General features: G+C 64.8%; 100 protein-coding genes and 12 pseudogenes (1 of these 112 only partly in view). 48 read left to right on the forward strand and 64 right to left on the reverse strand.

The features are described from left to right. Positions 1–1,480 precede the first annotated feature (1,480 nt). Together QTI68_RS40250 and QTI68_RS34620 are read left to right on the forward strand one after the other, a co-directional pair. A pseudogene (locus QTI68_RS40250) lies at positions 1,481–1,924 on the forward strand (chorismate-binding protein); the annotation flags it as partial. A gap of 33 nt (positions 1,925–1,957) precedes the next feature. Then, positions 1,958–2,137 (forward strand): annotated as a pseudogene (locus QTI68_RS34620) (IS110 family transposase); the annotation flags it as partial. A gap of 1,374 nt (positions 2,138–3,511) precedes the next feature. Here the strand turns inward: QTI68_RS34620 and QTI68_RS34625 are convergent. Continuing rightward, the gene (locus tag QTI68_RS34625) at positions 3,512–3,805 is read right to left on the reverse strand and encodes a GYD domain-containing protein (protein WP_286528445.1); all 294 of its coding nucleotides are present in this window, start codon (positions 3,803–3,805) and stop codon (positions 3,512–3,514) included. Between the two features lie 260 nt (positions 3,806–4,065). Here QTI68_RS34625 and QTI68_RS34630 point away from each other — a divergent pair, with 260 nt between their 5' ends. Beyond that, complete coding sequence (locus QTI68_RS34630; protein ID WP_286528447.1) at positions 4,066–4,275, forward strand: hypothetical protein; 210 nt, start codon at positions 4,066–4,068, stop codon at positions 4,273–4,275. A 280-nt stretch (positions 4,276–4,555) separates the two neighbouring features. On the opposite strand, the gene QTI68_RS34635 is transcribed toward QTI68_RS34630, so the two are convergent. After that, positions 4,556–4,867, reverse strand: a complete 312-nt coding sequence (locus tag QTI68_RS34635; protein WP_286528449.1) for a DUF2092 domain-containing protein — start codon at positions 4,865–4,867, stop codon at positions 4,556–4,558. A 457-nt stretch (positions 4,868–5,324) separates the two neighbouring features. Here QTI68_RS34635 and QTI68_RS34640 point away from each other — a divergent pair, with 457 nt between their 5' ends. The 3 genes and pseudogenes from QTI68_RS34640 (at position 5,325) to QTI68_RS40260 (ending at position 7,069) form a co-directional block, all read left to right on the forward strand. After that, on the forward strand, positions 5,325–5,957 hold the full coding sequence (locus tag QTI68_RS34640; RefSeq protein WP_286528450.1) for a response regulator: 633 nt from the start codon (positions 5,325–5,327) through the stop codon (positions 5,955–5,957). Between the two features lie 426 nt (positions 5,958–6,383). Beyond that, positions 6,384–6,770 (forward strand): annotated as a pseudogene (locus tag QTI68_RS40255) (DUF1206 domain-containing protein); the annotation flags it as partial. Between the two features lie 113 nt (positions 6,771–6,883). Continuing rightward, positions 6,884–7,069, forward strand: a complete 186-nt coding sequence (locus QTI68_RS40260) for a DUF1206 domain-containing protein (RefSeq protein WP_353506467.1) — start codon at positions 6,884–6,886, stop codon at positions 7,067–7,069. A 119-nt stretch (positions 7,070–7,188) separates the two neighbouring features. Here QTI68_RS40260 and QTI68_RS34645 read toward each other — a convergent pair whose 3' ends face one another. Both QTI68_RS34645 and QTI68_RS34650 read right to left on the reverse strand, forming a co-directional pair. Then, complete coding sequence (locus QTI68_RS34645; RefSeq protein ID WP_286528452.1) at positions 7,189–7,347, reverse strand: DUF3309 family protein; 159 nt, start codon at positions 7,345–7,347, stop codon at positions 7,189–7,191. After that, positions 7,344–8,543 carry a DesA family fatty acid desaturase gene (locus QTI68_RS34650; protein ID WP_286528454.1) on the reverse strand — a complete coding sequence of 400 codons (1,200 nt, stop codon included), beginning with the start codon at positions 8,541–8,543 and terminating at the stop codon, positions 7,344–7,346. Before QTI68_RS34650 ends, QTI68_RS34645 begins: the two co-directional genes overlap by 4 nt. Positions 8,544–8,752: 209 nt before the next feature. On the opposite strand from QTI68_RS34650, the pseudogene QTI68_RS34655 reads away from it, so the two are divergent. From QTI68_RS34655 to QTI68_RS34665, 3 genes and pseudogenes are all read left to right on the forward strand, one after another. Beyond that, positions 8,753–9,509: pseudogene (locus tag QTI68_RS34655) on the forward strand (Crp/Fnr family transcriptional regulator). A gap of 146 nt (positions 9,510–9,655) precedes the next feature. Beyond that, on the forward strand, positions 9,656–10,348 hold the full coding sequence (locus QTI68_RS34660) for a Crp/Fnr family transcriptional regulator (RefSeq protein ID WP_286528456.1): 693 nt from the start codon (positions 9,656–9,658) through the stop codon (positions 10,346–10,348). A 9-nt stretch (positions 10,349–10,357) separates the two neighbouring features. Next, positions 10,358–11,515: an AI-2E family transporter gene (locus QTI68_RS34665; protein ID WP_286528458.1), complete on the forward strand. Its 1,158-nt coding sequence runs from the start codon at positions 10,358–10,360 to the stop codon at positions 11,513–11,515. Between the two features lie 150 nt (positions 11,516–11,665). Here QTI68_RS34665 and QTI68_RS34670 read toward each other — a convergent pair whose 3' ends face one another. Beyond that, positions 11,666–11,842, reverse strand: coding sequence for a hypothetical protein (locus QTI68_RS34670; protein ID WP_286528460.1), 177 nt, complete (start codon positions 11,840–11,842; stop codon positions 11,666–11,668). 346 nt (positions 11,843–12,188) lie between these two features. Between QTI68_RS34670 and QTI68_RS34675 the strand changes: the two genes are divergently transcribed. From QTI68_RS34675 to QTI68_RS34685, 3 genes are all read left to right on the forward strand, one after another. Further along, on the forward strand, positions 12,189–12,377 hold the full coding sequence (locus QTI68_RS34675) for a CsbD family protein (protein WP_286528462.1): 189 nt from the start codon (positions 12,189–12,191) through the stop codon (positions 12,375–12,377). A 113-nt stretch (positions 12,378–12,490) separates the two neighbouring features. Next, positions 12,491–12,919 (forward strand): hypothetical protein, encoded by a 429-nt coding sequence (locus QTI68_RS34680; protein ID WP_286528463.1) that lies wholly within the window; start codon positions 12,491–12,493, stop codon positions 12,917–12,919. Positions 12,920–13,356: 437 nt separating this feature from the next. Continuing rightward, complete coding sequence (locus tag QTI68_RS34685) at positions 13,357–13,917, forward strand: YSC84-related protein (protein WP_286528464.1); 561 nt, start codon at positions 13,357–13,359, stop codon at positions 13,915–13,917. Positions 13,918–14,742: 825 nt separating this feature from the next. On the opposite strand, the gene QTI68_RS34690 is transcribed toward QTI68_RS34685, so the two are convergent. The 8 genes from QTI68_RS34690 to phaP all read right to left on the reverse strand — a co-directional run bounded on the left by QTI68_RS34690 (position 14,743) and on the right by phaP (position 24,853). Further along, entirely contained in the window at positions 14,743–15,978 is a 1,236-nt protein-coding gene (locus QTI68_RS34690; protein ID WP_286528466.1) for a hybrid sensor histidine kinase/response regulator, read from the reverse strand. Positions 15,979–16,122: 144 nt separating this feature from the next. Next, positions 16,123–17,583 (reverse strand): ATPase domain-containing protein, encoded by a 1,461-nt coding sequence (locus tag QTI68_RS34695; RefSeq protein WP_286528468.1) that lies wholly within the window; start codon positions 17,581–17,583, stop codon positions 16,123–16,125. Continuing rightward, positions 17,584–17,994, reverse strand: coding sequence for a hypothetical protein (locus QTI68_RS34700; protein WP_286528470.1), 411 nt, complete (start codon positions 17,992–17,994; stop codon positions 17,584–17,586). A gap of 59 nt (positions 17,995–18,053) precedes the next feature. Further along, positions 18,054–19,268, reverse strand: a complete 1,215-nt coding sequence (locus tag QTI68_RS34705) for a DesA family fatty acid desaturase (protein ID WP_286528471.1) — start codon at positions 19,266–19,268, stop codon at positions 18,054–18,056. Between the two features lie 205 nt (positions 19,269–19,473). Beyond that, the gene (locus QTI68_RS34710) at positions 19,474–21,432 is read right to left on the reverse strand and encodes an acyl CoA:acetate/3-ketoacid CoA transferase (protein ID WP_286528473.1); all 1,959 of its coding nucleotides are present in this window, start codon (positions 21,430–21,432) and stop codon (positions 19,474–19,476) included. A gap of 8 nt (positions 21,433–21,440) precedes the next feature. Beyond that, positions 21,441–22,568 carry a zinc-dependent alcohol dehydrogenase family protein gene (locus tag QTI68_RS34715; RefSeq protein ID WP_286528475.1) on the reverse strand — a complete coding sequence of 376 codons (1,128 nt, stop codon included), beginning with the start codon at positions 22,566–22,568 and terminating at the stop codon, positions 21,441–21,443. Beyond that, positions 22,565–24,250: an acetolactate synthase large subunit gene (locus tag QTI68_RS34720; protein ID WP_286528477.1), complete on the reverse strand. Its 1,686-nt coding sequence runs from the start codon at positions 24,248–24,250 to the stop codon at positions 22,565–22,567. The genes QTI68_RS34715 and QTI68_RS34720 overlap by 4 nt, the downstream gene beginning before the upstream one ends. Positions 24,251–24,316: 66 nt before the next feature. Continuing rightward, entirely contained in the window at positions 24,317–24,853 is a 537-nt protein-coding gene (gene phaP, locus QTI68_RS34725; RefSeq protein ID WP_286528479.1) for a TIGR01841 family phasin, read from the reverse strand. 582 nt (positions 24,854–25,435) lie between these two features. Between phaP and QTI68_RS34730 the strand changes: the two genes are divergently transcribed. Further along, on the forward strand, positions 25,436–26,020 hold the full coding sequence (locus QTI68_RS34730) for a hypothetical protein (protein WP_286528481.1): 585 nt from the start codon (positions 25,436–25,438) through the stop codon (positions 26,018–26,020). Between the two features lie 26 nt (positions 26,021–26,046). Continuing rightward, on the forward strand, positions 26,047–26,310 hold the full coding sequence (locus QTI68_RS34735; protein ID WP_286528482.1) for a hypothetical protein: 264 nt from the start codon (positions 26,047–26,049) through the stop codon (positions 26,308–26,310). A gap of 20 nt (positions 26,311–26,330) precedes the next feature. Here QTI68_RS34735 and QTI68_RS34740 read toward each other — a convergent pair whose 3' ends face one another. Then, complete coding sequence (locus tag QTI68_RS34740) at positions 26,331–26,612, reverse strand: HU family DNA-binding protein (RefSeq protein ID WP_286528670.1); 282 nt, start codon at positions 26,610–26,612, stop codon at positions 26,331–26,333. 406 nt (positions 26,613–27,018) lie between these two features. Between QTI68_RS34740 and QTI68_RS34745 the strand changes: the two genes are divergently transcribed. After that, positions 27,019–27,174: a hypothetical protein gene (locus tag QTI68_RS34745; RefSeq protein ID WP_286528484.1), complete on the forward strand. Its 156-nt coding sequence runs from the start codon at positions 27,019–27,021 to the stop codon at positions 27,172–27,174. 479 nt (positions 27,175–27,653) lie between these two features. Continuing rightward, complete coding sequence (locus QTI68_RS34750) at positions 27,654–27,860, forward strand: hypothetical protein (protein WP_286528485.1); 207 nt, start codon at positions 27,654–27,656, stop codon at positions 27,858–27,860. A 658-nt stretch (positions 27,861–28,518) separates the two neighbouring features. Here the strand turns inward: QTI68_RS34750 and QTI68_RS34755 are convergent. Beyond that, positions 28,519–28,809, reverse strand: coding sequence for a hypothetical protein (locus tag QTI68_RS34755; RefSeq protein WP_286528487.1), 291 nt, complete (start codon positions 28,807–28,809; stop codon positions 28,519–28,521). On the opposite strand from QTI68_RS34755, the gene QTI68_RS34760 reads away from it, so the two are divergent. Both QTI68_RS34760 and QTI68_RS34765 read left to right on the forward strand, forming a co-directional pair. Further along, positions 28,808–29,365: a DUF1003 domain-containing protein gene (locus QTI68_RS34760; protein WP_286528489.1), complete on the forward strand. Its 558-nt coding sequence runs from the start codon at positions 28,808–28,810 to the stop codon at positions 29,363–29,365. The genes QTI68_RS34755 and QTI68_RS34760 overlap by 2 nt on opposite strands. Positions 29,366–29,480: 115 nt before the next feature. Continuing rightward, positions 29,481–30,200: a Crp/Fnr family transcriptional regulator gene (locus tag QTI68_RS34765; RefSeq protein WP_286528491.1), complete on the forward strand. Its 720-nt coding sequence runs from the start codon at positions 29,481–29,483 to the stop codon at positions 30,198–30,200. Positions 30,201–30,279: 79 nt separating this feature from the next. Here QTI68_RS34765 and QTI68_RS34770 read toward each other — a convergent pair whose 3' ends face one another. Beyond that, on the reverse strand, positions 30,280–31,008 hold the full coding sequence (locus tag QTI68_RS34770; RefSeq protein WP_286528494.1) for a LysR substrate-binding domain-containing protein: 729 nt from the start codon (positions 31,006–31,008) through the stop codon (positions 30,280–30,282). 46 nt (positions 31,009–31,054) lie between these two features. Next, a pseudogene (locus QTI68_RS40265) lies at positions 31,055–31,237 on the reverse strand (LysR family transcriptional regulator); the annotation flags it as partial. Between the two features lie 103 nt (positions 31,238–31,340). Here QTI68_RS40265 and QTI68_RS34775 point away from each other — a divergent pair. Continuing rightward, the gene (locus QTI68_RS34775; RefSeq protein ID WP_286528496.1) at positions 31,341–32,240 is read left to right on the forward strand and encodes an SDR family NAD(P)-dependent oxidoreductase; all 900 of its coding nucleotides are present in this window, start codon (positions 31,341–31,343) and stop codon (positions 32,238–32,240) included. Positions 32,241–32,821: 581 nt separating this feature from the next. Here QTI68_RS34775 and QTI68_RS34780 read toward each other — a convergent pair. After that, positions 32,822–33,196, reverse strand: coding sequence for a hypothetical protein (locus QTI68_RS34780; protein WP_286528498.1), 375 nt, complete (start codon positions 33,194–33,196; stop codon positions 32,822–32,824). A gap of 709 nt (positions 33,197–33,905) precedes the next feature. Between QTI68_RS34780 and QTI68_RS34785 the strand changes: the two are divergent. The 3 genes and pseudogenes from QTI68_RS34785 to QTI68_RS34795 all read left to right on the forward strand — a co-directional run bounded on the left by QTI68_RS34785 (position 33,906) and on the right by QTI68_RS34795 (position 37,912). Then, positions 33,906–35,128 (forward strand): annotated as a pseudogene (locus QTI68_RS34785) (IS256 family transposase). A gap of 463 nt (positions 35,129–35,591) precedes the next feature. Continuing rightward, a complete protein-coding gene (locus QTI68_RS34790; protein WP_286528499.1) occupies positions 35,592–36,800 on the forward strand; it encodes an AI-2E family transporter in 1,209 nt (402 codons plus the stop codon). Between the two features lie 35 nt (positions 36,801–36,835). Then, the gene (locus QTI68_RS34795) at positions 36,836–37,912 is read left to right on the forward strand and encodes a YihY/virulence factor BrkB family protein (protein WP_286528500.1); all 1,077 of its coding nucleotides are present in this window, start codon (positions 36,836–36,838) and stop codon (positions 37,910–37,912) included. Between the two features lie 347 nt (positions 37,913–38,259). Here the strand turns inward: QTI68_RS34795 and QTI68_RS34800 are convergent, their stop codons facing one another. Continuing rightward, positions 38,260–38,457: a CsbD family protein gene (locus tag QTI68_RS34800; RefSeq protein WP_286528503.1), complete on the reverse strand. Its 198-nt coding sequence runs from the start codon at positions 38,455–38,457 to the stop codon at positions 38,260–38,262. A 40-nt stretch (positions 38,458–38,497) separates the two neighbouring features. Here QTI68_RS34800 and QTI68_RS34805 point away from each other — a divergent pair, with 40 nt between their 5' ends. Further along, positions 38,498–38,941 carry a hypothetical protein gene (locus QTI68_RS34805; RefSeq protein ID WP_286528672.1) on the forward strand — a complete coding sequence of 148 codons (444 nt, stop codon included), beginning with the start codon at positions 38,498–38,500 and terminating at the stop codon, positions 38,939–38,941. A gap of 316 nt (positions 38,942–39,257) precedes the next feature. Here QTI68_RS34805 and QTI68_RS34810 read toward each other — a convergent pair whose 3' ends face one another. Next, positions 39,258–39,488, reverse strand: a complete 231-nt coding sequence (locus QTI68_RS34810; protein WP_286528504.1) for a response regulator — start codon at positions 39,486–39,488, stop codon at positions 39,258–39,260. 219 nt (positions 39,489–39,707) lie between these two features. Here QTI68_RS34810 and QTI68_RS34815 point away from each other — a divergent pair. Continuing rightward, positions 39,708–40,007, forward strand: a pseudogene (locus QTI68_RS34815) (cyclic nucleotide-binding domain-containing protein); the annotation flags it as partial. A 200-nt stretch (positions 40,008–40,207) separates the two neighbouring features. Here QTI68_RS34815 and QTI68_RS34820 read toward each other — a convergent pair. Next, positions 40,208–40,528, reverse strand: a complete 321-nt coding sequence (locus QTI68_RS34820) for a hypothetical protein (RefSeq protein WP_286528506.1) — start codon at positions 40,526–40,528, stop codon at positions 40,208–40,210. Between the two features lie 134 nt (positions 40,529–40,662). Here QTI68_RS34820 and QTI68_RS34825 point away from each other — a divergent pair, with 134 nt between their 5' ends. The 3 genes from QTI68_RS34825 to QTI68_RS34835 all read left to right on the forward strand — a co-directional run bounded on the left by QTI68_RS34825 (position 40,663) and on the right by QTI68_RS34835 (position 41,983). Beyond that, positions 40,663–41,352 carry a Crp/Fnr family transcriptional regulator gene (locus QTI68_RS34825; protein ID WP_286528507.1) on the forward strand — a complete coding sequence of 230 codons (690 nt, stop codon included), beginning with the start codon at positions 40,663–40,665 and terminating at the stop codon, positions 41,350–41,352. Positions 41,353–41,469: 117 nt separating this feature from the next. After that, entirely contained in the window at positions 41,470–41,736 is a 267-nt protein-coding gene (locus QTI68_RS34830) for a hypothetical protein (protein ID WP_286528509.1), read from the forward strand. After that, positions 41,711–41,983, forward strand: a complete 273-nt coding sequence (locus tag QTI68_RS34835) for a hypothetical protein (protein ID WP_286528511.1) — start codon at positions 41,711–41,713, stop codon at positions 41,981–41,983. Before QTI68_RS34830 ends, QTI68_RS34835 begins: the two co-directional genes overlap by 26 nt. A gap of 39 nt (positions 41,984–42,022) precedes the next feature. On the opposite strand, the gene QTI68_RS34840 is transcribed toward QTI68_RS34835, so the two are convergent. The 3 genes from QTI68_RS34840 to acs are packed head-to-tail and all read right to left on the reverse strand — an operon-like array spanning position 42,023 to position 46,001. After that, positions 42,023–43,744: a cation acetate symporter gene (locus QTI68_RS34840; RefSeq protein ID WP_286528513.1), complete on the reverse strand. Its 1,722-nt coding sequence runs from the start codon at positions 43,742–43,744 to the stop codon at positions 42,023–42,025. Further along, positions 43,741–44,049, reverse strand: coding sequence for a DUF485 domain-containing protein (locus tag QTI68_RS34845; RefSeq protein WP_286528515.1), 309 nt, complete (start codon positions 44,047–44,049; stop codon positions 43,741–43,743). Before QTI68_RS34845 ends, QTI68_RS34840 begins: the two co-directional genes overlap by 4 nt. A gap of 2 nt (positions 44,050–44,051) precedes the next feature. Beyond that, positions 44,052–46,001 carry an acetate--CoA ligase gene (gene acs / locus QTI68_RS34850; protein WP_286528674.1) on the reverse strand — a complete coding sequence of 650 codons (1,950 nt, stop codon included), beginning with the start codon at positions 45,999–46,001 and terminating at the stop codon, positions 44,052–44,054. A 361-nt stretch (positions 46,002–46,362) separates the two neighbouring features. Here acs and QTI68_RS34855 point away from each other — a divergent pair, with 361 nt between their 5' ends. From QTI68_RS34855 to QTI68_RS34865, 3 genes and pseudogenes are all read left to right on the forward strand, one after another. Further along, positions 46,363–46,608 carry a hypothetical protein gene (locus QTI68_RS34855; protein ID WP_286528516.1) on the forward strand — a complete coding sequence of 82 codons (246 nt, stop codon included), beginning with the start codon at positions 46,363–46,365 and terminating at the stop codon, positions 46,606–46,608. Positions 46,609–46,788: 180 nt separating this feature from the next. After that, positions 46,789–47,861, forward strand: a pseudogene (locus QTI68_RS34860) (IS110 family RNA-guided transposase). Positions 47,862–48,693: 832 nt separating this feature from the next. Then, entirely contained in the window at positions 48,694–48,891 is a 198-nt protein-coding gene (locus QTI68_RS34865) for a hypothetical protein (RefSeq protein WP_286528520.1), read from the forward strand. A gap of 121 nt (positions 48,892–49,012) precedes the next feature. Here the strand turns inward: QTI68_RS34865 and QTI68_RS34870 are convergent, their stop codons facing one another. After that, entirely contained in the window at positions 49,013–49,507 is a 495-nt protein-coding gene (locus tag QTI68_RS34870) for a hemerythrin domain-containing protein (protein ID WP_286528521.1), read from the reverse strand. Positions 49,508–49,738: 231 nt separating this feature from the next. Here QTI68_RS34870 and QTI68_RS34875 point away from each other — a divergent pair, with 231 nt between their 5' ends. The 3 genes and pseudogenes from QTI68_RS34875 to QTI68_RS34885 all read left to right on the forward strand — a co-directional run. Beyond that, on the forward strand, positions 49,739–52,162 hold the full coding sequence (locus QTI68_RS34875; protein WP_286528523.1) for a catalase: 2,424 nt from the start codon (positions 49,739–49,741) through the stop codon (positions 52,160–52,162). Between the two features lie 184 nt (positions 52,163–52,346). Further along, positions 52,347–53,486 (forward strand): sensor histidine kinase, encoded by a 1,140-nt coding sequence (locus QTI68_RS34880; protein WP_286528525.1) that lies wholly within the window; start codon positions 52,347–52,349, stop codon positions 53,484–53,486. 95 nt (positions 53,487–53,581) lie between these two features. Further along, positions 53,582–53,731: pseudogene (locus QTI68_RS34885) on the forward strand (integrase); the annotation flags it as partial. 210 nt (positions 53,732–53,941) lie between these two features. Here the strand turns inward: QTI68_RS34885 and QTI68_RS40375 are convergent. The 6 genes and pseudogenes from QTI68_RS40375 to QTI68_RS34905 form a co-directional block, all read right to left on the reverse strand. Continuing rightward, entirely contained in the window at positions 53,942–54,043 is a 102-nt protein-coding gene (locus tag QTI68_RS40375) for an integrase (RefSeq protein ID WP_503011793.1), read from the reverse strand. After that, positions 54,044–54,241, reverse strand: a pseudogene (locus QTI68_RS40380) (hypothetical protein); the annotation flags it as partial. It lies immediately after the preceding gene. Further along, a pseudogene (locus QTI68_RS40385) lies at positions 54,225–54,329 on the reverse strand (integrase); the annotation flags it as partial. The pseudogenes QTI68_RS40385 and QTI68_RS40380, both read right to left, overlap by 17 nt. Positions 54,330–54,787: 458 nt before the next feature. Then, positions 54,788–55,141 carry an alpha/beta hydrolase gene (locus QTI68_RS34895; protein WP_286528527.1) on the reverse strand — a complete coding sequence of 118 codons (354 nt, stop codon included), beginning with the start codon at positions 55,139–55,141 and terminating at the stop codon, positions 54,788–54,790. Between the two features lie 76 nt (positions 55,142–55,217). Next, positions 55,218–55,874: a hypothetical protein gene (locus QTI68_RS34900; RefSeq protein WP_286528529.1), complete on the reverse strand. Its 657-nt coding sequence runs from the start codon at positions 55,872–55,874 to the stop codon at positions 55,218–55,220. A gap of 50 nt (positions 55,875–55,924) precedes the next feature. Then, positions 55,925–57,004 (reverse strand): AraC family transcriptional regulator, encoded by a 1,080-nt coding sequence (locus QTI68_RS34905; RefSeq protein WP_286528530.1) that lies wholly within the window; start codon positions 57,002–57,004, stop codon positions 55,925–55,927. Between the two features lie 597 nt (positions 57,005–57,601). On the opposite strand from QTI68_RS34905, the gene QTI68_RS34910 reads away from it, so the two are divergent. After that, complete coding sequence (locus QTI68_RS34910; RefSeq protein WP_286528532.1) at positions 57,602–60,535, forward strand: ATP-binding protein; 2,934 nt, start codon at positions 57,602–57,604, stop codon at positions 60,533–60,535. Here the strand turns inward: QTI68_RS34910 and QTI68_RS34915 are convergent. Next, complete coding sequence (locus QTI68_RS34915) at positions 60,522–61,106, reverse strand: hypothetical protein (protein ID WP_286528534.1); 585 nt, start codon at positions 61,104–61,106, stop codon at positions 60,522–60,524. The genes QTI68_RS34910 and QTI68_RS34915 overlap by 14 nt on opposite strands. Positions 61,107–61,346: 240 nt before the next feature. On the opposite strand from QTI68_RS34915, the gene cyoE reads away from it, so the two are divergent. The 7 genes from cyoE (at position 61,347) to QTI68_RS34950 (ending at position 67,550) form a co-directional block, all read left to right on the forward strand. After that, a complete protein-coding gene (gene cyoE, locus QTI68_RS34920) occupies positions 61,347–62,243 on the forward strand; it encodes a heme o synthase (protein WP_286528536.1) in 897 nt (298 codons plus the stop codon). Between the two features lie 7 nt (positions 62,244–62,250). Beyond that, positions 62,251–63,099, forward strand: coding sequence for a ubiquinol oxidase subunit II (gene cyoA / locus QTI68_RS34925; RefSeq protein ID WP_286528538.1), 849 nt, complete (start codon positions 62,251–62,253; stop codon positions 63,097–63,099). Beyond that, entirely contained in the window at positions 63,096–65,066 is a 1,971-nt protein-coding gene (gene cyoB, locus QTI68_RS34930) for a cytochrome o ubiquinol oxidase subunit I (protein ID WP_286528540.1), read from the forward strand. Before cyoA ends, cyoB begins: the two co-directional genes overlap by 4 nt. After that, entirely contained in the window at positions 65,063–65,695 is a 633-nt protein-coding gene (locus tag QTI68_RS34935) for a cytochrome (ubi)quinol oxidase subunit III (protein WP_286528543.1), read from the forward strand. The genes cyoB and QTI68_RS34935 overlap by 4 nt, the downstream gene beginning before the upstream one ends. Then, positions 65,692–66,072 carry a cytochrome o ubiquinol oxidase subunit IV gene (locus QTI68_RS34940; protein ID WP_286528545.1) on the forward strand — a complete coding sequence of 127 codons (381 nt, stop codon included), beginning with the start codon at positions 65,692–65,694 and terminating at the stop codon, positions 66,070–66,072. The genes QTI68_RS34935 and QTI68_RS34940 overlap by 4 nt, the downstream gene beginning before the upstream one ends. A 411-nt stretch (positions 66,073–66,483) precedes the next feature. Continuing rightward, positions 66,484–67,314 carry an alpha/beta fold hydrolase gene (locus QTI68_RS34945; RefSeq protein ID WP_286528676.1) on the forward strand — a complete coding sequence of 277 codons (831 nt, stop codon included), beginning with the start codon at positions 66,484–66,486 and terminating at the stop codon, positions 67,312–67,314. Positions 67,315–67,334: 20 nt separating this feature from the next. Further along, on the forward strand, positions 67,335–67,550 hold the full coding sequence (locus QTI68_RS34950; RefSeq protein ID WP_286528547.1) for a hypothetical protein: 216 nt from the start codon (positions 67,335–67,337) through the stop codon (positions 67,548–67,550). Positions 67,551–68,307: 757 nt separating this feature from the next. Here QTI68_RS34950 and QTI68_RS34955 read toward each other — a convergent pair. From QTI68_RS34955 to QTI68_RS40390, 3 genes are all read right to left on the reverse strand, one after another. Then, positions 68,308–69,039 carry an MgtC/SapB family protein gene (locus tag QTI68_RS34955; protein ID WP_286528549.1) on the reverse strand — a complete coding sequence of 244 codons (732 nt, stop codon included), beginning with the start codon at positions 69,037–69,039 and terminating at the stop codon, positions 68,308–68,310. A gap of 9 nt (positions 69,040–69,048) precedes the next feature. Then, positions 69,049–69,591 carry a hypothetical protein gene (locus QTI68_RS34960; protein WP_286528551.1) on the reverse strand — a complete coding sequence of 181 codons (543 nt, stop codon included), beginning with the start codon at positions 69,589–69,591 and terminating at the stop codon, positions 69,049–69,051. A 240-nt stretch (positions 69,592–69,831) separates the two neighbouring features. Then, the gene (locus QTI68_RS40390) at positions 69,832–69,960 is read right to left on the reverse strand and encodes a 3-hydroxyacyl-CoA dehydrogenase NAD-binding domain-containing protein (RefSeq protein WP_503011792.1); all 129 of its coding nucleotides are present in this window, start codon (positions 69,958–69,960) and stop codon (positions 69,832–69,834) included. On the opposite strand from QTI68_RS40390, the gene QTI68_RS40395 reads away from it, so the two are divergent. Beyond that, a complete protein-coding gene (locus QTI68_RS40395) occupies positions 69,923–70,045 on the forward strand; it encodes a hypothetical protein (RefSeq protein WP_503011794.1) in 123 nt (40 codons plus the stop codon). The genes QTI68_RS40390 and QTI68_RS40395 overlap by 38 nt on opposite strands. Here QTI68_RS40395 and QTI68_RS34970 read toward each other — a convergent pair. From QTI68_RS34970 to QTI68_RS35030, 13 genes and pseudogenes are all read right to left on the reverse strand, one after another. Next, positions 70,042–70,989, reverse strand: coding sequence for an IS481 family transposase (locus QTI68_RS34970; protein WP_286528553.1), 948 nt, complete (start codon positions 70,987–70,989; stop codon positions 70,042–70,044). The genes QTI68_RS40395 and QTI68_RS34970 overlap by 4 nt on opposite strands. 316 nt (positions 70,990–71,305) lie before the next feature. After that, positions 71,306–71,551 (reverse strand): hypothetical protein, encoded by a 246-nt coding sequence (locus tag QTI68_RS34975; protein WP_286528555.1) that lies wholly within the window; start codon positions 71,549–71,551, stop codon positions 71,306–71,308. Continuing rightward, positions 71,512–72,654 carry an NAD(P)/FAD-dependent oxidoreductase gene (locus QTI68_RS34980; protein ID WP_286528556.1) on the reverse strand — a complete coding sequence of 381 codons (1,143 nt, stop codon included), beginning with the start codon at positions 72,652–72,654 and terminating at the stop codon, positions 71,512–71,514. Before QTI68_RS34980 ends, QTI68_RS34975 begins: the two co-directional genes overlap by 40 nt. Next, the gene (locus QTI68_RS34985; protein WP_503011790.1) at positions 72,647–72,811 is read right to left on the reverse strand and encodes a 3-hydroxyacyl-CoA dehydrogenase NAD-binding domain-containing protein; all 165 of its coding nucleotides are present in this window, start codon (positions 72,809–72,811) and stop codon (positions 72,647–72,649) included. The genes QTI68_RS34980 and QTI68_RS34985 overlap by 8 nt, the downstream gene beginning before the upstream one ends. A gap of 271 nt (positions 72,812–73,082) precedes the next feature. Then, positions 73,083–74,087 carry a catalase family peroxidase gene (locus tag QTI68_RS34990; protein ID WP_286528557.1) on the reverse strand — a complete coding sequence of 335 codons (1,005 nt, stop codon included), beginning with the start codon at positions 74,085–74,087 and terminating at the stop codon, positions 73,083–73,085. 33 nt (positions 74,088–74,120) lie between these two features. Continuing rightward, positions 74,121–74,750, reverse strand: coding sequence for a hypothetical protein (locus QTI68_RS34995; RefSeq protein ID WP_286528558.1), 630 nt, complete (start codon positions 74,748–74,750; stop codon positions 74,121–74,123). Between the two features lie 111 nt (positions 74,751–74,861). Beyond that, on the reverse strand, positions 74,862–76,211 hold the full coding sequence (locus tag QTI68_RS35000) for a Dyp-type peroxidase (protein ID WP_286528560.1): 1,350 nt from the start codon (positions 76,209–76,211) through the stop codon (positions 74,862–74,864). 11 nt (positions 76,212–76,222) lie between these two features. Beyond that, entirely contained in the window at positions 76,223–76,666 is a 444-nt protein-coding gene (locus tag QTI68_RS35005) for a DUF6841 family protein (protein WP_286528561.1), read from the reverse strand. Continuing rightward, on the reverse strand, positions 76,663–77,715 hold the full coding sequence (locus tag QTI68_RS35010) for an NAD(P)-dependent alcohol dehydrogenase (RefSeq protein ID WP_286528563.1): 1,053 nt from the start codon (positions 77,713–77,715) through the stop codon (positions 76,663–76,665). The genes QTI68_RS35005 and QTI68_RS35010 overlap by 4 nt, the downstream gene beginning before the upstream one ends. A 48-nt stretch (positions 77,716–77,763) precedes the next feature. Further along, positions 77,764–78,000 carry a hypothetical protein gene (locus QTI68_RS40400; RefSeq protein ID WP_503011791.1) on the reverse strand — a complete coding sequence of 79 codons (237 nt, stop codon included), beginning with the start codon at positions 77,998–78,000 and terminating at the stop codon, positions 77,764–77,766. Positions 78,001–79,362: 1,362 nt separating this feature from the next. After that, positions 79,363–80,913, reverse strand: coding sequence for an arylsulfatase (locus QTI68_RS35020; RefSeq protein ID WP_286528678.1), 1,551 nt, complete (start codon positions 80,911–80,913; stop codon positions 79,363–79,365). A gap of 235 nt (positions 80,914–81,148) precedes the next feature. Beyond that, positions 81,149–81,235: pseudogene (locus QTI68_RS35025) on the reverse strand (DNA-binding protein); the annotation flags it as partial. Positions 81,236–81,743: 508 nt separating this feature from the next. Next, complete coding sequence (locus QTI68_RS35030) at positions 81,744–82,760, reverse strand: IS110 family RNA-guided transposase (RefSeq protein WP_286528568.1); 1,017 nt, start codon at positions 82,758–82,760, stop codon at positions 81,744–81,746. Between the two features lie 795 nt (positions 82,761–83,555). Between QTI68_RS35030 and QTI68_RS35035 the strand changes: the two genes are divergently transcribed. Beyond that, positions 83,556–83,789, forward strand: a complete 234-nt coding sequence (locus QTI68_RS35035; RefSeq protein WP_286528570.1) for a hypothetical protein — start codon at positions 83,556–83,558, stop codon at positions 83,787–83,789. An 11-nt stretch (positions 83,790–83,800) separates the two neighbouring features. Here QTI68_RS35035 and QTI68_RS35040 read toward each other — a convergent pair whose 3' ends face one another. The 10 genes from QTI68_RS35040 to QTI68_RS35085 all read right to left on the reverse strand — a co-directional run bounded on the left by QTI68_RS35040 (position 83,801) and on the right by QTI68_RS35085 (position 97,017). Continuing rightward, entirely contained in the window at positions 83,801–84,466 is a 666-nt protein-coding gene (locus QTI68_RS35040; RefSeq protein WP_286528681.1) for a nitroreductase, read from the reverse strand. 20 nt (positions 84,467–84,486) lie between these two features. Next, complete coding sequence (locus QTI68_RS35045; protein ID WP_286528572.1) at positions 84,487–86,040, reverse strand: class I adenylate-forming enzyme family protein; 1,554 nt, start codon at positions 86,038–86,040, stop codon at positions 84,487–84,489. Between the two features lie 39 nt (positions 86,041–86,079). Beyond that, complete coding sequence (locus tag QTI68_RS35050; protein WP_286528573.1) at positions 86,080–86,856, reverse strand: SDR family NAD(P)-dependent oxidoreductase; 777 nt, start codon at positions 86,854–86,856, stop codon at positions 86,080–86,082. A gap of 22 nt (positions 86,857–86,878) precedes the next feature. Continuing rightward, positions 86,879–88,036: an acyl-CoA dehydrogenase family protein gene (locus tag QTI68_RS35055; protein ID WP_286528575.1), complete on the reverse strand. Its 1,158-nt coding sequence runs from the start codon at positions 88,034–88,036 to the stop codon at positions 86,879–86,881. Positions 88,037–88,056: 20 nt separating this feature from the next. After that, positions 88,057–89,298, reverse strand: a complete 1,242-nt coding sequence (locus QTI68_RS35060) for a thiolase family protein (RefSeq protein WP_286528577.1) — start codon at positions 89,296–89,298, stop codon at positions 88,057–88,059. A 29-nt stretch (positions 89,299–89,327) separates the two neighbouring features. Next, positions 89,328–90,113, reverse strand: a complete 786-nt coding sequence (locus tag QTI68_RS35065) for an enoyl-CoA hydratase/isomerase family protein (protein WP_286528579.1) — start codon at positions 90,111–90,113, stop codon at positions 89,328–89,330. Positions 90,114–90,195: 82 nt separating this feature from the next. After that, entirely contained in the window at positions 90,196–91,503 is a 1,308-nt protein-coding gene (locus QTI68_RS35070) for an MFS transporter (protein ID WP_286528581.1), read from the reverse strand. After that, complete coding sequence (locus QTI68_RS35075) at positions 91,500–92,978, reverse strand: coniferyl aldehyde dehydrogenase (RefSeq protein ID WP_286528583.1); 1,479 nt, start codon at positions 92,976–92,978, stop codon at positions 91,500–91,502. Before QTI68_RS35075 ends, QTI68_RS35070 begins: the two co-directional genes overlap by 4 nt. Further along, positions 92,975–94,693: a GMC family oxidoreductase gene (locus QTI68_RS35080; RefSeq protein WP_286528587.1), complete on the reverse strand. Its 1,719-nt coding sequence runs from the start codon at positions 94,691–94,693 to the stop codon at positions 92,975–92,977. The genes QTI68_RS35075 and QTI68_RS35080 overlap by 4 nt, the downstream gene beginning before the upstream one ends. A 17-nt stretch (positions 94,694–94,710) precedes the next feature. After that, a complete protein-coding gene (locus tag QTI68_RS35085) occupies positions 94,711–97,017 on the reverse strand; it encodes an arylsulfatase (protein ID WP_286528588.1) in 2,307 nt (768 codons plus the stop codon). A 149-nt stretch (positions 97,018–97,166) separates the two neighbouring features. Between QTI68_RS35085 and QTI68_RS35090 the strand changes: the two genes are divergently transcribed. Beyond that, a complete protein-coding gene (locus QTI68_RS35090) occupies positions 97,167–98,210 on the forward strand; it encodes an AraC family transcriptional regulator (protein WP_286528590.1) in 1,044 nt (347 codons plus the stop codon). Here QTI68_RS35090 and QTI68_RS35095 read toward each other — a convergent pair. The 5 genes from QTI68_RS35095 to QTI68_RS35115 all read right to left on the reverse strand — a co-directional run bounded on the left by QTI68_RS35095 (position 98,146) and on the right by QTI68_RS35115 (position 106,328). Next, positions 98,146–100,629, reverse strand: a complete 2,484-nt coding sequence (locus QTI68_RS35095) for an efflux RND transporter permease subunit (RefSeq protein ID WP_286528592.1) — start codon at positions 100,627–100,629, stop codon at positions 98,146–98,148. The genes QTI68_RS35090 and QTI68_RS35095 overlap by 65 nt on opposite strands. Then, entirely contained in the window at positions 100,629–101,696 is a 1,068-nt protein-coding gene (locus QTI68_RS35100; protein WP_286528594.1) for a WD40/YVTN/BNR-like repeat-containing protein, read from the reverse strand. The genes QTI68_RS35095 and QTI68_RS35100 overlap by 1 nt, the downstream gene beginning before the upstream one ends. A gap of 13 nt (positions 101,697–101,709) precedes the next feature. Continuing rightward, the gene (locus QTI68_RS35105; RefSeq protein ID WP_286528596.1) at positions 101,710–103,071 is read right to left on the reverse strand and encodes a DUF1329 domain-containing protein; all 1,362 of its coding nucleotides are present in this window, start codon (positions 103,069–103,071) and stop codon (positions 101,710–101,712) included. A gap of 34 nt (positions 103,072–103,105) precedes the next feature. After that, the gene (locus QTI68_RS35110) at positions 103,106–104,941 is read right to left on the reverse strand and encodes a DUF1302 domain-containing protein (RefSeq protein WP_286528597.1); all 1,836 of its coding nucleotides are present in this window, start codon (positions 104,939–104,941) and stop codon (positions 103,106–103,108) included. Between the two features lie 274 nt (positions 104,942–105,215). After that, positions 105,216–106,328 carry an AraC family transcriptional regulator gene (locus QTI68_RS35115; protein WP_286528599.1) on the reverse strand — a complete coding sequence of 371 codons (1,113 nt, stop codon included), beginning with the start codon at positions 106,326–106,328 and terminating at the stop codon, positions 105,216–105,218. Between the two features lie 131 nt (positions 106,329–106,459). On the opposite strand from QTI68_RS35115, the gene QTI68_RS35120 reads away from it, so the two are divergent. After that, positions 106,460–108,349 (forward strand): sensor histidine kinase, encoded by a 1,890-nt coding sequence (locus tag QTI68_RS35120; RefSeq protein ID WP_286528601.1) that lies wholly within the window; start codon positions 106,460–106,462, stop codon positions 108,347–108,349. Then, on the forward strand, positions 108,340–108,960 hold the full coding sequence (locus QTI68_RS35125; RefSeq protein WP_286528603.1) for a response regulator transcription factor: 621 nt from the start codon (positions 108,340–108,342) through the stop codon (positions 108,958–108,960). The genes QTI68_RS35120 and QTI68_RS35125 overlap by 10 nt, the downstream gene beginning before the upstream one ends. On the opposite strand, the gene QTI68_RS35130 is transcribed toward QTI68_RS35125, so the two are convergent. Continuing rightward, positions 108,957–110,408, reverse strand: coding sequence for a patatin-like phospholipase family protein (locus QTI68_RS35130; protein WP_286528605.1), 1,452 nt, complete (start codon positions 110,406–110,408; stop codon positions 108,957–108,959). The two genes, QTI68_RS35125 and QTI68_RS35130, sit on opposite strands and share 4 nt — an antisense overlap. A 204-nt stretch (positions 110,409–110,612) precedes the next feature. Here QTI68_RS35130 and QTI68_RS35135 point away from each other — a divergent pair, with 204 nt between their 5' ends. Both QTI68_RS35135 and QTI68_RS35140 read left to right on the forward strand, forming a co-directional pair. Further along, positions 110,613–111,455, forward strand: coding sequence for a DUF2092 domain-containing protein (locus tag QTI68_RS35135; protein ID WP_286528609.1), 843 nt, complete (start codon positions 110,613–110,615; stop codon positions 111,453–111,455). A gap of 12 nt (positions 111,456–111,467) precedes the next feature. After that, on the forward strand, positions 111,468–111,975 hold the 5' portion of the coding sequence (locus tag QTI68_RS35140; protein ID WP_286528610.1) for a hypothetical protein. 89 nt of this gene lie beyond the right edge of the window; 508 of the gene's 597 nt are visible here — the first part of the coding sequence; it begins with the start codon at positions 111,468–111,470; its stop codon lies beyond the right edge, outside the window.

Below are 111,975 nucleotides of genomic sequence, written 5' to 3' on the forward strand. Positions count from 1 at the left end.
AATTCGGCCCAGCAGCAGCAGGCGGCGGTCACGCAGCAAAAGCAGGCTTCGTTTGCCAAGGCTCGCGCCGCATGCCTAGAGGGTCGTGGCTACACTGTCAAGTAAGGCGGGGCCCAGTTGAGGCATTCGACCGGCCATGGTGGCTTTGACGCGGAGCGCAAACGTTGGGGGTCGTCCGCACGCCTCGCGGCGCCGACTAGCTCAAGCGGCACCGCGGCGCTCATCTCTCCAACACCTGAAAGGCTGAAGCTCGCAGGCCCAGCATATCTGCAACGAGGCATTCGCATTCCGAACACGCGCCTCCATTGCTCGAGACGGATCGCTCGAAAGCAGTCCTTGACGTATGTCGGCTCGTGGCCGACTGTAGCCTGTCGGCTTGTCTGTGATCTGCGCATAGACTGTCTGGAATCCAGTCGCCAGTTGAGGCGCCGGCATGCGGGTGCGACGAACGGTGACCCAACCATTCTTTTCGTAGCCTTCGGCCCTCGCGGCCTCGGCTGTTCCGCAAGTTCGGTCAGCCTTTGCGAACGAGCAATCCGTCGAAGCAACCGCATAGCAAACTCCTCAAGTCTTACTGATGGAGAGTTGCGTGGGGAAGATCATTGAAGTTTGCCGAAATAGGACATGGCTGACGCAGGCTCGTTGCGAGCAGCGCAGTGGGTGAGTGAGAGCGAAGCCCTGCTGGTGTGAGTGTCGCCAATCGCACTGCGAGCGTCGACGCTACCAGAGCCTCCACCATGGCCGACGCTGCCTCATGTGCAGTGGGCGGAGGTCGAGGCGATCGATGATGCTGGCTGCTGCGCCGAAGCGGTTGGCAGGCTCGGCATGCTCAGCCGATGACAGGCGACCGGGTCTGGTCGCGTCATGCATCGAACGCGTGCTTTGCCGATTCAGCGAATCGGAGACTGTGTCCGGAGGGGGCATGGCGGCAATTCTGGCAGGAGCTTTCCGGATGGGGTGTGACGAACTGCGCGCGATCCCAGTCTATCGTGGGCCTGTCGCGCCCCTCCCACTCAACCGACTGGTTGGGATGGCTGATTGACGACCATGGCCCACTTTTGCGTCACGCCTGCGTGCATTTTGCGACTCAGCCGCGTCGGCGTCGCTGCTACGATCGCGCCCATTGTGCTGCGTCCGCCCAGCCTTGCAGCTGACGACGAAGACGGACGCCGCTCTCGATTTCAATCTTACCGGTTGGGCGTTCATCGTTCACGGCAATGCGTTGCTCCCTGCCGAGCCCTGAGACCCGTGACCATCTCCGCCCGCATCGATTTTTCTTCCCACGGCGACACCAGGGCGGCGCGCCTGCGACGTGTGTTCGGCCAACCCGTCGAAGCGCTGGTGGCGCACACACACGACCAGGTGCGCCCCCTGCTCCAAGCGGTACGCGAGCGGGCAACGCAAGGCCAGTGGTGTGTGGGCTACCTGCGATACGAGGCGGCACCAGCGTTCGACCCGGCGCTCCAGGTGCATGAAGCCGATGGTCCGCTCGCCTGGATCGGAATCCACGATTCCGCTCACCCTTGGCCTGAAGCGAGCGTGGAGGACGTCGATCCGGATCCGGCCTCAGCTGCATCGCGCTATCGCGGCAGGCGAGGTCTACCAAGTGAATTACACGGCGAGGCTGCAAGGCACTCTGGGCGAAGCGGCCGGTGAAGTCTGCGCCCAGGCCTTGTTTGCGGCCCTCCAGCGGGCCCAGCCCGGCGGCTACGCGGCGTACATCGACGCCGGTGGCGAGCACGTGTTGTCGGTGTCGCCGGAATTGTTCTTCGACTGGCGAGATGGACGCCTGCTGACCCGCCCCAAGGAGGGCACGGCCGCACGCGGGCTCGATGCGACCGACGATGCCGCCGCAGCAGAGAGGCTTCGCAACTCTGCCAAGGAGCGGGCCGAAAACGTCATGGTCGTCGACCTGCTGCGCAACGACATGTCCCGCATCGCCGAGCCGTTCTCGGTGCGGGTGCCGCTGCGCTACGCGGTCGGCAAGACCGATGTGCAGAGTCGATGGCTGCAGGACCTGATCGCGCGACGCGGCTACAACCGCGCGGCCGTGGCGCTGGCCAACAAGAATACGCGGGTGATTCAGGCACTGCTCAGCAGCGACACGCCGTACCGCCCGAGCGCGACAGCGCGCTGAGGTCGATCGTCGGCAACACCACATCTTGTTCTCGGAGGGAATCACACCCAGCACTGGTTTGCGGCTTTCGGAGGTGATGACAGAACTGGTCGGACCAACGCCCACAAGCCTGCTTTTCGTGTCGGCTGCGCCTTCAAGCTCAAGCCGTCAATTTACTGAGGACAGGGCGTGCGGATCTCATCGAGCCTGCGGGCATGTTTCGACGCGCCCACCGGCAAGCCGTATACATGCATGCAGACCGTTTGACCTCACGGAAAAGAGCTTGCAAAAGGCGCAGGGTCCATACATGCACGAAAAGTACGACAACCCCGTGCTGCTCACCTTTGCTCGCCGGCCAGCACCTCCTACCTCGGCGACACCGGCATTCGGCCGAAGACGGTGGCGCCTCTCGCGGAGAGTCTCAGGCAATGGGGCGCCTGCACCGCGATGTTCGGCAAGAGCCACGAGACGCCGCCGGAGACCAGCGTCGCGGGCCCCTTCGATCGTTGGCCCGCGCGCCAAGATTCGAGAAGTTCTACGGCTTCATTGGCGGCGAGAAGTCCCGCTTAGCGTGCAGGCGGGACTACGACTACCGTGCTGCCGCTGCCCGAACCGCTTGAGCCAGTATTGCCACGCGCGCCTGTGTTGCCCGTGTTGCCTTGACCGCCTGTCGCACCCATGGCGCCGGTGTTTCCCGTATTTCCTTGATTACCCGTCTCTCCCTGCGCGCCGGTGTACCCGGTGTTGCCCTGGTTCCCCGTTGCGCCCTGGGCACCCGTGTAGCCAGGACTTCCCTGATTACCCTGCGGGCCCATCGGGCCGGTGCACGCGCCCAGTCCGAGCATTGCAAGAAGGAGTAGGGAGGGCATCGCATATTTCGTCATGACGGTTCCTTTTTTTGGGGGCCAGTCCGCAGCCAGGTTGGCTGCAACACAAGTCACTCTGCCGCGATACCTGCGCCTCGTCTGTTCGGTGCCGCGCATAGAAGGGATGGGCTCGAAACGGACAGGACGTGACGCGGACGCTGGCTTGCGCGGCGCTTTCGCAACGCCGCCGTGCTTTGCCGGCAGCGCTCGTTGGGTCTCTGCCGTGGCGCCGATCAACTGGAACCACTTGCCGGTCTTGAAGCGCAGTGCCCACTGGGCCAACGACTGGCCCAGGCTCGGCCGCTCTCTCCCGTCCGCGCTTGAAGCAAGGTGCCAATCGACCAACTTGCTATCGTCGGCAGAAATCTCGTAGGTGGCGCCGCGATCAAGCAGGACGCCGGCAGGGTTGAAATAGACCCGACTGTTTACCGGCGGCCGGCGGATTCATCGACGATGAGGTGCTTGGCCATGTGAGGTGTTGCTGGCCGGCTCGATCGAAAACCGGCCGAGCGTCGACTCGGCTACGCGCCTATGGGATCTTGGCCAGGATCGCGTCCATCTCGCTGCTCGAATACGCGCGAAGCGACTGAAAACGCACGTTGCCTTGCATGGCCGTGGCGAGGCTGAACGCCGCCAACGCCTGCTCGTCCTCTGCCTCAATTATGGAAACAAGGTCGTACTCGCCCATGGTCCACACAAGTTCCCGCATGGTGACGCCGGCATTCTTCGCGGCCTCTTTGGCGGCGGCGGCGCGTTTGGTCGTGTCCTTGATCGATTGCAGGCCCTTATCGGTGAAGTTCATCAAGCCAACGTAGGTGATCATGTCATCTCCTTCAGGCGACACAGGCGTCCGATGCCATCAGCATTGAACGACGCGGCCGCCTGCCGTCGTTCGATGCCGGCGTGATGCTACGCCCTTCCGAGGCAATGGCAAGATGGTGGATCGCGCTCGTGACAGCGATGCCACGTGCTCGCTGGGGCTACGGCTTCGGGGAACTTCGATTACGAGGGGCTACGATTTCGGACGCATGTCGAGCCTCCATGCGGTTACGCTGTGGCGCTCACCATCACAGGAGACATGGCATGACGCTCGATGAATACACTGAAGCTGCAAAGGCTATCTATACAGAGCAGCAGAGTCTCGCCCAGTCGATCTCGCAGCTCGCGCTCTCGGCCAAAGCATCGCCGACCAACCCGGAGTTCTTAGCTCTGATGACGAGGCAGGCGGGGCTGGTGCAGCAAGTGGCCAAGCTCAACACGGAGCTGATGCTCGGCATCATGACGCCGAAATAATAGGATGCAGGCTGATTCCGACGGAGATGGGTGGAAGCGTAGCCTTCAATCGAGTCCCGATTCCTCGCAAGCGCGAGCCGATGCAAGGTGATCTCGGGCGGGCAATTCAACCTGAGATCGACAATCGACGAGCCATGTTGTCGGTGATCTAAACCCGCGTCTATTCGGCGGCGAGGGCGCGTTTCGGGGACGTCGGTGCGGGCGAAGCGACATCGCATCCTCTCGCGTGGGTTTGCTGTGGGCGCGCCCGGCCAACTCGCGCAGCGTTTTCCAGGTCTCGCTACAGGATGGCGTCGATGGTGGGCGCCGCGGGCGCCACAGCGACCAGGTTCTCGGCCGGCGCGAAGGCGGTGAGTGTCTTGCCGTCGTAGTACTCCGAGGCCGGGCCGTCGCCGAGGGTGATCACGCGCAACTTGGCGGGTGGAGACAGCTGGGCATCGGCGTCCGCAGTCGTCGACAGGCCCAGCGCGAGCAGCAGTGCGCCCGGCGAAGCGTTGAATTCGGAGCATCCCGGATCTCCTTGCGTACTTACTGCCTTCACCACCGGCTGTCGCGACCAGGTCTTGTTGAGGACCAACTTGGGGCGATTCACGCCGGGCCTTCAGCAGCCGGCCATCGACACTGATTGCAGCGCTGCGACGCCTCGACGGAACTCGCCGTCGTGGGGCTCGAGAGCATCGTCGGCATCTCGCTGATATGAGCGCCGAGTCAAGGTGCAGCCCGTGCACTGGCGGGGGGGCGCCGGCCCTGGCTTTCGACTGAAAGCGAATGCGATGGAGGAGTAGTTCAACCGGGCCGCGCCAGTGCTGCACCTGCTGCCGCCCTACACCCCGGCGCTGATCCACATTGACGTTCGTGCGCTTGCGCACAGACGTGAATGAAATAGTCGGCGATATTAGCCATAGCGGCGCATTTCTGCGTGGACTCTCAACAAGGTGCCTGCGCGATTTCAGAACCAACGGATCCCGTTCTCAACCGCTTGCTCGAAGCGCTACCGCCAAAGGACAGAGCGGGCCTGCTCGGCATATGCGACAGAAAAGGGGAAACAAATGATCAAGATTGGAGTGGTGGACGACCACGCCATCGTGCGCTCCGGCTTACGCCAGTTCTTTTCGGAGCAGGTTGACCTGCGCGTGACGGGCGAAGCAGCCAGTGGTCGCGAAGCAATCGAGCTTGTGCGCACCACCGAACTGGATGTGCTCGTGATGGATCTCGCCATGCCTGGGCAAAGCGGTATCGACGCGCTGGCGATGATCCACGCCAAGGCGCCGGACGTCGGCGTCCTGATCCTGAGCGGCTACCCTGAGGAGCACTACGCGATGAACCTGATCCGCCAGGGCGCGAGCGGCTACCTCAACAAGGAATGCGATCCGATGGAAATCGTGAATGCGGTCCGCGTCATCTCACTGGGCCGCCACTACATCACGCCGGGCGTGGGCGAATTGTTGGCGCGCCAGCTCGACCGCAAGGACGATGTGGCGCCGCACGAGCGACTGTCGGAGCGCGAATTCCAAGTGTTCCTCAAGCTCGCCAAGGGCGAGACGGCGGGGGACATCGCCAAGGCCCTGTCCCTGTCCGTCAAGACGGTGAGCACCTACCGCACGCGGCTGACGGAGAAGATGGATCTCTCCTCCAACAGCGATCTCACGTACTACGCCTTGAAGAATAAGCTGATCGATTGAGCCTCGGCTCAGGTTCGCGTCCGACAGAAACGCCGGCCAAGTACCACTCATTGCGCTGGGCGGGGGGTGAGTCATCCTTCATTTCGACGATGGCGATGCCGCCCTGGCCTTTTACGGGTGCTGACAAAAGGCTCCGTCCCGTTCCCCGTCCGGCAACGGCTGTCCATCGGATCGGCACCGCAGAGGAACGGGCGCGCCCGATTGAAGCCACAGCGGTGGGCTGCGTTGACAGCGGCCCTTTGGAGATTTGGGACACCCCCGAGGCCCGCGTCCTGATGCTCTCCCCTTGCACTGGCCTTTCGGTCTGTGTGCGCTACCGAACAGGGAAAAATCAACATCGGCGCTAGCCGCTCGGAGCCACGCCATGCGCCCGTCTGAACTTGTTGCCGATTTGCAATTTTCCTACCTGAACGCACACACTCTGCCATGCGCCCCCTCCCCAGTGAGGCGCAAGTGAACACCAAGTCATCTGTCAAAGCACGCGACGGCCCCGTTCTGCCCGCGCCCGGATGGACGACGCAGGTGAACATAGGAGCCGTTTTCGAGGGTAGTCGCAGCTATCACGCACAAGTCTTTCGTGACAGGGAGAGCCTCTGCCACATTGTTCTGGCCGGTGTAGCCATCGACGCGGAAAGAGCCGTGATCTACGGCGCGGTGGGGGTCAGCGCAGCGTCGATCGTCCTCGGCTGGGGATCGTGGGACTCGCGGTCCCAGCAGCAGACCACCCCTGGTGTGCTGGCGTGGCCCGCCGGGCAGGCGATCGTCGTGGTCACGGGGCTGATCATCATTGGCGTTGGCGTGTCCGGGGTGGTCAAGGGCGTGAAGAAATCCTTCGGCAAGGAGATTGACACTTCGTCGATGTCCCCAGCAGCCCGGAAGAGCGTGGCGCGATTGGGCCAAGTCGGATACATCGCCAAGGGAGTGCTCTGGGCGTGGTGGGGGGCCTGCTCAGCTACGCGGCGCAGACCTTACACCGGCAGAAGGCGCAGGGGCTGGACGGCGCGCTGCAGGCGATCTTGGCGCAGCCGTTCGGGAAGTTTCTGCATACGGCGGTGGCGCCTGGAGTCGTGGCCTTCGGGCTGTTCGCAGAGTCACGATACCGCCGGATGTGATCTTCAGCACCAAGCGAACGAACGCCCCTGGTTCAACAGAGAAGCTGTCGTCGATCGGATGCACGGATGACGGTGGCACGTTGCGTCCTCGTGCCGCGAGCAGGCTCTTCGGCAACGCGCTAGATCTTTCCCATCAACAACAGAACGACCAGGACTAGCAGCACCAGCCCGATACCACCGCTGGGACCGTAGCCCCATCCCCGACTGTGGGGCCAGCTTGGAATCGCGCCGATGAGCAGCAGAACCACGACGATCAGCAGAATTGTTCCCAATGTCATTTCATCTCTCCTGTCAGTGAGTCGTAGCAGCGCAGCGTTCGAGAAAACTCGCGCAGCGCGCCGATGCCGCTCGCTTCGGCGCGCCGGCACCAGGCTTCCAACTGTTTCACCAACTGCTCCTTCGAGGCGGCGGATCGGCTCCACAGGGCAGTGAGATCCTGCCGCATCGAGTAGATGGTGCGCAGCACGGCGCTGGAGTCCAGCGCCTGTTCCAGGACTGCGCGCTGCGCTTCGGGCAATTCCCTCGCATCTCTTTGAAGCAGGTACTTGACCGGGTCCAGCGCCTTGAAGTCCGTCGAACCTGGAATCGCGCTGGCCCGCAGGCTGTGGATCTCTTCCACGGCAATCGGACGCAGCGATCGCGCGAACCTGGCCAGCACTTCGTAGCGGTGCGTGATGACGGCCTGCAGCGTGCTCACGTCGCAGCAGGTCTTGGATGTGTCGTAGCGGATCCTGGGCGTCACGTTGCGCACCTTTGCCAGGTGCAGCAATTCCAGGATGCGGATGTACATCCAGCCGACGTCGAACTCCCACCACTTGTTGGACAGCCGCGCGGAGGTGACGTAGGCGTGGTGGTTGTTGTGGAGCTCTTCGCCGCCGATCAGAATGCCCCACGGCACGACGTTGCTGGAGTTGTCGTCAGGCGAGAAATTGCGGTAGCCCCAATAGTGGCCGACGCCATTGATGACGCCCGCGGCGAAGAACGGAATCCACAGCATCTGGACCGCCCACATGCTGAGCCCGATCGGGCCGAAAAGGGCGACGTCGATCCCCAGCATGAGGCCAATGCCGAGCCGGGTGTACCTCGCGTACAGCTTTCGCTCGATCCAGTCATCGGGAGTGCCGCGGCCGTATTTTTCGAGTGTCACGGCGTTCCTGGCTTCAACGCGATAGAGCTCGGCACCTTCCAACAGCACCTTTCTGATGCCATGGATTTGCGGGCTGTGGGGGTCCTCGGCGGTTTCGCAGTTGGCGTGGTGCTTGCGATGAATCGCCGCCCATTCCTTGGTCACCATCCCGGTGGTGAGCCACAGCCAGAAGCGGAAAAAGTGACTGACAAGGGGATGCAGGTCGAGCGCGCGATGCGCCTGATGTCGATGCAGGAAAATCGTGACCGCGGCAATGGTGACGTGGGTCGAGCCCAGCGTGACCAGCACAAGACCCCACCAGGGCAGATCGAGCAGACTGAGTTGCATCACAAGGTCCGTTACGGGACGACGCGATGCTCGCCGTTGAACTCGGCGGTTGGCGCGATGCCCCGCCTGCAATGCTAGTCAAGCGATGGCGATCGTCTGTGCGCTGGCGAACATACAAGGCGGTATCGGCAGCCTATGCTCCTGGCAAGCGCTGTAGAAGAGCACCACCACGGTAGTCCTCGAAGCCAGACCCACCCTGGAGCTCCGTGATGGCCGTTTCGCCCGACCCCCGAAAGAACCACCAGCTCCGCATGCTGCCGGACGCCGAATGGCAGCGCTGGCTGCCGGAACTCGAGTGGGTGGAGATGCCGCTCGGGCAGGTGCTCTACGAATCGGGCAACACGCTCAGTCACGTGTACTTTCCGACCGCAGCCATGCTCTCCTTGCTGTATGTGATGGAGAACGGCGCCTCGGCCGAGATCGCCGTCGTCGGCAACGAGGGCATTGTCGGCATCTCGCTCTTCATGGGAGGCGAGTCCACGCCAGCCGGGCGGTGGTGCAAAGCGCAGGCCAGGGCTTTCGGCTGAAGGCACAGGGGATGAAGGACGAGTTCAACCGGGCCGGGCCGGTACTGCACCTGCTGCTGCGCTACACCCAGGCGCTAATCACTCAGATGACGCAAACGCCGGTGTGCAACCGGCACCATTCGCTGGATCAGCAACTGTGCCGCTGGCTGCTGCTGAGCCTGGACCGCCTGCAGGGCAGCGAACTCGTGAGGACGCAGGAGCTGATCGCCAACATGCTCGCGTGCGCCGCGAAGGCGTGACCGAGGGGGCGATCAACCCGCAGAAGGCCGGGCTGATCCGGTATGCGCGCGGGCGCATCTCGGTGCTGGACCGCCAAGGACTGGAACAACGCACTTGCGAGTGCTACGCGGTGGTCAAGAAGGAGCATGACAGTCTGCTTCCCGGAAAACTGGCGACATATACGTTCGGTGGCTGCCGCGGATGCGGTTGGTCTGTTTGACGCTGAAATTCGTCTGCTGCTCTGTGCGCTAGCAGACAGTCGGTGCGTGTCTCCTGGTGCAGACTGGTTGCACAGGTCGGACCCGCGTTCAACCGCACGGCGATCTTCCATCAGCTAGGGGTCGCAGCAACACATCGGAGAGCCAATTGGCCACCGTCGAGAACCGCCTTGTCGAACGGCTTCCACGCAACGATCGTCGGAGCCTGCTGGCCCTGTGCGAGCCGGTCCAACTGATGCTGACCGAGGTCCTGAGCGAGCTCGGCAAGCCGACTCAGCATGCCTACTTCCCGATCGACGGCTTCATCTCGCTGGTGGCGCGGACCGACGGCCATCCGGGGCTCGAAGTCGGCATGGTGGGCCGTGAAGGGATGCTGGGCGCGCAGTTGGCCCTGGGCGTGGCCACTGTGCCCTTGCACGCGCTGGTGCAAGGCCCCGGAGCAGCATGGCGCATAACCACCGCTGACTTCCGGCGCGAACTTGCGCGCAGCTCGGCGCTGCAACGCGGTCTGGACCGCTACATCTATGTCCTGATGTCTCAATTGGCCGCTTCGGCCGCATGTCAGCGCTTTCATCTGATCGGCCCGCGCCTGGCTCGCTGGCTGTTGATGAGCCGGGACCGTGCTCATTGCGACAGCTTCCGTGTGACGCACGAGTTTCTGGCGCTCATGCTCGGTGTGCGCCGGGTCGGCATCACGACGGCCGCCAGTGCCTTGCAGCGCAGAGCCCTGATCGAATACCACCGCGGCGACCTGACGGTGCTCGACCGCCGCGGACTCGAGGCGATGGCGTGCGGATGTTATGCCGAAGATCGGCAGGCCTATGCGGACCTGCTATCTTGAAAGCTCAATATGGATCGCCTCGACTCCCAACTGGTGGCCGGCGCTTCAGAGGCGGAGCCCGTTCATCTGCACACGCCAGTCGACGTGAGAAGTGCATCGTTGGCGGTGATCGCCCTGGTAGCCAGCGTCTACGCGCTGCACTGGGCCAGCGCTGTGTTCATTCTGCTGCTGGGGATCATGTTCAGCTATGTCCTGTCGCCGGCGGTGGACCGACTGCAGCGCTGGCACATTCCGCGTGCGCTCAGAGCCGCCGTGCTGCTGTTCGCAGTCCTGGGCGGCCTCGGTTTCACCGTCTATTCGCTCAGCGACGGCGCGACGGCACTTGCCGAATCGCTGCCCGACGCAGCGCAGAAGCTTCGCCAGTCGCTGCGCGCTCTGCCCGGCGCGCCGGAAAGCGCCATGGAGAAGGTTCAGAAGGCGGGAGCGAAACTCGAGCAGGTGGCCGAGGAGACCGGTTCGGTGGCGTCGCCGGCCGGTAAAGGCGTGACCCGAGTTCAAATAGAACGGCTGCGCTTCAACATCAAGGACTATCTGTGGAGCGGCACGGTCGGCGTGATCGGGTTCATCGGTCAATCGATGATGGTGTGTTTCATCACCTATTTTCTGATTACGTCTGGCGACAGCTTTCGCCGCAAGATGGCGAAGATCGCGGGACCCACCTTCCGGCAGAAGAAGATCACGGTTCAGGCGCTCGACGAGATCACCGAGCAGATTCAACGCTATTTGCTGGTGCAGATCCTCACGAGCGCGCTGGTCGGCGTGACCACCTGGGTCGCCTTGCTATGGATCGGGCTGGAACAAGCGGCCGTCTGGGGCGTCGCGGCGGCCGTGCTCAACCTCGTGCCCTACATCGGTCCGATTGTGGTCACCGGTGGTTTGGCGCTGGTGGGCTTCCTGCAGTTCGGCACGCCCGGAATGGCGCTGCTGATCGTTGGCGTGTCGCTGGCCATTCAATTCGTCTCCGGCTACCTTCTCACGCCTTGGCTGACCAGCCGCGCAAGCCGCATGAACCCGGTGGCAATCTTCGTCGGCGTGCTCGCCTGGGATTGGCTGTGGGGCGTCGCCGGCCTGCTGCTGGGCGTGCCGATGCTGGTGGCCGTCAAGACCGTGTGCGACCGCGTTGAAGACCTGAAGCCGATTGGAGAATTGCTAGGCGCCGAGCCTTAGCACGCAGCAGCCCGCAGGCCGGGTCCTGGAGCTCGTCGCCGCGCGGTGTCACGTTGAGTGAGTGAACGCTGCCCGCCGTGGAGTAGAGCGACGAGCACGAGCACATGGATCGCGTGAGGAAGGCGGTCAGGAACTTCGCGTTGATGTCTGTCAGCTGCACGCTGACCGGGTCTTTCCCAACTGCCTCTCCGTGAAGCGCAACAGCAGCACGAAGGTGTCGCGGTACGAAGCCACGGTGCGTGGGCTGAGCGCATGCTGCTGAACCATGTCGTCGGTGAAGAATTCCTGGCCCAGGGCCGCGAAGATGGGCGACGGTGGCCTACTCATCGGGCATCCCCTGAAGCGCGAAGCGTTCGAACCTCGCGCCGACGCCGAGGTCGTCGTGGCAGTGCACCCGACATTGCGGATGACGCACGCGCCCGGCGCGAAGGACCTTGCGCTTCGCGGCCTCGTCAGCGTGTGCCGGCTCACCGGTGGGCGGCCGTGGGATTTGTAGGCCGCGTTGCTGACATTCCTTGTGGAGGCTGGCCTACCTAAAACGGGCAGGGCCTGCGTATCCTGATGCTTGGTCAGCGACTAACGACGAAACGCTGACACGTGACAGCAGTTTCAGCGCGACGGGGTCACGCCAGGTGATCTGGATCTTTCCAGTCGAATTCGCCAGGAGTTACAAATGAACAAGGATCAAGTCAAGGGCGCAACCAAAGACGCAGTGGGCGTGGTGCAGGAAGCTGCGGGCAAGCTGGTGGGCAACAAAGAGCAGCAGGTCAAGGGCCTCGTCAAGCAGGTCAAGGGTGAAGCCCAGAAGGCCTACGGCGACGCCAAGGAAGCTCTGAAAGACGCGACACCAAGGAGGCGCTGAAAGACGCGGTTAAGTTTACGGGCGGCCCGTCTGTGCAGTGGCGGCTTGGCCCGCGCGATCCATCGGAGCGGGGCTTTCGCCACAGAAGTGCAACGTGTTGAAGGGGGTGCAAAATGAAAAAGCACATTGTGAATCCGATACTGGCTCTAGTCGGGCTCATGACCGTGGTCCCCGCGCTGGCTCAGCGCAACGATGGTGGTTTCGAAAGCGAGCGGAGGTTTTGTGCGAGTGGCCGTTCGGGAATAGACTTCAACTCTTGCATGTGGCAAATGCAGAACAGGCGGAACGGACAGTGGAACACCGATAACAATGGTTGGAATAACGATAACAATCGCTGGGGCAACAACAATGGCTGGAACAACGACCCCAATCGGTGGGGCAACAACACCGGCTGGAACCAACGTCAGAATGGTTGGCGTCCTCCACCATCTTCGCTTCCGAGATTGAGCGACATGCAGCGGCGCGCTTTGGACAACTGCATTTTCCTGCAGCGCCCCGAGCAGGCCCGATGTCGTGCCACGGTGCTGTCTACAGTCCGATAGCTTGACTGGGCGCGCAAAAGTCGTGACGGCTGCGCTGGCACCGGTTTGGCACTTTCGTCGACCTCGCGGGGCCTGGGAGAATGTCAGCTCGACGCTAAATTCTGGGAATGTGCAATCGCTACATTTGCTCCGGCGGCCAGTCTCGGCCTTCAGGCCGCTGTGTCGCAACGAGGTCGTGATGGTCGTGCAGTCGCAGAAGGCACTCGACTCGCTCTATACAAACAAAATCAAGCTGGGCGGCGACGCGAGCTTCGCTGTCTGGAAGCAAGGCATGGGCACCGCCGCCTCGCTGGGCGTGGACTTCCCTTGGTCCAATAGCCGAGGTGACCGAATCTGTGGGAACATTCGGACGGGTCGCTCGCAGGGAGACCGTGCCTCCGAGCCGGACTCCCTCGTGCCTATGAGGCGGATTTGCATGACCGTGAAAGGAGAACGCAATGAAACGTCGCAAGCTACTCGTCGTCGGTGCATCGCTGGCATCGTTGCTGGCCCGCGGTGCCTACGCGCAGGACAACGCGGCCAAGCAGGCCGAGGTCAGCGCAAAGGCCAAGCAGGCGCTCGAGGACTTCTACAAGGCCGATGCCGAGATCAAAAACGCGGTAGGCAAGGCGCCCGGTTACGCCGTGTTCACGACCTACGGTTTGAGCTTCGGCCTTGGCGGAGCGGGCGGGAAGGGCATAGCGCACGACAGCAAGTCCAAAAAGGACACGTACCTGGACATCGCTCAGGCGAGCGCAGGCCTGCAGATCGGAGCCTCCGACACGCGCTATCTCTTCGTGTTCAAGGATGCCAAGTCGCTGGCCGACTTCATCGACAACGGCTGGGATGCCTCGGCCGGCGCTGCCGCGGGCGCAGGCACCGGCAAGGACGAGGCCAACATCAAGGCGGGTGCTGTCGCGTTCTCGGGCGGCACCGCTTATGTGCTGACCAAGGCCGGCCTACAGGCGGGGGTGTCCCTCGGAGGCTCAAAGGTCTGGAAGGACAAGGACCTGAACTAGGGTTCGGACGTGAATCGCGCCGTGCGCTCGACCGCGCCGAAGGCCCGGGTGTAGAAGGAGATCGCATCTCATGAAGCCTCGATTCAGAGCATGCGCGAAGCACTGCTGCCAGCGCTTCGAGCGCCTCGTGCGACGGCGGTGCGCATCTCGGATAGGCGCGCGCGATCGGCGCGAGGACGGGTCGCCTTCGGCGCTACGAGCTCGCACCCTCGGGCTGGAGGCGCCGGATTGATGCCCGCACAGCCAGCCCCCGTTGCAGGCGCACCCAGCGCTGCGGGACTCACGACCGCGGCGCCACCAACCCCTATGCGACGATCCCGGCGAACAAGAACTTCCACCCGAAACGTGGTGGCTCCCCAAGCCGTACACGACCCGGGAGTTGGGAATCGCGCTGGCGCACTGCAAGCGATAAGCTCACCGCATGCGTTCTGAATGTCAGCCAGGAAAGCGCGACGCTCTTGATCGCCAGGCAATACGAAACCAGTCCTACGATTCGACTGCGTGAGCGACTACGCGTGGTTGCTGAGCTGATGCCTACCTTAGTTTCCGGAGCGCCATTGCTCCGATGACTTCAAGAGGCATTCATATGGCTAACCAATCAGGACAGAACAACCCCAATCAGCCCAGCAATCCGGGCCAACAACAGCAGGACCCGGGGAAGCAACAACCGGGGCAAGGCAGTCCGAGTAACCCGGGGCAGCAACAGCAAGACCCGGGCAAGCAGCAGACCGGCCAACAACCAGGTCAAGGTACGCAACAGCAGCCTGGCCAAAAGCGCTGAAGCCAGTTCCGCCCGGTTCGACACCGGGCGGCCGACCGTCAGGTCTAGCCGCGCGAGATCGCGGCCTGTTCAATGAGTTTGAGCAAGACATCGAAATCGACCGGCTTGGCCACGTGATGATCGAATCCTGCTGTGAGCGCCCGTTGCCGGTCTTCTGGACCTTCGTAGCCTGTGAGCGCGATCAACATCAGCGGCGGATCGCCCGCCGTGCGACTTTGCCGCAGCCGCCGGGCGACCTCATAGCCATTCATTCCGGGCAGACCGATGTCGCACACCACGATCTGGGACCGCTGGTGCTCGAAGGCAACGAGAGCGCTTGCCCCGTCCAGAGCGACTTTGACCTCATAGCCAGACATCTCCAACAGCATAGACAACAGGACGCCCGCGTCGACGTTGTCGTCGACGATCAAGATTCGAGCTGGAACGAAGGTGGGCTTGGGCGTCTGCTCCTTGGCCCCTTCAGCCGCCTTTCTCACGCGCGGCAGGATGACGGTAAACTCGCTACCCGCACCAATGCCGGCACTTTTTGCTGTGACCGTCCCGCCATGCCGATCAACCATGGCGCGCACCACAGTGAGCCCAATGCCCAAGCCACCCTGGCTGCGACTCAGAGAACGCTCTTCCTGAGCAAACAAGTCAAAGATATGAGGCAGCGTTTCCGCCGAGATGCCGCTCCCGGTATCCGTCACGCGGATCACCACCTTGTCCCGATCGGGTCTGGCGATCAAGGCGATGTCACCGCCCTCTGGCGTGTACTTGGCCGCGTTGTGAAGCAGATTGCCGATGATTTGCGCCAAACGCGTCAAGTCTCCGTCCACATACATGGGGCTGACCGGCATGTCGAGGGTGAGATGCTGGCGCTGCGTATCGATGAGCGCGCGGTACATCTCAACGGCCTGGTCGACGAACTCGCTCACCTTGACGGTTTGTCGCTGCAAAGTGACTTTGCCGCTCGTCACTCGCGACGCGTCGAGCAAATCGTCCAGCAGGCGCGCCATGTGTTCAACCTGACGACGCACTACTTCTCGGATGGTCGTCAGACGCGGATCGACAGTGTCAATGCGCTCCAGCAAGGCCACGGCGCTTCGAATCGGCGCCAAGGGATTGCGCAGTTCATGCGCCAGCATCGCCAAGAACTCGTCCTGTCGGTGCTTCGCGTTCTGTGCCGCTTCCTCCAGTTTTTCGGCCGCAAGCGTGGCCATGACCAGATGTTCGTTTGCCTCCCTCAGATTCTCGCTGAGGGTCTCGGCGGTCGCCCTTGTCAGCTCCCACGCGCGCATGTCCTCCTCGCGGCGGGCTAGCGCTCGCTCGCGAATCGCGAGGGACTGTCGTCGCGGGCTCAAACTTCCATCATCGCTCTCAAGTCGACCTGGAGAGTCTGCGGAGTCTGCGAGTTCGGCAGTCATGGTGGATGGAAGATAACCTTATGACGGGAGCGGATGACCGGTCAACAACCCAACCATGCCGGGGGTGGGCTGGCCGATCACGATGCCCCCATCGGTGATCTCGTAAGGTCGAAGTTCATGGCTGTGGTCGCTGTTCCGAATCTTGACCACGGCCATGACGCGCTTGAGCTGACCTTCGAGCTCGACGTAGCGCTGCACGATGATCGCGTCCGTGAGGAATGCCGCGCCGTAGGGGCTGAAGCGCAGGTCGGTATAGCGGTCTTCCAACTCGGAAATCATCAGGACGGCGGCCCCCATGCCTGTCAGCACCGCAATCATCCGATGCAGCGACTCCCGGAAATCTTCCCGGAAGCTTGGCGCCAACGCGAGCTCGAACCCCGAGATGGAATCGATGACGACCCGCGTTGCGCCGGTGCGCCCGATCAGTTCGGTCAACGCATGAAGGGTCTCGTCTATGGAAAGGTCGAGCGCGCGCGTATCAATGACGCCCACTTCGCCACTGGCGACGAGTTCATCCAGTCGCACCTGATGCGATCGCGCCGGGCTCTTCTCGAAAGCCGCGATGACGCCCTTCTCACCCGCTCTCGCTCCCTCCGCCAGGAAGGCTGCGGCAAGCTGCGACTTGCCCGAGCCGGAGGGACCTGCGACGAGCAACGAATAACCCACGGGTAGCCCGCCCCCCATCAAATCGTCCAGCAATGGCACGCCCATGGAGAGACGAGCAGGAGCGGTGTCGAGGCCGCCGGCCCTGCTTTCAGGCACCGTTGCTCTCACGGCGATGGTGCGCGGAAAGATCTGGACGCCGTCGTCGCTGATGCGAAAGGTGTGCAGCCCCGGAATGGTCGCGTGGCCGCGCATCTTCATGATCTGGAGCTTGCGAACGACCGAATTCCGCTCGATGGACTGGGCCATCCACACGATGCCGTCCGCGACGGTGAAGATGGGGTTGGCTTCGCTCTCGAGAGCGACGTACTCCCCGATCAGGAAGGTCGTGGCCTCCCACGTCGTCAACAGCATGCCGAGACGCTGCACAAAGTGCTGGAGATCCATCTCATCCTTGCCGGCGCTCCTTGCCGACTGGATGACCGATCGAAACGAGTCCACCATGACCAGGGACGGCCCGAAACGCTCGACCTCTTCCACGATCCGGTTCAGGACGCGGTCGTAGTCACCGGCCACGATTTCATCAGCCAGGTTGATGAACCGAATCGAGTCGTTGACCTTGGCAGCGTCGAAGAAGTTGTATTGCTGCTGGTAGCGCAGCATCTTCAATGGTGGCTCACCGAGGACGGTAAAGAAGATGGCGCGCCGGTCCGGGTTGGCCAGCGCGAACATGATCTGGTGCGCGAGGGTCGTCTTGCCCGATCCTGGCGCTCCAGCGATCAAGTTGAACGAAAATTCCGCCAGCCCGCCGCAGAGCAGCGCGTCCAAGCCAGGCACGCCGGTGGGCAGTCGTCGGATGACAACCTTGTTGGTCATTTAGAGGTTCTCCTGGGAGGACTGGTCAGCACCGTGCGTGCTCCAAGCCGAATTCAACATGCGAAGAGTCAGCGGCTCGCCGATCAAGGAAATGAGGTGATCGACAAGAGCAAAAATGAGGGTCTCCCCTGCAAACAGGCAATCAGCGGTCGGGCGCGCCGCCAGGTCGTCTTGCAACGCCTTGAGCAAAGTTTCGGGCGCGGCGGCGGGTGGCGCGGTCCAATCCAGCTTCGAGCGCGTGCGATTTACGGCGTGCACGACCAGTGCCGCCGACGCCTGAGCGCCCACAACCAATGCAAGCTCGGCGTGAAGCAGACGCAAAACGGTGATCGTGGCCTCAGCAATGGGGCCCGGTCCAGAGCCGTCGCCGTAGCGTTCAGAAAGCGCCTGCTTGATGATGTCTTCGCGCATGGCCCTCCGGTGGCTGTTAACAAGGCATTCTCCCGCAATTCGGGCCGGGGGCCAGCTTTTCAGCCGCGCGCCGCGCGCAGCCGGGTGGAGAACTCGCGCAGGCCGGGGATGCCGCTGGCCTCGGCGCGGTGGCACCAGGCAGCCAGGTCGGCCGCCAACTGCTCGCGCGACTGCGAGGTGTTGAGCCACAACTGGCGCAGCTCTTCGCGCATGGTCACCATCTTGTCGAGCACCGGGTGGGCGGCGCGGGCCTGGACCAGGTTCGAGCGCGCAGCAGCCGGCACCTTGTCGTCGTCGCGGTGCAGCCAGGTCTTGGCCGCCTTCAGCACCGACAGGTCAGCGCCCTTGGCCTTGAGCTGCGCCAGCTCTTCGCGGGTGGCCCGGCGCATTTCGCGCGCATAGCCGGCCATGACTTCGTAGCGGTTGGCGATCACGGCCTCGAGGGTCTTCTCGTTGGCCACCGGCACCACGTCGCCCATCTGCATCTTGGGCGGCAGCTTCTTGACCTTGGCCCAGCCGATCTTCTGCATCAGGCTGATGTAGACCCAGCCGATGTCGAACTCGTACTTCTTGACCGAGAACTTGGCCGAGGTCGGGTAGGTGTGGTGGTTGTTGTGGAGCTCTTCGCCGCCGATGATGATCCCCCAGGGGATCAGGTTGGTGCTGGCGTCGGTGGCTTCGAAATTGCGGTAGCCCCAGAAGTGGCCGATGCCGTTGACGACGCCGGCGGCCCAGAACGGAATCCAGAGCATCTGCACCGCCCACACGGTCAGGCCGAGCATGCCGAACAGGGCAACGTTGATGATCAGCATCAGGCCCACGCCCTGCCAGCTGTAGCGGGTGTACAGGTTGCGCTCGATCCAGTCGTTGGGCGTGCCGTGGCCGAAACGCTCCATCGTTTCCTTGTTCTTCGATTCCTTGCGGTACAGCTCGGCGCCGCGCCACATGACTTCGTCGATGCCCTTGACCTGCGGGCTGTGCGGGTCGTCCACGGTTTCGCACTTGGCGTGGTGCTTGCGGTGGATGGCGACCCATTCCTTGGTCACCATGCCGGTGCCCAGCCAGAGCCAGAAGCGGAAGAAATGCGAGGGAATCGGGCCCAGGTCCATGGCCCGGTGCGTTTGCGTCCGGTGCAGGAAGATCGTGACCCCCGCGATCGTGATGTGCGTGGTGACGAGCGTGTACAGCACGACTTGCCACCATGCGAGGTCCCACAAGCCGTGTCCGAGCCAGTCGATGGCCGCGCTCAGTACGGCCGGGAACGAATCAGTCATTCGTCAGTACTCCGGGCACAGGGAGCCTCACGCTCACCTCGAACCTGACCGCGGCGTCCCAGAATCTGGGTCCTTAAGGGCAGCAGTCATCCTTGTTTGGATGCCTTCGCTGGCGCGATGAATGCCGGCCGACCCAGGAAATCGCTGTAGGTCGAAACCGAGATCGATCGGATGAGCAGGCCGTCCCGTCGGAGCTGGCCGCCGATCAAGCCATCCCGGCGGCGAGAACGTGAGGCCGGCGCAGCAGGAATTCGATCGCTTCGGTCTGCGTCTCGAACAGATGGGCGCCCCCTCGCCGCGAGGACAGCGACGCGCCAAGTTTCAGGCGCATGAAGGCGCTCGTCGTGTAGCGCGCCGCGGTGCTGTAGTACTGCGCGTGCAGCTCTTCGACCATCGCGAAGTAAGAATCACTCATGGATTCGTCGATCTGGAAGCCGTCGTAGTTGGCAACCAGTGCCATCCTGCAGCCCGCTTTCCGGTGCAGCGCGGCGAGCACCCGGCGCACGCAGTCGACATCGTCCATGTCCTGGATCGAATACCCCTGGAAGTTGACGAACAGGATGTTCCGCTCGCTGTCATAGCTGATCCGCTCGGTCAACTGGAGGTCGAGCAGTGCGGCCGACAAACCCATCGGCCCGACCCGGTAGAGGCGGGCATCCATGCGTTCGACCTGACCGATCAAAGGCTGGAATCCCATATGCGCCAGGATGTCCCGGTCGATGTCGATGCCGGGCGCCACCTCGGTCAACTGCAGTCCGCCCGGCTGCAGCCTGAACACGCAGCGTTCGGTCACGTAGTGCACCGACTGCTGCTTGCTCACCGCCTGGGGGCCGCTGAACGTGATCTGCTCGACCGCTGCGACGAACTTCGAAGCGGCGCCTTCGGTCACGATGCGCAGCCTTCCGTCTTCGATGGCGACTTCGAGGCCGCCCGCCGTGAAGGTGCCGGCGAAGACCACGCGGCGCGCATTCTGGCTGATGTTGATGAACCCGCCGGCGCCGGCCAGCCGGCTGCCGAAGCGGCTGACGTTGACGCTCCCGGCGCGATCGACCTGTGCCATGCCGAGGCAGGCCAGGTCGAGGCCGCCGCCGTCGTAGAAGTCGAACTGCTGGTTCTGGTGGAGCAGCGCCTGCGTGTTGACGGCGGCGCCGAAATCGAGTCCGCCGCTGGGCATCCCGCCGATGACGCCAGGTTCTGCCGTCAGCGTCAGGTGATCGAGCACGCGCTCCTCGGCGGCCACGGCGCCGAGCACCTCCGGCACGCCGATGCCGAGGTTGATGACGCCTCCCAGCGGAAGTTCGAAGGCACAGCGCCGTGCAATGAGCTTGCGCTCGTCCAGCACCGCCACGGCGATCCTGTCGGCCGGCACCCGCATCTCGCCGGAGAAGGCGGCGTTGTAGGCGGTGCCGTAGGTCTGCTGATGCAACTCCGGCGACGCCACCACCACGCAGTCGACCAGGACCCCCGGCACGACCACGCTGCGCGGGTCGAGCGTGCCGGCGGCGGCGATGCGCTCGACCTGGGCAATGACCAGGCCGTTGGCATTGCGCGCCGCCATGGCGGCCGCTTGCGCGTCGAGCAGCAGTGCTTCGTGCTCCATCGTAATGTTGCCCAGCGGGTCGGCGGTGGTGCCCCGGATCAACGCCACATTGACAGTGAAGGCCTTGTAGAAGAGCCATTCCTCGCCGTCGATCTCCATGACCCGCACCAGTTCCTCCCGGGTGCGCTGATTGATGCGTCCGCCGCCTTGCCGCGGGTCGACGAAGGTGCCGAGCCCGACTTTGCTCAGCGTCCCGGCGCGGTGCGCAGCGGCGTCGCGGTACAGGTGCGAGATGGTGCCCAGCGGCAGGTTGTAGGCCTCGATGAGGTTGTCGGTGGCCAGTTTGGCGAGCTTGGGCACCAGCGCCCAGTGGCCGCCGATGGCGCGCCCGACCAGGCCCTCGTGGGCCAGCCTGTTGACACCGCGTGTCTTGCCGTCGCCGGGTGCGGCCGCGAAGACCAGCGTCAGCCCACGCGGGCCCTGCGTCGTCAGGAAGCGTCTCTCCAGGGCGACGATCAGTTCCTCCGGCGTGCCGATCCCCACGAAGCCGGAGCAACTCACACTGTCGCCGTCTCGGATCAGCGCGATGGCCTCGTCGGCGCTGACGATCTTGTTCCGGTTCATGACGTCCTTCAGTCGAACACGATGACCTGCCGGGTGGCCTTGCCTTCGCGCAGAAGGTCGAAGCCGTGGTTGATGTCCTCGAGCGCGATACGGCCGGTCAGGAGCTTGTCGACCGGCAGCCGCCCCTGACGGTACAGCGCGATGTAGCGCGGGACATCGCGCGAAGGGACACAGGTTCCGATGTAGCTGCCTTTAAGCGTGCGCTCTTCCGCCACGAGATTGACGGCCGCCAGGGGCAAGGTCGCCGTCGAGGGCGGCAGACCCGCCGTGACGGTGGTGCCGCCGCGCCGGGTGATCCGGTAGGCCAGGTCGAGCGCCGGGATGGACCCGGCGAACTCGAAGGCGTATTCGACGCCACCCGCGCTGAGCTCTCGAACCTGCGCAAGCGCATCGCCCTGCCCCGCGTTGACCGTGTGCGTGGCGCCCAGTGCGCGTGCCTGCACCAGCTTGTCGTCCGAAAGGTCGATGGCGACGATCTGCCGCGCGCCGGCGCACTTCGCGCCGATCAGCGCGGCGAGGCCGACCCCGCCCAGGCCGACGACCGCCACCGATGCGCCCAGGGGAACCTTCGCGGTGTTGACGACGGCGCCGACGCCCGTCAGGACGGCGCAGCCGAAGAGCGCCGCTTCATCGAGCGGAACCGCGCCATCGATCTTGACGAGCGAGTGACGAGAGACGGTCGCATATTCGGCAAACACGGAGCAGCCGAGATGATGGTGGAGGACCTGTCCAACCTGGGAGATGCGCCGTGCGCCGGACAGCAGCGTGCCCGCGCCGTTGGCGGCGGCACCTGGCTCGCACAAGGCCGGCCGGCCCTCTGCGCAAGGCGCGCAATGGCCGCAGCTCGGCACGAACACCACGACCACATGGTCGCCGGCCTTCAGATCGGTGACGCCGTCGCCGAGGCTTTGCACCACGCCGGCAGCCTCGTGGCCCAATGCCATCGGCATCGGCCGCGGACGATCGCCATTGATGACCGAGAGGTCCGAATGGCACAGGCCCGCGGCACTCACCTTGATGAGCACCTCGCCCGGCCCCGGGGGCGCCAGGTCGACCGTTTCGATCGAGAGAGGCCTGGACGTTGCATAGGGCGGCGCGGCGCCCATTTCTCGAAGTACGGCGGCCTTGATTTTCACGTGAGTGTTCCCGGTTGGGCGGCGATTGCCGCGACGCGATGGCGCAATTCGTCGACCAATACCCGGGTGTTCTCCGAGTAGTCGATCGGCACGGCGACGATCTGCACGCCGCCTTCGGAGAAGGCCGCTTCGAGCGCCGGCGCCAGTCCCCCTGCGGTCTCGACGCGGCGCCCCTTGGCCCCGTAGGCGTCGGCGTACTTCACGAAATCGGGATTGCCGAAGGTCATGCCCCAGTCGGTGAACTGGTCGACCGACTGCTTCCAGCGGATCATTCCGTACGCGTTGTCCTCGATGATCAGCACGACGAGATCGAGTTTGAGCCGGATGGCGGTCTCGATCTCCTGCGAATTCATCATGAAGCCGCCGTCACCGCACACCGCCAGAACCCGCCGCCTCGGATGAAGCAGCGCGGCCATCATGGCCGATGGCAGGCCGGCGCCCATGGTCGCCAGCGCATTGTCGAGCAGCAGTGCATTCGCGGTGCGCGTGGGATAGCAGCGTGCGAACCAGATCTTGTACATGCCGTTGTCGAGCGCGACGATGCCGTCGTCGGGCATGACCTGGCGCACGTCGTGGACGATGCGCTGCGGCGTCAGCGGATAGCGCGATTCGGTGGCGCGGCTCATCGTGCGCGCGAGGATCCCCTCGCGCTGCGACAGCAAGGCGCCGGCGTTCGGCAAGCGGCCTTCGACGCGATCGGCCAGCTGCGCGAGGCTGGGGCCGACGTCGCCCACCACTTCGGCATGCGGGAAGTACACCTGCTCGACGGCGGCCGGCATGTAACCGACATGAATCACCAGCGGGCCGACGGGTCCCATGATGAACGGCGGCTTCTCGATCGTGTCGTGGCCGATGGCGAGAATCAGGTCCGCCCGGTCGATCGCTTCGTGCACGTAGTCGCGCTCCGTCAGCGCGGCCGTACCCATCCAGAACCCGGTGCTGCCCTCGGCGATGCCGCCGCCAGCCACCGTGCCCTTGCCCATCTGGGTATTGAAGAAGGGAATGCCGACGCGGCGCACGAAATCGGCCAGCTGGCCTTGCAGCCGCGGGCGATTGCTTGCCGCGCCGAACATGACGAGCGGGCGCTTCGCCCGCATCAGCATGGCGGCAGCCCGTTCGATGGCCGCTTCATGCGCCACCGGCAGATCGATCGGGTGAACGGAGATGACGTTCACCTCGGCCGCCACCTGCTCGGCGGCCACGTCTTCCGGCAGCTCGAGATGCACCGGCCCGGGCCGCTCCTCGGCAGCGACCCTGAACGCATCGCGCACCACGGTGGGGATGCTTGCCGCACTGACGATCTGCCGCGATGCCTTCGTCAGCGGCTTCATCGTGGCGACGATGTCGACGATCTGGAATCGCGCCTGGCGCGCCGTCATGATCGCCTTCTGGCCCGTGATCAAGACCATCGGCATCGCGCCCAGGTGCGCATAGGCCGCGCCCGTGACCAGATTGAGCGCGCCCGGACCGAGCGTGGCCATGCACACACCAGGCTGCCCGGTCAGGCGGCCATGGGTCGCCGCCATGAAGGCGGCAGACTGCTCATGCCGCGTGAGCACGAGCTCGATGCTGGAGCGTCGCAAGGATTCGACGAGGTCGAGGTTTTCTTCACCGGGCACGGCGAAGATCCGTTTGACGCCCTCGTTCTCCAGCGCCTTGACGAAGAGGTCGGATGCTTTCATGGCGATCTCCGGACGCAGCGGAACTTCTTCAGCGCGCAAATGGTCGGCATTGCCGGTTTCGCCAGATCAAGCCTCGATCTGCGCCAATGCGGTGGACGAGGCCTGTGCGGCGGTTTCACTGGCTTTCGTGACATTGGCAGCCAGCGTTTCGGACAGCTGTTTGGTCGCCGCGTTCATGCGCTCGTACGCCTTGTTCGAGGTGTCCAGAGCAGACTGCGTGAGCGCAACGATCTTCTCGGAATTGGGCGTGTTCCCGAAGAAGCTGCTCACGGCGGCGAGCAGTTTCGCCTGTGCGCTGGTGACGCTCTCCTCGTATGCGGCCCGTCGCGCCGCGTCGAACGTGGCAAAGACCTCCTGCACCTGGCGCCCATACGCCAGCGCCTTGACCGGCGCGGCTTGCAACATGGCTGCCTGCAGCTTCATCAGTTCCAGCGGGCTGCCCGTGGAACCGGCGAGTCGGCTGCTCTCCTCGCTTTCAGCCATCAGCGTCTTGAGCGTCTGCAGGTTGAGCGAAGAGAGCGTCTCCGCTCCTTTGAAAGCCTCGCCGGCGAGGCTGAAGATCGTGTGCATGGAAGCGGTGGTATCGGCAGCAAGTGAGGACATGCGAGCTTTCTGGAGGTAAAGGAACGAGGGCGACAGATTGCTGCACTGCAGCATGACCAAGTGTGAGGGGCATGGGGTGGCGACACAAGCGAAACACCGGGCGTTACACGGCATTAGAGGAACGCACTCAAACCGATTCCCGCCTCGACACCGATAAGCGGTCACTGCCGTACGCCACGTCGTCGAAGCGGGGAGCCGATCACCTTGCCATTGCGTCGGAAGCGCGTAGCATCACGACCCCTTCTCCCAGTGAAGGTTCTTGCCGCCTCCGCGTCAGCCCGGCTTCCATCACGGAACCCGTCTTGCCGATGATTCGAAACTCGCATTGCTGTCAGGGAGCTTGAACGACGTCAGGCGGCCGCGTCGTTTTGAAGCAGATCGCATCGGCCGCTCATGGGAACCCGAAGGAGATGACATGTTCACCTACGTTTGTTTAATGAGCTTCACCGGTGAGGGAGCGCAGACGGTCAAGGTAACGACCAAACGCGCAGCTGCGCCCAAGGAAGAAGGCTGGGTTCAATCTTCGCGAGTTGCTGAGTGCAGGAGAGTACGGCGTCATGCCGACCGAGCGGAGGTGACATCATGACCGCCGAACTCGTTGGCAATGAGAGCGTTTGCCGCAGCGCGCTCCTGGCTGGTGTCCTCGCTTTCGGCGGCGGCAGCATCGCGTTCGCCCAAGGGACGCTCAACACTTGTCTATCAGGCTACGAGGTCTCGCGCGGCACCGACGTCGCCGGCGGTCTGCTGACCAAGGGTGTGACTTTCGCCGGTGTCGACGACCTTTCCAGTGACGGTGCTGTCGCGAACCCTGCCACCTGTCCCTGGACCACAAACGGTAACGGCGGTAGCTGGACCGCAAAGATCGACCGCATCGGCGTTGCCGGCATCGGCGGCAGCGGCGTCACAGTCGTCGGCGGGCGATGGTACTGGCTCGATCGCGACAATAACGTGCGTTTCGGCCGGGTTGAGGGGGGCTTTGTACGTTGGCCGGCCACTGCCGATCAAGACATCGGGTGTGGCGCAGGCGTGGCGCAGTTCGCGCTGTCGGTGCGAAACCAAACTTCTCCCGGCACCATCGCTGGCTGCCTCGACGACACTCACCTCGACCCGGCGAGACAACCGTTTGTCTTTCCCCCACACATTTCGGGTGCACTCCGCCTGAACTGAGCGACGGCGACCGCGAAGCGGTGGACATGGCCGCCCTTCGTTCGGCGGTGCAGGTCAGCCATGCGCAGTCATTCGCCAACGTCGGCCTCTCCGTCGTTCGGCGCAGCAGTTCGAGCGGCGGCAACCAGTCGAATTCGGGAGCTGATCGCGCCACTGCGGCTGGCCGGGCCGACGAGCGACAACCTGCCGGTCGCGAAGCAAAACTCAGACGTCAGCTCTCATGGGTTTCCGACTTCGCCAGTGAAATCCGACTAGAAGCAACACGCCTGAACCGTAATCCAGGTCAATAGGACGCCAAGCAAGCGTGAAATCACACCGCTCCATTCACCGCATCCTTCAAGGACTTGCCAGCAGTGAACTTCACGGTCTTACTCGCCTTGATGATCATCGATTCGCCGGTCGACGGATTGCGACCCGAACGTTCGGCGCGGTTCGAAACAGTGAAGTTGCCGAAGCCGACCAGCTGCACGCCCTCGCCTTTGGCCAAGGTGCCGGCCAGGTTCTCGAGCGCGGAATCAAAAGCTCGGGCAGCGTCGGCCTTGGTGAGGTTGGTATCCGCGGCGATAGCTGCGATGAGTTCAGTCTTATTCAAAACAGGGGTTCCTTCCAGTAGCACGGTGGAAACGAGGTCGGGCATGCGGCACCCTTGGCATTCGGTTGCCTGGACTTCTAGTCGAGAACGACCGGGGCGCCGCATGGCTCGTCCGAATCGTCCATTGTTGCCGAATCGTCGTTTTCGCTTCGCTGCTGGCCCGCCTGGCGGTGGGTTCGACCGGCGGAAGCGACGCCTTCGACGATGGCCGGGTGGCGATCTACGGCTGGGATCGAATGATGCGTATCGGCGCCAGATAGGGACGACGACCCGATCGGGTAAGAGTCCCACCAGGCTCGCTCGACAAAATGTACGCGTCGGCTCGGCCACATATCGTAACCTCGCTTCACGAAATTGCCATATCGGTTCAAAGTGGTGTTTCGAAACGACAGCAGAGGGGATGCGCATGGATTTCGAGTACATCGTGTTTGGCGCGCTGATGGCCTTCATCATCGCCTGCTGCCTTGCCGACTTGGGGCGGCGCACGCCGTCGATGGATCGCGCCATGAAGGACCAACTCCGGCGCTCGTCGGACACGATTCGTGGCGCACCCTTGAACTAGCCTCCTCGCCACCACAGGCGCTCAACGCACCCGTGGCGCGTCTACACGTACCACGGTTCCACGCTCAGCGGACCGTGCGGCAGCGCACAGACGGGGCCCACGAATCGCTTCATGCTCCAAAGCGACAGTCAATCCGGCGCTGGTAGAGGTTGCTTCGGCACCCACTCGCAAGCGTGGTACCTCGATGCCGGCGACTGTCCCAGATTCTCCAGACAAAGAGGTAACCTGAATTCGGAGCAAAGTCATGGACCCGGCCGCCGGAGCAATGTCTGAAGATCTACCGATCGCGCAAGCCATGGCTGCACGCCGGCTCGCTCACGACAGGATCGTTTTCGCCTTTCGGGAGCAGTTGTGCGGGAATGGGCCCGGTCCGACGGAGGGCGATCTGCAGGCTTTCGCCAGGCACGTCCTCGTGGAGCAAACGCTCGTGCGCCTGAGGCAAGGCGGCGACCGAGCTTTCCACCAGTCGGAGGCATCGCATGGCGAACGCGCAGTTTGAACATCACGGGCACCAGGTGGCGATCAACGTCTTGCATACCGGGGAGCGTTGGAGCTGGTCCTACCAGATCGACGACCGGATACCTGTCGCGAATGTCGAAACCGGTGCACGCACTGAGGGAACGGCGCTCCACGAGGCAAGGCACGAAGCCATCGCGGCGATCAAAGCGCTCGCCGACAACCCGTAGTCTTTGATCGGCGCCCCGTTCCACTCCCGCCCGGCCGAGAGGCCTTTGCGTTTTTGAGCACCCTGCGGTAGGTTTCGACATAGCTGGACGCCATCCGTGTGGAGGTATAGGACGAGGCATTGGCGAGTCCGACCTTGCGCATCTCGCCAAGCCGGGACGCCGACGCTTCGATCCTTGCGGCAATGGCCGCGGCGTCGTCGGGATCAATGTAGACCGCGCCCTCCCCACCGATCTCGTTCATGGGGAAGTCGACAACGAAGACTGGGTAGCTGCAGGCCAGTCCTCGATGGTTGGGCCAGCCGAAGCCTGAGCGGACTTCGAGATGCTCTCTCTGATATGGGGGTCATCTGGGCCGATCTGCCGGCGAGCGAACCTCCCCTATCTTTGCCCAGGTCTGGGGCGCCACGGCGCCGCCTGCGGGCGACGACGCATGGGAGGCATGGGTGGCTTCCGACGTCAAGGCGCAGGAAGGCGCGAGGCAATGTCTGCGAGCCGAAGTCGCGGAGAACGTCACCCTCTTCGATGCGCGCGTGGCGGACTGGTTGCTGGCGAGAGCTTTACCCTCCGTTCTTGTCCCTCGCATGTGTTAGGTATCGAACAGACGCTGATGACGTCCCTCGCTACGCTGTCGTCATATCCATCATCGGGCGACGCCATGTCACTTTCCCTGTTTGCCGCCGAGACTCTGGTCCTCGACTATCTGAATGGGCGCGTCATGCCCGGCCCCCTTCACCGCGCACTCGTTCTCGCGGTCGAGACCAGGCTGGTGAACGGTCTGGTGCCAGTGCTCGACGAGACCCTGTGCGCCGAGATCGATAAAGAGGCCACTGCGCCAGCCATTTGGTCGTCCGAATCCATCTTGAGAGCAGTCCTGGAGCACAGAGCGGATCTCCGCATGGCCCCACCGCGAATGAGGACAATCCAGTCGGCGTAGTCGGTTTGCCTTCATGCATCAGCTCGACGACATCGCAACGAAGCTCCTGGGTACGCCTTTCGATGCCCTCGACGAGCGGACCCGGCGCATCGCGCGACATGTCGCGGAGCGAACGCCCGTTTCGCGCAATGTCGTGCAGGACGCCGATGCCGGGCAGTCAAGGGGCCAGCGCGCGGCAGACGCAGTCGCGTCGTTCGGCGGCTCCTGGACCTTCGTCGGACTCTTCGGCGCCACCATGCTGCTGTGGGTCGCGCTCAACGCCCTGCTCCTGGCGATGCGCGGCACAACCTTCGACCCCTACCCGTTCATCCTCCTCAACCTTTTTCTCTCCATGCTAGCGGCAGTGCAGGCGCCGATCATCCTGATGTCGCAGAACCGGCAATCCGAGAAGGACCGGATCCATGCGGAACACGACTACGAGGTCAACCTCAAGGCCGAACTCGAGATCATGCTGCTGCATGACAAGATCGATCAATTGCGCGAGAGGCAATGGGAAGAACTGCTGGAGATCCAGAAGCAGCAACTTGCGCTGTTGACGGGGTTGATCGAGAAAAGAGCGCTGGTTCCATAGCGCCCCCGGTCTGCGCGATAGCGCACAGAAGGGCCCAGTATCCCTATACTTGCCTGGTGTCGAACGCGCTGCGGGAGTGCGCACCGAACGAATCCGATTTCCAAGGAGGTTCGTCATGAGTAGATCCTCCGACCCGTTGAGCAACCAGCTGCTAGCCGCCCTGCCCGAGGCGGAGCGGGCGCGTTGGCTTCCGCAACTCCAAGCGGTCGACATGCCCTTGGGCCAGGTGCTCTACGAATCCGGCAAGACGCTGAGCCACGTGTACTTTCCGACCACCGCCATCGTGTCCTTGCTGTACGTGATGGAGAACGGTGCCTCGGCCGAGATCGCGGTGGTCGGCAATGAGGGCATCGTCGGAATCTCGCTCTTCATGGGAGGCGAATCGACGCCCAGCCGCGCGGTCGTGCAGAGCGCCGGTCGGGGTTTCCGGTTGACGGCGCAGGTCATGAAGGACGAGTTCGACCGGGCCGGCCCGGTGCTGCACCTGCTGTTGCGCTACACGCAGGCGTTGATCACGCAGATGGCACAGACCGCCGTGTGCAACCGGCACCACTCGCTGGACCAGCAGTTGTGCCGATGGCTGCTGCTGAGCCTGGACCGCCTGGAGGGCAGCGAGCTCGTGATGACGCAGGAGCTGATCGCCAACATGCTCGGCGTCCGCCGCGAAGGGGTGACGGAGGGGGCGCTCAAGCTGCAGCATGCGGGCCTGATCCGCTACTCGCGTGGCCGTATCTCAGTGCTCGACCGTGAGGGACTGGAGGGCCGCACCTGCGAGTGCTATGCGGTGGTCAAGAATGAGTACGACCGGCTTCTTCCTTCAACGACCGCGATCTGATCTCCCCCCGGCACTGCAATTCATCCCGGGGTCTGCGCGCTGGCAGACAGTCGCACTGCGCGACTGCGCGCAGACTGAGCTACCCCCCTCCCGAATCGGAAGCGGTACGCTGTTCACGATGCCCTGTTCTTCGGGACGACTGGACTGTCTTGGCGCGAGTGACGTATTCGACCAGTGCTTTCAGCTTTGTCGGCTGGTCATGCCTGCTGGGGAAGTAGAGGTAGAACCCCGGGAACGTCGGCGAGAATTCCGTCAACACGCGCCTGAGCCGCTTGGCGCGGACGTGCGGTTCTGCGAGTTGCTCGAAGGTGTAGGCCAATCCGACGCCCTCGAGAGCCGCCTCCACGCCGAACAGCGAGTCGCTCGTGGTCAGGCTGCCCCGAACTTCGTATTCGACCGGGCGCCCGTCGACCTCAAACTCCCATTTGTAAACAGTGCCCGAGCCGGCGCCCCGAAAGCGCACGCAGTTGTGGAGCGCGAGATCGTTCGGGTGCCGCGGCGCGGGAAAGCGCTCGAAGTACGCAGGGGATCCGACGACCGCCATGGTGACCGGGCCACCGAGCGGCACGGCGACCATGTCTTGCTGGACGCTCTCGCTCATGCGGATGCCGGCGTCGAATCCCCTTTCCACTATGTCGATGAAACCTTCGTGGTGGGTCAGCTCGATCTGCACATGGGGATGCTCCCGAAAGAAGCCGGCGAACACCTGCTGCAGCACCATGGCGATGGACACCCGGGCCGCATTGAGGCGCAAGGTGCCGGCTGGCCGACCCTGCAGGACGTTGAGTTCCTCGCCGGCTTGAATCACCTGACCCAGCAGGACCCACCCTGGCGATGTAGGCCTCGCCCGCCTCGGTCAGGCTGACGCTGCGCGTCGAGCGATGCAGCAGCCGGACCCCCAGTCGCGCCTCCAGGTGCCGGATCGCCTGGCTCAGCGCCGAAGGTGACACCTCCAACTCGGCAGCTGCTGCGCTGAAGCCTTTGTGTTCGGCGACCTTCCAGAACGCGATCAACCCATCCAGTTGCTTGAGCTTCATCTTGAAGATTATCTTCAAAAGGCATGCGGCATTAGGCTTTTTTTTTTGGGCGTTGCAAACCTAAAGTCGCGCTTCCCCCGCCAACAGACTGAAAGCGCCCCACATGACTGACAAGCACATCTGGTTCATCACTGGCGCAGGCCGCGGGCTCGGGGTCGATCTCGCGAGAGCGGCCCTGGCCGCAGGTCACGCCGTCGTCGCGACCGGCCGCGATCCCTTGAAAGTCGCAGCTGCGATCGGCGGCCACGCCGACCTGTCGACCCTGAAACTCGACGTGACGAGGCCGCTGGACGCCGCGGCTGCCGTGGAGGGCGCTGTCGAGAGATTCGGGCGGATCAACGTCCTGGTCAACAACGCCGGCGATTTCCAGGCAGGCTTCTTCGAGGAACTGAGCACCGAACAGGTTCGAAGCCAGGTCGAGACCTTGCTCTTCGGTCCGATGAACGTCACCCGCGCCGTGCTGCCGACGATGCGCAGGCAGCGATCCGGGCTGCTGCTCAACATTTCGTCGACGGCCGGGATTGCAGGCGGCATGTTCTGCACCGCATATGCCGCGGCGAAGTTCGGCCTCGAAGGCTGGACCGAGTCGCTCGCACCCGAGGTGGCGCCCTTCGGCATTCGCACGATGCTGGTGGAGCCCGGCTTTTTCCGCACTGAGTTGCTCACCGCCGAATCAACTACCTTTGCCGAGCCCCGCATCGAGGACTGCGCGGACCGCAGCCAGGCGACCGTCGACGCCGGGCGCTTCATGAGTGGCAAGCAGAGCGGAGACCCAGTGAAGCGCGCCGAAGCCATCGTGCGGCTGGCCGCGCTCGAGGAGCCATCCGCCCGATTCGCTGCCGGCGCCGATGCCGTCCAGACTTTGGAGGCGAAGGCCCAGGCGCTGCTGGCTCAGGCTGAACTCCATCGCGACCTGTCCGTGTCCCTCGCCTACGGCACCGCCGGGCCATCGCGGGCCCACGTTGGGCCGCCTTCCCGGTCCTTGGCCTCGCGGTCTGTTTGAACGCTGTCGGGCCTGTCCCTGCAATGGCCCGCCAGGCGCTGGCGCAAAAGTGCCTGCGTCGCAGCCTGCCACCAACCGGTGATCAAGGTGGTCGGCCCGTCCTGAGAGAACGTCGGGGCGAGGTATTGCGCCGGCAAAAGCACTGCCGCGCAGCTGGCGGCCAGCATCAAGGCCGGAAGCTAAGGCAATGGGGCCCGACGCCGATGCATGCGCAGGCCCGGGTTCCCGAGGCCGATCTGCAGGCGCTCGTAGAGTGGCTGCTCGCCGGCACCCGGTAGCCAGATATGACACCGGCTGCCTCTTGCTTCCATCGATTTGTTCAAACTGCGGAGACCCGTCCATGTACGGACGTTTGCACCTCGAGCCTCCAGCCCGTCTACAACCGAGCTTCCGAGGCCCCGCCCTGCGACCGGCGCTTGGGTGACCGGGCGCGCGAGGACTTCTGGACGCATAGGATTCTGCGTATTCGGCACAACTAGCATGACCGGCTCACGTGTGAGTTGTAGCGGACGAGAGCCTTCTCGTCGGCCTTTGGGTACTCACCGGCGGGAGATCGGATCGTCGCGCCCGCAAAATTGCCTCTATCTGGCGCGCAGGTGCTTGACCGTGTCCGACGCCCTCTCCATCACAGTCGTCGTTGCCTTGCCCGATTCGGCGAGGAGATCCGACGCCGTCTGAGCCTGTTGCGCCATCAGGCTCTGCCCCTGGGTGGACCAGCCCATAAGGCTTGCCGAGTACTCGCGCGCGAACGTCGAGTAGTTCTCCGTGAGCTTGCGGATCAGGTCCGCATAGACGTCGGAGACGACCATGCGCCCGAAGGATTGCTGTGCCAACTCGAAGTACTTCTGGACGTTGGCGTTCGCCATTTCGAGCACCGCCGGCGACTGCGCAAAGTTCGTGACGAGCGCCGCGTTGGCCGAGGCCAGGTTGGTGAAGGGTTGGGAAATGTCGTTCATGGGTACCTTTTGCCGGCTACCGCCGGCCATCGAAGCTGCTGGGGAAAAGGTGCCCCACCAACAGCTTCGGTAGCGGCGCACCGAACCGGAACACAAGGCCTGCTGCTCTTGCATTCCAATTCGCTCGCAGAGGCCGCCAGCTGTCGCGCCCAACCTCTGCCGCTTTTATACGGGTTCGGCTTGTCTCGCGTCTGTGCGTTGGAGCACGTAGAACTCCACGTTCGAGGGGGACCCGGAAGGCCTTAGTAGTCGACCAAGGGCCAATGTCAGGCATTGGAACGCCACAGGATGCGGCGGCGCAGCATTTGTGCTCGATGAATGGTGGCCATCGTCCTACACGTGCTCAGTGAGCGGCCCTGCTCCGGCACGCGATGTCCTCCAGCGGCACGCTCCCCTCTCCCTTGCTAAAAGCAGGGCGCGTGAAGTGCCAGGGGTGCGCCGAAGCAACGGCCAGAACTGCCCGAGATTGCATTTCCACACCAAGCCGGAAGGCCATGGATGCTGGAAGGCTTCAGTCTCAAACTGGGCAGGAGGGGTTGATGTCCCAGGAAGTGGCGTAAGTCTTCTTTCACTCGCCGCACGGCAAGGCGCGTAGGGCGTAGCCCGAAGCGGCTTGCCGTGCAGCGGCCGCTCTCTTCGGGGGTGGTCATCGTGAAGTCCGGATAAGTTTGAGGTGCGACCCACCAAACTTGTCTTGAAAGAAATCACAATGACCAACGCCACTATGGCATTAGCGGAGCTCGCCGAAAAGGGAATCGACGTCGACGTCTTGCGCCAGATGGTGCAATTCATGGCCCAGCGCCTGATGGAGCTCGATGTCGAAGGTCGCTGCGGCGCAGCCTATGACGAGAAGAATCCCGAACGCCTCAACAGCCGCAACGGCTACCGCGAGCGCACTTGGGACACCCGTGCAGGCAGCGTCGAGCTGAAGATCCCCAAGCTGCGCCAGGGCAACTACTTCCCCGAGTTCCTGGAGCCCCGGCGCACCGCCGAGAAGGCGCTCACCGCCGTCATCCAGAAGGCCTACGTGCAAGGCATCTCCACCCGATCCGTGGACAACCTGGTCAAGTCGCTGGGCATGAGCGGCGTCTCCAAGAGCCAAGTCAGCCGGCTGTGCGGCGAGCTCGACGAGCGCGTCAACGCCTTCCTGGGTCGCCAGATCGAGGGCGACTGGCCCTACCTGTGGATCGATGCCACCTATGTGAAGACCCGCGAGGCCGGGCGTATCTTGAGCGTCGCGGTGATAGTGGCTGTCGGCGTAAACACCGCCAGCGCGAGGTGCTCGGCCTGAACGTCGGCGCTTCCGAAGCCGAGCCCTTCTGGACCGAGTTCCTGCGCAGCCTGAACCGTCGAGGGCTGCGCGGGGTGAAGCTCGCCATCAGCGACAGCCACGAGGGCATCAAGGCGGCCGTCTCGAAGGTTCTGAAGGCCACCTGGCAGCGTTGTAGGGTCCACTTCATGCGCAACGCCCTGGCGCACGCGGGCAAGACGCAGCGACGCATGGTCTCGGCCGCCATCGGCACGGCGTTTGTGCAGGACTCGGCCGATGCAGCGCGCACGCAATGGCGATCGGTGGCCGACCAACTTCGAGACAAGTTCCCCAAGCTCGGCCACCTGATGGACGACGCGGAGAACGAGGTGCTGGCCTTCATGACCTTCCCGCGAGCACACTGGACGCAGATCTACAGCACGAACCCTCTGGAGCGGTTGAATGCCGAGATCAAGCGACGCACGAACGTCGTGGGCATCTTCCCCAACGACGCCTCGATCACGCGCATTGTCGGAGCAATGATGCTCGAGCAGAACGACGAGTGGTCGCTTCACCGGCGCTATATGCAACTTGAAGGCTTGCAGACCCTGAGCGACACTGCGCCCACTCGGCTGTCGCAGTGGCTCGCTGAGTACCGTGTGTCTCAGCCCTGTCCGGGCTGAAGACTTACACCATCCCCTGGGACGTAACCCAGGAGGGTTCGCCTGTTCAATGGGTCGACATTCCGTCCGTGGCTTCGCTTGGAAGCCGATCCGGCGGTGCTGTGCCTCTGCGAACGCCTGTTTGCTTGGGTTTTGCGCCCGAGTCTGGAATTGCAGATTTCTGGGTCCGGCGTGACGACGGCGAACAATCTCTGATCGGGGTACTGTGGGTACGCAAAGGCCGCCTGATCCGTCTTAAGGTGGGCGGCGGCCGCATCCGCCGGAGTTGACCAATCGCCGAGGTGCTGCCCCGCATTTTGGCGCGAGTTCCGCTCGGATAAATCTAGCGCCCGCTGCAACCGCCGTGGTTCGGTCGGCGCGCAGTCCCACAACTCGTGGGACCCGGCTGGCGCATCTTCGACTAGCATGCAGCGGCCTACCGCATGGCACCTGCCATCACCTCTGCAGCAGGCGACCGGATATTGTGAACACAATCAGCGTGCAGCGCATCGCATTTTTCATTTTGCTGTCGGCGGTGTCCGTGGGATTCCTGTGGATCCTGCAACCATTCTTTGGTGCGGTGATGTGGGCAATTGCCCTGGCCATCCTTTTCAGTCCGCTGTACCGAAGGGTTTCGAAGGCCATGGGCAAACGCAAGTCGCTTGCTGCCTTCGCGACGCTGCTCCTTTGTCTGGTGGTTGTCGTGCTGCCCCTGGCCGCGGTGGGCGCATCGCTGGTCCAGGACATCTCGGTGCTGAGTGAGAAGATCAAATCGGGTCAGTTGAACTTCGCTGTCTATTTCGAGCAGATAGTCACCGCCTCCCCGCGCTGGTTGACGAGTCTGATGAACCGGTTCGGCCTGGGGGACATGACAGGCGTTCAGCAACGCATCGAAGGCGCGGCGGCCCAAGGCAGCCAGCTGATCGCAGCCCGGGCTCTCAGCGTCGGACAGAACACGTTCGAGTTCGTCGTCAGCTTCGGAGTGATGCTCTATCTGCTGTTCTTCCTGCTGCGCGACGGCGCGGAACTATCGAAGACTGTTCGCGATTCCTTCCCGCTGGCCAAGCCGCACACGCACTACCTGCTCAACAAGTTCACCACCGTGACGCGCGCGACCATCAAGGGCAATGTCGCAGTGGCCGTCGTTCAGGGTGGCCTGGGCGGCGTGGCCTTCTGGTTCCTGGGCGTCCAGGGCGCACTAGCGTGGGGCGTCCTGATGGCCTTCCTTTCGCTACTGCCGGCCGTCGGCGCGGCGCTCGTCTGGTTGCCTGTGGCCCTCTACCTGCTCGCGATCGGGTCGGTGCTCAAGGGCATCGGGCTCATAGCTTTCTGCGTCGTCGTGATCGGCCTGATCGACAACTTGCTACGCCCCCTCCTGGTCGGCAAGGAAACCCAGATGCCCGACTACGTCGTGCTGATGTCCACCATCGGGGGTATCGCAGTCTTTGGGATCAATGGCTTCGTCCTGGGCCCGGTCATCGCGGCGCTATTCATGACGTCCTGGTCGCTGTTCGCCGAAACACGGGAATCGGAGACCGAGACAGATGTCCTCCCCGAACGGGCTTTGGCCGTCGCGGCAACCGAGCCAAAGCCGGTTCCCGCGTCGGCAGCTCCAGCCGGAGAGAGGCTGCTGGTATCACAGCCCTTCGAGATGCATCGGGTCAGGCCCACCGGGCCGGTTCCGGCCGCGTAAGTGCACCTGCTTTTCAGCCACTTCGAGAGGTCAGAATGAAGCTAACCCAATGGGCCGGTGTCTTCAAGAAGGCGGCGGTGGCGTGGTCTGACGACTTCGCGCCGAGCATGGGCGCAGCCATCTCCTACTACACGATGTTCTCGCTTGCGCCCTTACTGGTGCTCGTCATTGCAGTGGCGGGCTTGGCGTTCGGTGCTGAGGCCGTCCAAGCGCAGATCGCGACCCAGCTGTCTGGCATGGTTGGCGAGAAATCCGCCGAAGCGTTGCAGGCGATGGTCAAGAGTGCCGCCATCAGCGGAGATGGCATTCTGGCCGCGGCGATCAGCATAGGCGTTCTGATCATCGGTGCGACGAGCGTATTCAGCGAACTTCAGAGTGCCCTGGACCGCATCTGGCATGTGCCTGAATTTCAGAAGCCCAGCGGCATCTGGCGCATCCTCAGAGCACGCGTGTTCTCGTTCGGGCTGATCCTCGGGCTGGCCTTCTTGCTGATGGTGTCGCTTTCGGTCAGCACGGCGCTGGCCGCATTCGGCAACATCGGTGGGCTGATGCCTGGGCAGGAGGTCGTACTGCAGGCCTTGAATATCGTGGTTTCAATTGGCGTGACCACGGTTCTGTTTGCGAACATTTTTAAGTTCATGCCGTCGATCAGGGTCGAATGGCGCGACGTTTGGATTGGCGCGATCGTCACCGCGGTGCTGTTTGAAATCGGCAAGGCCTTGCTTGGTCTGTACCTGGGCAAGAGCGGGATGGCGAACTCATTTGCCGGGGCCGGGTCTTTGGTGTTGCTGCTCGCGTGGGTGTACTACGCAGCGCAGATATTTCTCCTTGGCGCAGAGTTCACCAAGGTCTATGCGCTGGAACATGGATCCGCAAGCTCAGAAGTGACCGCGCCGGACTTGCAGTCGGAGGCGACGAAACTTGACTCGGCGCTGTCCGATGACGCGTACGTGACACGCTCGGCTGAACTTCATAAGGACCTGGAACTGCGCGTCTCCAAGGCCGTCTCATCTCTTGTCCCCAAGCTCGCTGCCCTCGGCGTCATGGCGGTGCTGGGCGTGCTCACAGACAAGCGAATGAAGTCTATACAAAAGCGGCGGCGACGGCCCTGAACCCGTGATAGCCGTCCGACCACGGCTTCAGTTACTGAAGCGCCATGGCCACGAATGCGCTCATGCAAGCGTCGTTCGCGTAGACGGCCAGTGCGGACATGGAGTTCAGGCCCGCCACGAGCAAATTCGGTCAGTCGCTCCGAAAGGCGGCTTTCGCCTGACTTATCCGATCCGCCAAGCGCTGCGTGCGCGTTGGTGGCTTGCGGTTCATTAGGACGTCGAGGATCCAAACGCCTGCGACAAGTAGCGCCAGAGCTGAGAGGACTAGGGATTCGGTGGGCATTCTCGTCCTTCCGATCTGGGCAGCTAAGTAGCGCCGGCGCGGTTGATGTTAAATAACACGAGCATCAAGGCTTTCTTGCAAGGGCCTTCCTTGCATCTTTAGCAGCTTCCTTCACGTCGCCAACTTTCTTTTGAATCGATCCAGCCGCCTTGTCAGCCATTCCTTCGGTTTCCATCTTGTCGCTGCCGACCACCTTGCCGATCGTCTCCTTGATGCTTCCCTTGACTTTCTCGGCGCTGCCCTTGACTTGGTCTTTATTCATACGAATCCTCGTTGAGTGGCGGATTTGCCACTTGGACAATATGCGCTTGCAGGACCACGCGCTTGTCGGACGCTTCCTCAGATTGCTGAGTGTCGGCGCCTACCGGTTGCGCACCGAAGCCATGCTCTCCCGAAACATCGGTGAGCGCGGCCCTACGTGCCAGCTGTTCGGTCACTCCAACGCCGACCAGCGGGCAGGTGTGTTGAATCAGATCCTCGGCTCGCTCGGGCCGGGGACCCTGTCTGGTATCGCGGGCGGCATTCTTGCCAGGTTGATGGCGCCTGGCCAAACGCAACTGACGCCGGACCAAGCGTCCCAATTGTCACCCCGCACAGTGAACGACGTCGCCTCGCACCCGGAGAAGGCACAGCCTGGCATCGTCGATGAGGTCGGGCGGTTCTGTGCGCGACACGCCGGGCCGATCAAGGGTTGCGCGGCGTTGGCTGTGACGCTTGCCAAGATGAAGGAAAACGCGACGCGCTGAGTGGAACGCAGCCCGTTTCCTGGGGTTGCCGGCCTGACTTTCAGCCTATGAAGTGACGTCGAGCTGGTTGCATCTCATGGGCGAGGCTATCTGGACTACTGCCGCCGCTATACATCGACCCCCGAATGAATCAGGACCTGTCGAGCGGGCGAAGGGTTGCTGCCGTAGCTACATGGATGTGCCGCGCGTGGTCTGGCAGTACTCGAAGAATTCCTCCAACTCGGTTGACTTGTCGAACAACCGGTCCGCGCCGGCTTTCTTGAACGTCATGCGTGCCGCCTGCGTGGCATGGTTTGTGAGGACGACGACACGTTGGCTAGTTGCGACCCTTGCACCACCGCACGACGCCGACTCCGGTACCTTCCTTCAGAAAGAAATCGACGACTGCCAGATCCCACAACCCCTTGTGATGCGCCAGCCATCCGATCGCCTCACCTTCGGATTCGGCCGTGCCGACGACGGTGGCGCAGCCCATGTCCTCCAGCGCGGGGATCAGATTCGCTCTGATTTGCGGGTTGTCTTCAACAAGAAAAACGGAGATGGTCATATGGATTCCCTGGACCACTTCAAACTAGTCGCGTTGACAAGGGGGCGGCCGCGAGACCTTGACCTCTCTCAATGCAGGCATTCACGGTGCAGGCACATCCGCGAGCGACCCACTGCCTCGGCTGTCAGCCATCTCCCTATGTTCGGTATCGCACGCAAACCTCTACTGCGTTGCCGGCGCCCATGAGGCACCGCATGGCCAGGGGAATTCAGATGGTTTTCACTGTTGTACCTGCTGGAGAACGGCGGGTCGGCAGAAATCGCTGTGGTCGGCCGTGAGGGGATCGTGGGGATCGCGCTGTCCATGGGCGGTGACTCGACCCTCAACCGGACCATCGTCCAGAGCGCCGGCAAAGGCCTTCGCCTCGGCGCCAAGACCGTCACCGAAGAGTTCAACCGCGCCGGTCCGGTGCTGCACCTCTTGCTGCGCTACACAAAGGCGCTCATCGCCCAGATGAGTAACCGCCACCACGAGTCGGACCAGCAGCTGTGCCGCTGGCGCCTGTCCTCTTTCCATCGACACCTTCGCGGGTTTCGCGAGTATGTTGAGGGTGTAGTCGCAGAGGCGACCCGCCTGTGATGGCTTGAAGCACTGTCGCTCCGTCAATCGCGACAACGCCAATTTCTGCGCCGGCTGTGGCGGCAAGCTCTTGGCGTTCCATGCGGCCACCTCGTGGAATCCCCTTCGCGGACGTCGTCGCCCTCGCTTAGCGACAAGCCTCAGCTTGAAGCTGTCGGGTTCACAATCTTCGAGGCTTCCGCCACCTGCTGAGTCATTTGGGCCTGTGCTTCGGCGGCCATCCCCATGAGGCTCTCGGCGTGTTCTCGCGCGAAGGTCGAGTAGTTGTCCGTGAGACTGCGGATCAGGTCCGCCTGGGCCTCGGAGGCGGGCATCCCTCCAAAGGCCTTCTGAGCCAGTTCAAGATACTTCTGGGCGCTCGTATTGACCAGGTCGGCCATGTCCTGCGACTGCGCGAAACGCGTGATGAGATCCGCATTGGCGGCGGAAAGTTTGACGAAGGGTTGTGTGAGATTTTGCATTGAAGCCTGCTTCCGACGTTTGCTGATCCAAGCATCGGTTATAAGACGCTATCGCCATCAGGTCTGTGCGCTGGCAGACAGTCGCAACGGACAATTGCGCGCAGAGTGGTTCGTCTCACTCCACGGAGCATTCCTTGGCCGCGCTCGAAAATCACCTCATCGAACTGCTCCCGCTCAACGACCGCAGGCGTCTGCTGGATGTCTGCGAACCGATCCATCTGGTCCTGGCCGAGGTGATCCACCAGCCGGGTGCAGCAACCCGGCACGTCTACTTCCCGGTTGACGGCTTCATTTCGCTGGTGGCGCAGATCGACGAGCATCCCGGGCTGGAGGTCGGCATGGTGGGTCGCGAAGGGATGCTGGGCTCGAATCTCGTCCTCGGTGTGGAAATCGCTCCCTTGCGCGCGCTGGTGCAGGGCGCCGGCGCGGCCTGGCGCATCACCGCTGCCGACTTCCGGCGCGAGCTTGCACGCAGCGCGCCCCTGCAGAGGGTGCTGGACCGCTACATACAGGTCTTGCTTTCGCAACTGGCCGCGTCGGCCGCCTGCCTGCGTTTTCACCAGATCGGCCCGCGCCTGGCGCGTTGGCTCCTGATGAGCCAGGACCGCGCCCATGCCGACAGCTTCCACGTGACTCAAGAATTTCTGGCCTACATGCTGGGTGTGCGCCGCGTCGGTATCACTCTGGCCGCCGGTTCGCTGCAGCGCAGCGGGTTGATCGAGTACAACCGCGGCACCCTCAGCGTGATCGATCGTCCGGGACTCGAAGCAACGGCCTGTGCCTGCTATGCCGCGGACAGGAACAGCTACGCCGGATTGCTTTGACCCGGTGCGCGGCACCCGACGGCCGATGCGCTGCTTCTGTGCGCTGCCGAACTGACGACCGGCCGTGCGCGGCGTACAAGGGAACATCGGGCTCAGCCCCTGTTCACGCGAGGCATCATGGAATACGACCGCGACTCAGTGCGCCTCTCCTATCACGGCTGGGAGATACGCAGCCACCTTGCCGGTGTTTCCTTCGACGGCACCGTGGCCGCCGGGGCGATGCTGTACTTCGAAGAGGCATGCCAGTGCCACATCATCTCCTGCAGGAAATTCGCCGACCGCGGGGATGCCATCCATGCCATCGAAACCAGGGCATTGCTCTGGATCGACGGCCGCGAAAGCAACCCCAGGACCTCCCATGTCGAACCCTCCCTACTTTCATGAGGCCTCGGGCTCCGTCCATTTCTGGGTGCCCATCGATGGCGCACTCGTCGGCGCGACCATTCGAAAGGAAACACTGCACTACTGCTATCGGTCGACCGCCATCGACGACCAGCCGCTGGAGACCTACCAGCTTCACGCCCAGGTCATCGATGCGGCCGTGCGCAGGCGCGTCTCGGGCGGCTCCGTCGAACCGGTGATGGTTCGCGACTACGACCTGCACGACGCGGTGGGCAAGGGCATCGAATAGGCCCGCAAGGCGCACGGGCCGAGAGGGCCGAACGACACTTCAGTGTCCGGACGCACCCTCCGCGCCGATGCCGGTCTCCGAGCGCACCTGCTGCGCCAGAAACCCGGCCCGGTCCTTGGCCGCGCGTGGGCTCTTGTCGAGAACGGAGAACAACCAGATCCCGACGAAACCGATGGTCATGGAGAACAGCGCGGGCGACTGGTACGGGAAGAGCGCGGAACCCTGCGGATTGCCCAGCGTCGCTTCCCACACTGCCGGCGACACGACGGTCAGCGCCACCGACGAGACGAGCCCGAGAAATCCACCGATGACCGCGCCGCGGGTGGTGCAGTCTTTCCACAGCACCGACATCAGCAGCACAGGGAAGTTGGCGGAGGCAGCAATCGCGAAGGCCAGGCTCACCATGAACGCGATGTTCTGCTTCTCGAAAACGATGCCCAGGACCACCGCGACGAAGCCCAGCGCCACGGTGGTGATGCGCGACACCTTCAGCTCGGCCACGCTGTCCGCCTTGCCCTTCTTGAAAACGGTCGCGTACAGGTCGTGCGACACCGCTGATGCACCGGACAAGGTCAGGCCCGCCACCACCGCCAGGATGGTTGCGAAGGCCACCGCCGAGATGAACCCGAGGAACACGTTGCCCCCCACCGCTTTCGCGAGGTGGACCGCCGCCATGTTGCCGCCGCCGAGCAGCCCGCCCTTGGCGTCGAGGAACTGCGGATCGGTCAGCACGAAGGTGATGGCGCCGAAACCGATGATGAAGGTCAGCACGTAGAAGTAGCCGATCCATGTGGTTGCCCACAGGACGGACTTGCGCGCCTCCTTGGCATTGGGCACCGTGAAGAAGCGCATCAGGATATGCGGCAAGCCGGCGGTGCCGAACATCAGCGCCATGCCGAAGCTGATCGCCGAGATCGGGTCCTTGATGAAGCCTCCCGGCCCCATGATCGAGAAACCTTCGGCTGCAGCCTCGGCGGGCGGCTTGCCCGCGGCGGTTGCAATGGCGGTCTTTACTTCGACCGCCTTCGCGAACATCGCCTCGGGGCTGAAGCCGAAGTTCCATAGCACCATGAAGGCCATGAAAGTGGCGCCCGCGAGCAGCAGGCAGGCCTTGATGATCTGCACCCAGGTCGTCGCCGTCATGCCGCCGAACAGCACATACACCATCATCAGCGCGCCGACGATGACCACCGCGATCCAGTACTCCAGGCCGAAGAGAAGCTTGATGAGCTGCCCCGCTCCGACCATCTGGGCGATCAGGTAGAAGGCCACGACAACCAGCGTACCGGATGCCGCGAACACGCGCATGGGCGTCTGCTCGAAGCGGAAGGCCGCAACATCGGCAAAGGTGAACTTCCCCAGGTTGCGCAGCCGTTCGGCCAGCAGGAAGGTCACCACCGGCCAGCCGACCAGAAAGCCGATCGAATAGATCAAGCCGTCGAAGCCGCCGATCATCACCGCCGCGGAAATGCCCAGGAACGAGGCGGCCGACATGTAGTCGCCCGCGATCGCCATGCCGTTCTGGAAGCCCGTGATGCCGCCGCCTGCGGTATAGAAGTCGGCCGCGCTCTTGGTCTTAGCCGCGGCCCACTTGGTAATGAAGAGCGTGGCGACGACAAAGGCGGCAAACATGCCGATGGCCGTCCAGTTGGTGGGCTGCTTTTCGAGCTGGCCGAGATCGGCGCCGGCGGCCTGGGCGGCTTGGGCTGCCGCCAGCAGAACCGCAAAGCCCAGCGCCTTCGCAAGGAGGGCGCCGCTCATTTCAGGACCGCCTTGGCGATGGCGTCGGTCAGCCTGTCGTATTCGCCATTGGCCCGGTTGACGTAGATGCCGGTAATGACGATGGTGAAAACGATGACCGCGAGCCCGATCGGCATGCCGATCGTCATGACGCCGCTGCCCAGCCGGGTTGCAAGGAACGGCTTGTCGAAGGCGACCAGCAGGATGAAGCCGTAGTACACGACCATCATTGCCGCCGCCAGCCACCAGCCGAAACGCGAACGCTTCGATTTGAGCGCCTGGTAGTTCGGGTCGCGCAGGATTCTCGACGTCAGATCGTTTTCCATGGTCAGTTCCTTTCCATGAGCTGATCGAGGACGGCCGGGTTCTCGAGCGTCGAGATGTCCTGCGTGATGGGCTCGTCCTTGGCGATCGACCGCAGCAGGCGTCGCATGATCTTTCCGCTGCGTGTCTTGGGCAGGTTGTCGCCGAAGCGGATGTCCTTCGGCTTGGCAATGGGGCCGATCGCCTTCGCCACCCAGTTGCGCAACTCGGTTGCAACCTTCCTGGCTTCATCGCCGGTCGGCCGCGGGCCTTTCAGCACGACGAAGGCGCAGATCGTCTCACCCGTCGTCTCGTCCGGACGCCCCACGACGGCCGCCTCGGCCACCAGCGCCGTGCAGGACACGAGCGCCGACTCGATCTCCATCGTGCCCATGCGGTGGCCCGACACGTTGAGCACGTCGTCAATGCGGCCGGTGATGGTGAAGTACCCTGACTCAGCGTCGCGGATGGCGCCGTCGCCCGCCAGGTAGTAGCCCTTGAGCTCCGGCGGAAAATAGCTGCTCTTGAAGCGCTCGGGATCGCCCCAGATGTTGCGGATCATCCCGGGCCAGGGCTTCTTCACCACGAGGAGCCCGCCTTGGCCGTTGGGTACGTCGTTGCCCGTTTCGTCGACGACAGCGGCTGCTATGCCGGGGAACGGCAGCGTGCAGGAGCCCGGCACCAGCGGCGTCGCGCCAGGCAGGGGCGTGATCATGTGGCCACCGGTCTCGGTCTGCCAGAAGGTGTCGACGATGGGGCAACGGCCGCCGCCGACGTGCTGGTGGTACCACTCCCAGGCGGCCGGATTGATCGGCTCGCCCACCGAACCCAGGATGCGCAGGCTGCTGAGGTCATAGCTCCTCGGATGCACCGCCTCGTTGGCCTCGGCCGCCTTGATCAGCGAGCGGATGGCGGTCGGCGCGGTGTAGAAAACGCTGACCTTGTGGTCCTGGATCATCTTCCAGAAGCGGCCCGCGTCCGGGTAGGTCGGCACGCCTTCGAAAACGATCTGAGTCGCTCCGATCGCGAGCGGACCATAAGTGATGTAGGTGTGGCCGGTGACCCATCCGATGTCGGCGGTGCACCAGAACACGTCTTCGTCCTTCAAGTCGAAGGTCCAGGTCGAGCTGACTGCTGCGTGCACCAGGTAGCCACCCGTCGAGTGCTGCACGCCCTTGGGATTGCCGGTCGACCCCGAGGTATAGAGGATGAACAGCGGGTGCTCCGCGCCGACCCACTCGGGCTCGCAGGTGTCGGCCTGCGCCTGCGTTTCCTCGTGCATCCAGCGGTCGCGCGAAGCCTCCCAGGCGATCTGGCGGCCCGTGCGCCGGTACACGATGACGTCCTTCACCGACTCGCAGCCGCCAAGCGCCATCGCTTCGTCGACGATGGCCTTGAGCGGAAGCTGCTTGCCGCCGCGCAACTGCTCATCGGCCGTGATCACCATCACTGCGCTCGCTCCCGTGATGCGGTCGCGAAGGCTTTGCGCCGAGAAGCCGCCGAACACCACCGAATGCGTTGCGCCGATGCGGGCGCAGGCCTGCATCGCCACGACACCTTCGACGCTCATCGACATATAGATCACGACGCGATCGCCCTTCTTGACGCCCCGCGCCTTCAGGGCGTTGGCCATGCGGCAGGTGCGCGCCAGCAGGTCGCTATAGGTGACGCGGTTGATGCGGCCGTCGTCGGCCTCGAAGAGGATGGCCACTTTTTCGCCCAGGCCGCGCTCGACATGGCGATCCAGGCAATTGAAGGAGGCGTTCAGCGTACCGTCTTCGAACCACTTGAAGAACGGCGCCTCTCGCTCATCGAGCGATTCCGTGAAGGGCGTCTTCCAGCTCACGAACTCTCGGGCCAGCCTTCCCCAGTAGGCGCCGTGATCGGCGTCGGCCTCGGCCACCAGCTTCCGATAGGCCGGCATGCCGGATACGTGTGCGCCCTTCATGGCAGCCTCTGGTACCGGATAATTGATCGCTTTTTCGCTCACTGCATCTCCTTGCGTGGCGAAGCCGGCTTCCCTCGGTCAAACGCTGAAGGTCCGCACGCCAACAGCCCTACCCTGCGCTCGTGCTGCGCTTGGGTCTGTGCGCTAGCACACCAACGGGGGATTCGGCGGCGCCACGGGGACCTTGAACGAGCTCTTCGACCCCTCCGGGGCAGACGGCTCGTCCCAATGTACGGTGACGCACGGACCGGGACTACCAAGGAGGCGCATCTTCTGGCTCATAAGCGCGCGCAAATTTCTCAGATCGGTTGACGCCGCGATTGAGCAACGTAAAGGATCGGCCATGCCTATGCAACTCCTCCAGCGCTTATGTTGCGCGCGACTTCCAATGAACATCGAAGCCGACGACGACATCGAGAAATGTGCCGTTCTTTTCACGGCCAAACTGATAGAAGCGGATATTCCTCCTGCCTCGAATCGACGGGGGGCGCGTACTTATTCGGGGCATGCCACGGTGATGCGCGTGACGGAATCCGGCAAGACCGCATCTGCAACACGGCCTGCGAGTGCTGGCCAGTACGACAATCCGGGCCCCCCTGTTGAAAACGGCCGTGGAGCGCCGCAGCAATCCTGAAGATCCGCGGGCTCGCGGCGCAGCGGCAAGTTGTCCGTTCATTGTCTCCATCAACTCATTGTGCGCCGCAACGATTCAACGACCCGGACTTAGAGGCTAGGAGGCGGCTGTGCAGATGCTATGAAGGGCTGGAGGAAAGCGTAAAACAGCGGCTCCAGTTCTCTTTCAAGGAGCATGGAGATGACTACCACCCGGACAGCACTACGGCGCGAGGAGACGGCCAAGCCCGATGACCTGTACATGAGCTTTGAACTCGGCGACAAGCAGTGGAAGCTGAGCGTCGGCGACGGTCGCAATACGGTGAGTCGATTCACGATCGCGGCGGGCGACCAGGTTGCCGTGACTGACTGCATCACGCGAGCAGGCAAGCGATTCAAAACGCCCGCGGCGAGTTGGGTGTTGACAATATCGTGGTTGACGCCGCGAGTATCGAGGTCAACCGGCGCGCCCGCCGCGCCAAGACCGATCGGCTCGATGCCGACAAGCTGCAGACGATGCTTGTGCGCCACCACCGCGGGGAGCGGGTATGGTCGGTGTTGCACGAGCCCAGCGAGGGCGATGAGGACGAACGCCGTGAGCATCGTGAACTCGAACGGCTGATCCACGAGCGCACCTCGCACACCAACCGAATCGGTTCGCTGCTGGTGCTGCACAACCTGCGCCCACGCGTGCACATCGGCGGCCGCGATTGGTCCACTTGGTGGGCACAGCACGGTGAACAGTTGGGCAGAAAGCTGTGCGCGGAAATCGAGCGTGAACTCGCGCGGCTGCAGCTCGTCAAGGAGCAAGTTCGCCAGATCGAGGCTACACGCCGCAACGCGCTTCAACAGGGAGAAAAGCCGATGGTCGCGCAGTTGATGCGCCTATGCGGGATCGGTGAGACGGGAGCCTGGGTGCTCGTGCACGAGATATTTGGCTGGCGTCGGTTCGCCAACCGGCGGGAACTCGCCGGCTGTCTGGGCCTGGCGCCCACACCGTATGCCAGTGGCGATAGCCAGATCGAACAGGGCATCAGCAAGGCTGGCAACCGAAGGGCCCGAACTCTGCTAGTGGAACTGGCGTGGGGCTGGTTGCGCTTGCAGCCAGGCAGTGCGATCGCCCGCTGGTTCAACAAGCGCTTCGCGGGCGAAGGTGCACGCATGCGTCGAGTAGGTATCGTGGCCCTGGCAAGGCGTCTGGCCATTGCCCTGTGGCACTTCCTCCAAGACGGCGAGATACCGGCCGGCGCGCAATTGAAGGTCGTCCAGGCCTGATGCCCAGGTGCGCATCACTTGAGAGCTTAAACGCGAACTTCATGATCGAAGGTCGAAGCGCCCGTGCAATTGCAGGGTCACGTCTCTGTCGTGGCCGGTTTCGCAGATGGGGTGCCTCGCCAAGCGGGAACCTGCCAGCGCGCCTGGCGCGCATGCAGCATGAGGTGCCGGGTCCACGGACCCGCACGGATAGAAGCTCGTCCGGGGACGGACTCGGACTTCCATCGGTTCCCGACCTTCGACCGCTCAGTCTTGACAATCGGCCGCCATGAAGGGCCTTGACATTTCAGCCCTCATAGAAGCGATTGCTGTCTTCCTCAAACCTGCGAACACGGAGTGTTGCCGGTTCCCGCCGTTCAAACTGCCAGTACAAATTGCGCTCGACGACCGGTTTCGAGGTGCTGCAGACGTAGCCTTGCTCGTTGAACGATCTGCTTCTTCAAGTACTTGACATCGACGATTTCGACCCTTCCCGACAACCGCATAAAGAGGTCGCGCGCAACGCGCGGTACTTAGCCCCCAGCTGCGCTAGGTCGAACCCGGCACGCTGGCGCACGCCTCAACCCAGATGCCTGCCTGAACCATCGTCGTTTCGGGCCCGAAGAGGGTCGCTCGAACCGGCGTGCGCGGCACCTCCGTGAATCCAGCTGCACCTTCAGATGCCGACTGAAGCGCCCGGAAGCGTTTCGCGTGCTGCAGGGCGCGCTTGAAGAATTGGGCGCAGGATTCCCGCGAATGGGCGCACATTCAGCACACTGCCCGGCAGGAAGTCCCGACGAGGAAACATGGGACGCGCAGCGGAAGGGAATCACACAATGGTCCGGATGAACTCATGGTCAAGAAGCTTCAGCTAAAAGACGAGCAGTGGACGAAGCTGGTCAACCTAGCCAACGATTCGGGGACCGAGGCCAAGGTCGAGCCCAGCCACGCTTCGGCTCGCCTGAGGTCGCACCGGTTAGTGTCCCAAGATGTCAATGGCCTCGAACGCGTGACCGAACAAGGAACGCGTCGCCTGAGTCAAGGGCGTTAGCATCGGTCTATCCGACGTGGCGGTCACAAGCACCACCTGCCAATGGCCGCTAAATGTCAAAGCGAAAGTTCGGGTCGTCTCTCGCGCGCGAGGGCGCAGAACTGGATCGCTCTGACGACCCTCAGACCATTGCGCCAGACAGTTCTGCCATCAACTCTTCCTTGCGCGTAGCCAACCGGTCCCGCATGCCGACCAAGTCCAGGCCGCGGGCCGCGCGCGCCTTGACGAAGAGTTCGTTGCGCTCTTCCTTCACGTGGTGATCGATGTATTCGCCCAGCACCTTGACCTTGGCATCGAACATGTCATCCACGTCCACGGCGGCTTCGAGCTGTGCAATCAGACCCTTGGCCGTGCCGTGCTCCACCTCGGCCTCGTCGAGCAGATCGGTGTCCTTGATGGCTCCACGCACGGCAGGGTAGAAGATCTCTTCCTCGATCCGCGCATGCACGGTCAGCTCTATGCAGATCTCATTGGCAAGATCGCGCTTCTTCTGGGCGGCGCTCGCGGCCTTGGATCTGGCGAGAGTCTCGTAGTCGCCGAACATCTTCTTGACCTTGCGGTGATCGGCATCGAGAAGGCTGCAGGCATCGGGTGCAGCGCGCTTGGTGGTGGGCATCGTGGAACTCCATGGTGGGTGCGGGGAGCGACGATGCTCGGACGCGCGTCCGGGTGGAAACGTAGGATGCCGACGCGTCCCGCAATGACCAAAGGCTGACGGCGCGCAATTCCGGCGGCCGATCCGGAATATTCGTCCCGCCGCCACACAGGACCCGTTGATGCGGCCAATTCCTACAGGCACGCAAGCAACCGGCGCCATAGGCTCGCGCTCCCATCGAACGAGACCGCCATGGCCAAAAAACTTCCCTCCCCTTCAGTCGAACTCGACGCGGCACACGCCGCGGCACGAAACACCGACGGCGGTCCCGCCACGCCCGCTGCGCCCGCGGCGGGCAAGGGCGATCTGCCAGCCCAGAGGGCGATCGACACCCAGGCGGTCGCCGGTGGCATGACGGCCAATCCGCACAAGCCCCTGGAATACGGTCAGGAAAACGCGCAGACGCCGCCCGTCGGTGCCACCGTGAGCCCGCCTTCGAGACTGCCCACCGGCAGCACGCTGTCCGAACGGAACTTCTCCGGCAAGACCGGCACTGTCGCGTTGGAAGGCGTCAACGCCACGATCGACACCCTCGACCGCGTTCGCGTGGACGCCGGTGGACAGCAACTGACCACCAACCAGGGGGTGCCGATCGCCGACAACCAGAACTCGCTCAAGGCAGGCGCGCGTGGACCGGCCTTGCTCGAGGACTTCATCCTGCGCGAGAAGATCACGCACTTCGACCACGAGCGAATTCCCGAGCGCATCGTTCATGCGCGGGGCTCCGGCGCACACGGCTTCTTCGAATGCTACGAACCGCTCACCACATACACCAAAGCTGCGCCCTTCAAGGAGGCGGGCAAGGTCACGCCGGTGTTCGTTCGATTCTCTACCGTGGCGGGCGAACGGGGCTCCAAGGACACGGCGCGCGATGTGCGCGGCTTCGCGGTCAAGTTCTACACCGACGAAGGCAACTGGGACCTGGTCGGCAACAACATGCCGGTCTTCTTCATCCAGGACGCGATCAAGTTTCCCGACCTGGTGCATGCGGTCAAGCCCGAGCCGCATCACCAGATGCCCCAGGCGGCCAGCGCCCACGACACGTTCTGGGATTTCGTCTCCCTGATGCCCGAGTCCACGCACATGCTGATGTGGCTGATGTCGGATCGCGCGATTCCGCGCAGCTACCGGATGATGCAAGGCTTCGGCGTCCACACCTTCAGGATGGTCAACGAGGGGGGGGAGTCCGTCTTGGTCAAGTTCCATTGGCAGCCCAAGCTCGGCACCCATTCCCAGGTCTGGGAAGAGGCGGTGAAGATCTCGGGCGCCGATCCGGACTTCCATCGGCGCGATCTGTGGGAGGCGATCGAGGCCGGCGAGTACCCGGAATGGGAACTCGGCCTGCAGATCTTCACCGAGGAGCAGGCCGAACAGTTCAGCTTCGACATTCTCGATGCGACCAAGCTCATTCCGGAGGAACTGGTGCCGGTGCAGGTGGTCGGACGCATGGTGCTGAACCGCAATCCGGACAACTTCTTTGCCGAGACCGAGCAGGTGGCGTTCTGCACGGCCCACATCGTGCCGGGACTCGATTTCACGAATGATCCTCTGCTCGCAGGACGCATCCACTCCTACGTCGACACGCAGATCAGCCGGCTCGGCGGTCCCAATTTCCACGAGTTGCCGATCAACGCACCGGTTGCCCAGGTTCACAACAACCAGCGAGACGGCATGCACCGGCAGGCGATCCATCGCGGCCGGGTCGCCTACGAGCCGAATTCGCTCGCCGGCGGCTGCCCGTTCCAGGCCGGTGCCGCCCAGGGCTTTACCAGCGTCGCTCGGCGCCTGGACGCCAAGGAGAGCGCCGACAAGGTCCGCATCAAGCCCGAGAAGTTCGCCGACCACTACACCCAGGCCCGCCTCTTCTTCGAAAGCCAGTCCGATGTCGAGAAGGCACACATCGGCAATGCCTTCCGCTTTGAGTTGTCGAAGGTCACCGTACCCGCGATTCGCGAGCGCGTGGTCGCCAGCCTGCTCAACGCGGCGCCCGACCTGGCGGCGCGGCTGGCGCAGGACCTCGGCATGGATCTGCCCGCCCCGATGCCGAAGGCGCTGGAGAATCCGGGGCCCCCGGAAGTCGAAAGCTCGCCGGCGTTGTCGCTCCTGGCCCGGCCCGGCGACGGCGGCATCCGGACGCGCAAGATCGCGGTGCTGGTTGCCAACGGCGTCGAAGGCGCATCGCTGGGCAAGCTGGTGACAGCGCTGGTGGCGGCGGGCGCCGTGCCCCGCTTGGTGGCAGCCCGTCTCGGCACCTGTGTGGGGATGGGCGGCGAGAAATTCGCCGCGGACGCGACCATGGAGAATTCGCCTGGCTTCCTGTTCGACGCCTTGGTGCTGCCGGACGGCGCAGATGCGGTCGCCGCGCTCGATGCGGACGCCCACACGCTTGAGTTCGTGCGCGCGCAATACTGGCACTGCAAGACCATCCTGGCTTTCGGCGCCTCGCAAGCACTGCTCGCCGAAGCGCAGATACCGATGACGATGCCGGATGGCTCGGCCGACCCGGGCCTGATCCTGGCCGACGCGACCGCCGCCGACGAAGCGATCGCCGATTTCATCGGTGCCATGGGCAAGCCTCGGCATTTCGGCCGCGAGAACGATCCGCCAGCGGGTTGATCCGGCGAAGCGGGCATCGGCAGCCGTCTGCAGGCGGCTTCACCCTTGCGAGACTTCGAAGCGGAGTCCGTCGCCATGCGAGTAGCCCTTGTGACAAGTCTTGCTCCTCGCTCGCAGCACCGTATCCGCGCGGTACGGTCTACGATGGCCTGTGCCCTTTCCCGGCAGCCTGCAAGGAAACCCTATGCGCTTGGCCGAATTCATCGACGGCAATGTGGAACCGATTCTGGCGGCCTCGGAGGCGTTCACCCAAACGCAGCTGCCGGCCGCCTCCTTCCTGGATCACGCGGCGCTGCGCGACCACATCCCGATGATCCTGGCGGCGGTCGCCAAGGACTTGCGTTCGCCCCAGACGGATCGAGAGCAGATTGCCAAATCGCTTGGACACCAGGCCGGTGTGGAGGGTGCGCCTGAAACGGCGGCACAGACGCATGCCTTGCTGCGCGCAAAGGCGGGATTCGATATTGCTCAACTGGTGGCGGAGTACAGGGCCCTGCGCGCCTGCACCCTTCGACTGTGGTTCGATTCAGGGCTGGCCAGCGGCCCGGACGTCGTCGACGACCTGATCAGATTCAACGAAGCGATCGACCAAGCCGTCGCCGAGTCGGTCGCACATTTCACCGCGGAAGTCGATCGGTGGCGACACGTGTTTCTTGGCGTGCTGGGACACGACCTGCGAGGCCCGCTCAATGCAATTCTTCTGACGGCCGAACTGCTTTCGCGAATGACCACTGAAGTGCCGGTTGGCAACCATACACTGCGGCTCATCCGAAGCGGCAAGCGCATGAAGGCGTTGCTCGACGATCTTCTAGATTTCAGCCGTGCCTCACTTGGACTGGGCATTGCAATCCATCGCGCGCCGGTTGATCTGGCGGCGGCCTGTGTCGAGGAGATCGACCTTCTGCGCGCAGCACTTCCCCAGGTGGAGATCGAGTACGACGCCGCCGGCGACACCTTCGGAAGTTTCGACGGCTCTCGCGTGCGGGAAGTTCTCGGAAATCTGGTGACCAACGCCGCCCGATACGGCGCACGCGATGCTGCCATCCAGGTCGGGCTTTGGGGCGATGCCAGCGGCGTTCACCTTTCCGTCGCCAATAGCGGCCCGCCGATTCCGAATGAAAGCATCAAAGGCCTGTTCGAGCCGCTACGGCGAGGCCATCATGACGAAAACGCCGACAGCGCCAATCTTGGACTGGGTCTTTTCATCGTTCGAGAGATCGCCAGGGCTCACGGCGGCGAGATCCAAGTTGACTCCACGATCGACCGCACGGTCTTTGCAATAGTGCTGCCGCGCACCGATGCACCAGCCTGCGAGCGGGCATGAGTCCTTGGCCGGATGCGATTTGGGCCAGAAGATGGCCAAAAGAAGCAAGCTTGGCTGCCGAGGCGCTCGGATCGGGATCAATGCCGGTTGTCTGAAACTCGATGCGGCGAACCAAGGCAACGCTGCTCCACCGCCGCACCAACAACCTGCGCGCCGTACAGTTGCTGCTTGGCCATGCCAAACTCGAGTCGACGGTGAGGTACCTCGGCATCGAGGTGGACGACGCCTTGGAGATCTCGGAGCAACTGAAATCTGATCCTGGCGGCAATCAATCTGGCATGCCGTCGATCGCAGAGGTCGGCGAGCGATTGGTCTGCCCGCCTTCCCAAGGGCCTCGCTGCGGCCCAGCCGAACGGCAGCTTCCAGGAACCAATCTGGAATGGCGGTGTCGGCCACTAGCCGACCTTCGCCAACGGCAGCTTCGGGGATGGTCGCGATCCTTAAGAACTGGGCAGCTAGGCATCCACGAGGCTGCGCACACCGCCGCCACCGACCTTGAGCACATGCGTGTGGATCATCGTGGTGGCCACCTCGGAATGCACCAGGAGTTCTGCCATGTCGTAAACGGCTTGCAGCAAGTGGATTGCAAATGAATGTCGCAGCGTATGCGGCGTGGCCGGTTTGTGAATGAGCACGACCGGAATCCGGCGCTTTACCTGCGGCCGATCTCCCCATCCATGGCAGTTGCACATCGAGTACCTTCCCGTACAAGAAGAGGAGAGTCGAGAATGCCTGGCGATGCGTGGAGGCTGCATCGCCTCGGTCGTCGGCGAGCCAGGACAAGAAGGCGCTTCGACGGCTGGGGTCAAGCGTGCTGGCATGCCGGAGATGATGGAAACGGATGAATGCCCGGCACCAGTAGGCATACGCCTCCTCGGTGCGCTAGCTGTAGTGCAGGAGTCGGATGCGCGCAACGGAACGGAGCGAAGCGGCGGCAACGCCGCCTGGGAGGCGCACTCCCACGATGTCGGGAGCCCCTCCGTGGGGTGATTGACATGCTTGGCATGCAAACCTCCAATCTCGACTGACCGCACGGCCAAGCATTTACCCCGAGCCCTGAAGCCATGCTGATTCGCCTTGTCACGTAGTACTGCTCCCGTCGGACCACCCGAGCGGCGCGCGATCGCAGGTCGGACGGCGAACGGATGGTCGGCACGCACGACTGCGATCAGCGCTTAGGGGAACAGTTCGACAACTTCGATCTCCGGATCGCACGAACTGAACGTGAGGTACATGCAGCGCGAGCCCAAAACGCAAGGCGGAGCCGAAGGACCGTTCATTGCGATCGAAAGCACCAGCGATTAGCGCGATGCTTGCCGCGTGAAGGACAGGCCTGTGTTGAACTGGGCCGGTACTTGGTCGCGGTAGAAAGAACGGCGGTCGAGACTGTCGCGGTTCTCGCGCGCCTTCGCGACGGCCTCGGCGCGGACTACCGCACGGCTCGCGATCGAATTGAACGACTCGGCGCCCGCGCCTATGCCGGCAGCCTCGCCGTACACGTTGCCGGCGTGGGCTGCGTTAACAGCTTCGCGCGCGACATCGGCGCGGTTGGCAGAGGACGTCAGAGGGTGCACGCCCTCATAGGTCTCGGCCTGAGCGCCTGCGATGGCGATAGAGGACAAGGCCAATGAAACGAGGATCTTTGAGATTTTCATGGTGCTTCCTTTCGAGGTAGTGTTGGGTGGAGTGCCACGAAAGTAGTGACTCATGTGGCATAAGGGAAAACCTTTGTTATTCGCGACCCCATGTTCGCGAAAGAAAACGATGGTCTACGCAGGCCGTTGCGGGAGTGGCGGCATCGCCCCGGTGGAGCGCACATGGATCAGCACCGAGGCGATCTGATCGTCGCTCAGTTCCGCCATAAATGAGGGAGGGCGCCGTATGCGGGTGTTCTTTGACCGTGAGGGATCCGCTGGAGTCTGCATGGATCGCGGTTCTATCGGCCTCCGTGCCGGCGCCGCCGGCGGCAAGCTTAGCGCCCACCAGTTCGGCTCGGTCGCGGCCATCGTCCCATTCGGAAAGGGTGTTCATGTGGGACCAGCCGACATAGAACACACCGAACGCCAGCAAGACGGCGATGAACCCGCGCTCCGTCCATGGGACGGGTACGCTGTCCTCGTGATCGGCCGGCTGCTCGCGTTGGGTCAGAGGAAGGAGGTCTGGTTCCTTCATGGCATTTCCAGTCTGCGCTTTGTCGTCGCCGGTGATGCAGGATGCCACCATCCCGGCGCGAACGACTGGGTCGGGGTGCAGTGTCAGGACGTTCGCGGGTGAGTACTCTTCAAGCCGCATAGACGGCCTCCCAAGCTGCACGTCAGTGCCCTCACCCGGCGCCGCGTTGGCGGCGATCTGGTCCGTCATGAATGTTTCGAACTGCTGTTGATTCATAGTGTCTCCAATTTCCGGCGTCGACGACGCCAATGCGGCACTCGGTGGGATCACGGCGTGGCCCCCGACCGGAGCGCCGATCGGAACGCGCCCGGCGTGCGGCCCTTCCAGCGTTTGAATGCATGGATGAAGCTCGCGGGCTCTGCATACCCGAGGCGGCCGGCGATGTGCTCGATAGGCATGCGGCTGCAACTGAGGAGTTGTTCTGCGGTGGACCTGCGAATCTCGTCGCACAAGGCTGCGAACGTCGTGCCTTCCTTCTGAAGATGACGTCGCAATGTCCGCTCGGACATGCACGAGGCTGCTGCGACCTCACCCATCTCGGGCACTCCTTCCGAATGCGCGCGAAGCAAAGTCTTTACTCGTCCGGCCACGCTGGCGCGGTCGCGTACGGCGTCCCGCAACTGCAGGCATTGCGCCTGCGCCACCCGCAAGGCATATTCATCCGCATGAGCCAGCGGCAGCGCCATGTCGTCCGCGTCCATCGAAAGGTGGGTATGCGTGGTGGCGAAGCCCACCTGAATTCCGGTCAGACGCGAGTAGGGTTCGTCCTCTGCCGGGCGCGCGAACGCAAATGACACGCCGCGCGGCGAAAGGTCGCGGCGCGCGATGTCGCGCCACGTTGTCAACAGCGCCGCGACCGCCCGCTCGGTAACGAAGCGGACGAGTTCGGGCGAAACCAATCGCGGTCGTACCGTCACGCCGTAGCGGGAAGCGTCCCCGTGCAGCTCGAGTGTGACGAACGGGTCGAAGAGCTCGCCATAGTCCACTACCAGACGAGTCGCATCCGCAAGGGTCGAGCCGCTGACCATGGCGAATCCCAAGGGACCGAGGGTCGTGAACCGGTAGCGGGCGCCGACTTCGAGCCCCAGGCCGGCGACATCACCGCACAGCACGCTGAGATTCTCGATCGCGTGATGCTCGGCGTGCTGGGGAATCACACAGCCGGGGTCGGAAAGATCGCCTTCGGCCAAGCCGGTGCGTGCAAGCAATTGCCGGGTCGAAACGCCCCGCCGCCTGGCAACGTCCAGCATGGCGGCCAGGCTGCCGGGCCCTCGGCCACCGGCGGGCGATGCGTGATCGGTGCGAGGGTGCGTCGGTTGGTGAATCGTGAGGTGACGGGCAGACATGGTGGGCACTCGTTGATGGCGCCATGGAGTGACGCCGCATGCCCTGACTTTGGCGCCTGGCCGAGTGCAACGCCAATCAATCGTCAGCAAGATTTCCAAATCACTGCTTCGCTGAATAAGGGGCTCTTGCGACTTCTAAAGGGCGCTAAAGCGCGATGCTCCTGTCGGGCCGGGAAGCGACTGCATGCTGCCTCGAGCAAGGTAGACGCCTGCTCGCACCGGGGCAGGCGGCCCAGACTGGTTGCCAGTGACGTCGTCGGTGAGGATGGTGCTGCGCGCGCCTCAATATATCAACGCGGGTAATACGCATCGAAGGGTTCTGGCCCGTCCTTCGCGTCGGTCCGTCTCCAAAGTGATCAAGGCCGGCGAAAGCCGCTGGTCGTGGCAGAGTTCGATCCATCCAGCTTGAGAGCCCTCGCACCGCATCAATCGCGCGCCATCCTGGAGGTGCCGGATCACCCTAGTGGCTACGCCCAGAGGCCAGGCGCGACGGATCCTTCCAAATCCAGCAACAAGCATTTGCGCAGACGACGCTGTTTCGGCGCAAGCACGCGTACTAGATTTCGTCATCGTGCCCACTTTGTTGGAAGGCCCTCGATGACCATGACGCCCGACGAGACAGCCGCCGACTTGGCCGATGAAGTTGTCCGGTTCGGACCCTTTGCGCTGCAGCCGGCACAACGCGTACTCATGGAGGGGGACACCCGCATCCACCTTGGAAGTCGTGCCTTCGACATTCTGGTGCTGCTGATCAGGCGGGCGGGGACCTTTGTTCCGAAGAGCGACATCCTCGACACGGTCTGGCCCGGCGCCGTCGTCGTCGAGGGCAACCTGCCTGTTCACGTCGGCGCCCTGCGCAAGGCACTGGGCGATGGTCGGGACGACCGCCGTTACATCGTCAACGCTCCCAATCGCGGCTACAGCTTCGTGGCGCCATTGAGCCGCATCCGCGGCGGCGCGTCGCGGACCTTGCCCTCTGACCCGGAACGAGCAACGCCCGGGCTGACGCGTCCTCTGCATCGCGTCGTGGGGCGAGACACGACCACCGCCCTGTTGACGCAGCAGGTTCGTCAGCACCGCCTCGTGACCATCGTCGGTGCCGGCGGCATAGGGAAGACGACTGTCGCGGTGTCGGTCGCTGGGGCCGTCGCCGCGCAACCGGGGCAATCGCCCGTTCACTTCATCGACCTCGCTCCCCTCTCAGTCGCAGGTCGTGTGCCCGATGCGCTCGCCACGGCTCTGGGCTTGAACGCCAGCGTGGACGACGCCATGCCCAACATCCTGGCCTTCCTCCAAGACAAGTCGCTGCTGCTGCTCCTGGACAACTGCGAGCATGTGCTCGACGCGGTTGCGGAACTGGCCGAAGCCGTGCTGAGATCGGCACCCGGTGTCCGCATCTTGGCCACGAGCCGCGAGCCCTTGCGGGCCGAAGGCGAACGAGTCCACCGACTGCAGCCGCTCGATCTACCCACCGAAGGCTCGAGCTTCACGGCAGCCGAGGCGATGCAGTTCGGTGGGATCGAGTTGTTCGTGGACCGGGCAACGGCGGCGCTGGACACCTTCGCATTCGAAGACGTCGACGCGCAGTCCGTGGCCGACATCTGCCGTCGGCTCGACGGCATCCCGCTCGCCATCGAGATCGCCGCGGCCTCCGTCTCCACGCTCGGCCTTCGCGGGGTCGAGGCGGCACTCGGCAACTACTTCTGCAGGCTCAGCACGGGCCCGCGCACAGCGGTGCCCAGACACCGGACGCTCGAGGCGGTGCTCAGCTGGAGCTACGCGCTCCTGTCAGGCCGCGAGCGTACCGTGCTTGCAAGGATCTCGGTGTTTCCCGGGAACTTCACATTGGAGTCTGCCGGCGTGATCGCTTCCTGCGACGCCTTGACGCCTGCGGAAGCCTCCGACACGGTCAGGGACCTTGCCGCGAAGTCGCTGGTGTCGGTAGACGCCAGCAGCGGCCGTGCGAACTTCAGGCTGCTGTTCGCTCCGACCCGCCGCAACTTGTCGGACCGCCTGGCAGAGGCGGGAGAAGTCCGCGCCGTGCGACGGCGCCATGCCGAGCATGTCCTGGATCTGATGCGCGAATCGGAACACGCCTGGCGCGACGCTGCAGCGTTCGATTGGCGACAGCGATACGGGCGGCATCTGGACGACGTGCGGTCGGCAGTGGCCTGGGCGATGTCGGCGGACGGCGATGTCGACCTCGGCATCGCGATCACGGTCAGATCCGCCTTGCTGCTGTTTCAGCTCTCCCGAATCGATGAAGGCTCGCGGTTCGCAAGCGCCGCGATGGACGCGCTCGCGCGCTCGCCGAAGGTGCCTGCGCAGCTCGAGTTCGAGCTGCAGCTGGTTCTCGGACTCATCCTGCCACACACGCATGGGCATCATGTGGCCGCACAGCGCTCGCTCGAGCGCTCGCTGGCGATGGCGCAGGAGCGCGGCGACACGCGGCAGCTCGCGCATGCATACACGACGAACTGGATCGGCGCCTACGTTCGCGGAGATCCGCGGGCGATGCTCGAGTTCTCGCAGCGGTTCGAGGCGCTCACGGCAGGAGCAACCGATCCGGCGACCACGCTGCTTTACGACTGGATGAAGGCCCCGACGCTGCATCTACTCGGGGACCAGCAAGGCGCGCGCACTTACGCCGAGCGCAGCCTGGCAGCGCCGACGACGGCCAGGGCGCCGTTTCTAAGCGGCGCGCTGATCGACCGCCGCGTGGCCATGGGAACGATCCTCGCTCGCGTGCTGTGGCTCCAGGGCCTCTCCGAACAGGCCGAGGCGGTCGCAATGCGAACCGTGGAGGATGCGCGTCGCGACGGCGAGAGCGTCGGACTCGCCTACGCGCTGGCCGCTGCCGCTTGTCCGGTGGCATTGTGGACCGGCCGGTTCGATGTGGCGCGCGAACGCATCTCGCTGCTGCTGCGTCACACCGCCGAGCATTCGCTCGCGTCGTGGCGCAACTATGGGCTCGCCTTCAAATCGCTGCTGGACTGGCAAGAGGGCGAGCGCCAGGGCGCCGCCCCGGTGCTGCCCGCCGCGGTCGATCTCAACCAGCGCATCACGCAATTCGCGGAGCTGCTGGCCACGCTGCACCCGGCGTGGGCGTCCGAGACGACCTTCCTGCGCGGCGACGCGGGCGACGCCGGGTGGTGCCAGGCCGAACTGCTGAGAGTGCGCGGTGAACGAGCACGCAGCCGCGACAGCAAGGCCGCCGAATCCTTGTTTCTCCGGTCGCTCGAACGGGCCCGCCAGGACGGCGCCTTGTCCTGGGAGCTGCGAACGGCGGCGAGCCTGGGGCGCCTGTGGATGGCGCAGGGTCGCAAGCACGAAGCCTTCGAGCTGCTACAGGCGGTACTGGACCAGGTGACCGAGGGGCACTCCACGCCCGAGGTCTTGGAAGCCGTGGTACTGAGCGACGCACTGGCGGGCGCCATCGCCATGCCGCCTCGTCCCGCGCTCATACCGGAAGGCCATCGAAGGTTCGAGGTCGCCAATGTAGGGGAAGCACTTCCCCTCACAAGAGCCTGAATGACCTCACAGCTGCGGCCCACGCGGTGCGCCGGTCCGGTAACTCGTATTCCAGCAGCGTATCGCTCTTGGGCTTGCCGAGGGAGCAGCGCCCGCCCACCATGACCCCGATGTAGTGTTTGCCGGTCTTGTCCGAGACGGATCTTGTCGGTGGCTTGGCCGCCGGCGGGCAGTGCACCCTCGAGCGTGGGGTATTCCTTCGAGAGGGAGAAGAGGCCCACGATGGCGCTGGCCGCCAGAGCTCCCACAGCAGCTTGCCGCCGTGCGACCCCGCCGCGCTCAGGTGGCAAAAGACGAACGGGGTCAGCAGCCACGCGGCGAGACCGAACCACACATCGATGCGCGGCAGCAACTGCGACCAATCGAACCGGACCTCCCACGCGGAGCACGCCACGGTGCCCAGCAGAAGAACCGGCGACACCGAAAGCGCGGCGGCACGGCCGCGCCAGACGAGCCAGGCGCAGAGGAGCAGTCCGACCCGAGCGAGCAGATAGTAGGCAGAGCCGTCGCGCCAGAGCAGCACGGCGCCGCCCACGCAGAAGGTGAGCGCCAGCATGTTGACCTGCCACATCAATTTTCTGTCCGCTTCCCTCGCCGGCATTTCGGCGGACCCAACGGAGACTGCATGCATCGCAATCCTCGGTGCTGTGCCCGCAAGGGCCGCCTCTCCGGCATTACCCATGCCGAACTCCGCTGAAAGGACGCATGACACATGACGAACGACAACCCCATCCGCAGCATTGCCGTCTTATGCAGGTGAACGGGCTTTCACTCTGAACCCCACCAAGTGAGATCAGTCATGCCCCCATCCATGAACGAGACCAGGATCGGACTGGTGCGCGCCCAATCGGGTGCACACCGCCTACGCGGGTACATTTCCCTCACCAAGCCGTGCGTGGTCACGCTCATCGTGTTCACCGCAGTGATCGGGATGTTCCTGGTGCCAGGGCGGCTCCCGTTGGTCCAGGCGGTGTTTGGCGCTTTGGGCATTGCCCTGGTGGCGGCTGCCGCTGCGGCTACCAACTGCCTGCTCGAGGCGAAACGGGATGCCCTGATGGCGCGCACGCGCGGGCGGCCGCTGGCATCGGGCCGGCTCAAGACCACCGAAGCGGCGACGTTAGCCGCCGGCTTGGGCTTTGCCGGGCTGTGCATGCTGCATGCACTGGTGAACCCACTGACGATGTGGCTCACGCTGGCGACGTTCGTGGGCTATACGATCGTCTACACGCTGCTGCTCAAGCCGCGTACTCCTCGGAACATCGTCATCGGAGGAGCCGCGGGCGCGATGCCGCCGGTGCTCGGGTGGGCCGCGGTGACCGGCGAGGTATCCGCGGACGCGCTGCTGCTGTTCCTGATCATCTTCGTGTGGACGCCACCGCACTTCTGGTCGCTCGCGCTCTACCGCCGGAATGACTACGCGAAGGCCCGCGTGCCGATGCTCCCGGTGACGCACGGGATGCGACACACGCGCAGACAGGTGCTGCTCTACACGCTCGGGCTCGTCGTCTCGAGCGTGCTGCCGTTCTTCACGGGCATGAGCGGTGCCGTGTACCTGGTGAATGCGCTGTCGCTCGGCGCGATCTTCATCGCGTACGCGACGGCGCTTTGGCGTCGCTACAGCGACAAGCTCGCACGCGCGACGTTCCGCTATTCGATTGCCTACCTCACGCTGCTCTTCGCAGCGCTGCTGGTCGATCACTACCTATGAGGACGAAATGAAAAGATTGTTCGCCGCCGCCGGCTGGATCGGCCTCGCAGCGTTGGCCGGCTGCAAGGAAGGCGTGCTCGACCCGAAGGGGCCGATCGCGTTCGCCGAGCTCCAGATCCTGTACAACTCGACGGGCATCATGCTGGCGATCGTCGCTCCCACGATCATCGCCACGCTGGGCGTCGCGTTCTGGTTCCGCTCGTCCAACCGACGGGCCCGCTACCGGCCGGACTTCGAGCATTCGGGCCGGATCGAACTACTCGTCTGGGCAATCCCGATCATGACGGTCCTCCTGGTCGGGAGCGTCGCGTGGGTCGGCTCGCACGACCTCGACCCGAAGAGGCGGATCGAATCGACAGCCCGGCCGGTGCGTGTTCAGGTGATCTCGCTCGACTGGAAGTGGCTGTTCATCTACCCGGACGAAGGCGTCGCCACGGTCAACCAGCTCACGATTCCGGTCGGCCGGCCCGTGACCTTCGAGCTGACCGGCTCCGGCGTGATGAACAGCTTCTTCGTGCCGCAGCTCGGCAGCCAGATGTACACGATGGCCGGCATGGTCACGAATCTGAACCTCCAGGCCGACCATGAGGGCATCTATCGCGGACTGTCCGCGGAGTTCAGCGGCGACGGCTTCGCGGGCATGCGGTTCACGGTCCACGCCATGAACGATGGCGACTACGCGAAATGGCTCGCCGACGCGCAGTCCGCGGGCCGGGCGCTCAACGCCGATACCTACACCGAACTCGCCAGGCCGAGTGCGGCCGTCGTTCCCATCACGTACGGCATGGTGGCATCCAACATCTTCGACAGCATCGTGAACGCCGCGATAGCGGAATGCAGAGGGCAGAGAAAATGAGTCTCCTTGGCAAACTGAGCTGGGCGGCGATCCCGTTCGACCAGCCGATCATCATGGGCGCCACGGCGTTCATGGGCCTGCTCGTCGCGTTCGTGCTCGGCTGGGCCACGTACAAGCGCGCGTGGCCCTATCTCTGGAACGAGTGGATCACTTCGGTGGACCACAAGCGCATCGGCGTCATGTACATGATTCTGGGGATGCTCATGCTGCTGCGCGGCTTCAGCGATGCGATCATGATGCGCGCGCAGCAGGCGGTCGCAGCCGGCGGCGCACAAGGCTTCCTGCCGCCCGAGCACTTCAACCAGATCTTCTCGGCGCACGGCACGATCATGATTTTCTTCGTGGCGATGGCGCTGGTCATCGGCCTGATGAACTACCTGCTGCCGCTGATGCTCGGCGTGCGCGACGTCGCGTTCCCGACGCTGAACTCCGTGAGCTTCTGGCTCACCGCCTCGGCCGTGCTGCTCACGAACGTCTCGCTCGTCGTCGGCGAGTACTCGAAGGCCGGCTGGATGGCCTACCCGCCGCTCGCCGGGCTGCAGTTTTCTCCCGGCGTGGGCGTGGACTACTACCTCTGGGCGCTGCAGCTTTCCGGCATCGGCACGCTGATGTCGGGCATCAACTTCGTCACCACGATCCTGAAGATGCGCGCGCCGGGCATGGGTCTCATGCGCATGCCGATCTTCTGCTGGACCGCCCTGGCGGCGAACCTTCTGATCGTCGCCGTGTTCCCGGTACTCACGGCGACCTTTGCCATGCTGCTGCTGGACCGCTACCTCGGCTTCCATTTCTTCACCCTCGATGCCGGCGGCAACCCGATGATGTACGTGAACCTGTTCTGGGTCTGGGGCCACCCCGAGGTCTATATCCTCGTCCTGCCCGCGTTCGGCATCTTTTCGGAGGTCAGCGCGACCTTCTCGGGCAAGCCGATGTTCGGTTACCGCTCGATGGTGGCCGCGACGATGGTGATCTGCGTGCTCTCGATGACGGTCTGGCTCCATCACTTCTTCACGATGGGCGCGAGCGCCAATATCAACGGCTTCTTCGGCATCATGAGCATGGTGATCGGCATCCCGACCGGCGTGAAGATCTTCAACTGGCTCTTCACGATGTACGGCGGGCGCGTGCGGTTCACGGTCCCGGTCCTGTGGACCATCGGGTTCATGGTGACCTTCGTCCTGGGCGGCCTGACCGGCGTGCTCCTGGCCGTTCCCCCCGTGGACTGGCAGGTTCACAACAGCCTGTTCCTGATCGCTCATTTCCATCACGTCATCATCCCGGGCGTGCTGTTCGGCATCTTCGCCGGGGTCGACTACTGGTTCCCCAAGGCCTTCGGCTTCAAGCTCGACGAGAAGTGGGGGCGGCGCGCGTTCTGGTGCTGGTTCATCGGCTTCCACCTCGCCTTCATGCCGCTCTATGTCGCGGGCCTCATGGGCATGACGCGCCGCATGCAGCACTACGACCACCTCCCATGGCAGCCATGGCTGGTCGCCGCGGCCATCGGCGCGGCGATTATCATGCTGGGCATCCTGTGCCAGGCGATCCAACTGGTCGTGTCGATCCGCGATCGCGAGCTCAACCGCGACCTGACCGGCGATCCGTGGAACGGCCGGACGCTCGAATGGGCCACCGCGTCGCCGCCGCCGGCATGGAACTTCGCAGTGCTGCCGCAAGTGGCCGACAAGGACGCGTTCTGGCTGGCCAAGCGCCGCCCGAAGGCGCCGCGCCGCGGCTATCACGCGATCGAGCTGCCCAAGAACACCTCATTCGGCTTCGTGACCGCGATCTTCGCCTCCATCGGCGGCTTCGCGCTGATCTGGAGCATCTGGTGGCTCGCACTGGCGAGCCTGCTGGGAGCCTTCCTTGCGACGCTTGCATTCGCATTCCGCAAGCATGACGAATTCGAAGTGCAAGCCGGCGAACTCGAGCAGTTCGATCGCAACCATCCCGTGGGAGTTGCCGCATGAACATGGCCGTCGATTTCAATTCGCTTCACATCGCAGCGGCGCCGAGCGCGAGCGAAGCGGGTCCCGCGTCGAAGCGCACCGTGGCCGGCTTCGGGTTCTGGGTCTACCTGCTCAGCGACATCGTGATGTTCTCGGCGCTGTTCGCGACCTACGCTGTGCTTGCCCACGCCACCGCCGGCGGGCCGGGCAGCAGCCATCTGTTCCGCCAGGGCGGCGTCGCCCTCGAAACGGCCTGCCTGCTTGCATCGAGCTACACCTGCGGTCTCATGTCGATGGCCGCCCACTCGCGGCGGCGCGGCGCGTTCTACCTGGGCGCGATCGTGACGCTCGCGCTCGGGGCCGTGTTCCTCGGCCTCGAACTGCGGGAGTTCGGCGACATGATCGCCCGGGGCGCCACGCCGCAAAGCAGCGCCTTCCTCTCGGCCTTCTTCACGCTCGTCGGCTGCCACGGCCTGCACGTCGCCGTGGGCCTCGTGTGGCTAGCCGTCATGCTGGCCCAGGTGGCGCTCCGTGGCTTCCACGGCGCTGTGGATCGCCGGTTGCTGTGCTTCTCCTTGTTCTGGCACGCGCTCGACATCGTCTGGGTCGCGGTGTTCACGTTTGTCTATCTGATGGGAGTTCGTGCATGAGCCAAGCGACATTCGACCAAGCGCCCGGAGACGTTCCGGCAGCGGAAGGGGGCGGGTCTTCGGGCCTGCTGGTGTACACGATCGGCTTGCTGCTGGCGCTCGCGCTCACGGCCCTGTCATTCTGGGTCGCGAACACGCAGCTGCTGTGGGCACCGGGCATCCCGCTCGGACTCGCGGTGCTCGCGATTGCGCAGATGGGCGTGCATCTCGTGTTCTTCCTGCACATCACGACCGGGCCGGACAACGCGAACAACTCACTCGCGCTGGCGTTCGGTGTCCTGGTGGTGACGCTCATCGTCGCCGGCTCGCTTGTCATCATGGACGACCTCCACATGAGGCCGGGCGGGACGATGGACATGCCGGCGCGTGGCACCTGACCCGGTCATCAGCATGAGAACCGCTTCGTCATCCGGATCTACGCCTTGGACACACGCCGTCCATCGGGACAGCTCCCGGACGAGGCGGCGGGACGACCGCACTGCCGAGTGCGTGGCGCAGCGCGAGCCCGCGGCATCACACGGCACCCGGACCTCCGCATGCGAGCCATCGACATCGGACGGTCACGCACTTCCAGCGTGATCTTGTCCACCACTGCTCCAGAACCACCCATGAAAGGAGTTGACCCCATGAACCGAGTGCCCGCGCCGACGCCTGCTTTCTATGAGATCACGCGCCGGCAGTTGCTTGTTGTCGGGGCAGGCGCTGCAGCAGCAGCGGCTTTGCCCTTCGCAGCTTCGGCTGCTTCCACCGCGCAGAACAGCGCAGAAACCCCGAAAGGAAATCAACCCATGAGCTATGTCACCACCAAAGACGGTGTCCAGATCTTCTACAAGGACTGGGGCCCCACCAATGCGACTCCCCTCGTCTTCTCGCACGGATGGCCCCTGAGCTCCGACGATTGGGATGCGCAGATGACGTTCTTCATCTCCAAGGGCTATCGCGTCGTTGCGCACGATCGTCGCGGGCATGGTCGCTCGACGCAAGTCTGGAGCGGACACGACATGGACCACTACGCCGACGACCTCGCCGCTGTCGTGAACCATCTCGACCTCAAGGGTGCGATCCACGTGGGCCATTCCACCGGTGGCGGTGAGGTCGTGCGCTATCTGGCGCGCCACGGCGAGAAGCGAGCCTCGAAAGCCTGCCTCATCGCAGCAGTGCCGCCGCTCATGGTCAAGACCGCGTCCAATCCAGGCGGTCTACCGAAGGACGTGTTCGATGGCCTGCAACTGCAGACGGCCACGAACCGAGCGCAGTTCTTCCGCGACCTCCCTGCGGGACCGTTCTACGGCTTCAACCGCCCGGGCGCGAAACCTCAGGAAGGCATCATCCAGAACTGGTGGCGTCAAGGGATGATGGGCAGCGCCAAGGCGCACTACGACGGCATCGTTGCGTTCTCGCAGACCGACTTCACCGACGATCTGAAGAAGATTGGCCTGCCTGTGCTGGTGATGCACGGCGACGATGACCAGATCGTCCCCTACGCCGACTCCGGGCCGCTGTCTGCCAAGCTGCTGAAGAACGGCACGCTGAAGACCTACAGGGGCTTCCCGCACGGCATGCCGACGACGCAGGCGGACGTCATCAACGCGGACTTGCTGGCTTTCATCAGGGCCTGATTGCGTTGGTTCTGACGATCATGAACAAGCCTCTCGCAGCCTACGCGATGCGCATGCATGTGCGCTCCAGCGTCGAGGCATTCTCGATTGCGACCTTTGCCCTGACTTTCGGCTGCGGCTGCGTCGCAACCGTCGTTCTGGTGGTACTGGGGGCGGCTGCTGACCCAACCGATTGCTGCCACGTTGACGAGATCGCAAACCAGGTTCTGGAGGCATTTCGCAGTCTGCGGCACTAGTGGCTCGAAGGCCTAGATGGTTTGAACGGCCTCGTGCAGATGCGCCACCAGGCGACTCAAACCGGTCGACCTCAGCGACCTTGTGGCGGGATTCGGCATGGTCCAGACCAGTCACCGCCTCATGCGCAACGTACCGGAATCTGCGTGGGATCCAGCGTGTTGTCCCACCTCTTGTACGGTGCACCTCAGCACTGGCTTGCAGGCCGAGTACCCTGAGCGTCGAGTTGTGTTGGGGGGCGGCTGGTTGAGGCAGCAAAGGGTTCGCTGAGCGATGCGTGCGCGACTTTGCTCGCGGTTGACGACAACCCGAACGTCTCCTAGTACCACGATTCGTGCGGTCCGGCCGCGCTCCATCGAGGTCTCGTCTTGCGCCGCGTCCTGCCACACCTGCGCAAGCCTTCGCCGCACCTTGCCTCCGCATAGCGTCCCCGGAGTCCGTGAGATTGGCCACGGACACGCCTATGAGTCGCCGGCTTCCGACCGCTCCAATGCAAGTTCCCAGGCTCGGTCTCGTCAATACGAACACGAACAGCAGGCGATCAGCGCCGGCGCGAGATAACTGTCGTGTTGAGCTCGCGCGAGGCTGAGGAGATCGCGGCCGTTAACGGTCAACAGCGCCCGTACGAGCAACGAGTCCGGCAGCAGAATCAGGAAAGAGTCAATGCATTGGCCGCGGCAAACCGGGACAACCAGCAGCGCAAGGGGTTCTCCCGTTGGGAGGGAGGGGGCACCTGATCAAGCACCTTTCTCATCCTTCTCATGCGCGGCTCGAGTGCGTCAAGGTGAAGCCCTCTACGTGCGCGAGCTGGGACAGCTCTTCCACGATCGTGCTCAACGCGTTGGTTCGCGCGCTCGAGTTCGTGAAGATCAGGCACTGAAGTTCGAAGTGGGTGCCGTCGAAGCTGACGGTAAGGCTCTCGGGCGGGATGCGAAGTCCGCGTTTGGCCAGGAAGCAGTGAATCTCCTCAGGTCTCGGCCTGTGTCCCTCGCGAAATCGAAGCGTTCCCGCCATCGCCGCATGGGCGGGCAGGCGCTGCTCGATCCGAGGCACGATGGCCGTGCAGACCACGAACAAGGCCATGAGTCCGATGGCCGGCAGGTAGAACCCCACCCCCACCAGAATGCCGATCGCCGAGGAACCCCAGATCGATGCCGCGGTCGTCAGGCCGCGCACGTTGAGGCCGGTCTTCACGATGATCCCGGCGCCCAGGAAGCCGATGCCCGTGAGAATGCTGCCGATGACCTTGGTCGGATCCGCGTCGGTGACGTTTTGCACCGTGCCCCAGTACCACATCGTGGGGTAGCCTGCCAGCAAGGTGACCGCGCAAGAGGTCGCGCAGACCAGGCAATAGACCTGGCTGCCGGCGGCGCGCCCGCTGAAGTAGCGCTCGTAGCCCACGAACCATCCAAGCAGCAGGGCCATGGCCATGTTCCCCACCATCCACACGGCCGCGCCGTGCCAGCCGTCGTTCAAGCCGAGTAGAAGCATCGGCGCCACTTATCGACATGAAGACGGTGATGCCGAGAGCGAGTGATAGAACTCTGACGCCGGCCAGGGTCGAGGTGAGAACGACGAGGCGCAGGCTGAGTGGTTCTCGTGAACACATTCGCGGTGGCGAGGCCGCCTCCGACGATCACGAGACGCGGCAGGCCCGTTAGGCACGCAACCTGAGGAGAGCGACGAGTTGATCGTTCTCTCCGTTCGTAAAGTTGCTCGATCGAGCGGGAGCCGGCCTCCCGCAGCATCGGCGATCTTGCTCTTGAGGTCTTGCGTGATCCTCGGATCGCCTAGCGTCTCGAACGCCGGGAGCAGGCCTTCGAATACGCCTTCCAGGAAGTCGACGCGCTCGATCGATCCATCGTTGTGGTCGAGCGAGCCTATGTTTGTCCAGTAGACGTGTCCGGCTTCGACTTCGACCGCGACGCCGTCCGGCAACCGGCCTCCCGTGGCGATGATCTTCTTGTCGGAACCGTCGGGACGGACCGAGAACACAAGGCGATCGGCAAGGTCGAGTAGGAAAAGACGACTGGATACGCTCATGGCAGGCTCGTTGTCAGTTGGGATGACTTCAGTCTGGCGCCGGCCCCCGGAAAGCCGCGGCGGGAAGCGGACAGAAAATTGACACGAGAGGTCAAACGCACCTGTGTCGCTGACTCGCGCGCTGCGGCCGGGCGGCGGCGCAAGATGCCAGCGTCGGGCGCGCGGGAAAGTATCATGAGCGACTCCTCCACTTCCGACGCGCTCGAGATCGTTTCCTTCGCGACGTTCCAGCTGTCGACATCAGGAGATACCTGCTTCGACGAGGGGGATGAGGTGGGGGGTGAACGGGTGTCCGACGACGATGCGCTCGAAGTGCTTGCACTGCGATTGCATGACGCTCGGCGTGATGCCCGAGGAGCTCGAAGCGATGAGCGAATCCGCTGGCGTCGCCGCGTCCATGTTCGAAGAGCTTCATCCTGAAATCGGGGCGCTCGCGCCCGTTTCCCTGTACTAGATGTCGAGTTCCAGCAGGTTGTTCATGGCCGGAATCCGGCTCATGGGCGGCTGATGGTCGAGGGCTGAGTGTGGCCGATGCCAGTTGTAGTGATGGATGAAGGGCTGTAGCGCGGCCTCGCGTTGAGCTGAGCTTTCGTAGGGTCTGGCGTAGGCCCATTCGCGCAGGCTGGTCTGAACGAAGCGTTCGGCCTTGCCATTCGTCTTAGGGGTGTAGGGCCGGGTGCGGATGTGGCGCAAGCCCAGTTCGCCGCAGGCGGCGTCGAAGATCTTCTTGTACCCAACGCCGTTGTCGGTCATCACACGGTCGATACGCACTCCCAGGCGGGCGTAGGCGGCGACTGCTTCGCGCAGGAATTGCGTGCAACTCGCAGCGGTTTCGTCAGGCTTGATTGCTGCAAATGACACTCGAGAGTGATCGTCAATGGCCAGGTGCACGGCATCCCAGCCGAGGCCCTTGCTGCGGTTGAGCGTGCGGTCTCCGGTAATGCGGTGGCCCACGCCCTGTATGCGCCCCAGGCGCTTGGTGTCAATGTGCAGCAGTTCGCCAGGCGCAGCCCTCTCATAGCGAACGACTGGCAAGACGGGCTCGAGCGACCTCAGCCTCGACAGTCCAACGCGCTTCATGCAGCGACTGAGAGTCGCCAGGCTGCGGCCGGCCTGCATGGCAATGCGCCATAGAGGCCATCTTTGTCGGCGCAACGCTTCGAATTGAGCCCGATCCACAGCGCTGGTGGCGTGCGGGCAATGAGCAGGCTTGGAACTGCGGTCATTCAACCCTGGCAAGCCTTCGGCCTTGAAGCGGGCGAGCCACTTGTACGCCGTCCTTACGCTCACGCCGCCAGCTTCGCTGGCGGCACCCACCTTCCAACCCTGCTGCAGCACCCGATTTACCAGCAGGGCTCGACCTTTGGGCGTCAATCTCGCATGCTTATGGCTGTTCATCCGTCTCTCCTGAGTTGAGTAGCCGTGTCTTGGTAACCACAGCTTCCCAAATCTGGGACGGATGAACAACCTACTGGAACTTCACAACTAGATCGGCCTGCGACAGCGCCTGCGCCATGTCGATCGCCGTAAGCGCTGCCCAGGCGTCATCGCAATCACTTGAAGGGCGAAAGCGTCTTCAATCCGTTCCTCTGCACGCTTATCGCGTGGCGGACCTGACGCGAGGCACGCCCTCAGGTCAAAAGATCTCACGCGCACTTGCCGTAATCGAGATGGACGAGATGCGGGAGGGCTCACCGCCGACGCCCCCCACGAGCTAGGCCCTCTGCCTGGCCGGCTTCGGCCCGGGGTCACGGCCGCCATGGTTCTCCAATTGCTCCCAGGTTCGGGACGGCGGTTCGGGGATCAGCCTGGAGCTGCGCTGGCCGGTTAGGTACGACCACAGCCACTGGATCTGCACGCGCAGGCGGTTCTGCAACTGCGGCAGGAAGGCGACGTGAAGGAGCGCCCAGAGCAGCCAGGTCAGGGTGCCGCTGGTGCGCCAGCGACCACGTTGCAGCACAGCGAGTTCCTGCCGACGACGGCCATGTTCCCGCGGTCGTTGTAGCGGAAGGGCGGTGGCTGCATGCGCGACTGGTTGATGCCGTTGGCAATGGCGCGGCCGGCATGCCGTCCCTGCTGGATCGCCGCCTGGGCCACTGCGGGCACACGCTGTCCGTCGGTCTCCACGCTGGCGGCGTCGCCGACGACGAAGACCCGGTCGTCCTCCGGAAGATGCAGGCCCGGCGCGACGCAGGCCCGGCCCGCGCGGTCCGTTTTCGTCCCGAGCATGGCGACCAGGGGCGATGCTTGCACCCCGGCGGTCCACAGCACCGTGGCGGCGTCAATGCGTTCCCCTCCCGCGAGCACGCCGTTGGCGTCGATCGTGTCCACCCGCGTACCTGTGCGGACCTGCACCCCAAGCTCCTCCAGCCGCGCAGCCGATTTACGTGCGAGCGACTCGTCGAACGACGCCAGCGCACGCGGACCCGCCTCGACGAGAAAAATGCGCGTTTCGGCGGGGTCGATGCGGCGGAAGTCGCGCCGCAGCGTCTCGCGAGCCATCTGGGCCATCGAGGCGGCAAGCTCCACGCCCGTCGGGCCGGCGCCGACCAGCACGAATGTCATGGCGCGCAGGCGCTCCGACATGTCGTCCGACTGCTCGGCGCGTTCGTACGCCGACAGAATGCGCGCCCGGATGGCTTCGGCGTCTGCCAGCGTCTTGAGGCTCGGTGCGTGGGGGGCGAATTCTTCGTGCCCGAAGTAGCTGGATTGCACGCCGGTGGCGACCACCAGGTAGTCGTAGGGGATCGTGCGCGGCGCGATGCCGGCGGGCGCAACGGTGAGCGTCCGCGCCTGCCGGTCTACCGCACTCACCTCGCCGAGCATGACCGACAGGTTGTCCTGCTGCTCGGCCAGTTGCCGCAGCGGTGCGGCGATGTCCGCCGGCGCCAGCACCGCGGTGGCGACCTGGTACAGCAGTGGCTGGAAGATGTGGTGGTTGCGGCGGTCGATCAGGAGGACGTCCGCGCCGCTGAACCGGAGCTCGCGCGCTGCGGCGACGCCGGCGAACCCGCCCCCCAAGATGACTGCACGCGGTCGTGCCAAAGGGCGTGGATCAGTCATGGGACCGAACCCTGAGCAGCCCCGGCAGGCCGTCTTCGGCGCCCGGGGCGACGTCCGTCACCGTGACGTCCAGGCCGTGCGCCAGGAACAGCGCCGCCCAACTGGCGCCGATCACGCCCGTTCTGATCACCCCGACGCGTTGGATGGTGTTTTTCATGTGAGGCTCCGAAGGAGGCACTGAAGTTAGTCGCGCATCGTGGGCGCTACGCCCGCGCCGCATCGCCGCGAAGTGTGGCGACACGGTGTTCAAAAAGACGACGCAGCGTTGTGCAAGGATCGCAGCTCGGCCACTGCGACCAAGCTCCTGCGCGCTCACATCGAGGCGACAAGGCGCGTTGCCCGATGTCACTGTTCGATCTCTTTGAGCTCCGCGCGAAGCGTGTTGCATTGGCCGTGTAGTCGCGAACATTGGCGAGGCGCTCATTTCATCAGGAGGCGGCACTGCTGCCGAACGGACAACCTGCGCGCTCCAGAGCAGCCAGCCGCCCCCTCCAGCCGCCCGTGCGGTTGGCAACCGAGACTTCGTACACGCCGCGGCGCGCTGCCAGGACCGGATCGTCCGACGGCTCGATACCGTCGGTCAACCGGGTGGGGTCGTGCATCATCACCGGATCGCCGATCTCTTCGACGCTGGTCGTTCGAACGATCTCGAGTTGCCCGATGCGTACGCGAGGGCGATCCTCGGGCCACGGTGCATTCGGGTCGTTCTTAGGATCATCCGCGCCGGCAAGTTGCAGGACAAGATTGAAGATCACCGGCCCCTTGCGTAGCCGCGCCTCGAGTTCCTCGAAGAGATAGGACGGCGGTTGCTTTTGCAGTTCGTCCAACGACTGGCCGGCAACGCCAGCCTCGGGCTCCCAGTGATAGCGCGCGTACTGCACCTCGTCGGCCGCGTTGACGAAGCGGAAGGCGTGAAGCATGTGAAACGCTGTCTGGGCGAGGCTGACGGACGCCGGCAGGCATTTGGCGAGCTTGACCGCATTCGCGACCCATGGACGAGCCGCCAGGAACGGTCCGATCCGGTTGGGATCAGGTGCGCCGGTTGCGGGATCAGGCTCGACAGCGTGCAAAAACTCGAGAGTTTCCTCGGGGGTTCGCGCAAAGAACAGCGGGATCGGCAGGGAGACCAGATCCGTCACCGTGCCATCCGGAAGATAGAACCTTGCCGCCATCGAGGCTGAGGCGGCCGGCCCCCAGGGATTCCCGGACTGGCTGTTCGAATGTCGCACCGTAACCGGCACGGGGTCACCCTGCAGGTGTACGGCCCGACTGAGTTTTCTCGCCTCGGGTGTGGCCCTGAACACACCTGCGTAGTAGCGACCCGAGGCATGCACATCCCGATAGCCGGGATGAAACCGCTGGAAATCCCGGTGGATCATCTCCACCAGCTTCGTGGCCAGGTGGTATTGGCCGTGATTGACGTGATTGTTCATGGTCGTGCCTTATCCGATCAGGACCGTTTCAACTCAACTGCTGATCTTGTCGAGAAACTCGTCCAGCGCCTCGCCGACGCGCTTGAGTCGGCGGATGTCCCGCACCGTGAGATCCGGATGCGCGACATACCAACCTGCTGCCGGTACCTGGTGCCTGGCGATCCAGTCCTTCACAGCCTGGCCGCTGTGAATCCCCGGCCAGCCTTCGAAAGCGGTGAAGAGGACGTCCATCTGGGCAGGGATCTTCGCCGCGAAGTCCTCGATGTAGGGATCCCAGTCGCCGTCGTACGCAGTGGCGAAGAGCAATTTCGTGTCGTCTTCCAGGAACACGAAGCGCATGTCGTGGACGGTGCCAACCCTGTCCGTGTCGCTGAAGTCGCCGTTGCGCAAGTCCAGGATCGCGCGCAGCCGCTGCGCGCCGCCGGGTGCGAATGGGGCGATGACGAGCAGCTCCGAAACCTTGCCCTGGCGGGTGCCGATCCGGCCGGCGGATGACATCCGCGTCAGCGGCTCGCGCGCTTCAGTCAGTTGCTGGATCTGGGCCTCCAGGGCACTTTTCCCCAACTCCGGGGCGGTTGCAAAGAGCTCGCGCAGCCGCTCGAACTTCTTCTCGAAACCCGGATCCTGTTGCGATTCGGTCAGTGCCTGTGATTGCGTTGTCATGGTTGCATTTCCTTTAGATCAGTGATGTTGCCAAGGTAAATGTTCGGTTCCCCGAACGTCGATGATGTTCGGGCGAACCGAACGTCAATTCTGTTTTAGTGCCGCTAAGACTCAGGCACTGGATGAGCCAAGATTCGCGAGCCAGCGCAGAGCACGCAGGCCGGGCATGAAGCAGTATTCGCCTCCGCGGACGGCAACGAACTGCGGCAGCCCTTGAAGGCGGCGACGGACGGGACGTTCAGGGATGGTGAACATTCCTGCACCTTCGCTATTGCCCACTACCGGGTCCTGCTCCGCTCCGTGACCGATGAAGTTGCCGTCAGTCATCCATTGCGATTGCACGAATTCGAATTGCCGCTTCAGGTGTGCGCCGATCAACAGGAAAACACCGCCGCGCTCGGCGCCGTCATCCTCCAGGACACCTTCCGGCAGAGGAGGGCCGTAGTTCGTCCCTCGTCGCAGAAAGTGGTGCAGATTTACAGCAACGAGTTCGTTCTTCAGAGCATCGCGGGGATTCACGCGCCGAATGTGCGCACTGAAAGGGCACTTCAAGCCTTGCATGTCATCTGCATAGCTGAAAACGTCATTGCGCTGCGCATCTGCGCCCAGCGTGGCATCGTCCCGCTCGGGAGCAAGAACCAGCGGCGCACCACTACGCCATCTGCCGACCATCTTCGCGGCGATCAACTCTTGTTCTTCGGCCGATGCGGCGTGCTCACTCAGATACTTTCGAAAATCGGTGACTCGGGTGTGGAACTTCCGAAAGGCAACGAATGTACCGTTACGTCGTAACTCCTCGGGCTGTGGACTTGTCGCTGTCTCACCCACTTCGTCCGGATAACCGAGGACGAACTCCCCGGCCTTGAGCGAAGGTCCATAGCCTGGATGCGCGCGAGCGCCACTGCCTTCGACGTGGGGGTTGTGGAGTCCATCCTTGAACCCGAACGGATTGCGTCCGCCGGGCAGCTCACTGAACTTCAAGCGATAAACAACCGAGACTCCAGGCAGGTCCAGATGGCTCTGTCTCGCCAACTCCAGCACCCTCTCGAGGCTTTGGTCGTCTTTCGAATAGATCGCCAGCGCAACGTGCGTGTCCGCCGTGCCGAACGGATATTCCCAGTTGGCTGGCGCGTTGCCCCCGACGTCATTCAGAACCGCTGCCCGTGCCGCCATCCCTTCACGGAATTCCTGAGGGAAGCTGTCCAGTGACGCCTGGGGGACCCCCAGCGCCCTGAGACCTTGATAGGTGAATGCGATGCCCAACCAACCGGCGAGCGTGGGTACCCACCAGTCATCCGCCGGCGCCACATGGGGAATGATGCGGCGGAGCATTTCACGACCCTGCGCCGCATCGTCGATGCGAAGGATCACGTACTCTCCTTTGTACGGGGAGGGGCGCGGGCGCAGGACCGTCGCCTGTATGTCGCTCACTTCGAGCGTGGGGGGATCTGTTGCCGACATGGTGGCTCCATTCATTCCGATGCGTTGACGGCCGACGTGATGCGCCATCCGCTTGTTGTTAGAGTCAAGAGGTAGATGACGCCAAACCGTGCCATCAGCGCTCCCGCGCCATCGCGGCGCAACCACAGCGCATCGACCAGAGCCGCCCGGGGGTTGAGTACGCAGATCTGACATTTATCGAGCGCGGATCCCGCGAAGCCCGCGCGACGTAGCCGATCGATCTCGCCACCCATGCCATCCGCGCCCGTGATCGCGGCGCTGTCATTCATGACCATGTGGAATGTCGAACCGATGAACCTGAGGGGTGCGCCATAGAACTCGAGCAGCACATTCACATCCGAGCGCTTCCCAATGGCCAGCTCCACAAAGGTCGCACCGTAACGCTGGAAGAATTCACGAATCTGCGAAGTGATCGCGACTTCGCCTGGTACCGAGATGGCGGACTGAGTCTTCATGACATTTGCCCCACCGCTTCGGGAATACAGACCGCTCTACCGCGCAGTTTTCCGTCCGCAAGATCGCGGTACGCGTCTGCAACGTGGCTCAGCGGATAACGATCCACGATCGTCTCGATTCTTCCGATCCGGGCCAGATCAATGATCTCTCGCAGGTTCAGCGTGCCCCCATTAAGGCTGGTAGTGAGTTGAGCACCCCACGGTACTTCATGCAGTCCAAAAGGAATGGTCTTCAGCGCCGCCCCGACGAGAGTCAAGCGACCAAGTCTCGCAAGTGCAGCAACTCCGGTCTTGAGCGTACTTTCTGCACCAACACAATCGAGTACGAAACTCGCACCGGCGCCGGACGTGATGTCCCGTATCTGTTCCGCGGTGCTTGTGTCACTGGAAAGCGCAATGTCTGCACCGTGTGCCTTGGCAAGTTCCAGATGCGCCTTGTCATTGTCCACCGCGATGACTCGCGCACCGCTGAGAGTCCTAAGGAATTGAACACCCAGCAATCCAAGGCCGCCGACGCCAATCACCACGGCGGTGGAACCGGGCACAAGCGCTGGCAGGGCCGGCTTGATCGCGGTATATGTGGTGAGGCCGGCATCGGTCAGTGGTGCGGCAAGGACGGGGTCGAAATCACCCATGGGAACCACGAAACGCGCTTCGACCAGGACGTACTCTGCGAGTCCACCATCGAATCCCACGCCGGCGCCGATCAAGCGCGAAATGTAGTAGCAGAAGTTTTCTTCACCGCGCCGGCATGCGGGACAGTGCCCACAACTCCCCCACACGGGAACGACCGCAACCGGCTCCCCTCTCTTGAATCCGACGACACCCTGGCCGGTCTGCGCGACCCAGCCGGCAATCTCATGACCTAGCGTTAGCGGAGGCGGGGTATCGAGCCACTCGGCCCTGGTGCGCTTCATCAAGCCCAAGTCGGTATGACAGAGTCCACAGCCCCCCACCTTCACAAGAAGTTGGCCCGGACCGGGCGATGGTCTTGGTACGTCTTCGAGCCGCGGGGGTTCTTGGGCCTGGACAAGGCGATAGGCAATCATCTATTCATCCTTAATGTTGGTTCTCTGATGCACACTTCCTGCGGACCTCTAACCCAGGCCGCCATACTGCTGCGGGAACTGGAGACCACGCCATCCAACGTCTCGGTACTGCGCGCAGGCTTCCTTCAAGCCGCGCGGCGTGAATACGCTGCCGTCTTCGTGGCGCACGTCGAACGGATTGATGGACATCTTGACTTTCGCGAGGACGACGCCGGAACCGTCGGCCTTCGCGCGACCGTTAACATTGGCGTCGACGGAACGTTTCACGGGAGCGAAATATTTCATGTGTGCATCCTCAGTGATGATGATGTTGCTCGCGACTTTCGATTCGTCGCGCGATGAAAGCGGGTGCGTTCCCGTCGGACCCGTCGGGACGGACGGAAAACGCACGGCGCTCGGCAAGGTCGAGGACGAAAGAATGACTGGCTGTTCATGGCAGGCTCACTGTCAGTTGCAATGACTGCAGTTTCTCGCCGGCCCCCGGAATTCCACAGCGGACGGCGGACAGAAAATTGACGCTAGAGGCCAACGCACCTGTGTCGTTAACTCGCGCAGCGGCCGGTCGGCACGAAACGCCGACTCATAGAGCGGGGCAAGGTCATGGGCGACGGCCTTGACGCGCCCACGCTCGACAGCGGCTTCACCGTACACATCGGGATCGGTGATCAGGCTCAACTGGTCCGCACGAACGGAATGAATCTGTGTAGCTGACCGAAGAAGGTCGGTTGAAGGTCGAAGCGTTGGCAGCAAAGTGCTTTGCGACGAAACCGAAGCCGTAGGCACCGGGCGTTGTCTGCTTCAAGGCGTCAAATTTGAAACCTGCTGCGCCCGCTATGGGCCCCAGAGCGCTGGTTCGCGACATTCGAAAGCAGCCGCTCATGCGCGACTTCGTCCTGGTCCTCCGTTGCCGGCCGATATCCGACGCTGGCGACACCGGCGACGGTCAAGGTCCAAAGTAGACCGGCCGTTCGTCAGGAAAAGTCCCAAGGGACGGTCTCGGCGACCGCTGCCAGTTCGGCAGCCAATTCCGAAGGCCAACACACAGTATGACCGGGAGTTCGTGTCATCCAGATTCGGCGCCGCGACGCGTCCACATGACCCAGCGCTGGGCCCAAGGTTCGGGCGGTCGAGTCGTGACGGCAGGCGCGATCTCCTCCGACCATTTCGGCGCGGGAGGATCCCATTCGCACAACTACGTCACAGGGCCGGTCGCCGCGAGCGCGCTGCGATTCAACATCGGTGCAAAGGCAGCCAGCCTGCTCGTAACCATGACCTTGCGGGTTTCGAACGGAGGTCAGAGCTCATGCCTCGAGCAGCCCGTCTAGGCATCGTGGCGGGAGTGCATCCAGCGCGCCGGTCGTAAGACGCAGCCCATACCTGACGCTCAATTGGTGGCACGACGATTCCGACACCAGCATGCATTCAATGCGTTCCAACTCTGCGACTACTATCTGAATGACCGCTACGAGGCGAAGCTCGGCGTCAACGCCGACCCCGGAAGAGGCTAGAACGCATGGGGCAACGTTGGCTACCTGGGAGGCGGCCAGAGCCACAACGCAACGACGGCTTCGACTCGGCGCAAAGTAGGACAGGCGCGGTCCGCGCGAGTGATCAGGTAGCTCCCTGAGCGCCTAAAACAAGCCAGTATCAATGCCCGCTCGTGACCTGACTCAGCTTTTCAAGTGCCTGGTCGAGCGTAAAACTGGCCGCCTTCTGTCGTGGCGGAAACTCCTTGAATGAATCGAGGAATGGCTGGACTACAGCCATTCCGAGGTTCAACTGCGGAACATGATCGATCAACCAGTCATAGTAGGTATTCGACGTGATGTCGGCCTTTTCGTACGGGTCGGTCCTCAGGTTGAACAGCTTCGGCAGGCGCAATGGAACGAAGGGCTCGGCCCACACCCGCAACGTGCCCGGGGCGCGCTGCTCCATGAAGACGATCTTCCAGTTGCCCGCGCGCAAGGCGACCAGGCTGCCGTCGTCGTCAAAATAGACAAGCCCCTTCCGCGGGCTCCTGACACCCTCCTTCGTCAGGAAGTCGAGCAGGTTGTAGCCGTCGATGTGGACCTTGAAAGTCTTGTCGCCGGCCTTATATCCCTTTTTGAGCTTCTCAACGATGTCGGGCTCGCCGGCCATCGCAAGGAAGGTCGGAAGCCAGTCGTGGTGCTGGACGATGTCGTTGACGACCACGCCCGCGGGAATTTGGCCGGGCCAGCGTGCGACAAGCGGAATGCGGAAGGCGCCTTCCCAGTTGGTGTCCTTCTCGCTCCGGAAGGGCGTCATCGCACCGTCCGGCCAGGAGTTCATGTGCGGGCCGTTGTCGGTCGAGTAGATCACCATCGTTTCCTCGGCGATGCCGAGTTCGTCGAGCAAGTCCAGCAGCGTGCCGACGTTCTTGTCGTGGTCGATCATCGTGTCGTGGTAGGGCGACTGGTCCTCTCCCGCCTGGCCGATGCTCTCCGGCTTGGTGTGGGTACGCAGGTGCATATGAGTGAAGCAGCTCCACACGAAGAAGGGCTTGCCGGCCTTGTGCTGGCGCCTGATGAAGTCGCACGCCGCGTCAGCGAACTCGTCGTCGCAGGTCTCCATGCGCTTCTTGGTCAGCGGCCCTGTGTCCTCGATCTTCTGCTTGCCGACGTTGCCCCATCGCGGCTGCTCGGTCGGGTCGTCCTTGTCGATGGCCCAGGAACGCAGCACGCCGCGCGGGCCGAAATTCTCGAAGAAGCGCGGATCCTTGGGATAGTGCGGCAGTTCCGGTTCTTCCTCGGCGTTGAGGTGGTAGAGGTTGCCGAAGAATTCGTCGAATCCGTGCACGGTCGGAATGAACTTGTTCAAATCGCCGAGATGGTTCTTGCCGAACTGCCCGGTGGCATAGCCCTGTGCCTTGAGCAGTTCCGCGATGGTCGCATCCTCGGCCTGCAGTCCGATCGGTGAGCCGGGAATTCCTACCTTGGAGAGCCCGGTGCGATAGACGCTCTGGCCGGTGATGAAGGAAGAGCGCCCAGCCGTACACGATTGCTCGCCGTAGGCGTCGGTGAACTTCATGCCCTCCTTCGCGATGCGGTCGATGTTCGGGGTGCGATAGCCCATGAGGCCATCGGTATAGCAACTCAGGTTCGAGATGCCGATGTCATCGCCCCAGATGACGAGGATATTGGGCTGCTTGCCTTTGGCGGGCTGCTTGTTCTTTGCCATCAAACTCTCCTTTGCGGTAGGGGCCTTCGGGCTGTAAGACCAACCGATCAGGCTACCCCTTGTTCTGGGGCGACGCAAGGCGCGCGTTCGGTCAAACAGACGCTTACGTCTACCCTGGCGTGGAGAGCATTCGATGACAGCGATCCCTGGCTTTGCAGGTATGAAACGGGACATCCCCTAAGTCTGCAACGGGCTCTCTTCGTCAGATCTCGACCTGCAGAAGCGGCACGCCGTCCAAGTGCTGGCGCACGCGCTCGATGGTCGGCTTGAGCCCTCGACCAAGCAACGCGTCGGCCGCCTCGACCACCTCCTCCAGCTGCACACCGCGCGGCCCTCACCGCCGAACCGGCATTCGACATTCGAACGCCGTGACGCCCATGGTGCCAAGATTCATCGACAGCCTCCGATTGGGGTCTACAAGGGCTTCCCTACAAATGGGGGCGAGTTTTCGTGCTGCGCCTAAGTGGCCGGCAAATGCTCCGCGTCGACGATGCCCTTCAGGAAGATCGCCTCGGGACTGAGCTTCGCGTCGCGATGTGCCGCCAGCGCGGCGCGGCAAACGTAGTTTGAAAAAACAAGGGGCGGACTGCGGGTCTACAAACGGTCATCGATGCAGCGCGTGTCTGGGCTGCGGACCCTGATGAAAGACGCGCGTGGGGGCCTCATTCGATAATCGAGGTCGGCCATTGCCGCCTCCACCCCAATCTCAGGCACACCCCACGCAGGTCCAACCTTGCTTCATCACTGTAAGCCGTCAAGCGGCGGTGGAATCGGTTCGGTCAGTTCATGCGCTTCTCGTTTCGAGCGGTTTGAGTTGGCTGCCCACAGGCTCATGCTGGCATCGCGAATTGTTCTCCTCGAGCCAACACGGCCCAGGCCATGCGCGCATTCTTGGCTGCGATGGCGACGATCGCTCGCCAATAGCCGCGCCGCGCCGCCAGCGCTACGGCCCATCGGCTGACTACATCGGTCTTGCTCAGGGCTGAGTTGAGAACCGCTCGCGCGCCCAAAACCAGCAGCGATCGGATGTACGGGTCGCCTGCCTTTGTGATGTGGCCCAGTCGGGACTTGCCGCCCGAGCTGTATTGACCGGGGACCAAGCCGAGCCAGGCTGCGAACTGACGACCACACTTGAACTCATGGCCGTTGCCGATCATCGCTACAAGTGCGGTGCCAGTGGTGGGGCCAACGCCGCTCAACTGCATGAGTTGCCGAACCCGAGTGTCTTCGCGCGCCATCTTCGCGATGTGCCGGTCGTAGAGCGCAATCCGCTCGTCCAGCCGCATCAACTCGCTGAGTAGATCGCCGATGGCGGTGTTGCTCCACCCGGGCAGATCCTCTAGGCAGGCTGCGGCTTGACGACGCACAGTCGACGCCTTCAGCGGCAGCACGACACCGAACTCACTGAGCAGGCCGCGGATCCGGTTGATGGTTGCCGTGCGCTGTTCGATGAACCCCTGGCGCACGCGATGCACACTCAGTTGCGATTGCTGCTCGAGGCTCTTGATCGGCACGAATCTCATGTTGGGCCGCTGCACCGCTTCGCAGATCGCCGCCGCGTCGGCGGCGTCATTCTTGCCACGCTTGCCAGACAGGCGATACGGACTGACGAACTTCGGTGCCATCAGGCGCACCGTGTGACCGTGGGCAATGAACTGGCGCGCCCAGTGGTGCGCGCCGGAGCACGCTTCCATTCCGATCACGCAGGGCGGCAGCGACACGATCAATTCGAGCAACCTGGCTCGCGCTACGTTCGGACGCACCAGCTCGGGCTTGCCGGCTGCATTCACTGCGTGCACGGCGAAAACGGCCTTGGCGAGATCGATGCCGACATACAAAATAGCCATGGACTTCCCCTTCCGAGTGAGTTGATGGAACTTCGCAATCCCATCGTGGCACTTTGTTGCCGGCAGCCGCAACACGCAGCGGCTTAATCGGGACGGGGAAGTCCCTTCCATTCGATAGCGCGGATTATGGTGCCCTACTGCAGCAAATGCGTTAGACATCCCATGTATTGCTCGCAAATCATACGAGTAAGCCGGGCCGGACGCACTTGGCGACCCGCGGCTTGGCAGACCTTGGCCGAAATGAGCACTGGCAGCGACGGCCCGGCGAGAGTTACGCGGCTTCGACATCGGAGACCGACGGCGCACTGGTGGGTGACGTCCCCCACGAAGCTCGTCGGCTCGTCGGCCACCAGCCCCTGCTATACAAACGGCCACCAAGTAGAGGCTGGAGGCCGCAACTTGGTTCGGCTTCGATCTGCTGCCACCCAAGCCCATGCGAACGATCTGATGCTGACAGCCAGCGAGGCGGTAGCCGTTGGCTAACTGTGCATAGGCCCGGCATCGCAGGTGTGCACAACGACGTCCCTTTCGGGCAACGCAGTTGCACTTCGCACTGATTGCGACCTTGCGCACGTACACAACAATCGACCCCTGGCAGAGCACGCTCCCTGCGCTCCAATCGGCAAGTCCTTGCGAAGCACCGTTGCCGTTTGCACTGGCCTCACTCACAGCGACCCATAGGACCACCGATGCTCTCGAACGAACGACTGATTCCACCGCTGATTGCTGCGCTCTGCATCGCCGGTTGCGCCTCCGCCCCCCTTCATCGATCAGATGCAGCCCGAAGCTATCTCCATGGCGAAGCGCCGTGCGCAGTTCGAATTGAACTGCCCGACGTCCACCGCCGAGGTTCTGTCGCGAGAGACAATTCAACCGCTGGTCCGAACCCTCCGCTTCCAGGGCACCGTTCGGGCCGAGTACACCATCGGGATCTCTGGTTGCGGACAACGTACGACCTTTGTCGTGATCTGCCCGGAGAACGGTTCAAGCTGTTTTCCGGCAGGTTCGCGCGTCGGCATCCTGCAGTAGCCGAAACCTTTTCAGAGGACGGCTGAGAACCCTCGGTAGTGCGCTATCGAATCCACCGGCTCGCGCACGGGGGTCCACCGGTTCTCGGGCGCATCGGGGTCGGCGTGGCCGAGCGCCATACCGCACACCACCATGAGATGCGGCGGAATTTCGAGCAACTCAGTGAGCAGCTTCGGCACCATCGCCCAGGCCATCTGGGGGCAAGTGTCGAGGCCGCGGGCACGGGCCGAGAGCATCACGTTCTGGAGAAACATGCCGTAGTCGACCCAGCTGCTCTGCGCAAGCCGCCTGTCGATGGTGAAAATCAGTCCTACAGGCGCATCGAAGAAGGCGAAATTGCGCGCATGCTGACGCTGCATCGCAGCCTTGTCGCCGCGCTCGATGCCCAGAGAGGCATACAGCGCCAGGCCGTTGCGGCGCCGGCGCCCCAGGTAGGGCTCGACCCATTCGGCCGGGTAGATGTCGTACTCGCTCGCATGCAGCCCGCTTTCGTGATGGAAGGCATGCTGCGCCCGATCGCACAGACGCTGCCTTTCGTCGCCCGCCAGCGCAATCACCTGCCAGGGCTGGATGTTGGTGCCGCTGGGCGCGCAGGCCGCCAGCGCGAGGATTTCGGCCACCGTGGTTTGCGGCACCGGTGTCGGCAGAAAGGCGCGCACCGAACGCCGGCCGCGCATGACGGCATCGACCTGCGCGCTCAGACCGATCGCCACTGGTCACCCCAGAACTTAGCGCGCACGTCCTTCTTGAGCAGCTTGCCGACCGCGCTGCGCGGCAACGCGTCCCAGAACTCGACCGTCTTGGGCGCCTTCGCGCTCCCGAGCTGCGCCTTGCAGATGGCGATGAGCTCGGCCTCTTCCAGCGTCTGGCCGGGCTTGAGTTGCACCACGGCCTTGACCGCTTCGCCCCACTTTTCGTCGGGCACGCCGACCACGATGCAGTCGAGCACCGCGGGATGGTCCTGGATCGCCTTCTCGATCTCCACGGGATAGATGTTGAAGCCACCCGAGACGATCATGTCCTTGATGCGGTCGACGATGGTCACGAAGCCGCGCTCGTCCACCACGCCGACATCGCTGGTGTGGTGCCAGCCGAAGGTCGAGACCGCGGCAGTCTCCTCGGGCTTCTTGTAGTAGCCCTGCATCGCCATCGAGGAGCGCACCACGATCTCGCCGCGCTCGCCGGCAGGCAGCAGGTTGCCCTCGGTGTCCATGATGCCCACCCGCACCACGCCAACCGGCTTGCCAGCCGCGCGCACCGCCGCCTCGTCGAAGCTGCCATCGTCGTTGAGGTAGTCGGAGGGCCGCTTGACGAGAATCGGGATTAGTGTCTCGGTCTGGCCGAAGCCTTCGTACATGATCGGGCCGAACACGCGCACGGCTTCCTTGAACTTCTCGGGCGCAATCGGCGCCGCACCGACGATGAAGCAGCGCAGCGACGAAAAGTCCGTGGTCTTCACGCGCGGATGCGCGAGCAGCGCATAGACCGCAGTCGGCGGCAGGAACAGGTGCGAGACTTTTTCCTTCTCGATGGCGTTGAAGACCGCATCGGCATCGAAGCCCGGCAGGATGATCGTCGCGCAGCCGCGCGCGGCGAAGCCCAGCACGATCAGGCCGGCCGCATGCGTCAGAGGCGCGATCACGAGATGGCGCGACTCGGACGTGGCCGTGAATTCGGTCGCCAGCGCGAGGCCCATCATCTCGAGCGTGCGGTGCGTGTGAACCGCGCCCTTCGACGGCCCCGTGGTGCCGCCGGTGGGCTGAAGGAAGGCGACGGTGCCGGGCTGCTCGCACACGTTGCGGAACGGCGTCCAGCAGTCGGCCAGCCAATCCTGCATCGACATGCCATGCTCGGAAGGGCCGTCGATGCAGACATAGAGCCGCGCCTTCGAGAGCCTGGTCTTGAGCACCGGCACGAAACTGGCGAACTGGCTGTGGAAGAAGACGATGTCGGCATCGAAGTACTCGAGCACATCGGCATTGGTCTCGATCGTGTTCTTGATGTGCACGGAGAGCCAGGCCATGTCGGCCAGGTTGATGCCCAGGTGCAGCAGCGTGACCCGATAGTCGTTGGGGGCGTAGATCGCCACGTGCGTGCCGCAGCCCGCTGCCTTCTCGCGCACCAGCGCATGGGCGATGGCGTGTGCCGTGCGCTGCGCCTCGGCGAAGTCGATGCGGGTCTGGCCATCGACAAAGGCCAGGTTGTTCGGGTACTGCGCCGCGGCGCCGTCGAAGTAGTCGGCGATTCTCATGGTATGTCTCTCGTTCTTTGGTCTTGGAAGGGGCGGTGCTCAGCGCGCTCGCAGGCGCGCCGCGCCGTCGAGGCGGATGGTCTCGGCGTTCACGTAGGCGTTCTCGATGATGAAGGCGCAGCAATGGGCGAACTCGCGCATGTCGCCGAGGCGGCGAGGCGCCTCCATCTGCTCCTTGAGCGAATCGAGCACCTTGGCGTCGAGGCTCGCGACCATGGCGGTCAGGAACAGGCCCGGCGCGATCGCATTGACCCGCACCCCGATGGCGCCGAGCTCTCGCGCCGCTGGCATGTTCATGCCGATGATCGCGGCCTTCGATGCCGCATAGGCCGTCTGTCCGACCTGGCCCTCGTAGGCGGCGCCGGACGAGACGTTGATCACCACACCGCGCTCCTCGCCGACCTCGGCCTCGTTCTTCGCCATCTGTTCGGCGCACTTCGACATCACGTTGAAGACGCCGTTGATGTTGACGGCGGTGGCCTGCGCGAAGCGCGCCAGCGGTGCCGCCTTGCCCTCCTTGCCGAGCAGCTTGAAGCCGGTCGGGATCGCGGCGCCGTTGATGCACACGTGGATGGCGCCGAAGCGCCGCATCACCGCGTCCACCGCGGCCTGCACCGATTCCTCGCTGGCCACGTCGGTCTGCACGAACAGGGCGTGCTCGGCACCGAGCTCGGCCACCGCCCGCTGACCGGCTTCGAGGTTGAGGTCGAGGATGGCGACGCGGGCGCCCTTCTCCTTGACCAGGTAGCCGGCGGTCGCCAGGCCCAGGCCCGAGGCGCCGCCCGTGATCACGATGGTCTTGTCCTTGATGCGCATGATGAGTGGTTCCGTGAGGGGCTCAGAAGGCGTTCACGCCGGTCAGGGCGCGCGCGATGAGCAGTTGCTGGATCTGGGTGGTGCCTTCGGGAATCGGCGCCACGATGGCTTCGCGGGCCAGTTTCTCGACCAGGAAGTCGCGGGTCACGCCGTTGCCGCCGTGGATCTGCACCGCCTGGCGCGCCACCGTCACGGCGGCTTCGCAGGCGAAGTACTTGGCCATCGCGGCCTCCATCTCGGCCGGCACGCCAGCCTGAATCATCTCGGCGGCGCGGTAGACCATGAGGCGCGAGGCATCGACCTGGGTCGCCATCTCGGCCAGCATCGCGGCGATCAGCTGATGACCCGCGATGACCTTGCCGTGCTGCTTGCGCTCGGTCGAATAGCGCACCGCCTCTTCCAGCGCGCGGCGCCCGATGCCCAGCCCCTGCGCAGCGACGAAGACGCGGGAGCGCTCGAACATCGACAGCGTGTTCTTGAGCGCCTCGCCCTCGTTGCCGATCATGTGGCTGGCCGGCACGCGCACGTCGTTCAGGAAGATCTGGGCGGTCGACTGACTGTTCCAGGCGATCTTGTGGATGTCGCGCACCTCGTACGGATGCTCCTTGCGGTCGAGCAGAAAGTGCGTGAGCCCGCGGCGCGGATCGTCGCCGGTGCGGCAGGTGCAGATCAGGAAATCGGAGTAGGAGCCGTTGCTGATCCAGGTCTTCTCGCCGTTGAGCACGAAGTGGTCGCCGTCGCGGCGCGCGCGGGTCTTGATCTCGAGCACGTTGGAGCCGACGTCCGGCTCCGAGATGCCGATGCTGCAGAACAGCTCCCCGCTCACCAGGCCCGGCAGGTAGCGCTCGCGCAGGTGCTGCGGCGCCAGCTGCTGCAGCATGTAGGCGCCGAAGGAATTGATCAGCACCGGCACCGAGAGGTCGGCCGAGCAGGTCGCGACCTCCTCGAACAGCATGATCATCGTGAGCCAGTCGAGGCCCATGCCGCCGTGCGCCTCGTCGACCGTGCCCGAGATCAGGCCGAAGCGCGACAGCTCGCGCATGATCGCGCCCATCTGCGCCTTTGGCACGAACTTGTCACGGTATTCCTTGCTGAAGATCGGTTCGATCTCGGCGGCGAGAAATCGCTGGAGGCCGTCGACGGCGGCTTGCTGCTCTTCGGTTCTGATGACGTGTCCCATGGTGTGTCTCCGTGTGCGGGTTATGGTTTGGCGAGGATCGTGATCGCGACCACGGCCTCCTCGATGCCGTAGAGGCCGCCGCCGTTTTCCTGGATGGCGATGCGCGCGCCCTCGACCTGGCGCTTGCCGGCCTCGCCGCGCAGCTGCGTGACCAGTTCGTGCAGCTGGCCCAGGCCGGTGGCGCCGATCGGATGGCCCTTGGATTCGAGGCCGCCGGAAGGGTTGATCGGCAGGCGGCCGCCGACCGTGAAGTCGCCGCGCTCGGCCGCCGGGCCGCCGTCGCCGAAGGGCACCAGCATCAGCGACTCGGCATTGAGGATCTCGCCCATGGCGGTGGCGTCGTGCACCTCGGCGACATCGACGTCGGCGGGCGACACGCCGGCCTGTTCATAGGCCTTCTTGGCGCCCAGGTGCGCCACGATCTTGTGCGGCTCGTCGATGCCGCGGGTGCTGCCGGTCTGCACCACGCTGGCCAACACGCGCACCGCGCGACGGGCCTCGCCCTGCATGCGCTTCAGGCCTTCGGCGTTGCACAGCACGACCGCGGCGGCCCCATCGCTGATCGGCGAGCACATTGGCAGGGTCAGCGGATAGGCGATCGGCGGCGCGGCCAGCACCTGTTCGATGCTGCAGGGTTCGCGGTATTGCGACAGCGGGTTGTGCACCGAATGCTGGTGGTTCTTGGCCGCCACCGCGGCAATCTGGCGCTGGGTCGTGCCGTAGGTCTGCATGTGCTGGCGGCAGAAGGCCGCGTAGACGTCCATGAAGACGCTGTAGGGCTTCTCGGACATGGTGCCGGGCGGCGGCACGATGCCCTGCCCCATCGACATCAGCGCGGCCCGGTTCTGCGCCACGGTGGCGACGTCCCAGCCGCCGTCGAAGGCGCTGAACATCTTCGCCTTGTCGGGGATGTTCATTTTCTCGGCGCCGACCGCGAGCGCGATGTCGCAGCTGCCGGCGCGCAACGCCATGGTCGCCAGATTGAAGGCCGAGGAGCCCGAGGCGCAGGCGTTCTCGACGCTGAACACCGGAATGCCCTCAACGCCGAGCCGGCGCATCGCGATCGGGCCCGGGATCGCGGTCTGGCCCTGGAACTGGCCGTTGGTGAGGGTCGAGTAGAAGGCCGAGCCGATGTCGCCGATGCCGCAGCCGGCGTCGCTCACGGCGAGCAGCACGGCCTCTTCCACCATGTCGTAGACCGTCCGGTCGAGCAGGCGACCGAAGGGCGTCATGCCGACGCCGGCCACGTAGATGTCGTTCATTGCTGGTTGCCTCTGGAAATTGGGGCGTTTCAGCGGCCCGTGAAGTTCGGTGCACGCTTCTCGGCGAAGGCCGTGAGGCCTTCCTGGAAGTCGGCCGTGCGCATGTGCTGGCGCAGCATCACCTGCTCGTGCAGCAGCGCGTCGGCAGCGGTCTTGTCGGCCGAGGCGCGTGCCACCTGCTTCATGCGTCGAAGCGCGATCGGGCTCTTTTTGCCGATGTGGCGCGCCAGCGCCAGCGTGGCGTCGGCCAGGGCGGCGTCGGCATGCACTTCGCAGACCAGGCCGCAGGCCTTCATTTCGGCGGCCGAGAGCGACTTGCCGGTCAGCAGCAGGTACATCGCCATGTTGAGCGGGATCAGCCGCGGCAGGATGGCGGCACCGCCCGCGCCCGGGTAGACCCCGAAGTTGGCATGCGCATCGGCGACGGTGGCGCTTTCGGCGGCGACCACGATGTCGGCGCACATGGCGAGTTCCAGGCCGCCGGCCATGGTCACGCCGTTGAGCGCGGCGATGACCGGTTTCGGAAAGCTGCGCAGCTGGCCGAACACGGCGTTGGCGCGGTCCAGGAAGTCGGCCTCGCCAGCCGGCAGGCTGGCGCTGGCCAGCACCTCCTTGAGGTCGGCGCCGGCGCAGAAGGCCGGGCCGTTGCCGGTCAGCACCAGCACACGGATCTCGTCGTTGGCCGCGATCTCGGCCAGCCGCCGCTCGAGCTGTTCGAGCGTGGCGAGGTTCAGCGCGTTCATGGCGCGCGGCCGGTTCAGCGTGAGGCGCGCCACGGCGCCGAAGGCTTCGCAGATCAGGATGTCGTCGTTCATGTCTTTTGTCTCTCTTCAGGGTCTTCCGATGGCTTCGGAAGTGCATGGGGGGATGCTAGAAGTCCCATCCCTTCGCCACAGGTCATTGCAGCGAATTCACCGGTCCGGAGGATCCGGCGGGCGCGAAGCGCGCCGCATCGCGCTCGTAGCTGCGCGCGGCCAGCAGGAAAAGCGCCGCGGCCACGAAGGACACCAGCGGCGCCAGGGTCAGCGCGGTCCTGAGGTCGATCAGGTCCGACAGCAGCCCGACCAGGAAGGGCCCGGGCGCCAGGCCGAGCAGGCTGGCGCCCAGCACCGCGGTGGCCGTCACCGTGGCGCGCACCGCCGGATGGGTGACGTCCATCACGATCGCCACCGCGCAGCCGCCGTGAGCGACCGCGAAGACCGCGCCTGCGAACACCAGCCCCAGCGCAAGGCCGCCCGGCGGCAGCCCGAACCCGGCCATCAGCAGCAGGCCGCAGATCGCCGCATAGGCGGCCGGCACGACCGCGCGCAGCCGTGGCCGCCCGCGGCTCAGGCGGTCCGACAGGCCGCCGCCGAACAGCACGCCGAGGCCTGCAGCCAGCACCGCCACCGCGGCCATCAGCGCTGCCTTGCGCGGTTCGAAGTCGTAGCAGCGATGCAGGAAGGTCGGCATCCATGCGATCAGGATCGACGGGATCGCCATCTGCAGCCCGAAGGCCAGGAAGCTCAGGTTGCCCGAGCGGGCGACGAACACCTGCCGCACGAGATGGGCGAGCGGGAGCCGGGCGCCGCCTTTCGCCCCGAGCGCCGGCGCCACGTAGTCGCGCACCACGAAGGGATAGGCCAGCGCCAGGAGCAGGCCCGGTGCGCCGACCACGAAGAAGGCGCTGCGCCAGCCGTAGCGCGCTGCGACCGCGCCGCCGATCACCACCCCGAGCACCGAGCCGAACAGCCCCGCCGACTGGAAGGCGCCCTGGATCGCCGCACGCCGGCCCACCGGGAACACATGGGCCAGCAGCGCGGCACCCGCGGCGGCATAGGCGGCCTCGCCGACACCCACCACGGCGCGCGCCAGCAGCAGTTGCGTGTAGTTGGAAGCCAGGCCACAGGCGACGGTGGCGAGGCACCAGACGAAGGCCATCAGCGTGATGCTCCTGACGCGGCCCCATCGATCCGCGAGCAGCGACAGGGGCAGCGTGAGCACGCCCACCACCACCGAGACGATGCTGACCAGTGCGCCCAGTTGTGCATCGGAAACGCCCCAGTCGGACTTGAGGAACGGGAACACGGCGCCGATCACCTGGCGCGACAGGTAGTCCGACAGCATCAGGCCGAAGGTCAGCGCGAACACGGCCCAGGCGTAGCCGCCGGCCGCGGGCATCGGGGCTGCCACTGGCGCCGCGAGCCGGTCACAGGTCGCGCTCATGGCAAGGTGCCCCGGGCGCGCGACGAGGTCGCCACGGGCGCCTGGGCGTCGCTGCCCGGGCCGCGGCCGAGGAAGACCTTCATGACCAACTGCTGGACGCGCGAGCCGTAGGGCGGCCGGAACAGGTGGATGGGAAACCACCGCCGCACCGTGAACACCGACTTGGCGTGCGACAGCGCGCGGAAGCCCTCCGGCCCGCGCCAGCTGCCCATGCCCGAATTGCCGCTTCCGCCGAAGGGCAGGTCGCACTGGAACACGTGCCAGGCCCAGTCGTTGATCGTCATGCCGCCCGCATGCACGTCGCGCGCAAGGCGCCTGGCCTCGCGGGTGTCGCTGCCGTAGTAGTAGAGCGCGAGCGGTCGCGGGCGGGCCGCCACGAAGGCGATCGCGTCATCGATCGACTCGCAGGCCAGCACGGGCAGGATCGGGTTGAAGAGCTCCTCCTGCATGATCCGCATCTGCGGCGTTACGCCGGTCACGATCTGCAGCGTGACGATGCGGCCACCGTCGCCTGCGCCGCAAGAGGTCACGGTGGCGCCCTTGGCCACCGCATCGGCGAGCAGCTCACGCACCCGGTCCGCATGGCGATCGGAGGCCATGCTGGTGTAGTGGGCGTCCGTCACCGGGTCGGGCACCATGCGCTGGAACTCGCGCACCGCAGCGGCGACGAACGCGTCGATGCGCTCGGGCGGCACCAGCGCGTAGTCGGGCGCGACACAGGCCTGCCCGCTGTTGAAGAGCTTGCCATGGGCGATCGAGCGCGCCACCGTGCCCATCGAGGCCGAGCGCCCGACGATCGCGGGCGACTTGCCGCCGAGCTCGAGCGTGACCGGCGTCAGGTTCGCCGCGGCGGCGCGCATGATCTCGCGGCCGATCGCGGGCGACCCCGTGAACACGACATGGTCGAGCGGCAGGCCCGCGAAGGCCCGGCCGACCTCGATCCCGCCGCCGAACACCGCGACCCGTTCCTCGGGGAAGACCTCGGCCAGCATGCGGCGCAGCACCTCGGTGCAGCGCGGCGAGAACTCCGACATCTTGATCATCACGCGGTTGCCGGCCGCGAGCGCCGCGACCAGCGGGCCGACCGATTCGACGACCGGGAAGTTCCAGGCCGCGATCACGCCGACCACGCCCTTCGGCTGGTAGACCACGCGGGCGCGGTTGCCGAGGAACATCCAGTCGACGCCGCGCCGCTCGCTCTTCATCCATTGCCGCAGGTGCCCGAGCGCATGGTCGATCTGCAGCGCGGGCCCGAGCACGTCGAGCATCTTGCATTCGGATTCCGAGCGGCGGCCGAAGTCCTCGCTCATCGCGCGCGCCAGCGGGTCCTGGCATCGCTGCAGCGCGCGCCGCAGCGCCTGCAGGTCGCGTCGGCGCTCGGCGAGCGTGGGATACGGCGCCGCAAGGAAGGCCTTGCGCTGCAGGGCCAGCGTGCGCTCCAGGCCGTCGATGGCCGCGTCAGAGGCGCGGGTCATGCGAGGGCCTCCGCGGGTTGTGCCGGCTGGGCCTTCGCGGCCTGCGATCCGTCGATGGAGGCGGCCGAGCCCTGCACGCGCGCAGGCAGCGCGGCCGCGGCCTTGATCATGTCGGCCGCTTTCTCGGCGATCATCACGGTCGGTGCGTTGGTGTTGCCCGAGACGATGTCGGGCATCACCGACGCGTCGACCACCCGCAGTCCGGTGACGCCCTTCACGCGCAGCTGCGCATCGACGACATCGTCGGCACCATTGCCCATGCGGCACGTGCCGACCGGGTGATAGGCGCAATCGGCATTGGCCCGGATCAGTTGCTCGATCTCGGCATCGGTCCGCGCCCAGGCCGAGCTTTTCGATTCTCGGCCGCCGAAGCGCGCCAGCGCGGGCTGCCGCATGATCTGGCGCACGCGCTTGAAGCCGCGCACCAGGCAATCGACATCGCTCTGCACCGACAGGAAGTTGGTGTCGATCAGCGGCGGCGCCATCGGGTCGGCGCTCGCGATCGAGACGCTGCCGCGCGACTTCGGGCGCAGCATGCCGGCATGCACCGAGTAGCCGTTGCCCCACAGGATCTTGCGGCCGTGGTCCATGATCTTCGCGACCACGAACACGATCTGCAGATCGGGCACGGTCTCTTCGGGCCGTGTCCGCAGGAAGCCGTTGCCTTCGGCGAAATTCGTCGTCAACACGCCGCGGCGGTGCCGGGCCCAGTGGACGAGGCCCTTGAGCACGGACCACGCGCTCGACAACGACAGCCCGAGGAGGCCGCGCGAGGCGCCCGCCTCGTAGGTGTGGACCAGATCGATGTGGTCCTGGAGGTTCTTGCCCACGCCCGGTGCGTCGAGTACCACCGGGATGCCGTGCTTCTCCAGGACCGCGGCAGGGCCGATGCCCGACAGCATCAACACCTGTGGCGACTGCAGGGCACCGGCCGAAAGCAGCACTTCGCGCCGCGCCGCCACGCGCCGGGCGACGCCCCGGGCATCGCGGTAGTCGACCGCCACGGCCCGGCCGCCCTCCATCACGATGCGCGTGGTGCGTGCGCGCGTGACCACGCGCAGGTTGGGCCGCGCGAGATTCGGCGTCAGGTAGGCCTTGGCGGTGCTGCACCGCTCGCCGTTCTTCTGCGTCACTTGCGTGAGACCCACGCCTTCGAGGAACGCGCCGTTGAAGTCCGGGTTGGGCCGATGCCCGGCCTGCACCGCGGCTGCGACGAAGGCGCGCGCATAAACGCTGGGCTCCTGCACGTCGGCGACGTTGAGCGGGCCGCCGGCACCATGGTGCTCGGTCTCGCCCCAGAACTCGTTGTTCTCGGCCTTGCGGAAGTAGGGAAGCACCTCTGCGTAGCTCCAGCCCGCGTTGCCGGCCGCGGCCCAGCGATCGTAGTCGCTGCGGTCGCCGCGGATGTACATCATCCCGTTGATCGAGCTCGATCCGCCCAGCGCCTTGCCGCGCGGCTGGTAGCCGATGCGGCCGTTCATGCCCGGGTTGGGCTGCGTCTTGAAGGCCCAGTTGAAGATCGGATAGGGCATCACGATCGGCAGGCCGGCCGGGCACTGGATCAGCGGGCTGTGGTCGGGGCCGCCCGCCTCCAGCAGGCAGACCTGCACCTCGGGGTCTTCGCTCAGCCGGGCCGCCAGAACGCAGCCGGCCGAGCCGCCGCCGATCACGATGTAGTCGGCCGTGCGCGGATCGATCTGGACCGGCGTAGACAAGTTGGATACTGGAGTCGTCATGGGGTGTAGACGATGTGCACGTCCGCGATGCGGCCGTTGAAGCGGAACGGCGCCCGCTCGGCGTAGGCCAGCGAGACCGGCGACCCGAGGTTGATGCCGACGTCGAAGGTCTCGCTGGCGGTAAAGCACAGCGGCGCCGTGAAGGGCGCGCCGCCGCGCGCCACTTCCGCGCCGTCGACCCGCATCAAGAAGGTCGCGGGCGCGCCCGGCGTGGGGCCGGCCATCGAGGTCAGCAGTTCAATGCGTCGGACGCCCGGCTCGATGGGCTCGGCACTGCGCATCCGCGTGCGCATCACCGTGAGGCAGTTGTATTCGAAGTGCAGATAGCCGGCATCCATGTAGAGCACCAGCCCGCCCGCCATGCCACCGAGCGCATACAGCACACCCTCGCCCCTCTCCGGCAGGGTCAGCTCGACCGTCACCTTGTTGTTGCGCGCGCGCAGGTTGGGCGCGCAGAACTCGGGCAGGCGCGTGACATCGGCATTGAAGTGCCATTCGGTCTGCGTGGTGCCGATGCGCGCCGCGGGGTTCAAGAGTGGTCCAAGCCCGGCGCCGATCGGATAGACGTGGTTGGCACGCGCCTCCTGGTCGAACAGTGCCTGCAGCTCGGCCAGCTTTTCGGGATGCTGCCGCGCCACGTCGGTCGACTGGGAATAGTCGCTGCCCAGCCGATAGAGCGACCAGACGTCCTCGTCCGGATTCCAGTTCGCGTAGGCCGCCGCAGTGGCCGACAGCCAGGGCAGGCGCGGTCCGAACACAGAGGCCATCCAGCCGTCGGCGTAGATGCCGCGGCTGCCGAAGATCTCAAAGTACTGCTGCGTCTTGCGCGTCGGCGCCGCCGCGTCGGCGAAGCTGTAGGCCAGGCTCAGGCCGTCGAGCGGGTCCTGCGCGACGCCATTGACCGCAGTCGGCGGCACGATGCCGATCAGCTCGTAGATGGTGGGTGCGATGTCGTTCACGTGATGGAACTGGCCGCGCACCGCCGGATCGGCCGCGATGCCCTTGGGCCAGGAGACCGCCATTGGCACCCGCGTGCCGCCGAAGTAGCCCGCGACCAGCTTGGTGCCCTGGAACGGGCTCTCGCCGGCCCAGGCCCAGCCCGCGTGGTACATGCTCGCGATCAAGGGGCCGCCGAGCGCATCGAGCCCGCCGTACTGCTCGTCGAGGATCTTCATCTGTTGCGCGAACGGGATCGGCACGCCGCTGATCGACAGGATCTCGTTGATGGTGCCGCCCGCGCCCTCGGCCGAGGCACCGTTGTCGGAAAGCACGTAGAAGATCAGCGTGTTGTCGCGCAGGCCGAGCCGCTCGAGCTCGTCGATGACCTTGCCGGCCTGCACGTCGGCATGTTCCAGAAAGCCGGCGTAGACCTCCATGAGGCGCGCCTGGTACTTGCGCTCTTCGAGCGGCAGGCTCTCCCATCCGGCCAGCGTGTCGGGCCGCGGCGTGAGCTGGCTGTCTGGCGGAATCCAGCCCAGCGCCTTCTGCCGCTCGAAGGCCTGCTCGCGATAGACGTCCCAGCCGCCGTCGAAGCGGCCCTTGTACTTGTCCGACCATTCGGCGAAGACCTGGTGCGGCCCATGCACTGCACCGGGCGCCCAGTACATGAAGAAGGGCTTCTCGGGCGCCAGCGCATGCTGCTCGCGCAGCCAGCTGGTCGCTTGCGCAGCCAGGTCCTCGCTCAGGTGATAGGCCGGGTCGTTCGGCGGCTCGATCGGCGTGGTGTTGCGGTAGAGGCTAGGCTGGTATTGCGAGGTCTCGGCCGCGATGAAGCCGTAGAAGTGGTCGAAGCCGCAGCCGGTGGGCCAGCGGTCGAAGGGCCCGGCGGCCGAGGTCTGCAGCGCCGGCGTGTTGTGCCACTTGCCGAAGGCGGCCGTGCTGTAGCCGTGGTGCTTGAGGACCTCGGGGATGGTGGCGGCACTCTTGGGGATTTCGCCCGTGTAGCCGTCGAAGTCGCTGGCGAACTCGGTGATCGTGCCGGATTCGACCCGGTGATGGTTGCGGCCGGTCAAGAGCGAAGCGCGCGTGGCTGAGCAGATCGCAGTGGTGTGGAAGGCGTTGTAGCGCAGGCCGGTGTTGGCGATGCGGCTCAGCGTGGGGGTGTGGATGGCGCCGCCGACCGTGTCGGCGTGAGCGAAGCCGACGTCGTCGAGCATGATCACGAGCACGTTGGGCGCGTCGGCGCGCAGCGCCGTGCCGCGGCTGCGCCACTGGTGGGTCGATTCGGCAAGGGTGCGGCCGGCCACGCTGGCGCTGGGCGTCCGGGCGAAGGGAAGTTCGCCGTCGCGGGGTTCCTGGGTCATCCGTCTGTCTCCGGTTCTTTGGCTCTTAGGGGAGGTCCAGTCTAGGAACGCAAGCCGCGCCGCACCGGTCTTTGCGGCCAATTCGATGGTCCCGTCGGACCGGGCAAACCAGATTGTCAAAAGCCCCGCTTGCCGCCACGATCGCGGGCATGAATCCTCCCCTGCCCTCTGCGGGCGCCCCGGCGCGGGAGCCGACCACGATCGGCGGCTACGTGCTCGCGATCTCCAAGGCCCTGCAGGCCAGCGGCGTCGACAGCACCCGCGTGCTGAAGGCGGTCGGCGTGCCGCTCAACATGACCAACGACCCCATGAGCCGGCTGCCGGTCAGCACGCTCACGCGGCTGTTCCGGGCCTGTGCCGACGTCACGGGCAGCCCCTACTTTGGGCTCACGGTGGCGCGGTTCATCCATATCTCCAACCTGCATGCGCTGGGCTATGCGCTCGCGGCCAGCGCCGACCTGCGCGAGTTCTGCCAGCGCCTGGAGCGCTACTTCCGGTTGGCCTCGCAGACCAGCGAGATCGAGATCGTCGAGTCGGCGGACGATCTGCAACTGCGCATCCGGCCGCTGGTCGATGTCTCGTCGGAGACCGAGGACGCCTTCCTGGGCTTCCTGGTGCTGGCCATGCGACACCTCTACAAGCCCGACTTCAACCCGCTGCGGGTCTCGTTCTCGCATCCCGAGCCGCACGAGGGTGCCGCGCCCTACGAGGCGCTGTTCCGCGCGCCCGTGGACTTCAGCCAGCCCGGGCCGATGCTGGTCCTGCCGCGCGCCGACCTGGACCGCCCGCTGATCGGCGCCTGCGCCGAACTGGCACAGCTCAACGACAACCTCTCGAACACCTACCTGGCCCGGCTCGAGAAGGACGACGTCGTGACCCGCGTGCGGCAGAAGATCATCGAGTTCCTGCCCAACGGCAGCTGCACGCGCGACATGGTGGCCGACGCGCTCGCCATGAGCCCGACCACGCTGCAGTTCAAGCTTGCCGAGCGCGAGACCAGCTTCCACGACCTGATGGACGCCACGCGCAAGGAGCTCTCGACAGGCTACGTGCGGCAGTCGTCGCTGTCGATCACCGAGATCACCTTCTTGCTCGGCTTCAGCGACACCAGCAACTTCACGCGCGCCTTCAAGCGCTGGCAGGGCGTTTCGCCCACGGCCTTCCGAGAGAGCGCGAAGCCGACGCTGGCTTGAAGTGCCTGTCTGCCAGCAGGAAGTGCGACAGGGCCGGGATCAGCACCAGCGCACCGACCATGTTCCAGACGAACATGAAGGTCAGCAGGATGCCCATGTCGGCCTGGAACTTGATCGGCGAGAACACCCAGGTGACGACCCCCGCGGCCAGGGTCACGCCGACGAGCGCGACCACCCGGCCCGTGAACATCAGCGCCTCGGCATAGGCCTCGGCCAGCGTGAGGCCGCGGCGCTGCGCCGCGAGCTGCACGCTCAGCAGGTAGAGCGCGTAGTCGACCCCGATGCCCACGCCGAGCGCAATGACGGGCAGGGTCGCGACCTTCACCCCGATGCCCAGCAGCACCATCAGCGCCTCGCACAGGATCGAGGTCAGCGCGAGCGGGATCACCGCCACCAGCACCGCGCGCCATGAGCGGAAGGTGACCAGGCACAGCAGCACCACGGCCGCGTAGACGTACAGCAGCATCGTCCGGTTGGCTTCCCGCACCACGATGTTGGTCGCCGCCTCGATGCCGGCCGAGCCCGCGGCCGGCAGCAGTTGCAGCAGCGCCGGGTCGGTCGGGTTCCGGGCATTGAAGCGCTCGACCGCAGCCAGCACCGTGTCGAGCGTCGCCGCCTTGTGGTCACTCAGGTAGGCGACCAGCGGCATCACCGAGCATTCGGTGTTGAAGAGCTCGGGGTTGTTCACACTGGCCTGCTGGGCGCCATAGTTCAGCACGTCCTGGTTGCGGCTGATCGTGAGCCACTTGGGATTGCCCTCGAACGAGCCGGCCGTGATCTGCCGCACCACGTCCTGCAGCCCGAGCGTCGCGCGCACCTGCGGCAACTGCTGCAGCTCCCAGGCCAGGCGGTCGGCCTGCACCAAGGTCTCGTACTTGAGGCAGCCCTCCTTGGGCGTCTTGACGATGACCGCGAAGACGTCGCTCGACAGCGCATAGTTCTTCGTCACGAAAGCGTTGTCGCGGTTGTAGCGCGAATCGGGGCGCAGCTCGGGCGCACCGGGGTCGAGGTCACCGACCTGCAGCCCGAGGCTCAGCGCGAAGCCGCCAGCCGCCAGCACGGAGGATGCGAGCACCGCGGCCAGCGCCCAGCTGCGCCGGGCGGCGAAGCGGGCCAGCCACAGCCAGATTCGCCCGCCGCGCCCCTCGGCCTGCGCCTGCTCGAGGCGCATGCTGCGCGCCGCCGCCTGCTGGCTCACACCCACATAGGACAGCAGCACCGGGAGCAGCAGCAGGTTCGTGAAGATCAGCACCGCGACGCCGATGCTCGCGGTCAGGGCGAGTTCGCGAATGACAGGGATCGGTATCAGCATCAGCACGCCGAAGCCCACCGCGTCGGCCAGCAGGGCCGTGACGCCCGCCAGAAACAGGCGCCGGAAGGTATAGCGCGCGGCCACCAGCCGGTGGGTGCCGCGACCGATGTCCTGCATGATGCCGTTCATCTTCTGCGCGCCGTGACTCACGCCGATCGCGAACACGAGGAAGGGCACGAGCATCGAATACGGGTCGAGCTCGAGGCCCGCCAGCTTCACGATCCCCACTTGCCACATCACCGCCACCAGCGAGCAGGCCAGCACCAGCGCGGTGCTGCGCAGGCAGCGCGTGTAGCCGTAGAGCAGCAGCCCTGCGATCAGCGTCGCGATGCCGAAGTAGCTCATGACCTGCAGCAGCCCGTCAAGCAGATCGCCGACGATCTTCGCGAAGCCGATCACGTGCACCTTCACGCCCCAGGGCTTGCCGTCGGGCGCCAGCCCCTGCTCGTACTTGTCGCGGATGCGGGTCTCGAGGTCGCGCGAGAGGCCCCGGTAGTCGAGCCGCTGCGCCTTGCCGCCGCCGTCGAGCAGCGGGACCACGATCGCGCTCGATCTGAAGTCGTTGGCGACGATGCTACCCGCCAGCCCTGCGCGGGCGACGTTGAGGCGCAGTTTCTCGACGCTGGGTGGCGCGCCGTCGAAGTTGTCGGGCATCACGGGGCCGCCCTGGAAGCCCTCCTCCGTGACCTCGGTCCAGCGCGTCGCGGGCGTCCACAGCGACTTGACCCAGGCGCGGTCGACGCCCTTCATGAGGAACAGGTCGTCGTTGATGTGCTTGAGCGCATCGAGGTAGCGGGCGTCGAAGATGTCGCCGCGCTCGTTCTCGACCACCACGCGCAGCGTGTTGCCCATGCCGCGCAGTTCGCTGCGGTTGGCGAGGTAGTTCTGAATGTAGGGATGACCGACGGGGATCATCTTCTCGAAGCTGGCGTTGAGCGCAATTCGCGTGGCGAAGAAGCCCAGCACCAGTGTCGCGGCGATGCAGGCCAGGCAAACCCACAGTCGGTGATTGAAGACCGCGCGTTCGAGCCAGCCGCCCGAGTCGCGCGGGAAATTCTTCAGGTCGCGCACGACCGGCATGCGGTCGAGGCCGGATGGATGTGACATCAGCTGTCCTTCGTCTTGAATTCGACGCTGCGAAGGCCGCGCGGCCCGCCCAGCACGAGGGTCTTGTCGTCGGCGAAGGCAACGGCGGCGAGCGGCATCGAGGGATTCAGCCCTGAAGTCGTGAAGTGAAGTCCGCCGTCGGCGCTGCGCACGATGTTGCCCGCCTGGTCGACCAGCACCACGGTGCCGTCGCCCGCGACCGCGCCGCTCACGATGCTCGCGGGCAGGCCGGTGGCGACCGCCTGCCAGCTGCGGCCATCGTCGGCGCTCAAATAGGCATGGCCGCGCATGCCGAAGGCCAGCACACCGGCGCTGGTCGCGACGATGCCGAAAAAACTGCCCGTGTAGGGCGAGCCCAGCGCGTGGAAGCGATCGCCCTCGGGCTCGCGCTTGAGCAGCAGACCGCCCTCCCCCGCGGCGTACAGCGCGCCGCGGCTGGCGCAGATTGCGTAGAGATTGAGCAGGCCCGGGTTGTCGATGCGGTCGAACCACGGCTCCCAGCGCTTTCCGCCGTCGCGCGTCTGCATCACGAGGCCGTAGGCGCCGACCACGAAGCCGCTGGCGGCATCGGTGAAGCAAAGGTCAAGGAAGGGCTTGTCGGGGCCGGCCTCGGCATTGCGGCGCGCCTCGTCGAGCAGCTTGTGGTCCTGGGCCCCGGCATCGGGCGCCGCCACCCGGCGTTGCATGTGGTCGAGCACCAGCGCGTTGGCCTGGCGGCCGTCGAGCAGCCGTTCCCAGCGCCGGCCACCGTCGCGCGTGCCGAGCACGGTGCCGTCATGCCCGGTCGCGTAACCCGTGTCGGCATCCGCAAAAGCCAAGGCCGTGAGGTCGGCGTTCGCAGGCACCGCGGCCTGCACCCAGCTGCGGGCGCCGTCGCCGGAGTGCAGCACGTGGCCGCGCTGCCCCACCGCCACCAGCCGGTCGCCGGCGCGCGCGATGCCGGTGATGAGGCGCTGGCCGGCCAGCGCGCTGGCTTGCGCGCGGCGTTCGGGCGCTTCGGCGGCCGCCGCGGCGGCCCCGCCGGCGAGCGTTCCCAGGGTGGCGAGCAGCAGGCCTCGGCGATGCATCGAGGGCTCCCGCTCAGCGCACGCCGGAACCGGCCAGCGCATCGGGGCTCCAGGCCGTGGCCGACAGCGGGTCGGTGTACTTGAGGCCCACGGTGTAGGCGCCCATCAGGCCCGTGATGTTGTAGCCGTTGGTCGTGAAGTCATGGAAGGACTGGCCCATGCTCGCGGGCGCCGGCACCTCGTACGAGGGGTTGGTGTAGACGAAGCCCGCCCGATAGAGCTGGCCGCGTGCGTCGTATTCGTCGGAAGCCACCGCGATCCAGCTGTCCTCATCGACGTAGAAGGTGCGCTTGGCGTAGATGTGGCGCTTGTCGGCTTTGAGCGTCGCTTCCACCACCCACACGCGATGCGCCTCCCAGCGCACGAAGTCGGGGTTCAGGTGGTTCGGCGTGGCGACCGCATAGGGATCCTTGGCATAGACCAGCTTGAAGGTGTTGTAGGGAATCAGCATCTCCTTCTTGCCGACCAGCTTGAAGTCGTAGCGGTCCATGGCGCCGTTGAACACCCAGGCGTCGTCGTAGGTCGATGCACCGGCCGCGCCCGGGTTCGGCGTGTCGTAGGCGATGTCGGGCGCCAGTTTGACGCGGCGCTGGCCCGGCAGGTACTGCCAGGCACGGCGGCCGTTCTTCATCGGGTTGATGTAGTCCTGCGCCAGCAGCGCCTCACCGGCGCGGCGCGCCGGCGCGGTGTAGGCGATCCTGGTGCGGAAATAGATGTCGTTGTCCGCAGAGACGCCCGTGCGCTTGGGGTCGTAGTAGGGGTAGTCCATCTGGATCTGGCCCGTGGTGGCGAGCACCGCCTTGCCCGACGAGTCGACGTTGATGGAGTCGTACTGCGTGTAGTAGCTCTGGCCCGTGTAGCGCAGCAGGTGGTTCCACATCACCTCGTGGCCGGTCTTGGGGATCGGGAACGGAATGCCGGCGTAGGTGCCTTCGAGGCCGAGACCGTCGTCGGTGGTCTTCACGGCCGTCGCGTTCTTTGCCGTGTTCTCGATCACGTACTTGGGGAAGGCCATCGAGCGGTGCGAGGGATAGACGTCGACGCGCATCGTCGGGTACTTCTTCAGCAGCTCCTTGGTGCCTTCGGTGAGCTTGGCGTCGTACTGCGCCAGGTTCTGCGCCGTGATCGCGAACAGCGGCTTGTCGGCCGCGAAGGGATCGGGGCGCACGCCCGAGCCCTTCTCGTAGCCGGGCGGCGGCGTGGTCAGTCCGCCCGTGTATTCGGGGATCGACTTGTCGGCACTGCCGGCGCGCTCGGCGCCGGTGGGGGTCAGCGTGGTGCCGAGCTTCCTGGCTTCGTCGGCGCCGACCGCGGCCAGCGCGGCGTGGGCGGCCAGCGCGATCAGTGCGCCGGCCCAGAGTGGACGTGTGTTCATGGCTTGTCTCCGTGGTTGGGGGGAATGGGACGACTCAGAAGGTCGCCTTGAAAGTCAGCAGCACGTGCCCTCGGTCGGACAGGCTCGCGTAGGTGCCGTTGGCCACGTTCATCGCGCCGTTGGGCAGCGTGCTGTAGTCGCCATAGAAGCCGACATAGCGCAGCGCGATGTTGTATTTGGAGCGCACATCGGCCGCCACGCCGATGCCGTAGGTGCCGGCGTTCTTGTTGCCGCCGGTCAGCACCGCCGAGTTGCCCGAGAGGCCGCCCGACCAGCTCAACGGCATCGAGAGGTCGACGCCCGCAAAGACCTGGTACCAGGTCGGCGTGAAGTTGAGTCCGAGTCCGAAATAGTCCTTGCTGACCGCATCGACGTTGGCCGGATTGGCACGGTAGGCGGCGCTGCCCTTGAAGGCGCCGGGGTTCTGCGACACGCTGAGCCAGCGGTTCCAGATCAGCTCGGCGTTCCAGCTCGCACTGTCGAACAGCGCGGTCTTGGACACGGTCCCGAGCAGGTTCAGCACGCCGTGCATGGTGTCGCCGCGTGCGCCGGGCGCATCGCCGCCGAGCGCCGCGAATTGCCCCAGCGAGATCCCGCCCGTGGCTGGGTTGGCCAGCGGCGCGGGCAGCACCTGCACCGGCACGCTCTGCAGCGGCATGTTGCGGCGGTAGCTCAGCTCCGCGCCCAGGCTCAGGCCGGCGACGTTCTTCGCCAGGCTCAGGCCGTAGATGTCGATGTCACGGCCGTAGAAGGCCTGGTACTGGCCCACGTAGCCGGCCTGGATCTGCGGCAGCGTCGCCGCGCCCGGGTTGATGTAGCAGTTGGTGGGTCCGATGGGCCGCAGGCCTGCCCTGGCGCAGGCGGCCGCCGGCACGCCGGCCGCCACGGCCGGCATCAGCGCGAGCTGCGGCTGGATGTCCGCGGTGCGGCGCCCATAGAGGCCGGCCGTGCCGTCGAGCCATTCAGGGCTCCAGCGCGCCGAGAGGCCGAAGTCACCCGTCTTGTTGGGCTCCGCGCTCGTGGCCTGCAGCAGCCGCTGCCCGGGACCCGCGATCAGCGATTCGCCGCCGTGCAGCAACGCGTCGTTGACCGTCAGGTAGCTGCCCGACTCGGGATAGCGCGCGCTCTCCCAGTCGAAGAAGGTCTGGGCCGAGAACGAGAGCTCGGGCGCGGGCTGCACCTGCAGCGTCATCGCGTTGCGCGGCCGGTAGAGCTCCTTGGCCTCGATGCCGGGCGTGGCGAGCGCTTTCCAGAGGTCGAGCGAATACTGGCCGTACGAGATACCGTGCACCGCGCCGCCGGCCAGCAGGCTCTCGCCCCAGTAGACCGTGTGCTTGCCCAGGCGCAGGCCGACGTTGGTGTCGCCGATGTCGGTGCTGCCGAAAATGAAGGCATCGAGCAGCTCGCCCGAGACGCCCTTGGCATAGCGCGAGGTGTAGGGCGACAGCGCGCCCGCGGTCGGCACGCCGTAGACCAGCGTGTTGGCCGTGGCGTTGTTGTGGTTGTCGAGGTTGTCGTAGGCCGCATCGCCCCAGGCAGCGCCGCTGACGCGAAAGCCATACTTCTTGTCGACCACCAGGTCCATCTCGCTCAGCAGGTCGAGGCGGTTGGCGATCAGCGAGTGGTTGCCGAAGTTGCGGTCGCCGTCGTCGAAGTTCGGATTGCTGAGGATCGCCTTGTCCTGGCCCTGCACGCGCTGGCCCAGGTTGTAGCGCAGCGTGTTGTCCCAACGCAGCACCACGTCGGGGTTGCCGGTGTCGATCTCGATCGAGTGGGCGGGCCCGGCCAGGGCGAGGAGCGCCAGCGCGGCAATGGAAACCGCCGAGCGGCGGTGACGCGCGGCAAGGCGAAGCGAAGCGGTATGGACCACAGGGGTGTCTCTCGAAAGGTGTTTCTTCGTGACGCCGGGAGGGCCCGGCTTTCTTTTGTCGATCGGCGGCCGTGCGCAGCCCGGTCACCGACGGCCGATTCTGTTGAGACGGGGGTTTCGTCGCCGGTCTTTTCGGCCAATTCGGTGGTCTTTGTCGCGCGCGCGGCCGGCGTGCCGGCTGCGACCTCGCCGGCCGGCGAACTCGAGGGCTGGCCTGGCGCAGCCATCGACGCTCGCCGGACCGAGGCGATCGACGGCGCTGCCGCTGCGTGGCTCAGGCGCTCGCTTCGGGCCGAGCGGCGAGTTGCGGAGCTTCTGCGTTCGCGGAGCGAGCGACGGCCCGCTCCCGCCATGCGGCGGGCGTGGTGTCCGTCCAGCGCCGGAAGGCGCGGTTGAAGGTGCTCGCATCCGCGTAGTCGAGCGCCGCCGCCACCCGCGCCGTCGACAAGTCGGTGTCGAGCAGCAGCTGGCGCGCATATTCGTAGCGCACGTCCTCGAGCAGCGCGCGCACGCTGGTGCCCTGCGCCGCAAGCTTGCGATGCAGCGTGCGCCGCGGCATCGACAGCAAGTCGCACAGCAGGCTTTCGCTCGCGCGGCCGTTCGCCACCATGCGCCGCAGCGTGGCACTGATGTGGTGCACCAGCACCTCGGGCGCCACGCTTTCCTGCGCGAGGACCTCGCGCTGCAGTTGGCGATGGCGCTCGGCATCCGAGGCCAGCGGCGCCAGCGCGAGCCAATGGCGATCGAAGCGCAGCTCGGTGCGGTCGGCATCGAAGACGAGTCGGCAGCCGAACAGGTGCCGATAGGGGTCGAGGTCCGCAGGCCGCCCGTGAGCGAAGCTCACCTCAACGGGCGACCAGCGCGGCCCGCAGAGCGCGCGCAGGATGTTGAACTCGAAGGCAGCAACCAGGTCGTAGGCCTGCGCCGTGCCGGGCATGTCGCGCAGGTAGATCGCATAGCCGAAACTGGCGTGTATGCCTTCGACGGCGTGCGTGGGCACCCCGCCGCGCGTCTGAAGATGCAGGTGCGCGATCAGACTGTTCAGTGCCGCATCGACCGTGCGCGACCGCTGAATCAGTTCGCCGAGCATTCCGAGCGACGAAGGATCGGCATGCTGGCCGGCGAGCAAGCCGAAATGCGGGCATCCCGTGCGCTCGGCGCAATGCAGCAGAAGCTGTCCGCCGTTACGGTAGCTGAGCCGGCCGTCAGGATGATCGAAGGTGTCGGGCGCCAAGCCCAGTTCGGCCAGCACGCGTGCGGGCTCGATGCCTTTCTGGCGCAGAACGACCGGCACGCCCGCCAGCGAGGCGGTGCGAACGCTGCCGGGGTCGGTCGCCGGGGAATCCCCGAAATGGGGGCCGCGCGCCTTCGAAACCGAACGCAACATCGAGACGACACCCCCTGTGAAATAGGCCGAACGCACGATGCAGTGGCCCAAAATGTCAAGAGACGTTGAGCCGTATTGTATTAACGTTCGCTCGCCACAAACGAAAGCGCCATGCCGAAGACGGAGAGTTCTTGAAGCCGCCGATCGCCCGCCGGGTTCGTTTCCCGCTTGTCGTGTTGTGCCTTCTGGCGCTGTCTGGCGGCGCCGCCATGGCGGTGGAGAGCCACACGGTCCTGGTGCTGTATTCGAACGGGCGCCTGGTGCCCGGCAATGTCGAGGTCGAGGCCGGGCTGCGCAGCGCCATCGAGAGCAGCGCCGAGCGGCCGGTCCATTTCTTCAACGAATTCCTCGACAACCCCGATTTCGTGGGCGATCGCTACGAGCGCACGATGACCCGGTACTTGCGTGACAAGTACACCGATCGACCGCCGGCGATTGTGGTCGCGGTCGCGCGCGACTCACTGGATTTCGTGCTGCGTCATCGCGATGACCTTTTTCCGGGCGTGCCCGTGGTTCATGCCGCCGTGTTCACGACATTCCCGACGCCACTGCCTGCGTTGCCCCTCGATGTGGTCGGGGTTCCGGTCGGCTACGAGATCACGGGCAGCCTCGAGCAGGCGCTGCGCTGGCATCCCGGCACCGAGCGGCTGGTCTTCGTCACCGGCAGCACGCCGCGTGACCTGAACTGGGAGGCGCTGTTCCGCGCCAAGGCCACCGGCCTCGGGCCCAAGGTGAAAGCGGAGTTCCTCGCTGGCCTGCCGATCGATGAACTGAGCAAGCGCCTGGGCGAACTCGACGAGCACTCGCTCGTGTTCACGGCCGGCTTCTACCAGAGCGGCGACCAGCAGCGCTTCACGCCCCGCGATGCGGCCGAACTGATCGCGCAGGCATCGGCGGTCCCCGTGTACGGCACCTTCAGCACCTTCCTGGGCACCGGCGTGGTCGGCGGCGTGATGCCGCGCTTCGATGCCATGGGCCGACAGGCCGGGGACATCGTCAACGCGCTGCTCGACGGCACCTCGCCCGCCGCGCTCGAGTTGCCCGAGCGCACCCGCAACACCTTGAGCGTCGACCAGCGCCAGACACGCCGCTGGGGCATCGCCGATGCCGACATCCCCTCGGACGCCATCGTCGAGTTCCGCCAGCCCACCTTCTGGGAGGCCTATCGCCGGACCGCGGTGGTCGGTGGCACGGTGATCCTGCTGCAGGCCGGGTTGATCGCGGCGCTGATGGTCGAGCATCGCCGCCGCCTCAAGGCCGAGATGACGCTGGTGCAAAGAGGCAGCGAACTCGCGCACGCCTCGCGGCTCGCGATCGCGGGCGAGTTGACTGCATCGATCGCGCACGAGATCAACCAGCCGCTGGCCGCCATCCTCGCCAACACCGAAGCCGCCGAACTGATGATCAAGTCCGGCCGGCAGAAGCCGGACGACATCGGCAACATCCTCGCCGACATCCGGCGCGACGACCTGCGCGCGAGCGACGTTATCGCGCGGCTGAGATCACTGCTCGCCCGGCAGGTGGTCGCGCGCCACCCGATCGAGCTCAACGAGGCTGTCGCGCAGGGGTGCGCGATGCTCGACGCCGAGGCTCGCCGGCGCTCGATCGACCTCGTGGTCCGCGCCGGGCCAAGCCCGCTGCAAATCCTTGGCGATCCCATCCAGATCCAGCAGGTGCTGATCAATCTGGTGCTCAACGCCATGGATGCGGTGGGCGACCTGCCCGAGGACCGGCGCAAGATCGTGGTGTCGACAGTGCGCCACGCCGACCACGTCACCGTCAGCGTGAGCGACCGCGGCCATGGGATCGAGGCGACGCACCTGCCGAGGCTCTTCGATTCCTTCTTCAGCACCAAGCGCAGCGGCATGGGCCTGGGCCTGTCGATCTCGCGCTCGATCGTCGATGCGCACGCCGGTCGACTCCGGGTCGACAGCTGGCCGGGCAAGGGTACCGTCTTTCACATGGATGTGCCGTTGCTCGGCCCCAACGGCACGGCACCGAAGGAATACCGATGGACATGAAACCCCTGATCCATGTCGTCGACGACGACGCTTCGCTGCGCCTGGCGCTTCTGCGGTTGCTCGACGCGGCTGGCTTCGACGGCCGCGGCTATGCCGACACCGGCGAGTTCCTGCTGCATCCGGTGCCCGATCGCCCGGGCTGCCTGCTGCTCGACGTCAACCTGCCCGGCCCTTCGGGCCTCGAGTTGCAGGACGTGTTGCAGGAGCACGGCTGCCTGCTGCCGGTGGTCTTCCTGAGCGGCCGCTCCGACATCCCGTCGAGCGTGCGGGCCATGAAGGGCGGCGCAGTCGATTTCCTGCAGAAGCCGGTGCAGGGTGAAGCGCTGCTCGCCGCCATCGGCCGGGCGCTCGCGCGCGATGACGCGCTGCGCAGCGCGCGGGCGGAGCAGCAGCGACTCGAGGCGTTGTTCGCGACGCTCACGCCGCGCGAGCGCGAGGTCTTCGACCGCATCGTCGCGGGCAAGCTTAACAAGCAGATCGCGGACGAGCTCGACACCAGCGAACGCACGGTGAAAACGCAGCGCTCACAGCTCATGCAGAAGCTCGGCGCCGACTCCGCGGCCGAACTCGGGCGGCTCGACGAGCGGCTCCGGCAGGCGGCGTCCGGCTAGGGTGCGTGCGGCACCAGCGTGCTGCCCGCATCCTTGAGCAGACGCGCGAACTCGGGCGAGTCGAGGATCAGCGTCGAAGCGGCGGCGCGCAGCCGGTCGACCGCCTCGTCCGGCAGGTAGAAGCTGGTCGGCAGGCTGTTGAGGTAGTCGCGCTCGCCGCGGTCCTTCAACGCGTCGAAGGAGACGTCGATGGCATAGATCTCTGCATCGGGCACGCGCATGAGCTGCGTGATCGCGGGGTCCTTGTTGGCCGCCATCGCTGGCGACTCGCGAATGCGCCTCATCGTCTGCCAGCGCGCCGCGGTGTCGCGCAGCAGCTCCACGGCTTCGTAGGAGTTGTGGTCGATCGGCACCCCGCTCGCCTTCAGCAGGATCTCGATGGTGCCGGGCGGCGTTGCGGATCGGTCCCAGTCCGTGGGCGGCGTCGACAGCGAGTTGACAATGAAGACCACCACTCGCCGCACATGGTCGAGCGGCGTCGGCATGCCGGCCTCGTGCAGCGCCTCGAGCAGTTCCAGCGCATCGAGCACACCGCGCATGCCCACGTTGTCGGAGACACCGCCATCCACCAGGTGCAGGTAAGGCCGGTCAGCGCCGTCGCCCAGCGCGGCCATCGCATCGATTGAGCGGATCGCGCGCGCGGCCGGGCGTGGCGGCGCAACTTCTCCATAAAAGGTCCGGGCCCAGGGGGGCAGTCGGTAGCCGCAAGTTCCGCCGTAGTTGTCGAGCGTCACCGGCGACAGCACAACCGGTACGGCGGAAGAGGCCGCCGCGGCGCGCGACAGCGACACCGCGCTCAGGTCCGAGCACATGATGTCGAACACGCTCTGCTGGAAGACCAGCCGCGCGCCGGTCGAGAGGTCGGTGGCCGAGGCCAGCACCAGCGGGCCTTTGCCGCGTGCCAAGTCGCCGAAGGTGGCGCCCTTGAACAGGATCTCGTCGTAGAGCTGGGCCGCCAGTTCGGAGCGTCCCCAGCCGGTCGATCCGAGGTCGACCCAGTAGTCGGGCTTGAACGCACGCGCGATCAGGTCGCCCTGCACGTCGCGCTTGAGGAAACGCTGCACGTAGTCGTCGAACAGCCGGTCGCCGTAGAGGCCGTAGGCGAGCGCCGTGAAGCTTCCACCCGACACCCCAGTGATGACATCGACCTGGTCGATCAGCCGGCCGCTCCGGCCGCGCGGTCCGACCACCTCGGTGCGGCGCAGGAACTCCAGAACGCCATAGGAAAAGGCCGCGGCCCGCGTACCACCGCCCGAAAAGGCGAGGATGACAAGGTTCTCCTTGTCGCGTTCCGGCGCCGGGCGGGTCTCGTAGCGATAGCCGCGGCTCGGGTCGGCCTGCGCCAGAGGCGGGTTGACCGGCCGCGATGCGCAACCGGCCAGCAGCAGTCCCAGGCAGCCGGCAAGGCAGGCGCCCAACCAGGGGCGCGAGCGACGGAGGAGCTGCATCGACACGGTCATGAGGCCATCCAGGGGAAGCGCTTTCTGGGGTCGATCCACTGTAACCGCGCCGTGCCGCCGCGGCGCTTCCCCTTCGGGCAACCAAGTTGCCCCTGCACCCGATTCACGCGCCGCGCCGCGCTGCCGATGATGACCGCCCGGAGGCGCCCGCAGGGCCGCCGGTCCGTCGTTGCTGACTCCAAGGAGCTTTTCATGGTCCGGTCCCGATTCACTGCCGCGTTGATGTTCGTCGCGGCCACCTTGCTGGGGACCGGCGCTGCCGCCCAGACCGCGGCGCCTGCGAAGCCCGCGCGCACCGCCAAGGCCCAGCCCCAGGCGCCGCAGCTCGAGGCCCGGGCCATGGACCTGCTGCGGGCGATGAGCGCCAGCCTCACGAGCGCGAAGTCGCTGGCCTTCACGGCCGTCACCACCTACGAGAGCCCGAGCAGTGTCGGCCCCGCGCTCGCCTACGGCACCACCTCCGAGGTGCTGCTGCAGCGGCCCGACCGGCTGCGGGTGGTGACGCTCGGCGACGGTCCGGCCTCGGAGTTCTCGTACGACGGCAAGACCATCACTGCCTTCGCGCCAGCCGAGAACCTGGTCGCCGTGGCGCCGGCGCCGCCGACCATCGACGCCATGCTCAAGCAGGCCTTCGACAACGCGGCGATCTACTTCCCGTTCGCCGACATCGTCGGCGCCGACCCCTTCCAGACACTCACCGACGGTATCGGCAAGGCCTTCTACATCGGCCAGTCGAAGGTGGTCGGCGGCACTACCACCGAGATGGTGGCGATCGCCAGCGACCAGCTCTTCATGCAGATCTGGATCGGCGCCGACGACAAGCTGCCGCGCAAGATGCGCGCGGTGTTCCGCGGCGACCCGCTGCAGCTGCGCCACCAGGTCGAACTGTCGAATTGGAAGCTCGACCCGGTGATCGCGGCCGAGGCCTTCGCGGCGGTGAATGCGGCCAATGCGAAGAAGATCGCCTTCGCCGCGCCCAAGTCCGCAGCGCCTGCCAGGAAGTCCGGCAAGGCCGCTGCCGCCAAGGCGCAGTAAGAGGTGAACACCATGTCCAACACGCCTTCACACAAGATCCTGCTGCCACTGCTGGCAGGCCTGCTGCTCTGCGCCGGCTTCCATGGACAGGCCGCCGCCTGGGCCAGCGCCAACCGCTTCGGCGGCCACTCGTCGGGTGGCTGGGGCGGTGCCGAGCACACCAACGCCTGGGGCGGCAGCACCTCGCACAGCTGGGATGGCGCCACCAGCCACACCAACGCTTGGGGCGGCTCCACCACGGGCGTCGCCGGCTACGGCGCGGTCCACACCACCGCCGGCGGCTACAGCGCCTATCACCCGCCCGCCTATGGCGCCGCGGGCTATGCGCCCTATCACGCGCCGGTGGCCGTGCCCTACTACCACGCGGGCTGTTACGACTGCGCGGGGGCCGTGGCGGCCGGCGCGGTCGTCGGCGTGGCAGCCGGCGCGGCGGTCTCGACCGCGAACCGCGGCGCGGTCTACCCGATGGGCGTGAGCTACGCGCGCGTGCCCGCCGGCGCCGTGATGGTCAACCGCTATG

Origin of the sequence: Variovorax sp. J31P207, assembly GCF_030316965.1 — a bacterium.
GTDB classification, from domain to species: domain Bacteria; phylum Pseudomonadota; class Gammaproteobacteria; order Burkholderiales; family Burkholderiaceae_C; genus Variovorax; species Variovorax ginsengisoli_B.

What these genes read in the sequence shown, in the direction of transcription:
- QTI68_RS35040 (WP_286528681.1), bottom strand. Translation starts at nt 84,466, where the DNA reads ATGCGCGGCCGGCGTTCGGTGCGCGCCTTTCTGCCGACACCGGTGCCG.
- QTI68_RS34695 (WP_286528468.1), bottom strand. Translation starts at nt 17,583, where the DNA reads ATGACCAACAAGGTTGTCATCCGACGACTGCCCACCGGCGTGCCTGGC.
- QTI68_RS34985 (WP_503011790.1), bottom strand. Translation starts at nt 72,811, where the DNA reads ATGAAAAACACCATCCAACGCGTCGGGGTGATCAGAACGGGCGTGATC.
- QTI68_RS34945 (WP_286528676.1), top strand. Translation starts at nt 66,484, where the DNA reads ATGAGCTATGTCACCACCAAAGACGGTGTCCAGATCTTCTACAAGGAC.
- QTI68_RS35060 (WP_286528577.1), bottom strand. Translation starts at nt 89,298, where the DNA reads ATGAACGACATCTACGTGGCCGGCGTCGGCATGACGCCCTTCGGTCGC.
- QTI68_RS40375 (WP_503011793.1), bottom strand. Translation starts at nt 54,043, where the DNA reads ATGGCAGAACTCCTGGTGCATTCCGAGGTGGCCACCACGATGATCCAC.
- QTI68_RS34995 (WP_286528558.1), bottom strand. Translation starts at nt 74,750, where the DNA reads ATGACAACGCAATCACAGGCACTGACCGAATCGCAACAGGATCCGGGT.
- QTI68_RS34840 (WP_286528513.1), bottom strand. Translation starts at nt 43,744, where the DNA reads ATGAGCGGCGCCCTCCTTGCGAAGGCGCTGGGCTTTGCGGTTCTGCTG.
- QTI68_RS34735 (WP_286528482.1), top strand. Translation starts at nt 26,047, where the DNA reads ATGGCCGCCCTTCGTTCGGCGGTGCAGGTCAGCCATGCGCAGTCATTC.
- QTI68_RS34745 (WP_286528484.1), top strand. Translation starts at nt 27,019, where the DNA reads ATGGATTTCGAGTACATCGTGTTTGGCGCGCTGATGGCCTTCATCATC.
- QTI68_RS35125 (WP_286528603.1), top strand. Translation starts at nt 108,340, where the DNA reads ATGGACATGAAACCCCTGATCCATGTCGTCGACGACGACGCTTCGCTG.
- QTI68_RS34670 (WP_286528460.1), bottom strand. Translation starts at nt 11,842, where the DNA reads ATGAGTAGGCCACCGTCGCCCATCTTCGCGGCCCTGGGCCAGGAATTC.
- QTI68_RS34915 (WP_286528534.1), bottom strand. Translation starts at nt 61,106, where the DNA reads ATGTGGCAGGTCAACATGCTGGCGCTCACCTTCTGCGTGGGCGGCGCC.
- QTI68_RS34700 (WP_286528470.1), bottom strand. Translation starts at nt 17,994, where the DNA reads ATGCGCGAAGACATCATCAAGCAGGCGCTTTCTGAACGCTACGGCGAC.
- QTI68_RS34750 (WP_286528485.1), top strand. Translation starts at nt 27,654, where the DNA reads ATGGCGAACGCGCAGTTTGAACATCACGGGCACCAGGTGGCGATCAAC.
- QTI68_RS35090 (WP_286528590.1), top strand. Translation starts at nt 97,167, where the DNA reads ATGAATCCTCCCCTGCCCTCTGCGGGCGCCCCGGCGCGGGAGCCGACC.
- QTI68_RS34755 (WP_286528487.1), bottom strand. Translation starts at nt 28,809, where the DNA reads ATGAAGGCAAACCGACTACGCCGACTGGATTGTCCTCATTCGCGGTGG.
- QTI68_RS34760 (WP_286528489.1), top strand. Translation starts at nt 28,808, where the DNA reads ATGCATCAGCTCGACGACATCGCAACGAAGCTCCTGGGTACGCCTTTC.
- QTI68_RS34820 (WP_286528506.1), bottom strand. Translation starts at nt 40,528, where the DNA reads ATGCAAAATCTCACACAACCCTTCGTCAAACTTTCCGCCGCCAATGCG.
- QTI68_RS34880 (WP_286528525.1), top strand. Translation starts at nt 52,347, where the DNA reads ATGCGCTTGGCCGAATTCATCGACGGCAATGTGGAACCGATTCTGGCG.
- QTI68_RS34705 (WP_286528471.1), bottom strand. Translation starts at nt 19,268, where the DNA reads ATGACTGATTCGTTCCCGGCCGTACTGAGCGCGGCCATCGACTGGCTC.
- QTI68_RS35075 (WP_286528583.1), bottom strand. Translation starts at nt 92,978, where the DNA reads ATGACCCGCGCCTCTGACGCGGCCATCGACGGCCTGGAGCGCACGCTG.
- QTI68_RS34625 (WP_286528445.1), bottom strand. Translation starts at nt 3,805, where the DNA reads ATGATCACCTACGTTGGCTTGATGAACTTCACCGATAAGGGCCTGCAA.
- QTI68_RS40400 (WP_503011791.1), bottom strand. Translation starts at nt 78,000, where the DNA reads ATGAAATATTTCGCTCCCGTGAAACGTTCCGTCGACGCCAATGTTAAC.
- QTI68_RS34935 (WP_286528543.1), top strand. Translation starts at nt 65,063, where the DNA reads ATGAACATGGCCGTCGATTTCAATTCGCTTCACATCGCAGCGGCGCCG.
- QTI68_RS34900 (WP_286528529.1), bottom strand. Translation starts at nt 55,874, where the DNA reads ATGAATCAACAGCAGTTCGAAACATTCATGACGGACCAGATCGCCGCC.
- QTI68_RS34835 (WP_286528511.1), top strand. Translation starts at nt 41,711, where the DNA reads ATGTCGAACCCTCCCTACTTTCATGAGGCCTCGGGCTCCGTCCATTTC.
- QTI68_RS34805 (WP_286528672.1), top strand. Translation starts at nt 38,498, where the DNA reads ATGCGCTTGCAGGACCACGCGCTTGTCGGACGCTTCCTCAGATTGCTG.
- QTI68_RS34905 (WP_286528530.1), bottom strand. Translation starts at nt 57,004, where the DNA reads ATGTCTGCCCGTCACCTCACGATTCACCAACCGACGCACCCTCGCACC.
- QTI68_RS35115 (WP_286528599.1), bottom strand. Translation starts at nt 106,328, where the DNA reads ATGTTGCGTTCGGTTTCGAAGGCGCGCGGCCCCCATTTCGGGGATTCC.
- QTI68_RS34870 (WP_286528521.1), bottom strand. Translation starts at nt 49,507, where the DNA reads ATGCCCACCACCAAGCGCGCTGCACCCGATGCCTGCAGCCTTCTCGAT.
- QTI68_RS34955 (WP_286528549.1), bottom strand. Translation starts at nt 69,039, where the DNA reads ATGCTTCTACTCGGCTTGAACGACGGCTGGCACGGCGCGGCCGTGTGG.
- QTI68_RS34865 (WP_286528520.1), top strand. Translation starts at nt 48,694, where the DNA reads ATGGTCAAGAAGCTTCAGCTAAAAGACGAGCAGTGGACGAAGCTGGTC.
- cyoB (WP_286528540.1), top strand. Translation starts at nt 63,096, where the DNA reads ATGAGTCTCCTTGGCAAACTGAGCTGGGCGGCGATCCCGTTCGACCAG.
- QTI68_RS34950 (WP_286528547.1), top strand. Translation starts at nt 67,335, where the DNA reads ATGAACAAGCCTCTCGCAGCCTACGCGATGCGCATGCATGTGCGCTCC.
- QTI68_RS35130 (WP_286528605.1), bottom strand. Translation starts at nt 110,408, where the DNA reads ATGCAGCTCCTCCGTCGCTCGCGCCCCTGGTTGGGCGCCTGCCTTGCC.
- QTI68_RS34910 (WP_286528532.1), top strand. Translation starts at nt 57,602, where the DNA reads ATGACCATGACGCCCGACGAGACAGCCGCCGACTTGGCCGATGAAGTT.
- QTI68_RS34650 (WP_286528454.1), bottom strand. Translation starts at nt 8,543, where the DNA reads ATGCAACTCAGTCTGCTCGATCTGCCCTGGTGGGGTCTTGTGCTGGTC.
- QTI68_RS35100 (WP_286528594.1), bottom strand. Translation starts at nt 101,696, where the DNA reads ATGCATCGCCGAGGCCTGCTGCTCGCCACCCTGGGAACGCTCGCCGGC.
- QTI68_RS34765 (WP_286528491.1), top strand. Translation starts at nt 29,481, where the DNA reads ATGAGTAGATCCTCCGACCCGTTGAGCAACCAGCTGCTAGCCGCCCTG.
- QTI68_RS35055 (WP_286528575.1), bottom strand. Translation starts at nt 88,036, where the DNA reads ATGGGACACGTCATCAGAACCGAAGAGCAGCAAGCCGCCGTCGACGGC.
- QTI68_RS34980 (WP_286528556.1), bottom strand. Translation starts at nt 72,654, where the DNA reads ATGACTGATCCACGCCCTTTGGCACGACCGCGTGCAGTCATCTTGGGG.
- QTI68_RS34780 (WP_286528498.1), bottom strand. Translation starts at nt 33,196, where the DNA reads ATGAACGACATTTCCCAACCCTTCACCAACCTGGCCTCGGCCAACGCG.
- QTI68_RS34710 (WP_286528473.1), bottom strand. Translation starts at nt 21,432, where the DNA reads ATGAACCGGAACAAGATCGTCAGCGCCGACGAGGCCATCGCGCTGATC.
- QTI68_RS35020 (WP_286528678.1), bottom strand. Translation starts at nt 80,913, where the DNA reads ATGGCAAAGAACAAGCAGCCCGCCAAAGGCAAGCAGCCCAATATCCTC.
- QTI68_RS40395 (WP_503011794.1), top strand. Translation starts at nt 69,923, where the DNA reads ATGACGCTCGGCGTGATGCCCGAGGAGCTCGAAGCGATGAGCGAATCC.
- QTI68_RS35045 (WP_286528572.1), bottom strand. Translation starts at nt 86,040, where the DNA reads ATGAGAATCGCCGACTACTTCGACGGCGCCGCGGCGCAGTACCCGAAC.
- QTI68_RS34730 (WP_286528481.1), top strand. Translation starts at nt 25,436, where the DNA reads ATGACCGCCGAACTCGTTGGCAATGAGAGCGTTTGCCGCAGCGCGCTC.
- QTI68_RS34795 (WP_286528500.1), top strand. Translation starts at nt 36,836, where the DNA reads ATGAAGCTAACCCAATGGGCCGGTGTCTTCAAGAAGGCGGCGGTGGCG.
- QTI68_RS35000 (WP_286528560.1), bottom strand. Translation starts at nt 76,211, where the DNA reads ATGTCGGCAACAGATCCCCCCACGCTCGAAGTGAGCGACATACAGGCG.
- QTI68_RS34940 (WP_286528545.1), top strand. Translation starts at nt 65,692, where the DNA reads ATGAGCCAAGCGACATTCGACCAAGCGCCCGGAGACGTTCCGGCAGCG.
- cyoE (WP_286528536.1), top strand. Translation starts at nt 61,347, where the DNA reads ATGAACGAGACCAGGATCGGACTGGTGCGCGCCCAATCGGGTGCACAC.
- QTI68_RS35005 (WP_286528561.1), bottom strand. Translation starts at nt 76,666, where the DNA reads ATGAAGACTCAGTCCGCCATCTCGGTACCAGGCGAAGTCGCGATCACT.
- QTI68_RS34775 (WP_286528496.1), top strand. Translation starts at nt 31,341, where the DNA reads ATGACTGACAAGCACATCTGGTTCATCACTGGCGCAGGCCGCGGGCTC.
- QTI68_RS34895 (WP_286528527.1), bottom strand. Translation starts at nt 55,141, where the DNA reads ATGAAAATCTCAAAGATCCTCGTTTCATTGGCCTTGTCCTCTATCGCC.
- QTI68_RS34645 (WP_286528452.1), bottom strand. Translation starts at nt 7,347, where the DNA reads ATGACATTGGGAACAATTCTGCTGATCGTCGTGGTTCTGCTGCTCATC.
- QTI68_RS34685 (WP_286528464.1), top strand. Translation starts at nt 13,357, where the DNA reads ATGAAACGTCGCAAGCTACTCGTCGTCGGTGCATCGCTGGCATCGTTG.
- QTI68_RS34970 (WP_286528553.1), bottom strand. Translation starts at nt 70,989, where the DNA reads ATGAACAGCCATAAGCATGCGAGATTGACGCCCAAAGGTCGAGCCCTG.
- QTI68_RS35095 (WP_286528592.1), bottom strand. Translation starts at nt 100,629, where the DNA reads ATGTCACATCCATCCGGCCTCGACCGCATGCCGGTCGTGCGCGACCTG.
- QTI68_RS34875 (WP_286528523.1), top strand. Translation starts at nt 49,739, where the DNA reads ATGGCCAAAAAACTTCCCTCCCCTTCAGTCGAACTCGACGCGGCACAC.
- QTI68_RS34680 (WP_286528463.1), top strand. Translation starts at nt 12,491, where the DNA reads ATGAAAAAGCACATTGTGAATCCGATACTGGCTCTAGTCGGGCTCATG.
- QTI68_RS35035 (WP_286528570.1), top strand. Translation starts at nt 83,556, where the DNA reads ATGGCGAAGCGCCGTGCGCAGTTCGAATTGAACTGCCCGACGTCCACC.
- QTI68_RS35135 (WP_286528609.1), top strand. Translation starts at nt 110,613, where the DNA reads ATGGTCCGGTCCCGATTCACTGCCGCGTTGATGTTCGTCGCGGCCACC.
- QTI68_RS34720 (WP_286528477.1), bottom strand. Translation starts at nt 24,250, where the DNA reads ATGAAAGCATCCGACCTCTTCGTCAAGGCGCTGGAGAACGAGGGCGTC.
- QTI68_RS34990 (WP_286528557.1), bottom strand. Translation starts at nt 74,087, where the DNA reads ATGAACAATCACGTCAATCACGGCCAATACCACCTGGCCACGAAGCTG.
- QTI68_RS34810 (WP_286528504.1), bottom strand. Translation starts at nt 39,488, where the DNA reads ATGACCATCTCCGTTTTTCTTGTTGAAGACAACCCGCAAATCAGAGCG.
- QTI68_RS35070 (WP_286528581.1), bottom strand. Translation starts at nt 91,503, where the DNA reads ATGAGCGCGACCTGTGACCGGCTCGCGGCGCCAGTGGCAGCCCCGATG.
- phaP (WP_286528479.1), bottom strand. Translation starts at nt 24,853, where the DNA reads ATGTCCTCACTTGCTGCCGATACCACCGCTTCCATGCACACGATCTTC.
- QTI68_RS34640 (WP_286528450.1), top strand. Translation starts at nt 5,325, where the DNA reads ATGATCAAGATTGGAGTGGTGGACGACCACGCCATCGTGCGCTCCGGC.
- QTI68_RS34830 (WP_286528509.1), top strand. Translation starts at nt 41,470, where the DNA reads ATGGAATACGACCGCGACTCAGTGCGCCTCTCCTATCACGGCTGGGAG.
- QTI68_RS34800 (WP_286528503.1), bottom strand. Translation starts at nt 38,457, where the DNA reads ATGAATAAAGACCAAGTCAAGGGCAGCGCCGAGAAAGTCAAGGGAAGC.
- QTI68_RS34845 (WP_286528515.1), bottom strand. Translation starts at nt 44,049, where the DNA reads ATGGAAAACGATCTGACGTCGAGAATCCTGCGCGACCCGAACTACCAG.
- QTI68_RS34675 (WP_286528462.1), top strand. Translation starts at nt 12,189, where the DNA reads ATGAACAAGGATCAAGTCAAGGGCGCAACCAAAGACGCAGTGGGCGTG.
- QTI68_RS35105 (WP_286528596.1), bottom strand. Translation starts at nt 103,071, where the DNA reads ATGAACACACGTCCACTCTGGGCCGGCGCACTGATCGCGCTGGCCGCC.
- QTI68_RS35030 (WP_286528568.1), bottom strand. Translation starts at nt 82,760, where the DNA reads ATGGCTATTTTGTATGTCGGCATCGATCTCGCCAAGGCCGTTTTCGCC.
- QTI68_RS34855 (WP_286528516.1), top strand. Translation starts at nt 46,363, where the DNA reads ATGAACATCGAAGCCGACGACGACATCGAGAAATGTGCCGTTCTTTTC.
- QTI68_RS34665 (WP_286528458.1), top strand. Translation starts at nt 10,358, where the DNA reads ATGGATCGCCTCGACTCCCAACTGGTGGCCGGCGCTTCAGAGGCGGAG.
- QTI68_RS35065 (WP_286528579.1), bottom strand. Translation starts at nt 90,113, where the DNA reads ATGAACGACGACATCCTGATCTGCGAAGCCTTCGGCGCCGTGGCGCGC.
- QTI68_RS35050 (WP_286528573.1), bottom strand. Translation starts at nt 86,856, where the DNA reads ATGCGCATCAAGGACAAGACCATCGTGATCACGGGCGGCGCCTCGGGC.
- QTI68_RS35085 (WP_286528588.1), bottom strand. Translation starts at nt 97,017, where the DNA reads ATGACCCAGGAACCCCGCGACGGCGAACTTCCCTTCGCCCGGACGCCC.
- cyoA (WP_286528538.1), top strand. Translation starts at nt 62,251, where the DNA reads ATGAAAAGATTGTTCGCCGCCGCCGGCTGGATCGGCCTCGCAGCGTTG.
- QTI68_RS34630 (WP_286528447.1), top strand. Translation starts at nt 4,066, where the DNA reads ATGACGCTCGATGAATACACTGAAGCTGCAAAGGCTATCTATACAGAG.
- QTI68_RS35010 (WP_286528563.1), bottom strand. Translation starts at nt 77,715, where the DNA reads ATGATTGCCTATCGCCTTGTCCAGGCCCAAGAACCCCCGCGGCTCGAA.
- QTI68_RS34690 (WP_286528466.1), bottom strand. Translation starts at nt 15,978, where the DNA reads ATGCGCGCGTGGGAGCTGACAAGGGCGACCGCCGAGACCCTCAGCGAG.
- QTI68_RS34960 (WP_286528551.1), bottom strand. Translation starts at nt 69,591, where the DNA reads ATGAGCGTATCCAGTCGTCTTTTCCTACTCGACCTTGCCGATCGCCTT.